A 115,343-nucleotide genomic window follows, 5' to 3' on the forward strand; every position below is an offset into this window, starting at 1 on the left:
TGCGACGTCCGAAAGACGATCCAGACATATAAAGTCCTTTTTATTATTTCTCTGCATATTCTGCGAGAGCGACTTTACGTGACATCCTTCTACGTAAAGTTCAGGCAGCCACTGGCTGCCTGATTGGTGTTAATTACACACTGAACGATGCACCACAACCACATGTTGTCGTTGCATTTGGGTTGTTTACAAAGAAGCGCGCTCCTTCTAACCCTTCTGTGTAGTCAACAATGCCGCCAACGAGATATTGCAGACTCATAGGGTCTACAACCAGTGTTACACCACTGTTTACGATTGTCGTATCGCCTTCGTTTACATTTTCATCAAAAGTAAAGCCGTATTGGAAGCCGCTACAGCCGCCACCAGTAATGTATACGCGCAGTTTCAATGCTGGGTTTTCTTCTTCAGCAATCAATGCTTTAACGCGAGATGCTGCTGCGTCAGAAAAAGATAATGGTACGTTTACTTCGCTCACGAAGACCTCTCTCACTCGTGTAATGCGTCAAGCCTGAAGCAAGACGTCAAATTTGTGCTAATTGAGACGATTATCCAATACCTGACAAACTCGTTCAAGTATTCACCGCCGATTCTTTATAACAGATGCGGATATATAAGATTACACTGCGAAACAACACATAAATTAAGCAAAACGTTTCTAACTTGATTATAGCTAGGTACAATGCGCTCCACTTGGTCCGAGCAATCAAAAGAGGATAACCCCATGACCAAATCATCAGAGCTGTATCAAAAAGCTCAGCAAACCATCCCTGGCGGTGTCAATTCACCAGTTCGTGCATTCAACGGCGTTGGCGGCTCTCCGCTATTTATCGAACGAGCAGACGGTCCACTGATTTTTGATGCCGATGGTAAAGCGTACATTGATTACGTTGGCTCTTGGGGTCCAATGATTCTTGGCCACAACCACGCGGTTATCCGCGAAGCCGTCATTGACGCAGCACAACGTGGCCTCAGCTTCGGTGCGCCAACAGAACTTGAAATCGCGATGGCAGAGTTAGTTTCTGAACTTGTTCCATCAATGGAGCAAATTCGCATGGTAAGTTCTGGTACCGAAGCGACTATGAGCGCGATTCGCCTTGCACGTGGCTTCACTGGTCGCGACAAGATCATGAAGTTTGAAGGTTGTTACCATGGTCACGCAGACAGCTTACTAGTCAAAGCGGGCTCTGGTGCACTGACCCTTGGTCAACCAAGCTCTCCTGGCGTTCCTGCAGATTTTGCTAAGCACACGCTAACAGCAACATTCAACGACCTAGATTCTGTACGCGAGCTATTCGCTGCTAACAAAGGCGAAATCGCTTGTATCATCGTTGAGCCAGTTGCAGGCAACATGAACTGTATCCCACCAGTGGAAGGCTTCCACGAAGGTCTACGTGAAATCTGTGATCAAGAAGGCGCGCTACTAATTTTTGATGAAGTTATGACAGGCTTCCGCGTGGCACTTGGTGGCGCACAAGCGCACTACAACATCAAGCCAGACCTAACGACACTGGGTAAAGTGATCGGTGGTGGTATGCCAGTGGGTGCTTTCGGTGGTCGTAAAGAAGTAATGCAATACGTTGCGCCAACGGGTCCGGTTTACCAAGCAGGTACGCTTTCTGGCAACCCTGTCGCAATGGCTGCAGGCTATGCATGTTTGAACCTTCTAAAAGAAGAAGGCAACGAAAAACGCCTAGCTTCAAAAACCAAACAACTAGCAGATGGCTTTAAGTCTCTAGCAGAGAAACACGGTATTCCTCTGGTTGTGAACCAAGTGGGCGGCATGTTCGGCTTCTTCTTCACTGACCAAGAAAAAGTGACTTGCTACGAAGACGTAACGAAGTGCGATGTGGAACGCTTCAAGCGCTTCTTCCACTTAATGCTCAAACACGGTGTCTACCTAGCGCCTTCAGCGTTCGAAGCGAGCTTTACTTCCCTTGCTCACGGTTCAAAAGAAATCGATGCCACGCTAGAAGCGGCTGACCGCTGTTTTGCAACTCTTGCAGAAGAAGTAAAATAATCGCTTAAAAGCTGCGATAACTAATTTAAAAAAGGACCATCACGGTCCTTTTTTATTGCCAATTCAATATAACCAATACTGCTAAAACACCAATAACAATGCCAAACCACGGTATTCGTTTGGCTTTTTTCTCGGTTTGACACTTTTTATCACCGTTGCAACAACCCATAGTTCATCTCTTGATTGATAACCGACTGATTTGTGGTCATTATAACAAGGTATATTGCTCTGCTCTAATTCGGCATTGTCATAAGGTTGAAAGAGTTAAGAGTGCAAAGTAATAAAGGTTCAACGCCATCTTTGAAGGCGAAAACCGTAAACGTCACCTGTAAGTTGGACTAATCTCATGCCAAATAATGTAAAAATAACGTCGAGTCACCGAGTGCTAATGGTCGCTTTACTCGCCGCTGCTTTTGCTTGCTACTTATTGGTTGAGCCATACATCAATTCCATTGTGATGGCTTTTATCATTTCTTTGCTCATGTTTCCGGTACACGAATGGTTTGAGCGGAAAATTCCCAAGCACCCCAATATGGCCGCGCTGCTGTCATGTGTCGTCTTGACGTTTATTATCGTTATCCCACTGCTATTTGTATTTGCAGCCATTGTTCAACAAGGCTCTGTTTTTTCACAAAATACGTACAACTGGGTCACTAATGGCGGCATCCAAGATATATTCCAACATCCTTTCGTTATCAAAGGTTTAGCTATAGTTAATGAGTACTTACCTTTCGATAAAATCGAGCCAAAAGCCATTGCGGAAAAAATTGGTCAATTTGCCACATCGTTTGGCTCTAACCTAGTTGCTATCAGCGCCAAAATTTTAGGAGACGCCACCAACTTCCTAATGAACTTCTTCCTGATGCTGTTTGTGCTGTTTTTTCTGCTTCGTGACCACGACAAAATTATCTCTGCGATTCGTCATATTCTGCCACTCTCACGTAGCCAAGAAGACCGCATATTGACAGAGATAGAGCAAGTTTCTAAATCAGCCGTGATGGGCTCATTCATGACAGCGATTGCTCAAGGTCTGGCTGGCGGTATCGGTATGTGGCTCGCTGGTTTCCCGGGGTTATTCTGGGGAACGATGATGGGCTTTGCATCATTCATCCCTGTGGTCGGAACCGCACTAATCTGGATTCCTGCAGCGGCGTACTTGTTCTTAACAGGCGATATGACTTGGGCTATCTTCTTGACGGTGTGGAGTGTGGTCGTCGTTGGTTCTATTGATAACCTATTGCGTCCGCTGCTAATGCAAGGCAGCGCAGGCATGAATACCCTAATGATTTTCTTCTCGTTACTGGGTGGTCTGCATCTATTTGGATTGATCGGCCTGATTTACGGTCCACTGATTTTTGCCGTGACAATGGTACTGTTTAATATCTACGAAGAAGAATTCAAAGACTTCCTCAACCAGCAAGACAACAGCTAGTCACAGCTTAATCACTTCAAGCTTGGGGCAGATTGTGCGAAAATCTGCCCCAATTATTTCTGATGAACCCAATTTATGTCTGCTTATATCGCTCCTAGCCAAATCGCTCAGCGTCAGCTCGAGTACTTCAACGGAAAACATGTTTTAGTTGCAGGTGAAGTCGAAGATCTCTTTCCACTTGAACTGACCAAACACTGTGAATCTGTAGAAGTCTTCACATCAAACTACAGCTTCTACCGTCAAATTCGCACTCATAACAAGGTTAAAAGCCATTTTGGTTCTGAGTTTAATACTGAGACACAAGCAGACATGGTGCTTTTGTACTGGCCTAAAGCCAAAGCCGAAGCCGAATACCTTCTGGCGATGTTGATGGCGAAACTAGGTGTGAACACTGAAATTGTAGTGGTTGGCGAAAACCGCTCAGGTGTTAAAAGCATCGAGAAGATGTTCAAAGAGTATGGCCCGGTCAATAAATACGATTCCGCTCGTCGCTGTTCATTTTACTGGGGCACTTGCCTCAATGAACCAAAGCCGTTCAATCAAGCAGACTGGTTTAAAACCTATACGGTCACACTTGGTGAGCAATCACTGACTGTTAAGAGTTTGCCTGGAGTATTCAGTCATGGCGAATTCGATTTAGGTAGCCGCCTATTACTCGAAACCCTACCTACTCTATCAGGTAAAGTCCTCGACTTTGGATGTGGTGCTGGGGTGTTAGGTGCTTTCATGGCAAAAGCCAATCCGGAAATTGCGATTGAGATGTGTGACATTAACGCGTATGCCATCACATCGAGTCAAGCCACACTAAAAGCCAATGGATTAACCGGCCATGTATTCGCCTCTGATATTTACTCAGACACTGCCGACGATTATCGTTTTATCATCAGTAACCCGCCATTCCACAGTGGTTTAGACACCAATTACAACGCGGCTGAAACTCTGTTAGGTCACGCGCCACAACACCTTTCAAACCATGGTGAGATGATCATTGTTGCGAACAGTTTCTTGAAATACCCACCAATTATTGAGAATGCATTCAATAATTGCGAGACGCTAAATAAGACCAATAAGTTTTCTATCTACTACGCGAAAAAGTCATAATCTTCCCTCGCGCAGGTACAAACCTGCGCTATTTTTTCTCAAAAACTCAACACTCATAAGAAAAACTGCGTCACCCTGCACGCTTTACAACTAACTTTCTTGTCAAAGAAAAAAAACTCGTTAATTTTGTTAATTCTATCTAGTTGAACATCTTATCCGTTTTTAACGAGAACCTCGGCAGCGAAGTACATTTTAGAACTGCCCTTTATGAGTTGTAATCTTATCCATGTTTAAATTCTACAAAAAACAGAAATTTAAGCGCCTTCAGAGTACACTGATGACCGCATTTCTGGTGCTCAGTATCACACCTCTTACTATTACTGCGATCTTTTTCCTACAGTCCCACAGTAAAGATCTGCAAGAACAAAGCACCTCACACTTGTTGTCTGTTCGAGATACAAAACAACAGCAAATTATCGACTACTTTGAGGCGCGGGAAACCGAAGTCATGGGCTTTGTGCGCTCTGAACTGGCTTACGCCAGTGGTGGTCGATTCTACGGTCTCGTCAATGCTTTTAGTCGTTTAGGTAATGACATTGAAGAATCTCGTAAAAATGCCCAACAGCGCTACATTGAAGGCAGCGGAGATCAAATCAAAACGTCAACGTTACCCGAGTCTTCCAACTATGTCGGAAGTGAACGTTACCGACTCTTACATAAACGTTACCACTGGGCCTACTTGGAGCTCCTCAAGCGCTCTGATTTTAATGATATTTTGCTGGTCGATATCAACGGTAATGTCACCTACTCGATCAACAAAGACGATAACTACGGAACAAACTTATTATCAGGCTCCTACAAAGACTCAGCACTTGGCAAAACCTTCAAGCGTCTAGCTGATGACGTCACTGAACGCCGTAAGGTGAATGAAGACTACACCCCTGTGATTGTGTCTGATTTCGAACTGGAAGGTGGTAAACAAGTCGCTTGGTTAGGTGCTCCAATTGTTCAGCAAGGCTACCTACACAGCTATGCTATGTTCCGCTTACCAAATAATGGCATCACGAAGTTAGCCGCAGACGCCAACCGAGAGTCATCCATTAACACCTTACTGGTTGGAAATGATCACCAACCTCGCACAATTAACACCAAGCAAGATGACATTAAGAACAGCTTAGAAGTGATCGATAAAGCACTCTCTGGTGCATTTGGCGTCGGCACTTACACGAACGGTTTAGGTGAAGAGATCATCGCTGCTTATGCACCGATTGAAACGCGTGGTGTTATTTGGGCACTCGTCGTGCAATTACCAGAAAACGAAGCTTTCGCTCGTATTCATCAACTAGAAAAACTGTTTGTTATCGCCATGCTGATCGCCATCATTCTAGTGGTAATCGCTTCCCATTATTTATCAAACTTTATTACTTCTCCGTTGCTGAAGTTAACTTGGGCTGCCGAAAAAGTGTCTGCCGGAGATCTTGATGACACCACCTTTAATACGGTTCGCAAAGATGAAATAGGCCGTCTTGCGCTGAGTTTTGAACGAATGCAACGCTCTATTCGAGAGAAAATTCAAACCATTAAGAAGCAAAATGAAGAGCTCGAGAGCAACATACAGATCATTCAAAAACAAAATGATGAACTGCAATTGGCCGACAAACTTAAAGATGAGTTCTTAGCCACCACTTCTCATGAACTCCGCACACCATTGCACGGCATGGTCGGAATCGCTGAGACTTTAGCGTCCGGCGCTAACGGTGCTATTCCTGCTAGCCAAAAATATCAGCTTGATATCATCATTAAAAGTGGGCAACGTCTCGCAAACCTTGTTGATGACTTATTGGATTATCATAAAATGCGTTACGGAAGCATGGATATCCAGAAGTCAGCGGTGAGTTTAGCCAGTGCAACGCGACTGGTACTAGAGCTTTCCAGCCATTTACTCGGAAATAAAACCATCCGTATCATCAACCAAGTACCAGCGGATTTGAAAGCGGTGTCTGCCGATCCTCAACGCCTTGAACAAGTGTTATATAACCTGATCGGTAATGCGATTAAGTACACCTCAGAAGGTAAAATCGTTATCTCCGCCAATGTGGTTGATGATCATGTTCGTGTGCAAGTTGTGGATACTGGGCAAGGTATTCCCGCAGAACATCTTGAACATATTTTCGAACCACTTATCCAAGCAGGACAAGACGCAAGTCGCTATCGTCAAGGTGCGGGGCTCGGGCTTTCGATTAGCCGTCAATTGATTGAGTTGATGGGTGGCTCGTTATACGTCAGCAGCCAGCCTATGGTCGGCACCACCTTCAGTTTCACGTTACCACTTGCCAGTGAAGAAGAGATCCAAACAACTCAAACCCTTGCAGCGCACGGACACTTCCAGATTCCTGAAATCGATGTAGAGAACAATGAAGACTTATCACTACCAGAGAATCCAGACGGCCCGTTACTGTATGTCGCTGACGATGAGCCAGTAAACCTGCGTGTGCTTGAGAGCTTCTTACGTTTAGAGGGCTATCGCGTACGTACCGTCTCTGATGGACCAGAAACATTAGCACTCGTTGAGCAGGAAAAACCGGAACTCCTATTATTGGATATCATGATGCCAGGCATGAGCGGCTATCAAGTCTGTAGTGAATTACGTGAAACTTATGACCATGCCGAGCTACCTATCATTATGCTCACCGCGCTTAGTCAAACAGAAGATCGTGTACGAGGCTTTGAAGCAGGAGCCAACGACTATTTATCTAAGCCATTCAATAAACAAGAGCTAGCTGCGCGCATCCAAGCGCACTTAACGGCAAGCCAAGCTGAAATGCGCCACATGGAGAATAAGATACTTGAATCTGAACTTCGCCAACGAGCGGCTGTAGAGGCAAGCTTATTAGAAACTCAAGGGCGATTGTTGGAACAACTGGAATCGGCTCCTGAAGCGATTATCTGTTTGCGTGAAGATAAACGTATCCGGTTTGCTAATGAAGCTGCTTGCAAGCTATTCAAGCGTAACTTAGAACAATTAAAACGTTCATCTGCCGATGAGTTGATTGCACCTAAATATCTGACCGTCAAACAACCTCATTACTGTGGCAAGATTGATATCTATATTGAAGATATTCGTCAAAACATCGAAGCAGACATTCTTAAACTACCTGAAGGCTCAGGCTTAGATGTCATGTATATCTTTAATGTTGGCGGAGGAGCCAATGCCGCTCGCATACACAACCTAGAAACCGCAGTAGAGGTGCTTTCAAGTTATGCTTTTGATGGCGATAAAGACCAGCTGCAGAAGCTGAAAGAACTCGGTGGAGAGTTTACACGCCTTGCAGACAAAGCGCTTGGTAACAAAAAAGACAAACAAGAGCTAATGCGAGAAATTCTGGTCGACGCAATGACACATGCCTTAGAGTATTGGGAGTCAGTCACTGGTGAAAGTAAATTCGCATTTGCCGAACAAAGTGGCTTATGGCGCGTTTATCTTGACCGTAGCACTCTGCAAACACGCACTTTGGATAAATACATGCGTATAGAAACGCTGCCGAAAACGCCACGTTGGAGAACGGTGTTGAGCTCAATAGAATTCATCCTTGAACACTGTAAAGAACAGAGTCCTGAGCGTGCATACATCGAAACTCAACGAGATAAACTACAGCGACTGTTGACCAGCTAATACCTATCAAAAAACTAGCCCAGCGCATACGCTGGGCTTTTTATTATCCAAGCCTTCTCTTTCTCTAAAGACGAACAAGACAGCGACTCTCTACCGTTACCACATTAAAATGCCGAATAAGCCTCTGGACGAAGTTGTCCATGGTAGGCACTCCAAACATACGCTTCTATCACTCTAACCTGCCCAAATTAGGTTGAGTCGAGCGAATAAAACACTTCATTTTCACAATAAAAAAAGAGCAATAAATGAGAGAAAACTGTCGATAAAAGAGACTATTTTTCAGATAGCAAACGGTTTTTAACCAACAATTGACAGAGATTGCGAACTCAATCACAACAGAACGGCAGATTAATTTTTAGCTAATTAATTAACACATTTTCTGCATGTGAGCGAGATCTCCGAACCAGGAATAGAATCAGAAGGCTTTTATTTTAAATAAATTATAGGTTAGCAATCACTAACACCCACTATTAACAAGGATATAAACTGCGACGCATATCAACGTTTACTTTTTGGTCTATCTCTAGTCAAAATTAGCCAAAATAACGTTTATAACGGAGAGTGACGATATTTTAACGTTTTTAACGAGAATCGAGTTTGATTATTTTATGGATAAGGTGTTTTCTTACTCCTGCCTAAGGCCTACAGGCCACTCTTGGCGAAACTCAATGTTGTAATGAGTAATGCATAAACAAGAGGTAGGTCTTGGAGAGTGTTTATCAATTGATGACATTCAATTCCATTTAGTGAAATGAAAGCAAATAGTAAGGAACAGCTATGCTTGCCAATATTAAAAAAACAGCACTAGCAACAGCAATTATTGCAACGGCTACTACAGGTTTTGCATCGGTAGCTACTGCGGCTGAACGCAGTGAACTGACTATCCACCCTAAAGAGTTTACAACTTTCGTTCGTAACTTTAACCCTTTCTTGGGTGCAACTAACCTGCACACAACAACCGACTTTATTTACGAGCCGCTCGTTGTTTTTAACGAAATGCACGGTAACACGCCAGTATTTCGTCTAGCAGAAAACTTCACCATGGCTGATGACCTAATGAGCGTGACCTTCGATATTCGTAAGGGCGTAAAATGGTCTGACGGCAAAGCGTTTACCGCTGATGACGTAGTTTATTCTTTCAACCTAGTTAAAGAGAAGCCAGAGCTAGACCAATCTGGTATCAACTCTTGGGTTACTGGCGTAGAGAAAGTTAACGACTACAAAGTTAAATTCCGTCTAAGCGAAGCAAACTCAAACGTTCCTTACGAAATTGCGAAAGTACCAGTTGTACCTAAGCACGTATGGAGCAAAGTGAAAGATCCAGCAACATTCACAAACGAAAATCCTGTAGGTAGTGGTCCATTTACCGAAATCGACACTTTTACACCGCAACTATACATTCAGTGTGAGAACCCGAATTACTGGGATGCTGATAACCTAGATGTAGACTGTCTACGAGTGCCACAAATCGCGAACAACGACCAATTCTTGGGCAAAATCGTTAACGGCGAAATGGACTGGACGTCTTCATTCGTACCAGACATCGACCGCACTTACGCTGCAGCAAGTCCGAATCACCACTACTGGTACCCACCAGCGGGTACTCAAGCGTTTGTAGTGAACTTCAAAAACCCAGACGCGGCGAAAAACGAAGCACTTACTAACGTTGACTTCCGTCGTGCGTTCTCTATGGCGCTAGACCGTCAAACGATTATCGACATTGCATTCTACGGTGGCGGTACAGTAAATGACTTCGCTTCAGGTCTAGGCTACGCATTCGAAGCTTGGTCTGACGAAGAGACGCACAACAAGTACAAAGGTTACAACACATACAACGCCGAAGGTGCGAAAAAGCTTCTTGCTAAAGCAGGCTTCAAAGATGTAAACAAAGATGGCTTTGTAGATACACCATCTGGCAAGTCTTTCGAGCTTCTCATTCAATCGCCAAACGGTTGGACTGACTTTAACAACACTGTACAACTAGCTGTTGAGCAACTAGCAGAAGTAGGCATTAAAGCACGTGCTCGTACTCCAGATTTCTCGGTATACAACCAAGCAATGCTAGAAGGTACATACGACGTTGCTTACACCAACTACTTCCACGGTGCGGATCCACACTTGTACTGGGACAGCGGCTACAACTCGAAGCTACAGTCTGGTGACGGTATGCCTCGCTTTGCAATGCACTTCTACAAGAACGATAAGTTAGACGGTCTTCTTAACAGCTTCTACAAAACCGCTGATAAGCAAGAACAGCTAGAAATCGCTCATGGTATCCAGAAGATCATTGCTCAGGACCAAGTAACCATTCCTGTGCTATCTGGCGCGTACATGTATCAATACAACACAACTCGCTTCACTGGTTGGTGGAACGAAGAAAATCCTAAGGGCCGTCCAAACATTTGGGCTGGTATCCCAGAGCGTCTACTTCACGTACTGGACCTAAAACCAGTTAAATAAGTAGAAGTTCATTTCAAGCGGCATACATCCCGTATGCCGCCTATAAAAATCCCTTGTTAACGAAACCAATATGTGGCGCTCGTCGTCAGGGGATTTTTCGCTCTAAATTTCGCTAGGAGCGACCTGAAACCAGAAACAGGGAAAAAATCTGGGTGAGTAAGGTGTGAGTTATGGGTTATTTTTTAAGACGTTTGTCGTTCTATCTTGTCGCGCTCTTAGTTGCAGCGACGTTAAACTTTATTATTCCGCGAGCAATGCCTGGTGACCCAGTTACCATGATGTTTGCTAACGCTTCTGTACAGGTGACACCAGAACGAATAGCAGCAATGAAAGAACTGCTCGGTTTCGTTGATGGGCCGATTTACATTCAGTACTTTTCGTACATTAAAAACATTCTAAGTTGGGAACTAGGTACATCAATCCAGTTCTACCCTCTTTCAGTTAACTCTTTACTAGGTAGTGCATTTGGCTGGTCTCTCTTCCTAGCTGGTACTGCGGTTGTACTTTCTTTCTCAATCGCTTCTGTACTCGGTATTTTTGCCGCATGGAAGCGTGGTAGTAAGTACGATGCATTCGTAACGCCTGGTACATTGATCATTCAAGCTATCCCACAGATGGTTATCGCAATGTTAGCGCTGTTTACCTTTGCGATTGGCCTAAAATGGTTCCCATCTGGCTATGCTTACACGCCAGGTACTATCCCTGATTGGTCAAGCTGGGAGTTCATCAAAAACGTGGGTTACCACGCAGTACTCCCTCTATTCTGTGCAACCATCGTTCAGATCGGCGGCTTCCTCGTCAATATGCGTAACAACATGATCAACCTTCTCGCCGAAGACTACATCACGATGGCGAAAGGCAAAGGGCTGAGCGAGAACCGTGTCGTCTTCAATTACGCCGCACGTAACGCGCTACTTCCAAGTGTAACCGCGCTATCTATGTCTTTGGGTATGGCCATTGGTGGTCAATTGATCATCGAGATGATTTTCAACTACCCAGGTTTAGGCACCGTGCTACTTAACGCAATTCACGCTCGTGACTACCAAGTACTTCAAGGTCAGTTAATTATCATGACGATGTTCATGCTGTGCTTCAACTTAATGGCTGACATGCTGTACATGATTCTAGACCCTCGCCTACGTACGGGAGGCAAATAATCATGAAAGAACTATTCAAACTTATTTTAGGTAACTCATTCGCTCGAATCGGTCTTGGTATTGTTACCGTATTCGTATTCGTTGCGATCGCAGCTCCTTTACTTACGAAACATGCGCCAGACAAGCGAACCGGTAATCCACACGAATACCCTAGCTTTGTCGTAAAACAAGCGCAAAATAATCCTGATGGCTGGGTAGCTAAAAATCTAGCAGATGATCGTCGTACGCTGATTATGTCGAAAAAGGCTGATCACGTTCTGGGGACTTCACGTATGGGTCGTGATATTTGGTCACAAGTGGCTTACGGTGCTCGCGTATCGCTGGGTGTCGGCTTTGGTGCTGGCATCATCGTATGTTTCCTAGCAACGGTCATTGGTATCTCGGCAGGTTACTTCGGCGGCAAAGTGGATGACATATTGAGTGCAGCGATGAACATCATGCTGGTAATCCCTCAATACCCATTGCTCTTTGTACTGGCAGCCTTTATTGGCGAAGCAGGTCCACTCACCATTGCCTTGATTATCGCTGGTACCTCTTGGGCGTGGGGCGCACGTGTTGTCCGTTCTCAAACCATGGCTCTGCGCGAGAAAGAGTTTGTGAAAGCCGCTGAAGTATTGGGCGAGTCTTCATTCCGCATCATCTTCGTTGAAATTTTACCAAACCTAATCCCGATTGTCGGTGCAAGCTTCATCGGCTCAGTAATGCTCGCTATCAATACTGAGGCTGTAATCTCGTTCTTGGGCCTGGGCGATGCCAACACCATCAGTTGGGGCATCATGCTTTACAACGTGCAAACCTCATCAGCAATGTTGATTGGCGCATGGTGGGAAGTATTAGCACCTTGTATCGCCTTAACTCTTTTGGTGACTGGTCTTGCTCTACTTAACTTTGCCGTTGATGAAATTGCTAACCCACAGCTTCGTTCTCACAAAGGCATGAAACGCTGGAAGAAACTGGCAGAGAAAGACAAGAAAGAGCGCGCGCCTGAAATGGCACCACAAAATGCACTATGGAGCGGAGATAAATAATCATGACTGCACCACTAATTTCTATCCGTAACCTATGCGTAGATTACATCACAGATGCGGGCGATGTCCGCGCCTGTAACAACGTTAGCTTTGACATTGCGCCTGGTGAAGTCTTTGGCCTGGCTGGTGAATCTGGCTGTGGTAAATCCACAGTTGCTTTCTCGCTCATGCGTCTTCATAAGCCGCCAGCATTCATCACTGGTGGTGAGGTCATCTTCAACGGTGAAGACATCATTAAGTACAGCGATGAACGTATGCAATCATTCCGCTGGAGCGAGATGTCGATGGTGTTCCAAAGTGCTATGAACGCATTAAATCCGGTGCTTACGATGGAAGAGCAGTTTTGCGATGTCATCATGCGCCACACCAACATGACACGTGAACAAGCGAAAAAGCGCGCCGAAGGTCTGCTGGAAATCGTTGATATTCACCCAAGCCGCTTAAATGACTACCCACACCAATTTTCTGGTGGTATGCGCCAGCGCTTAGTCATTGCGATTGCTCTGGCTCTCAATCCAAAGATGATCATCATGGATGAGCCAACGACGGCACTCGATGTTGTGGTTCAGCGTGAGATCTTACAAAAAATCTATGCACTGAAAGAAGAGTTCGGCTTCTCGATCCTTTTCATTACCCACGACTTGTCACTCATGGTCGAGTTCTCGGATCGAATCGGCATTATGTACTCCGGTGAGTTGATTGAAGTTGCCCCTTCTAAGCAAATTCTGGAAAGTCCTTACCACCCTTACACCAAAGGTTTGGGTAGCTCTTTCCCTCCACTAACTGGTCCTAAAACCAAATTAACTGGTATTCCAGGCAACCCTTTGAACCTATTAGAGATTCCTCAAGGCTGCCGATTCCAAGCTCGCTGCGACCGCGTCCACGAAGCTTGTACACGAGTACCAACTCAGCTGCGTCAAATTGAACCTGGTCGTTTTTCAAATTGCCACTTATACGGCGACACGATTGCTCAAGCTAAGGTTTAACAACAAAAAATAACGCTAGCTAAGAACAAAATTACACTGGAGAGAATTATGAGCAAACAACTCGGCGAACTGCTGATTGAGGGTAAACATGTCGTTAAGGACTTCCCTTTAAATAGTAACTCAATCAAGCAGTCAAAAATGCGCGCGATCAACGACGTGTCATTCAAGATGTACAAGAGCCGCGGTTTGTCAGTAGTAGGTGAATCAGGCTCTGGTAAATCTACTACCGCTAAAATGATAGCTAAAATGTACGCCCCTACCGAGGGTGTAATCGAATACAGAGGTCGTGATATCCAAGATATTACCTCTCGACATGACTTGATGACATACCGTGAAGGCGTACAAATGGTATGGCAGGACCCATTTGGCTCACTAAACCCTACACACAATATCTTTCACCACATTGCTCGCCCGTTGCTAATCCATAAAAAGATTGCACCAGGCAACAAAAAGGAACTGGAAGAGCGTGTGTATGACCTACTAGAACAAGTTGGTCTGATTCCGCCAAAAGAAACCGCGCAAAAGTTCCCACATCAGCTGTCTGGCGGCCAGCGTCAACGTGTAAACCTAGCTCGTAATATCGCTGTAGGTGCAGAAGTGGTATTGGCAGATGAGCCAACATCAATGCTGGACGTATCAATTCGTGCAGGTGTTCTTAACTTGATGGAAGAGATGAAGTTCGAGAAACAAATGTCTCTGCTTTACATCACTCACGACATCGCAACGGCGCGTTACATTGCTGAAGATCTCGCGGTTATGTACGTAGGTCACATGGTTGAATGGGGGGATACTGAGGAAATCATTCACGATCCTCAACACCCATATACGCAACTGTTGGTATCTGCTGTGCCTGATCCATCGAAGTCTATCCACGAGAAGCTGAAAGGCAACAAAGGGGAAATCCCACTTTGGACACCGGATTCAGTCGGCTGCCCATTTGCAGGACGCTGCGTACACGCAACCGATAAATGTCGCGAACGACTACCGGGCGTCACTCAGCTTTCTGAGAACCACTTTGTTCGCTGTTACTTATTTGAAGATTAATTATAACGAGGGTCAGGTTCAGCCTGACCCATTCCTGTTTTATCGTTTCCCGGAGACATTGAATGCTGCTACTGACTAACCACATTGGTTATGAACATCTGGGCCCAAAGAAAGCCATTGTCCAGACCGAACAACCACACTTGTCTTCTTACACTGCCCAATTGATTTGTGCCACTACCGAGCAAACCGTGGCAACTTTTGCGGTTGAAGAACAAGGTAAAGTGGCGAACTGGCATCAGGGCTATTTCTACCTCATCGACTTTTCATCTTTCACAGATTCAGGCGACTATTTCCTGCAAGTGGAAGATACGCGCTCTTCCTCTTTCACCATTGGCGAACATATTCTGTTGGATCAAACTTTGTCGGATGTGATCCACTACTTCAAATCACAACGTTGTGGTGGGATTTTCGATCAACAAGATCGACAAGTTCCAGTGCTCAACGCCAACCAAACGGTTGATGTACACGGAGGCTGGTATGACGCATCTGGAGACGTTAGCAAGTATTTAAGTCATCTTTCATACGCTAATTATTTGAACCCTCAACAAACCCCAATGGTAGTTTGGAACATCCTAAAAGGGCTTTCATTGCTTGAAGGAAGCGAAGACATTGCAGCTTTCACACGTACACGACTTATTGAAGAAGCCCTGTTCGGTGCAGACTTCCTTGTTCGTATGCAAAACGAAAAAGGCTTCTTCTACATGACGGTCTTTGATAAGTGGAGCAAAGATACTGCGCAACGAGAAATCTGTGCCTACGAAACGCAACTTGGTCACAAATTTGATGACTACCAAGCAGGCTTTCGACAAGGTGGCGGTGTCGCCATCGCAGCGCTGGCCGCAGCGTCGCGTTTAGGTGTTCACGGCGAATACGATCAACAAAAATACCGCAACGCTGCTGAAAATGGTTACTGGCACTTAAAAGAGCACAATACGCAGTACCTCAATGATAATGAAGAAAACATTATCGACGAATACTGTGCGCTACTAGCCAGTGTAGAACTGTTTAAAGCCACCAAAGAAACTCGCTACTTGGAAGAGAGCCGTTTGTGGGCACAACGCTTAGTTGCTCGCCAAATGAGCGACGAGCAGATTCAACACTTTTGGTCAGCAACCCAAGACGGCAGTCGTCCATACTTTCACGCAGCTGAAGCAGGTCTACCCGTTATTGCCTTGTGCGAATATCTATCAATTGAAGACGACTCCGTACAGACAGAATCGGTAAAACGCATCGTCAACCTAGCGTGCGAGTTTGAGATCAATATATCGAATAAAGTGACCAACCCATTCGGTTACCCTCGCCAGTATGTTAAAGGCGTAAATGAGTCAAAACGCGATGCATTTTTTGTCGCACACAACAATGAATCCGGCTATTGGTGGCAAGGCGAGAATGCTCGATTGGGCTCACTCGCGACCATGGCGTATCTTGCTCAACCGCATATAGCGTCGCAGGAAATACAGCAACAACTTTCCGTGTTTGCTCAAGATGCCTTGAACTGGATTGTAGGCTTAAACCCATACGACATGTGCATGCTTGATGGCCACGGTCGCAACAACCCTGATTACCTTCCTCAATATGGTTTCTTCAACGCTAAAGGCGGTGTGTGTAACGGAATCACTGGCGGCTTTGAAGACGAGGAAGACATCGCATTTAACCCACCGGCACAAAAAGACGACATGTTACAAAACTGGCGCTGGGGCGAACAATGGATCCCGCATGGCGCTTGGTACTTACTCGCGATAATGAGTCAAGCTCAGCATATTTCTCAGTTGGCAACCTCTAAAAATATTAAGGAACAATAATCATGGGGATGTATTTTGTCGGTATCGATGGTGGCGGCACGTCATGTCGAGCCAGGATTAAAGATTCACAAGGTAATTTTATTGGCGAGGCCAAAAGCGGCAGCGCCAACATCATGCTAGGAGCTGAAATAGCAATGGCTTCGATTCTTGAATCCATAACTTCAGCGGCCGAGCAAGGCGGTCTGACACAACAAGATTTCGCATCGATGCACGTCGGCTTAGCCCTTGCAGGTGCTGAGCACAAAGCATCTTGGCAAGCCTTTATGTCTCTTCCTCATCCGTTTGCCAGTATGACTCTTAATACTGATGCTTACGGCGCGTGCGTTGGTGCACACAATGGCGAAGATGGCGCAATCATGATCGCAGGAACGGGCTCTTGTGGCATCTACCTTAAAGGATTGGAGCAGCACGTTGTCGGTGGTCGCGAATTCCCTATTTCGGACCAAGGTGGCGGCGCAGTGATGGGGCTTCGCCTAGTTCAACAAGTTTTGTTAGCAGAAGATGGCATCAGAGAGAAAACGCCTCTAGCACAACACGTCATGGCGCATTTCGAAAATGACGTTGATAACGTGGTGGCTTGGTCTAAACAAGCGCTTCCTCGTGATTATGGCCAGTTTTCTCCTGCAATTTTCCAACATGCAGAACAAGGTGATGCACTAGCAATTGAGATGCTGAAGCAAACTGCAGCTGATATAGAAATGTTTCTCGTGGCATTAAACAAGCGCGGCGCAACGCGTATTTGTTTAATGGGCAGCATTGCTGAACGTATTTTCCGTTGGCTTTCGCCACCAGTTCAGCAATGGGTTGTTGAGCCACAGTTTGACGCGATTGAAGGCGCAATTATGTTTGCAGGTAAACCTGAGCATAACCTTTACTCGCTCAGTGCGGCGTAGGAGTAGATATGGAATATCGTGTTGATCTCGTCGTCCTATCAGAACAAAAGCAAAACTGCCGTTTCGGACTGACTTTCCATAATTTGAGCGATCAAGATCTCCACAATTGGAGCCTGATTTTTGCTTTTGATCGCTACATTCTGCCAGATAGTATTTCGAATGGTCAGCTCAAGCAAATTGGCAGCTACTGCACCCTCAAACCAGAAGGGTTGGTGCTGGCAGCTAACCATCATTTTTACTGCGAGTTCAGTATTGGTTCGAATCCATTCCGTTACTATTCTGATGGATTCAATGAAGCCTTGGTCAACTTTGAAGTCAACGGCAACCTTCAGCGAGCTCAAGTCGATGTCACACCGATCGTATTGGCTTCACCGTACCGTGAACGTAGTGAGATCCCTTCCAGCTTGACGCATGCGCAGCCTTTATTGCCAAAACCAAACCATATAGAAGTCAGCGATCACTGCTTTAGCTTTAATCATCACGCTGGCGTTGCAGTTTATTCAAACCTAGCCAATGCAGCTAAAGAGTGGTTACTTGAAGAGCTTAAGCGCATTCATCAATTTGAGTTCGCATCAGACAATGGCAGTCAGATCATCTTCAAAGGCAACCCAACCTTGGATGAAGGCGCCTACAAGCTGAAGGTAGCAGAAGAGTCGATCAAAATTGAAGCTGGCTCTTCGTCTGGTTTTACCCATGCTTGTGCAACGTTATTGCAACTGATCAAAGTTGGCGATCAACCAGCCTCAATGGAAGTGGTTTGCTGTTCAATCAAAGACCGACCACGTTTTCGTTACCGCGGAATGATGCTAGATTGTGCTCGCCATTTTCACTCCGTTGAGCAAGTCAAACGTTTGATCAACCAGTTGGCTCACTACAAGTTCAATACATTCCATTGGCACCTTACCGATGATGAAGGTTGGCGAATTGAGATCAAATCATTGCCTCAACTAACCGATATTGGCGCATGGCGTGGGTTGGATGAAACCAATGAGCCACAGTACACGCACCTTGCTGAGCGTTACGGCGGTTTTTACACTCAAGAAGACATCAAAGACGTGGTTGCCTTTGCTTCGAAACGAGGCATCACTGTTATCCCTGAAATCGATGTACCAGGCCACTGCCGATCTGCCATCAAGTCGTTACCACACCTATTGGTAGAAGCAGAAGATACCACCGAATACCGCAGCATTCAGCATTACAACGACAACGTCATTAACCCAGCTCTGCCGGGGAGCTATGAGTTTATCGATAAAGTGTTGGAAGAAGTCTCCGCGTTGTTCCCTGCCCCTTATGTTCATATCGGTGCGGATGAAGTACCTAACGGCGTATGGTCAAAAAGCCCTGCATGCCAAGCACTAATGGAACAACTGGGTTACAGCGACTACAAAGAGTTACAAGGGCACTTCTTGCGTCATGCCGAAGACAAACTGCGCAAACTTGGCAAGCGCATGCTGGGTTGGGAAGAAGCACAGCATGGCGACAAAGTTAGCAAAGACACAGTGATCTATTCGTGGTTAAGCGAAGAAGCGGCGTTGAACTGCGCGCGCCAAGGTTTCGATGTGGTGCTACAACCTGCGCAAACCACCTACTTAGATATGACCCAAGATTACGCACCAGAAGAACCGGGCGTGGATTGGGCTAACCCATTGCCGCTAGAAAAAGCTTACAACTATGAACCACTCGCTGAAGTGCCAGCCGACGATCCAATACGTAAACGCATTTGGGGCATTCAAACAGCATTGTGGTGCGAAATCATCAACAACCAGTCTCGTATGGACTACATGGTCTTCCCGCGCTTAACCGCAATGGCAGAAGCATGTTGGACAGACAAGCAACACCGAGACTGGACCGACTATTTATCACGTTTGAAAGGACACCTACCGCTGCTTGATTTGCAGGGAGTGAATTACCGTAAACCGTGGAAGTAATACAGAGCTGATGTAGAAGCATCACGCTTGAAGAGTTTTTAAATTTTGGCTGCAGACGCAGCTTTGTAAAAAGGAAATACACAAATGAAATACGGCTATTTCGATAACGAGAATCGTGAATACGTCATTACTCGCCCTGATGTACCTGCTCCTTGGACCAACTACCTAGGTACAGAAAAATTCTGTACCGTTATCTCGCATAATGCAGGTGGCTATTCGTTCTACAACTCTCCAGAATACAACCGTGTTACTAAGTTCCGTCCAAATGCGACATTCGATCGCCCAGGACACTACGTTTACCTACGTGATGATGAGACGGGAGATTACTGGTCAATCTCTTGGCAACCAGTTGCCAAAAGCCTAGACGAAGCGAACTACGAAGTTCGTCATGGTTTGTCGTACTCTAAATTCAAGTGTGAATACAGCGGCATTAGCGCAACCAAAACGCTCTTTGTACCAAAAGGCGAAGATGCAGAAATTTGGGATGTGGTCATCAAGAACACCTCTGACAAACCGCGTACGATCAGTGCATTCTCATTTGTTGAGTTCTCGTTCAGCCACATTCAATCTGATAACCAAAACCACCAGATGTCTCTCTACTCTGCTGGTACGTCATACAACGAAGGCGTGATTGAATACGACCTGTACTACAACACGAACGATTTCGAAGGCTTCTACTACCTAACATCAACGTTTGATCCAGATTCATACGACGGTCAACGTGATAGCTTCCTAGGTCTATACCGCGACGAAGCAAACCCACTAGCAGTAGAACAAGGTAAGTGTTTTAACACCGCACAAACGTGTTACAACCACTGTGGTTCTCTGCACAAGCAATTTACTATCCAACCAGGTGAAGAAGTTCGCTTTGCTTACATTCTGGGTATCGGTAAAGGTAACGGTGAACGTCTGCGTGCTAAGTACCAAGACCTTGCAGAAGTCGACAATGCATTTGATGGCATCAAAGCACACTGGGATGAGCGTTGTGGCAAGTTCCAAGTGAAATCGCCAAACGAAGGCCTAGACACCATGATCAATGCTTGGACGCTATACCAAGCAGAAACATGTGTGGTTTGGTCTCGCTTTGCTTCGTTCATTGAGGTCGGCGGGCGTACTGGCCTTGGTTACCGCGATACGGCGCAAGACGCAATTTCCGTTCCTCACGCGAACCCGAAAATGACTCGTAAGCGCATCGTTGATCTACTGCGTGGTCAAGTAAAAGCGGGTTACGGCCTACACCTATTCGATCCTGATTGGTTCGATCCTGAAAAAGCAGATGTTAAACCATCTAAGTCTCCAACAGTTGTTCCTACTCCGTCCGATGAAGATAAGATCCACGGTATTGAAGACACTTGCTCTGATGATCACCTATGGCTAGTACCAACCATCTGTAAATACGTGATGGAAACCGGTGAGCACAGCTTCTTCGACGAAGTGATTCCTTACGCAGATGGCGGTGATGCAACCGTGTATGACCACATGAAAGCTGCGCTAGACTTCTCAGCGGAATACGTGGGTCAAACGGGCATCTGTAAAGGTCTACGTGCCGACTGGAACGACTGTCTAAACCTAGGTGGCGGCGAGTCTTCAATGGTGTCTTTCCTACACTTCTGGGCGCTACAAGAGTTTATCGACCTTGCAAAATACCTAGGCAAAGATGCTGACGTTGAGAAGTACACCGAGATGGCGGCAAACGTGCGTGAAGCGTGTGAAACACACCTTTGGGACGACGAAGGCGGTTGGTACATCCGTGGTCTGACGAAAAATGGCGACAAGATCGGTACTGCACAACAAGCAGAAGGTCGAGTACACCTAGAGTCAAACACGCTTGCGGTACTTTCTGGTGCGGTATCTCAAGAGCGCGGCGAAAAAGCGATGGACGCAGTCGACGAGAACCTCTTCTCTGAATACGGCCTTCACCTAAACTCACCATCTTTTGCAACACCGAATGATGATATCGGCTTCGTAACTCGCGTTTACCAAGGCGTAAAAGAGAACGGTGCAATCTTCTCGCATCCAAACCCATGGGCTTGGGTAGCTGAAGCGAAACTGGGTCGTGGTGACCGTGCAATGAAATTCTACGATGCACTAAACCCATACAACCAGAACGACATCATCGAAAAACGTATTGCAGAACCATACTCATACGTTCAGTTCATTATGGGTCGTGACCACCAAGACCACGGTCGTGCAAACCACCCATGGTTAACAGGTACATCTGGCTGGGCTTACTTCGCTGTTACCAACTTTATCCTTGGTGTGCGTACAGGCTTCGATGGCCTGACTATCGATCCATGTATCCCAACTAACTGGCCTGGTTTCGAAGTGACTCGTCAATGGCTAGGTGCAACGTACAACATAAAAGTGGTGAACCCTGATTCAGTAAGCAAAGGCGTTAAGTCAATTACTGTGAACGGTGAAGCAGTAAATGGTGCATCTGTACCAGTTCAAGCGGAAGGTTCCGTCAACGAAGTGATCGTAACACTAGGTTAATCGCTTCAAAACGTCCCAATGCACTTTTGCTTTTTAGCTTGTGCATTGGGTTCGCTAGCAAAATTTTAAGGCGCGGCGCCTTGCCGCCCTTATTGAGGTTCGAATCATGATCAAATTTGGTACAGGCGGCTGGCGCGCATTCATCGGTGAAGAATTCACTAAAGATAATGTTCGTTTGGTTGCTCAAGCAGTTGCAAACATTACGAATAACGAATCTGTTGCTGATCGCGGCTTTGTCATTGGCTATGACCGACGTTTTCTGTCTGACAAAGCTGGCCGTTGGTTTGCCGAAGTTTTAGCAGCAAACGGCATCGTCGTTAGCTTTATCGATAAGTTTGTTCCAACGCCAATCGTAATGTTTAAGGCGAAGGAAATGGGCTGCGCTTACTCTGCATGTATTACGGCATCGCACAACCCGGCTGATTACAACGGCATTAAAGTCTTCATTGAAGGCGGTCGTGATGCAGATGAAATCATCACCCAAAAAATCGAATCACAAATCGATACGCTCACTGCACAAGATGTAAAAAGTGTCGATTTTGAACAAGCGGTTGAAGATAAGCTGATTCAAATTATCAACCCGATGAACGAATTCGTAGATTCGATCATTAACTCTATTGATATCGAGTCGATCAAAAAAGCCAACCTACGCGTTTTGATTGACCCGATGTTCGGTGTTGCAAAAAATGCGCTGCAAACCGTATTAATCAATGGCCGCTGTGACGTTGATGTGATTAACGATGGAAAAAACCCAGACTTCGGTGGGTTAATGCCTTCGCCAAGTGCTGCAACACTCTACCGTTTGATGCACTTAGTAAAAGAGCAAGGTTACGATATTGGCATCGGTACCGATGGCGATGCGGACCGTCTTGGTATTATTGACGAAAAAGGTAACTTCATTCATCCGAATGAAGTCCTGATTCTACTTTATTATTACTTATTGGAGTACAAAGGTTGGACAGGTTCCGTGGTACGTAACATCGCGACGACTCATCTTCTCGATAAAATTGCTGAAGACCACGGTGAAAAATGTTTTGAGGTACCAGTAGGCTTTAAGCACATCAGTTCTCAAATGGAAGCGGATGACTCACTGATTGGTGGGGAAAGCTCTGGCGGCCTAACCATTCGCGGCCACATCAAAGGTAAAGATGGCGTCTTCGCGTCTAGCTTGTTAGTTGAAATGATTTCAGTAACCGGCAAGAAGCTGTCTGAGTTGCTAGATGAAATCTACGGTAAGTACGGCTATGCCTACATGGCAGAAGGCGATTGCAAGTTTAAACCGGCGCAAAAAGACGCACTGTTCAACAAAATTTATGTTGAAAAGCAGTTGCCTGAGTTTGAATTTGAAATCGAAAAAGTCAGCTATGAAGATGGTGCGAAAGTGTACTTCAAGAATGGTGGTTGGATCATCGCGCGCTTCTCTGGTACTGAGCCGTTACTACGTATTTTTGCAGAAATGCAAGATAAGGACACTGCGGAACGTGTTCTTCAACAGTTTAAAGACTTCTTATCTTTATAACTGACCTTGTGCCCGCTTCGGAGCACTTCGGCTACGCTTGTCATGTAATTCAAGCTGTCGCTAAGGGGGAGAATACTTGCCCGGCATCACTGCCGGGCTTTTTTATTGTGTAAGAAGGCATAAGAGAATAGTAAAGGTACCCAGTAACGTTATGCGAATGCCAGCACGCCCTGCGTTTCAATTTTCACTGCAACAGACTCACCAATATTTAATGCCTGCGATGCTGTAGCCAACAAACGGTCGCCATTCGCATCAATCACGTAACGGCAATGGTCACCCATAAAGTGCTGCTCCAGCACCGTTACTGAGCTCTCTTCATCGGATTGAATTTGTACATGTTGCGGCCTTAGCAACAAAGAGCATTCAGACTGCACTGGGATCTCTTGTTGGGCCGTGGCTTCAACCACACCCAAGTGGGTTTCATATTCTGAATCCGAAACTCGTTTAGCGGCCAGATAGCTACCACCACCTAAGAAATCCGCAACAAACTTACTTGAAGGCTGGTAGTAAAGCTCAGATGCCGTACCATACTGTTCGATAACACCATTGTTCATCACTGCCATTTTATCCGCGAAGGCAAAAGCCTCTTCACGGCTATGCGTAACAAAAATAGCAGTCACGCCTTGCGCCTTAAAAATCTTACGGATCTCACTTATCAACTCATGGCGAACTTGCGTATCAATATTAGAGAACGGCTCATCTAGCAACAATAAGTCTGGGCTATAAGCTAATGAGCGAGCAATCGCAACACGCTGCTGCTGTCCACCAGACAATTGATGAGGATAACGATCGCCATAGCCTTGCAAATGCACGAGCTCGAGCATCTCTTGAACTTTGCCATTTTTCTCTTTTGTCGAGTAATGCTTTAAGCCAAAGGCAATATTTTGCTCCACCGTCAGGTGAGGAAAAAGCGCATAATCTTGGAAAATCATCCCTATATTACGCTGTTCTGGTGGCAACCAGTTCTCCCCATCATCAATCGTGACGCAATTTAAGCTCATTTCGCCTGACGTTAATGGCAATAGCCCTGCAACGGCTTTTAATAGTGTTGTTTTTCCGCAACCACTTGCACCTAGTAAACAGACAATTTGCCCTTGTTCCACCTCAAGAGATAATGATTCGAGTACGGTTTGATCATCATATTGGCAAGTTAGGTTTTTAATTGATAATGCGCAGCTCATCAGTGATTTTGCTCCAGTGAACGGTTAACAACAACAAGCGGGATCAACCCAACAAGAACCAACAGAACCGCAGGCAAAGCGGCCAATTCTAAATGCTCATCCGAGGCGAAGTTATAAACGTATGTGGCTAGTGTTTCAAAGTTAAATGGACGAAGTAATAGAGCCGCATTGAGCTCTTTCATCGACTCGATAAACACTAACAGAGCCGCAATCAGTGCACCACGTTTAACCAACGGAAAGTGCACACGCCACAGCATGGCATTAGGCTTACACCCCATGGTGCGAGACGCCATATCTAACGAAGGCGAAATTTTATTTAAATTACTTTCGATACTACCAATCGCCACCGCTGAAAAACGCACAACCATGGCAAAAACCAGGGCGAACATGGAGCCAGAAAAAATAAGTCCCGGTCTTCCCCACTCCATGGCTTTAGCAAGGTCGTTGACGCGGTGATCCATAAACAGTACTGCGACCATCACACCAATCGCTAATACGGTTCCTGGCACTGCATACCCCATCGAAGAAAGACGCATAAATGCCAAGCTTTCGCGCTTGCCATTGACGCGATGGGTAAAGTTAACGATCAGTGCGACAGCAACACCTATAATGGCGGCAATAACCGACACGACCAAACTATTCCATGCGTATTCACGAAACTCGGGGGTCCAACTCTGCGCAAAGTAAGTTATCGCATAATCAATCAGCTGTAGTAATGGCAAAATAAACGCGACCGAAACCAAGCCCCAACACCAAACCAGCGCGGTCCACTTTTTCCAGCCCGTCAACTCATAACGAAAATCTTCGTGACTGTTAAATTGGCTTTGAAAAAGCTTTTGTTTACGACGACTGTAGCGTTCTGCACTGAGAAGCAGTACTACAATGACGAGCATCATGGCAGAAATCTTGGCTGCAGCATTAAGATTAGAGTATCCCAACCAAGTATCGTAGACCGCTGTGGTTAACGTATTCACAGCGAAGTAACTTACAGTACCAAAGTCACCGATAGTCTCCATTGCGACCAGCGACAAACCCACAGCGATAGAAGGTCGCACTAATGGCATCGAGATGCGCCAAAAGCTTTCCCATGGAGAGCATTTGAGCAAACGCGCGCTTTGCAACAAAGAGACATTTTGCTCCATAAATGCAGCTCGACACAGCAAATACACATAAGGGTACAGCACTAAAGCCAACACAAAGGTCGCGCCAGGCAAGGTGCGAATATCAGGGAACCAATACTCGCCAGGTCCCCATCCGGTTACATCACGCAAAAAGATCTGAATCGGTCCTGCAAAATCAAACCAATCAGTAAAAATATAACCAATGATATAACCTGGCATCGCAAGAGGTAGCACCAATGCCCACTGCAACCATTTTTCGGTCGGCAGTTTACACATGGCCATTATCCAAGCGCTTGGTATACCAAGAATTAAGGACAACACCATTACGCCAATAGTGAGCGCAACCGTGTTAAAAATATAAGTCGGCATGACTGTCGCCATTAAATGGGCAAACAAATCATCCGTTTCACCAATTGCGGTGTAGAAGATCGCTAAGATCGGCAAAACCAGTAACAGAGTTATTACCCCACTACTGGTTTTCCATAAAGAGTGTTTATCTTTCATCGCCTAATTACTGCAAGGCTGTATGAAATACAAATGCTGTTGCAAATACATCTCATATCCTTTAATCAAATGGGGGTACTGTTATACCCCCACAAGGAATTAAAGGTCAAATTTCACTTCGTCTAATAGCTTAATTGCCGCTTCGTGGTTGGCTGCAATATCGTCTAGAGAAAGCTTGTCTGCTTTAAAGTCACCCCAAGATTCCACAAGTTCAGAACGCTTCACGCCTTCTTTAACAGGGTACTCGTAGTTAACTTCTGCGTACATCTGCTGCGCTTTGTCACCCGTTAGGAATTCCATTAGCTTCACAGCATTGTCTTTGTTTGGAGAGTACTTCGCCATCGCCATACCAGAGATGTTTACGTGAGTACCTGTAGTCTCTTGGTTAGGGAAGTTAATGTAAACTGCATCTGCCCAAGCTTTTTGCTCTTTGTCGTTAACCATTTTACCTAGGTAGTAGCTGTTACCTAGAGAAACATCACATAGGCCTTCTTTGATCGCTTTAACTTGTGCACGATCGTTGCCTTGTGGTTTGCGAGCAAGGTTTGCTTTCACACCTTCTAACCACTCTTTGGTTTCTGCTTCGCCATTGTGAGCAATCATTGCTGAAACTAGAGAAACGTTGTACGGGTGCTTACCGCTACGAGTACAAATTTTACCTTTGAACTCTGGCTTAGCTAGATCTGCATAGTTGAAATCTGCGCCTAGTTTACCTACGCGATCACGTGAAGAGTAAACACTACGTGAACGTAGAGTTAGGGCAAACCACTCATTCTCTTTATCTTGGTATTGAGCTGGTACGTTTTCTTCAATGATTTTGCTATCTACTTTCTGAACTAAACCTTTGTTTGTCAGTTCAGCTAGACGACTGATGTCTGTCGTAAGGATAACGTCAGCTGGGCTGTACTCGCCTTCTTGAGCTAGCTTTTCTGCTAAGCCTTTTTTAGCAAATTTTACGTTTACTTTGATGCCAGTTTCTTTAGTGAACTCGTTGAACATAGGCTCAACTAGGAAAGGTTGACGGTAAGAGTAGACGTTCACTTCTTCAGCAGCCATTGCTGTTGGAGCTAAGGTTGCGCAAGTTAATGCTGAAAGAGTTAGCAGTTTTTTCATTGTTTAATCCTTTACCATGCTAATGATAACGTTTATCAGTTGCGTTATTATATGTATGTTCAATAAGAAGACAATGACAAATATTAAAAAACCTGCTCATCGGAGCAGGTTTTTATATGTTGAGAGTGTAACTATTTATTACAGGCTATTGATTACTTCACAGTGACAAATTCTGGGTACGCACCGACGCCACAATCATGCATGTCCATACCTTCCATTTCTTCATCTTCCGTGACGCGAATTCCAACGGTTGCTTTCAAGATAGCCCACACAACTAGGCTGGCACCAAATACCCAAGCAAAGATAACGACTGCACCTAAAAGCTGTGCACCGAATGTAGCATCGCCGTTACTTAGTGGTACAACCATCAAACCAAAGAAGCCACAAACACCGTGCACTGAAATCGCACCGACTGGGTCATCAATTTTCAGTTTATCTAGGCCAATGATGCTGAATACGACTAGCGCGCCAGATACTGCACCGATAGCAACCGCATATAATGGCGATGGTGATAGAGGATCTGCAGTGATGGCAACCAAGCCAGCTAGCGCACCATTGAGAATCATCGTTAAGTCCGCTTTGCCCCAAGTTGTTTTACATACAAATAGCGCCGCAATAGCACCTGCAGCAGCTGCTGCATTGGTGTTTAGGAAGATCTGACCTACCGCTGTTGCGTTCTCAAAATCTGAAACCATCAACTGAGAACCACCGTTAAACCCAAACCAACCAAACCAAAGGATGAAAGTACCTAGTGTTGCCAAAGGCATGTTTGAACCTGGAATCGGGTAGATTTCACCGTTTTTGCCATATTTACCTTTGCGAGCACCAAGAAGCAATACACCAGCAAGAGCTGCAGAAGCACCAGCCATATGTACGATACCTGAACCTGCAAAGTCGCTAAATCCAGCTTCTGCTAGGAAGCCACCGCCCCATGTCCAATAACCTTCCATTGGGTAGATAAATGCGGTCAAAATTGCAGAGAAAACCAAGAAAGACCAAAGCTTCATACGTTCAGCCACCGCACCAGAAACGACGGACATTGCCGTTGCAACGAAGACGACTTGGAAGAAGAAGTCAGATTCTAGAGAGTGATCAGCCCCTTCTCCTTGGGTACCAATCAACGCACCAAATGAAGGTAACCAACCTCCTTCTCCGTTGTCGACATACATGATGTTGTAACCAACGATCAGAAACATCGTACATGCAATTGCGTACAAACAGATGTTCTTCGTAAGAATTTCTGTTGTGTTCTTAGAGCGCACAAGACCAGCCTCTAGCATCGCAAAACCAGCTGCCATCCACATTACCAACGCACCGGAAATGAGGAAGAAAAAGGTGTCAAGTGCGTAACGTAACTCGGTTACTGTTGTTGTTAATTCCATAATAAGTTTCTCCAATCCCTTGAATTCTTAAAGTGCTTCTGCGTCCATTTCGCCCGTTCGGATACGCACCGCTTGGTTCAGGTCGTAGACAAAAATTTTACCGTCACCAATCTTTCCTGTTTGCGCAGCTTTTGTAATCGCTTCAACCACTCGCTCAACATTATCCGCGTGAGTAGCGATTTCAATTTTCACTTTTGGTAGGAAATCGACCTGATACTCAGCGCCGCGATACAGTTCCGTGTGGCCTTTTTGACGACCAAACCCTTTAACTTCTGATACCGTCATCCCTTCGATACCGACGTTAGCCAATGCTTCTCGCACATCGTCTAATTTAAACGGCTTAATAATGGCATTGATTATTTTCATTCAATTCTCTCCGAAGCTTTCATCCTGAAACACTTCTAATAATCCAATCTACGTGCCAAGTTTTTAAGTCATTGAATAATAAAAACTAACGTCAATTTACATATCTATAAACAAAAAGGGCGCACCATATCGGTGCGCCCTTTTCACAAATTTAAAGCAACAGAAGGAAAGTTACCCAAAACTGTGCACTAAATGTTCAAAAAGTCTTTCCATCGCTCGATAAGAATCATGAAGTCCTCTATTCCACAGCTTGCTGTACTTTCTGCATTGTAGAAATCGAATTCACTTTCCATCTCAACATCATGGTCATGGGCCAATGCGTTTTCTTGCACTAGGACTTCATCGCCCTGAATCATCAAGCTAATTTCTGTACCTGTTAGGTTATGCTCTTGAGAAGGCGCTGAAAATGACTGCTCAATTAGCTTTTCAACCTGAGCAATCTTCATAGGATCTTTGCCAATTTCTTCTTGTAGCCAGCGCCCAACAATCTCATGCCCCATGCTGCATTTTACGTAGTACTCGCCCATCAACGTGTTACGGATGAATTCAAATTCCATCGAGATTGCCTTTTCGTATCAATTTGGTGCGGAGTATAGCGAATTGCGCCCATAAAAAAAGCACCTCGTTTGAGGTGCTTTTTAATTGTGCAGTTAAACTTATGCAGGCTCTTGGAAGATCACTTCATCCGCTTTCTTGGTGTACTGATCCATTTTATGGAAGTTCAAGTAGCGGTAAGTATCTGTAGCGGTTGCATCAATTTGCTTCGCATACTCCAAGTACTCTTCTTTAGTTGGAATCTTACCAAGGATTGCACCTACGGCAGCTAGTTCCGCAGACGACAGGTAAACATTCGCACCAGTACCTAGACGGTTCGGGAAGTTACGCGTTGAGGTAGACATCACTGTTGATTTGTCTGCAACACGCGCTTGGTTACCCATACACAGTGAACATCCTGGTGTTTCGATTCGAACCCCAGCACGGCCAAAGATACCGTAATAACCCTCTTCCGTTAGCTGATCCTTGTCCATCTTCGTTGGCGGAGCGATCCATAGACGAGTTGCAAGCTGTCCATTGAACTTATCTAGCAGCTTACCAGCAGCGCGGAAGTGACCGATGTTAGTCATACAAGAACCGATGAACACTTCATCAATCGCTGTGCCTTGTACTTCAGACAACAAGCGAGCGTCATCCGGATCATTCGGTGCACATAGTACTGGCTCATTGATTTCAGCCATATCGATTTCAATTACATGTGCATATTCAGCGTCTTTATCCGCTTGCATCAGCTCAGGATTTGCTAGCCACTCTTCCATCGCTGTAATACGACGTTCGATAGTACGGCGGTCACCGTAACCTTCAGAGATCATCCACTTCAGCATTACAATGTTAGAGTTTAGGTACTCTTCGATCGACTCTTGCGACAGTTTCACAGTACAACCTGCCGCAGAACGCTCAGCAGAAGCATCAGAAAGCTCAAATGCTTGCTCAACAGTTAGCGTTTCTAGGCCTTCAATCTCAAGGATACGACCAGAGAATTCGTTGATCTTGCCCGCTTTCTCTACTGTTAGTAGACCTTGCTGAATCGCGTAGTAAGGGATGGCATGAACAAGGTCACGCAGTGTGATACCCGGTTGCATTTCACCTTTAAAGCGAACCAAGATTGACTCAGGCATATCTAGTGGCATAACGCCTGTCGCAGCAGCAAAGGCAACCAACCCCGAACCTGCTGGGAATGAAATACCTAGCGGGAAACGAGTATGTGAGTCACCACCCGTACCGACTGTATCCGGCAGTAGCATACGGTTTAGCCATGAGTGGATAATACCGTCACCCGGGCGAAGAGATACACCACCGCGGTTCATGATAAAGTCCGGAAGTGTGTGGTGCGTGTTAACGTCTACTGGTTTTGGATACGCAGAGGTGTGACAGAAAGACTGCATGACAAGGTCAGCAGAGAAGCCCAAACACGCCAAGTCTTTAAGTTCATCACGAGTCATAGGGCCGGTAGTATCTTGCGAGCCTACTGTCGTCATCTTCGGCTCACAGTAGGTACCAGGGCGAATGCCTTCTACGCCACACGCTTTACCAACCATTTTCTGTGCAAGCGTGTAACCCTTGCCAGAATCTGCAATTTCACCAGGTTTACGGAATACATCCGAAGGCTCAAGACCTAGCGATTGACGCGCTTTGTCTGTCAAACCACGACCGATGATCAATGGGATACGACCGCCAGCACGAACTTCATCAATCAGTACTTCCGTTTTCAGCGAGAACTCAGCTAAAACTTCACCTGTTTCGTGATTACAAACTTTACCTTCATATGGGTAAACATCGATAACATCGCCCATGTTGAGCTTAGTCACGTCGACTTCGATTGGTAGTGCGCCCGCATCTTCCATTGTGTTGAAGAAGATAGGTGCAATTTTACCACCAAGCACATAACCACCAGCACGTTTGTTTGGAACGTAAGGGATATCATCTCCCATGAACCAAAGTACTGAGTTGGTTGCAGATTTACGTGAAGAACCAGTACCAACAACATCACCAACGTAAACCAATTGGTGACCTTTTTCTTTCAATTCTTCAATTTGCTTGATCGGACCAATATTGCCCGGTTGATCAGGATTGATGCCTTCACGCTCGTTCTTCAGCATCGCAAGTGCGTGCACTGGGATATCAGGACGAGACCAAGCATCAGGTGCAGGTGAAAGGTCATCCGTGTTCGTTTCACCTGTTACTTTAAATACAGTTAGAGTGACTTTTTCTTCAAGCTTAGGCTTAGAAAGGAACCACTCAGCATCAGCCCATGACTGAAGCACTTTCTGTGCATGCGCATTGCCTGCTTTTGCTTTCTCTTCTACATCATAGAAAGCATCAAACATCAGAAGTGTATGAGACAGCGCTTCTACAGCAATCTCTGCCAGTGCTTCGTCATCCAATAGCTCAACTAGCGGTGCGATGTTGTAACCACCTTGCATAGTGCCTAGCAGTTCAGCCGCTTTTTCACGGCTCACAAGTGGTGATTTAACTTCACCTGTTGCTACAGCGGTTAGGAAACCCGCTTTTACATAAGCGGCTTCATCTACACCTGGTGGGATGCGGTTTTCAAGTAGGTCAAGAATGACTTCTTCTTCACCTTGCGGGGGATTTTTCAGAAGTTCTACAAGTCCAGCAACTTGTTCTGCGTCTAGCGGTTTAGGAACAACTCCTTCAGCAGCACGCTCTTCGACGTGTTTACGGTAGGCTTCAAGCACGACTTTTTCCTCTCATTGCGGTTCCTCCTCTATTATTACTATTGTTAAAGTAAAGGAGTGAACATCCTTGGAAACTTGGCTCTCCATTGCCCTTGTTTTCATTCAATTATGATTGAGAAACAGCGCCGTAGAGGCCAAACTGTGGGCAAAATAATAGCAAATTTAACCTTAAATTAAAATCTTATCATTTTGACCAACATAGCAACTTACGACTAAAGTTCTGCTAATTTTGACCAAATATGCCAAGTTTTTGCTTTCTTATACCCGGTTAATTAAACGACGTTCCTACGATCAAATACACAGCATCCATATCCTGCTCAGTACGACCATAAGCCAACATAATTGGCCCGATTGGTGAGTCAACACCAAAGAAAATAGAGCCAGCATTGTAAAGTGGCGCTTCATTCAGCTTCAGATCATTATCTGACCACACTCCACCGTATTCCACTGATGCACCTAGGTAGACTGGCGCTTCAAACAATCCGAAGTCATTATCAAACCATTTGTATCGGTACACCAAGCTACTAAAAACAGGTTCTGTCCAATCAAGCTATTTCTTGGGATGCCAGATAGGTTTAAAAAGCCGCCTAACTCTCTCGGATCAAGTGGAACCGATGAATTTTTACTTTCTACAAAGCTATATTCTGCATGTCCGACTAAAGTATGACGCTGATGACTGACCGCACCTTTAAATCGCGCGGAGATTTCATACACGGTATCTTCAATCATCTTTTCCGTATCGAGTAGAGTGATGCCTTCCGGACTCTTGTCATGGGATACGAAATATTCAAGATCGACCAGCAGTCCGCGAGTAGGAAATGCAAAATCATCAAGCGTATCGAGTCGATAGCTCGCAAATATACCTTTGCGCTCGAAGTCTAGCTGCCCTGCCGAGGCCAAGGTAGACAGCTCAATATCTCCTGTAGAGTAACGAGCACCAAGGCGCAACTCTTGCCATAACGTAGGTTGAATGCCAATCGCCAGTTCTGAAGCAAAGTCATTATAGGAAACGGGTAAGAAGTCGTTAACTGAGCTGAGGTCCGGGTTTTCAAACTCGCTAAAAGGTAAGTTTCTATCTTCACTGCTGTATCCAACACGGCCAGCAACAAAAAGCGTTTGGCTAGATAAAACAGGCGAATACAACTCAGCTTCTATCAGCTTATCCGTGCCCATTTCTACGTTGAACGCCAACTCTGCACCATGCGAGTTTAAATTAGTAAAATTGGTCGACATACCGATGCCGTATTGGCTATCCGTATCGAAGTCATCTTCAAGGAAAAATCGAAAGTTAACGTAATTCGGCCCCCACGACTTTTCGTTAACATCAAAAACCAACAATGTCTTACCATCAACATCTTCAAAGTGGTAAGTGATTAACTCAAAACGATCCAACGCATAGAGATTTTCAACGGCTTTTTCTATTTCAGCCGTTGGAATACGACGACCTGTTTTCAATTGAATACGGTTAGTAAGTAATACATCACTGTAGTGGGTGTTATTCACTATCACAATGTCATCAACAATGCGTTTATCACCGTAAACCAGCGTCTTACGTACCTCTTGCTTGTGATCGATGTACTTTTGGTATTCTGCGTTCGATAAACTTAGACCAAGCAGCTTATCTTCAAGCTGCTTGGTAATATCGTAACCCGCTTGAAAAGCCCAAGGCATTTTGTCGAACTCGACCGTTTCCATGGTGCCCACATTGGGACGAATATAAATATCTTGAGGTTCAAGCTCGTCCACTTGCTGTTGTGTACTACGACGAACGAGATAGTTAGAGAGTTGGTCCGCGACAGTAAACAGCCCCGTAAATTCATCTTCGGTTTTGTAGTCGGTGCTAATATCGACAGCAATAACAACATCTGCCCCCATGGCGCGAGCCACATCGACAGGCATGTTATTAACAACGCCACCATCGACAAGCATATGGCCATTGAGCTTATAGGGAGGAAGCGCTCCTGGTACAGACATACTGGCCATCATGGCGTCCACGAGATAGCCATTGCCAAGAACCACTTCCTCTAGGGCAAGAATATCTGTCGCCACAGAGCGGTAAGGAATGGCAAGATCATCAAAAGAATCGAATCGCCCTAAGTTCCCTGTAGTCTCACGCAATACGCGCAACATGTTCTGGCCTTGCACCACACCCGTTGGGGCACGAACCTCACCAAATCTTAAGCCGAGGTCAGTGTTAATTTGATAGCGGTCTTCATACTCTTTATCACGAACTCGGCGTTGACTACGGTCGACACGATCTCGATAACCACTGCTCCAATCGACGGTGTAGATAAAACTTTCAATTTCATCAGCGCTCATCCCCGTTGCATAGAGACCACCAACATAAGCGCCCATACTGGTGCCCGTTACGATATCGACCGGGATCTGCATCTCTTCTAATGCTTTGAGGACGCCGATATGCGCAGCGCCTTTTGCTCCGCCACCAGCGAGCACAACCGCCACCTTTGGGCGAGGCTCCAAGTCATCCGTTTTTGCTAGAGAGTTTGCGAGGGAAACAGAAGGAGTGGTGATCAAAAAGGCACTAACCCAAAGCGCGAAATGGCGAGTCGACGGGCTTGATAACAGCTTTTTGAACATTCACTTATTCCTTTATTGAATTTCTTATCAAGTAGGGCGTGCTAGCAGCACTGCACTAACACGCCCTAATATGTACTAAGAATTGACCAGAGAGACAAGCTAATGTTGTTGATTTGGCGATGCTACCAATCAAATAAGCTGTTAAGCCAGTTTGATTTCTTCTCACACTGCTGCTTTATTTGACCCGTTTTATCCCAAACTGGCAGTTTGTAATCACTACGACAGTTCATTTCTAAACCACCATCTGATGTCGGCTTAAATCCTAACGTGGTGATCTCTCTTGGCCATGGAAGCTCTAAACGCTCAGGAATGCGTTGCTTCAAATACTCTGCGTACACTCGTAATGCACCGCTCGATCCCGTTAGATGAACCGGTTTGTTATCGTCGCGGCCTAGCCAAATTGTCGTCACTTCACGGCCATCAACACCGACAAACCAGCTATCGCGGTTATCGTTACTGGTACCCGTTTTTCCTGCCAGTGCAGCCCAACCAAACTGGCTTTGTAAGAAGCGGCCTGTACCTTGAGCAACCCCCTGTTTCATCGCGTAGGTCGTTAGCCATGCTGCTTGCTCATCCACGGCTCTTGATGAACGAGGCAAGGATTGATACAGCACATTACCTTCCATATCCATCACTGAACGCAGAGCGGTCAGTTTCGCACGTTTGCCTGAGTTCGTCAGTGTCTGATACATCTGCGCGACTTCAAACGGCGTCAAAGAAAACGAGCCCAAAAACATCGAAGGCACTGGGCGGATTTCGTCTTTGTTCACGCCCAAACGTTCTAAAGTATCGGATACTTCGGGGATACCAAGCGCCATGCCTAAGCGCACGGTTGGCACGTTGAGCGACTTCGCTAAAGCAATATAAAGTGGCACATCACCACGGTATTTTCGGTCGTAGTTGCGCGGTGTCCATACATTACCTTTACTGCTTTTCAGGCTTAGCGGCGTGTCGTGCAGCGTCGTGCCTAGGTTATATTTTTTCGGTTGTTCTAGAGCCGTCAAGTAAATCGCTGGTTTAACTAAAGAGCCAATTGGACGACTGGCATTGAGCGCGCGGTTAAAACCTTCATAACCAACACGTTTACCGCCAACCATGGCTCGGATTTCACCACTATGACGATCAACCGCAACTGCGGCAGCTTCTAATTCTTTACCGCCTCGTTTAGCTAGCTCCGGGATCTTTTTCGCGATGGCTTGCTCCATTTTGCTTTGCGATACCGGATCCAGAGACGTAAACACGCGCAGTCCGGTTTCCGCTTTAAATCGCTCCCCCACTTTTTCTTTCAATTCAATGCTCAATTGCTGGAAATAAGCGGGCTGACGGCTCGCGATACGTGGTTTGCTCTGCGTATCAAGCGAACGACTGACGGCTTGCTCATACTGCTCAGATGTCAGCATGTTTTGCTGCATCAACAAACGTAATACAAGATCGCGGCGCTCTTTCGTACGCTCGGGGTAACGAATTGGATTGTAGTAAGACGGTCCTTTTACCATCCCAACTAACATCGCCAGTTGATCGATTCGCAGCTCTTGGATCGGTTGTCCAAAGTAATAACGCGATGCCAAGCCAAACCCGTGGATCGCTTCACCACCGCTTTGCCCCAGGTACACTTCGTTAAGGTAGGCTTCCAAAATACGATCTTTGCTGTAACGGTAATCCAAAATTAACGCGATATACGCTTCTCGAACTTTACGCCACAGCGTTTTATCACGGGTCAAAAATAGGTTTTTCGCTAACTGCTGAGTTAGCGTACTACCACCTTGAACAGTACGACCCGCTTTAATGTTTGCAACCATTGCTCGTGCAATCGCGAGTGGAGACACCCCATCGTGTTGATAAAAATCCCGGTCTTCGGTCGCAAGCAGTGCATCAACTAAAATTTCTGGGAACTGATCACGACGCAAGAACAGACGCTGCTCATCTTGATCTTTCTCCAGCATCCCCAACATCTTCGGTTCTAAGCGTAAGTAACCAAGATCACCTCGGGACTCTAAAGACTGAATACGCTGTAAGCCAGAATCTGAAAAATGGAGCATCACGTGACGATCCGGTTCAGGACCATCGGCAAATTCAAATGGACGACGGATCAGCTCAATACGAGTGGAAGAAGAAGAGTACTCACCAGGATAGCGAGGCTGACTTACCTTACGGTAATTCAGTACATCCAGCTCGTTGCGCAGTTCTTGAATGGTGATATTTTCACCCGGATTTAAGTTCAAGATGCGAGCATAAACCACCGTTGGCAGTTCAAACAGCTGACCTTCAAAGCGCTCTTTCACGACACTATCTAAGTAAATCCCAACAAACAGCAAAACAGCGGCAAGCGCAACACCGGCTTTCCAGCTAAATGACCACAAAACTTTCAGCCACGAACGTTTCTCGTTAGCCGGCTTTTTACTCGGTGTGCGTCGAGTCGGTTTTGTCGTTCCTTTATTGGTTGTACTTTTCTTCGCTGGCGCTTTTTTCGCGCTAGGCTTTTTGCTGTTAGTCATTATTCAATTGTCTTTTTGTTTTCGTAGTTGCTACATGATTGGCAGGATCATCTGGCCAAACGTGTTTTGGGTAGCGCCCTTTCATCTCTTTTTGAACGTCTTTATAGCTTCCGTTCCAGAAAGCCGCCAAGTCAGACGTCACTTGCAGCGGACGTTGTGCCGGCGAAAGCAGTTCAAGCACCAAACGCTTACGACCAAGTGCTACCGTAGGAGAGCCACTCTCACCAAATACCTCTTGCATACGCACCGATAGTTTCGGCTCATGGCCATACTGGTAACGGATACGCTTCTTTGAACCTGTCGGCAGTTGGTAATGCTCTGGTAACCATTCATCCAGCTGTTGATTGAGTGGCCAACCTAATCGAGCGTTCAGCGCTTCGACCAAGTTTATCTTGCTCAAATCGTTAACCGAACTGACGGACGTCATGTATGGCTCTAACCACTCTTCTAATGAATCCAACAAACTGGCTTCATCAAACATTGGCCATGATTGCTCGGGTAACCATTCCACCGCACAACGAATCCGAGCCAACAAGCTCTCCGCAGCCGGTGTCCAGTTTAGACTCTGTAAGCCCTGGCGGCGGACATACGTGAGTAAAGCTTGTGTCATTTTTTCTTTGCCAGGGCTTGGCAAAGGCTCGCGTTCAACCACCAGCTGACCGAGTTTTGTTTGTCGCTCAGCCATTAGACGCCCTCTTTTTTCATCCCAGTCTACAACTTCTTCAGACGAAAATAGCGCTTCAAAGGTCGCTCGCAATATATTGACATCCAATTCACATGCCGAATGAATTTGACTGGAGTTAGAATGAGAACGCATTAAGTCAACGGCAACCAAATACTCACAGCCACCTAGCATGTCTTCCTGACGACATTCTGCACCATGACCATTAGCCAAAGTAAATCGCCCAAATTGATTTGTGCGCTGCTGCGCAATGCGATCTGGAAATGCCAGACTTAACACCAGCGGTAGTGCATCTTCATCCACGCCTTTCAGGTCAAATACCGTATCCAATTTGTACGCTAGAGATTGAGCACGCTTGAACAACAGCGACTTTTTTGGATGAGTACCAACAAGCCAACGATGCAAGCTATGAGCGATATTGGTAACGTTTCTCTCTGGCTCTTCAATCAGTGCGACCGCCGCCAAAGCAGCATTTAACATCTTATCACTGTAAGATTGCGCTTTAATTAGCATCGCAGCCGCACGAGGCTCAACGCCTAGTTCATGCGCCTGTTTTCCTTCGGACGTTAATTGCCCTTTTTCCGTCAGTAGTCCCAATGACACCAATAGCTGCTTCGCTTGTTCCAATGACGCATTAGCGGGAACATCAAGCCACTTGAGATCGTGGATATCACTCGCTCCCCAAAAGGCCAGCTCCATGACTAAGCTCGATAGATCGGAATGCAAAATTTCGGGTTGAGAAACCTGCGGCTGTTGCTTGAACTGGCTTTCAGAATAGAGGCGAACGCAAATGCCCTCTTCTATTCGTCCCGCTCGTCCTGCACGCTGAATCGCTGAAGACTGTGCAATGCGTGTTTGCTCTAAGCGTGTTAAACCGTTTTTCAAATCAAACCGGGCAATACGCTCTAGCCCAGAATCAACCACAAGGCGAATGCCTTCAATCGTCAGTGAAGTTTCTGCGATGTTGGTCGCGAGTACGACTTTACGCTTGCCGTGTTCTGCCGGCGTGATGGCTTTTTGTTGCTCAGTAAAGCTCAGTTGCCCATAAAGCGGACACACTTCAATATCATCCGCCAAATGAGATAAACGTTCTTCGACTTGTTTAATTGCCCCAACGCCCGGTAGGAAAGCCAACAAAGAGCCGGACTCTTTGTTCATAAGACTTTCTATTGTTTTTGCCATACTCGTAGGTAAATGATCATTCACACCTAACGGTTGGTAACGCATTTCTACGTCGAAACTGCGTCCTTCTGATTCAATGTAACAGGCTTCCGGCAACAACGACTGTAAGGCTTGTTGATCAAGCGTTGCCGACATTACCACCAGCTTGAGATCGTCTCGCAATGCCTCTTGAACTTCTAAACTGAATGCCAAAGCGGTATCGGCATGAATGCTGCGTTCATGAAACTCATCAAAGATCAGCAGTTCAACACCATCCAGTTCAGGGTCAGTTTGGATCATCCGAGTCATGATCCCTTCGGTTACGATCTCCAGCTGCGTTGCAGAACTTACCTTTGCCTCGCCACGAACTCGATAACCCACGCGTTGCCCTACTTGCTCTCCCAATTGCTCAGCAAGATAACGGGCAATGTTACGCGCCGCGAGTCGTCTTGGTTCGAGCATGATGATTTTGCCAACAACCGAATGGTTTAAGAGGAGCTGTAAAGGGAAGTAGGTCGACTTACCGGCACCAGGCGCCGCTTTTAAGATCACTTGATGTTGATTTTTGACCGCCGTCAGCAACTCAGGCATCACGGCTTCAATCGGCAATTGTGACAAAGGAAATACCTTATGGTGTAATGGTGGCAACATTGTACATAAAAAAATTTTTGTCTAAATAAGCAAATGCATTTCACACCCGCTTTAGAGTCCGCCACTCTACTCAAACGCTATAAACGCTTTCTTGCCGATATCGAACTCGATACCGGTGAAATTCGTACTATCCACTGCGCAAACACTGGCGCTATGACAGGTTGTGCGACACCCGGAAACAAAGTTTGGTTTTCCACTTCCGACAACCCGAAACGAAAATACCCCAATAGTTGGGAGTTGAGTGAAACCGAACAAGGCCACCGTATTTGTATCAATACCGCGCGCGCCAACCAATTAGCCGTTGAGGCTATTGAAAATAATGTCATTTCAGAGCTTTGTGGTTATGACACACTTCAAACTGAGGTGAAATACGGTAATGAAAATAGCCGAATTGATATCTTGCTCAGCGCAGACAACAAGCCAAAGTGCTATATAGAAGTGAAAAGCGTCACTCTTCTTGATGAGACCGACTCTACTGGACAAGGATACTTCCCAGATACGGTCACGACTCGGGGACAAAAGCACCTGAGAGAGCTCACAGAAATGGCACAAAATGGAAGTAGAGCCATACTTTTATTCACTGTTTTACATTCAGGTATTGAAAAAGTATCCGCGGCGCACCATATAGACGCGAAATATTCACTATTACTCAAACAAGCACAAGACGCTGGAGTGGAAGTTCTCTGCTACAAAGCTGAACTGAGCGATACTGGAATGAAGCTGATTTCCGCTATTGATTTTATCAATTAAGAGAAAAAATGATGTCGTCTTCACATTGACGATAACTTTGCGATTCAGTATTTGCTTGCACCGCCTCTTTTTGCTATAGATACCCGCCTTAAATTGACTGCGTAGCAGTTGACTAGGTGTAAGTAGGAGATGCTGTATGCCAGAATCAAAGAAGAAAACGATAGGCATCCTAGCCATTGCCGGCGTGGAGCCATATCAGGAAAAACCTGGTGAAGAGTACATGTCACCAGAGCAGGTTGAACACTTTACGAAAATCTTAACAGCTTGGCGCGACCAGCTGAGAGCTGAAGTGGATCGTACCGTTCACCACATGCAGGACGAAGCAGCAAACTTCCCAGATCCAGTTGACCGCGCCTCTCAAGAGGAAGAGTTCAGCCTAGAACTGCGTAACCGCGACCGCGAACGCCGTTTGATCAAGAAGATTGAAAAGACTTTGGATAAAATCAAAGAAGACGATTTTGGCTTCTGTGAGTCTTGTGGCGTAGAGATTGGCGTTCGCCGTCTTGAAGCACGTCCAACCGCTGACCTATGTATTGACTGTAAAACACTTGCAGAAATCAAAGAGAAGCAAATGCAAGGTTAATCAACCAAGCATTATGATTATTGAAGGGAGCTCAGGCTCCCTTTTTGTTTTGACTACCTTTGCATCCCATTTGTTTACTAAATTCGAGATACACGCATGACACGCTATGTAGGTCGATTCGCCCCATCTCCTTCTGGTCCTTTACATTTTGGTTCACTGATTGCCGCTCTTGGCAGCTATTTTCAAGCGAAAGCACACAACGGAACCTGGTTAGTACGTATTGAGGACTTGGACCCACCAAGAGAAATGCCAGGTGCGGCGCAACTAATCCTAGATGCGCTCAAAGCCTACCAGCTGCATTGGGATGGAGAGGTGGTATACCAGAGTGAACGTCATGACCTTTACCAAGCCCAAATAAACACATGGCTCGAAAATGGTGAGGCCTATTATTGCCAATGTACTCGAAAGCAAATTAAAGAGCATGGCGGGTTTTATCCTGGCACTTGCCGCGATAAAAACTTGAAAGACGGCGCGATTCGCCTAAAAATGACCAAGCCTGTCGCTCATTTCTTCGATCAGAAGCATGGAACAATTAAGATTCCAGAGCAACTCGTTAATGAAGATTTCATTATTAAACGTCGAGATGGATTATTTGCTTATAATCTTGCGGTAGTATTGGACGACATCGACCAAGGCGTCACAGAAGTCGTGCGTGGTGCAGACTTAATCGAGCCAACAGGGCGTCAAATCAGTCTGTACCAGATACTTGGGCAGCCTGAAGTCAGCTACTTGCATTTACCATTGGCGATGGACAACAACGGCAATAAACTGTCGAAACAAAATCACGCGACGGCTATTGATATAGAGACACCAAAGCCTACTCTATTACGCGCCATGACATTTTTGGGCTTCGAGATACCGGAAGCCATAAAAGCGGCCAACATAGAAGAGATTCTTCGTTGGGGCTGCGAAAACTGGCGCTTGGAACAGCTTCCAACAGAGATCGAGATCACACCGTGATTCTCAAATGGCATTGTGTAGGCTATCATTAGCCGCAAATTAGGCCCTAGAGGCGCAAAAACTAACCAAAGCAAGATTGGACTAAACCCAGTTATTGCCAGATGCACATGAATACAAACGACTATACACCAAGCGAACCTGCCACTATTCCAGAGCTCGCTCTCAATGTAATAACTCGTGAAGAGCACAACATTTCGCGTAAGCAGATCAGTGATAATGCACTGAAGGTACTGTACCGCCTAAATGGTGCTGGTTTCGATGCTTTTCTTGTGGGTGGCGGGGTTCGAGACTTACTGCTTGGACAGAAACCAAAAGATTTTGACATTGCGACCAACGCAACGCCGGAACAGATCAAACAGCTATTTCGTAACTGCCGTTTGATTGGTCGCCGCTTCCGCTTGGCTCACATTATGTTTGGCCGAGATATCATTGAAGTAGCGACATTCCGCGGTCACCACCAAGAGCAAAAGAATAAGAGCATCTCTCAGCAATCGAAAGAAGGAATGCTGCTGCGGGACAATGTCTACGGCACCATCGATGAAGATGCTGAGCGCCGTGATTTCACGATTAACTCGATGTACTACAACATCGCGGATTACTCGATTCACGACTACGCACGTGGTATTGAGGATTTAGAAGATCGCCTCATTCGACTGATTGGCGATCCAGAAACACGCTACCGTGAAGATCCAGTACGTATGTTGCGTGCGGTTCGCTTCGCGGTAAAGCTGGACTTTGATATTGAAGAAGACACCGCGGCACCAATCGAACACATGGCACCGTTGCTCGGTGACATTCCGTCAGCGCGTCTTTTTGAAGAGTCACTCAAGTTATTGCAATCCGGTCATGGCTTAGAAACCTACCACCTACTGCGTGAGTACAACTTATTCCAACAGCTCTTCCCGACGATTGCAGCGCACTTTACAGAAGATTACTCCTCTCACACAGAGCAAATGTTGGATCTCGTGTTGGATTCTACTGACATGCGCATCGAAGATGGGAAACGCATCAACCCTGCATTTATGTTTGCTGCAATGCTGTGGTACCCACTGTGTGCGAAAGCCGATGAACTGATGGAAGAGCGCAACCTAGGCCATTACGACGCTATTATGGAAGCGAGTAACATCATTCTTGATGAACAAGTTCGTACAATTGCCATTCCAAGACGCCACACCGCAACCATTCGCGAGATTTGGCAGCTGCAGCTGCGCCTTCCTCGACGTAACGGTAAACGTGCATTCCGTCTTATGGAGCTCAATAAATTTAGAGCTGGCTTTGATTTTCTTGAAATGCGCGGTGAAATTGAAGGTGGTGACACTCAGAAGCTTGCCAAGTGGTGGGAAACTTTCCAAAATGCAGGCCGAGAAATGCGTCAAGCAATGGCTGCCGACCTAGACGGTCAATCACCGAAGAGTGGTCAGCGCCGCCGTAAAACCTATCGCAAGAAAAAGAGTAAGCCTAAGTCATGATCACAGCGTACATTGCGGTAGGCAGTAACTTGGCTGATCCTGTCAGCCAAGCGAAGCAAGCGATTGAAGCGTTAAAAACGCTGCCTAAATCAGAATTTGTTCAGGCTTCTTCGCTATACAGCAGCACGCCAATGGGACCACAAAACCAACCGGATTACATCAATGCGGTTGTGTCGATTAACACCAGTTTGACGCCTCTTGAGTTGCTCGATTGCACGCAAGCCATTGAGCAAGAACAAGGGCGTGTCCGTAAAGACGAACGTTGGGGACCAAGAACCTTGGACCTCGACATTGTTCTTTATGGCAATGAGGTGATTAATTCCGAGAGGCTGATCGTTCCTCATTATGGAATGAAAGAGCGTGAATTCGTACTCTACCCTCTTGCGGAAATTGCACCAAGTTTACAACTCCCCGATGGGATCGAGGTCTCTAAACTACTGGAACAAGTAGATAGAAACGGCCTCAGTATCTGGCAGTCATAGCCAACTCCTAGTAAGGATAAAACCATGAAAAAAATGACCATCAACGACCTAATCAAGTGGAAGCAAGAAGGTCGTAAATTTGCTACTTCAACCGCTTATGATGCGAGCTTTGCCCAACTGTTTGAAAGCCAAGAAATGCCAGTACTTCTTGTTGGTGATTCTCTAGGTATGGTTTTGCAAGGTCACAACGATACTCTGCCAGTAACGGTCGATGATATCGCTTACCATACTCGTTGCGTACGCGCAGGTAGCCCAAATTGTTTGTTGATGGCTGACATGCCATTCATGAGCTACACCACGCCAGAGCAAGCTTGCGAAAATGCGGCTACACTGATGCGTGCTGGTGCCAATATGGTGAAAATTGAAGGTGGTGACTGGCTAGTCGACACTGTAAAAATGCTCACTGAACGCTCGGTTCCAGTTTGTGCTCACCTTGGTTTAACTCCTCAAGCCGTGAATATTTTTGGTGGTTACAAAGTTCAAGGTCGCGATCAAGAAAAAGCGGACCGCATGGTGAAAGATGCGTTAGCACTGCAAGAAGCAGGCGCTCAAATCGTCTTACTAGAGTGCGTGCCTGCTGAGCTTGCTGAGCGTATTACGCAAGTGCTCGACGTGCCTGTTATCGGTATTGGAGCTGGTAACGTGACAGATGGTCAAATTCTCGTGATGCATGATATGTTCGGTATCTCTGCCAACTACATGCCGAAATTCTCCAAAAACTTTCTTGCTGAAACAGGTGATATGCGCAAAGCCGTTGCTAAATACATTGAAGATGTAGCCAACGGTGTATTCCCAGACGACGCTCATACCATTGCCTAGAGGATAAATGCATGCAAACTTTTGCGGAAATCTCAGCAGTTCGTGAACACCTTAAAACCTTTAAACGTGAAGGTCGTAAAATTGCGTTTGTCCCAACCATGGGCAACCTTCACGAAGGTCACTTAACTTTAGTGCGTAAAGCACGCGAATACGCTGATATCGTTGTCGTAAGCATCTTTGTTAATCCGATGCAGTTTGATCGTGCAGACGATTTAAATAATTACCCGCGTACGCTAGAGGAAGACTTAAGCAAGTTAACCTCTGAAGGGGTCGATGTGGTATTTACGCCGACACCAGAAGTTATCTATCCTGAAGGGCTTGATAAACAAACGTTTGTTGATGTTCCGGGTCTATCGACTATTTTAGAAGGGGCTTCACGCCCTGGTCATTTCCGTGGCGTCACAACCATCGTAAACAAGCTATTTAACATCGTTCAGCCAGATGTGGCCTGTTTTGGTGAGAAAGATTTTCAACAACTTGCGGTTATCCGCAAGATGGTTGATGACCTAGCAATGGATATTGAAATCATTGGTGTACCAACCGTACGAGAGATGGACGGTTTAGCAATGAGTTCACGCAATGGCCTGCTGACATTGGATGAACGTCAACGTGCGCCAGTACTTGCTCGTACAATGCGTTGGATCAGCAGTGCCATTCGTGGTGGCCGTGATGACTACGCATCGATCATCGAAGATGCGAGCGACCAACTGCGAGCTGCAGGTTTGCACCCTGATGAGATCTTCATTCGTGATGCTCGTACATTACAAGTGATCACACCAGAAACGACACAAGCCGTCATTCTGATGTCTGCGTTCTTAGGCAAAGCTCGTCTTATCGATAACCAAACGGTAGATATGGTTGTCGAAGCGAAGGAAGAAGCAGAGTCTAGTAATACAAACTCAGAGAGCGCAGAGTAAGCTCTGAGCCATCAAGACGTAAAAAGGTCGACTCTTAGTCGACCTTTTTTATGTTCTACGTATAGACGCAATCTAACCCTTCAGGGCGTGTTTTAAACCGCTTGTGCAGCCACATCCACGCTGGAATATCACGTTTTATCATTTTCTCGAGTTCTTGATTCAAGATACTTGCCGCTTTAATCGCATTACGCCTCTCGAAACGCTCACTGATATCTTTTCCAATATACAACGTGTAATGGTGATTCTTGCTCACTGTGACGCCAGATATGACCGCACACTTTGTTGCGTCTATAAGCACACTAGAGCCCACGGTACTCGCGGCTTGTTCAACAGCAAAGAACGGCGCAAAAACAGAATGGCTAACGCCATAATCATGGTCGGGCAAATACCAAAGTCGATGACCATTTTTCAGAACTTTGAGCATTGATTTCACGTCTTTTCGATCAATCATTTGATGCCCAAAACGAGTTCGACCTCGATGTTGAATAAACTCATAAGCAGGATTCGAATTTGGGCGATACACACCGTAACCTTTGGCAAACTGGCTAAAAATACGAGCGGTTATCTCCAAGTTTAAATGGTGACTGCACACCACCAACACACCACGCCCATTCTTTTCCTCAGCGAGTAAACGATCTTTCCCAACAGTAGAGGTTATCCGACGTATCCGCCAATCTGGCCAAAACCACGCTATGCCCGTTTCGATGATCGCCATTCCCGTATATTGAAAGTTTTTTCGTACTACGTCCTTACATTGCCAGTCCGTAAAATCAGGGAAACACAGCTGGAGATTACGCAGAGCGATCTTGTGTCGGCGCTTCATTACATGCATCGCAACACAGCCGATACTTCTACCTAAGATTCGCAATACTATGTATGGCAGTACATTAACAAGAATCGCTAAAGATCCAAATGCCAGCCAAACAGACCAATATTTGGGCTTAAGTAACTGATAGGAGAAAGGCGGCGGCGGGACAATATTCATAGGATCACTCATTTATTACAAATGATTGAAACCTATCATGATAAAAACTGAATGATTGTATGGGTATGTATTGTTATGCATGCCAAAGAGCAGCATGATTCGCTGCTCTTTGTTGTGTGGGAGAGTCTTAGCTTCTTAGCCCAATACCTTTCGTTACTAAGTAATGAGCAACGGCATACAGCGCTATCACAAACACCGCAAGCACACTGAATGAGGTGACAATACCTACATCCGATACGCCTAAAAAACCATAACGGAACGCATTCACCATGTAGACGATTGGGTTAATCTTAGAGACACCTTGCCAAAATTCAGGCAGTAAGCTGATGGAATAAAAAACACCACCCAAGTAGGTTAACGGGGTCAACACAAATGTAGGAATGATCGAAATATCATCAAACGTTTTTGCATAGACCGCATTGATCAGCCCGCCTAGAGCAAATACAACGGATGTCATGAAGACGGTCGCAACAATAATACCCCAGTGTTCAACTTGCAGATCCACAAACAATAGAGACACACAGGTAACAATAGCGCCTACTAACAAACCTCGAGTCACACCGCCCATTACGTATCCAGCAATAATCACGTAATTTGGCACCGGTGCCACCAGCAGCTCTTCAATGTTCTTCTGTAGCTTTGCACTAAAGAACGAAGACGCCACATTCGAGTATGAATTGGTGATAACCGACATCATGATCAAACCTGGAACTATGTACTCCATGTAGCTAAAGCCGCTCATCTCACCGATTCGAGAGCCAATAAGATTACCGAAAATGATGAAATACAGTGTCATTGTGATAGCTGGCGGTACTAAAGTTTGCACCCAAATACGCGTAAAACGGGTGATCTCTTTGCTCAGCAAGCTACGAAATGCCGTCCAATATAAACCGTACATTTACTTACTCCCTTCTCTTACAATGCTGACAAACAACTCTTCCAGTCGGTTGGCTTTGTTACGCATTGAAAGAACTTTAATACCATGCTCTGTTAACTGACTGAACACTGAATTCAATCCTTGGCTTTTATCTAGCTCTATCTCTAAAGAGCCATCAACAATACTTTGTCGATTGACGCCTTCAAGCTCAGGCACCTCGCCTTCAGATTCAATGTCTAGGATAAATGTCTCGACGCTTAACTTACCTAGCAACGCCTTCATGGTGGTGTTTTCAATCAACTCACCCCGGTTGATAATGCCGATATTTCGACACAGCATCTCCGCTTCTTCTAGGTAGTGCGTCGTCAAAATAATCGTAATCCCTTGCTCTTGGTTGATCTCTTTCAGAAATTCCCACATTGAGCGGCGTAGTTCAATGTCCACCCCAGCCGTTGGTTCATCCAAAATGAGCAACTGCGGCTCGTGCATCAAAGCTCGGGCGATCATCAAACGGCGCTTCATTCCGCCAGATAAATTACGGGCACGCTCTTTACGTTTTTCCCATAAATCGAGTTTTTTCAGGTACTTTTCAGCTCGTTCTTTGGCTAATACTTTAGACACACCGTAATAGCCCGCTTGCTGCATCACGATTTGTTCAACAGTTTCAAACTGATTGAAGTTGAACTCTTGTGGCACCAAGCCTAAATTCTGTTTGGCCAACTCAAGGTCGGTATCAATGTCATAACCGAAAACTTTCGTCGTCCCAGAAGTTTTGTTCACTAAGGAAGAGATGATGCCGATCGTGGTCGATTTTCCTGCACCATTGGGACCTAGAAGCGCGTAGAAGTCACCCTTTTTCACTTGGAGACTAATACCTTTTAACGCCTCAAAGCCACCTGCATACGTCTTGCGCAACTGTTCAATTTCTAATGCGTACATAAGGTCGTGATTGCCGTTTGTTTGTGATTACTAATACCGACTCGATGTTTATCAGCGGTTTACTACGAAATCGCCTTGGGTATTGTACTGGAGGTCCATCAGTTTATCGTTGAATAACGATGATTACAATTAAACCTTTCGATAATATTGGAAATATAGTCCCTATCAACGTAAAGGTTATCTGCAAGTAAGGAAAAGTTAGGGAATAAAAAACGCAACAGAGCGCTGTTGCGTTTTTAACGATCAGAGTGATTACGCCGTTATACGCTGATACTGGTCCGCCTCGACATGAGCTACCGCCGCATTTAATGCTTCATAACGGAATTGGTACATATTGTCATTCGGGACAAGATCAATAACGTGGAACTTTTCTAGCTGTTCTCGCGTGCGCTCATTTGGACACAACAAATACACGGCACAATTAGCATCGAGCGCATCTTTAATCGCGTTTTCTAACGCTAAACCGACAGTAACATCAATCATAGGTACATCGGTAAGATCGAGAATCATCACATCATAATCCGAAATACTGGAGTGCTGGCGTGAAATTGCCTTAGAAACACTGAAGATCATTGGGCCCGAAAGATAAAAGAACAGTACTTTGCCATTGGCGCGATCAAGCAAGCCACGCTCGCTGTCAGTTAGCGGCACATCGTCTTCATCCGCGTCACTGATCGCTTTCACTTGCCTCGCCTGTTCTCGGCTCAGACGCTCAATGATAATAATGTTGGAAATAAAGACGCCCAAGCCCACGGCAACGATAAGATCAACAAACACTGTGAGCAACATAACGCCATACATTACCGCCATTCCGGAAAAGCTAACCTTGTGTGCTCGTTGAATAAAACTCCAATCCAAAATGTTAAAGCCGACATATACTGCAATGCCAGCCAACACAGCCATTGGGATCGGCTCCGTTAATCCACCAGCAACCAATACGACCAATGCAAGCATAAGTGCACGAATCACACCGGACAATGGCGAACGAGCCCCAACTTGAATGTTAGTCACAGTGCCCATCGTTGCGCCCGCGCCAGGTAGTGCACCGAACAAGCCTGAGATCATGTTGGCAAGACCTTGGCCTCGCAGTTCTTTGTCTGAGTCGTGCTCTTTACGAGTCAAGGAGTCACCGATAACCGCCGTCAACAAAGTATCGATACAACCTAAGGTGCCGAGCACCAACGCATCAATAACCATCTCAACAAACATATCTGGATCAATATGAGGTGCAACGAGAGAAGGCAATCCAGCCGGGATTTCACCGATACGACGAATGTCTTCCGTATCGAAGAGCATCACAGACAATAAAGTCACCGCAACCAACGCCACGAGTTGCGCTGGTACATATTTTCGATATTGCTTAGGGAAGAAAAAGAGAATCCCCAAAGTCAGTAGACCTAAAAACAGTTCACTGAACTTGAGGTTAGAAATGGTCTCCGGCAAAGCAGATAATGTTCCGAGCACTCCTCCAGAAGGAGCAGCATGCCCCATCAAAGGTGATAGCTGCAAAATGATAAGAATCACGCCAATCCCTGACATAAAGCCCGAAATCACGCTATAAGGCATCAAGGTAACGTATTTACCCAGTTTTAACGTCCCTAATAGGATTTGGAACGCGCCAGCCATCATAACAACCGTGAAGGTCATGGCCATGCCCGTTTCTGGATACTTCGCCATCATACTGGTTAATACAGCGGTCATGATTACCGTCATTGGCCCTGTTGGTTCTGATATTAACGTATTAGAACCACCAAACAACGAAGCAAACAAACCGACCATTATTGCGCCCCAGAGGCCTGCTTCTGCCCCTGCACCGGATGCAACACCGAACGCTAACGCCAAAGGAAGAGAGATAATCGCCGTGGTTACCCCGCCAAATACATCCCCTTTGAAATTAATATCTTCAAAACGACTACCGAACACTGCTGATTTCCCTGCATTCAATTTTAAAAAGTAAAATGTCATTACTTTAACGAGCCAGGCGAAAATTTAAACCATAAATAGATTAAGGCTAAATTCACACCACAAATAATTAGGCCTAATTTTACGTTTTTATTGATGAAAACTAGTCAGATGAGTCCTGTCTGACGAATATTTAACGAGATCGAAATTGTAACATTGTGTATAGTTACAACACTGATCGCTTGCATGTTCATATAAGCGGCAGCGCTTTTGTCTTTTAAGGGAAGTAGTTTGCAAGATGCCGGAAATTAAACAGTTATTTGAAAACAATTCAAAATGGTCTCAAGAGATCAAATCTGATCGACCTGAATACTTCGCAAAACTCGCAGAGGGTCAAAAGCCCGATTTTCTTTGGATTGGCTGTTCTGATAGCCGTGTCCCTGCCGAGCGACTAACCGGACTATACTCGGGTGAACTATTCGTTCATCGGAATGTTGCAAACCAAGTCATCCATACAGATCTCAACTGTCTGTCCGTCGTTCAATACGCCGTAGACGTTCTTAAGGTTAAGCACATCATTGTCTGTGGACACTATGGCTGTGGTGGCGTAAACGCTGCCATTGATAACCCTAAGCTAGGTCTTATTAATAATTGGCTGTTACATATCAGAGATATCTATTTCAAACACCGCACTTACCTAGATCAAATGCCGCAGCAAGATCGAGCAGATAAACTAGGCGAGCTTAATGTCGCAGAGCAAGTGTACAACTTGGGTAACTCAACCATCCTGCAAAACGCTTGGGAGCGTGGGCAAGATGTTGAAATTCATGGCGTGGTATACGGCATTGAAGATGGTCGTTTAGAGTACTTAGGCATTCGTTCTAACTCTAAGGAAACCGTAGAAGCGTCTTATCAGAAAGCCCTTTCGACGATTCTAAATACAGACAACAAGCTGCTTTGTCGCTAAGCTACATCTAAGATTTGAACAAAAAAACGCCCATCTGAGATGGGCGTTTTTTTGTATTTTTAATGCTGCTCTCAATGATTATTCTTGAGGTACAACTTTACCGATGTATGGTAAGTGGCGGTATTTCTGCGCGTAATCAATACCCACACCAACGACAAACTCATCTGGGATTTCGAAACCAATCCAATCCACAGGAACATTCACTTCACGACGAGATGGTTTATCTAAGAGCGTACAAATCGCGATAGACTTCGGCTCACGCAGCGATAAGATCTCACGGATTTTATTTAGTGTGTTACCTGTATCAATGATGTCTTCAACAAGCAAAATGTCTTTGCCTTTGATGTCATCATCCAAATCTTTCAAGATACGAACGTCACGTGAACTTTCCATTGTGTTGCCGTAGCTTGACGCTGTCATAAAATCAACTTGGTGAGTCAGTTCGATAGCACGTGCCAAGTCTGCCATAAATACAAATGAGCCACGCAATAAGCCTACCAACACAAGATCTTCACTACCTTGATAACGCTCTGTAATTTGTTTGCCTAATTCACGAACTCGTTCCTGAACTTCTTGCTCAGAAATCATGACTTCTATTGTATGTTTCATACTGTGCTCAATCTAATTTGTGGGTTGAGGTAAGTCGCACGCAAACGATCACCTAATCTTACGGCGTGTAGTGTATCACCACGTTCATTGGGTTGAAAGTCACATCCTGTTGCCAAAAAATCTTGGAAGAAGGTCTTAGTTTTATAAAGTTCATAGCTAAATTTATCAATAATAATGACATTACTGTATATAAATTGTTCTACAGATGTTGACCTTGTTGATATGCACCATTACACTCATCACTGCTTTAAGCAACTATTAAAATAATCAATTAGGGGTTACCCCCAATATCAACTCAAATGGCAAGGAAAATGGATATGGACTCAATTGCAAAGAGACCTAGAACTAGGCTTTCCCCGATCAAACGTAAGCAACAGTTAATGGAAATCGCATTGGAAGTGTTTGCGCGCCGCGGCATCGGTCGTGGTGGTCACGCAGATATCGCAGAAATTGCTCAAGTTTCTGTGGCGACCGTTTTTAACTACTTCCCGACTCGTGAAGACTTAGTGGATGAAGTACTCAACCACGTCGTACGTCAGTTCTCGAACTTCCTATCGGATAACATTGACTTAGACTTACACGCACGTGAAAACATCGCCAATATTACTAATGCAATGATCGAGCTTGTCAGTCAAGACTGTCACTGGCTAAAAGTTTGGTTCGAGTGGAGTGCTTCAACACGTGACGAAGTATGGCCATTGTTTGTTTCAACTAACCGTACTAACCAGTTGCTGGTACAAAACATGTTCATTAAAGCGATTGAACGTGGCGAAGTGTGTGATCAGCACGATTCAGAACACTTGGCAAACTTGTTCCACGGTATTTGTTACTCACTGTTTGTCCAAGCGAACCGTGCAAAAAGTGAAGCGGAACTTAAGCACCTTGTTAGTTCATACTTAGACATGCTTTGCATTTACAACCGTGAACACTAAAGCTTAACTCGCAATATATGTCAGCCCACCCGTTTGGTGGGCTTTTTATTGTCTGCTGTCAGCCGAGCACACGTTTATATTCCTACCTAGCAAACATAAAAAAACCGCTGCAATGCAGCGGTTTCTATCATTCAGTCAGAAAAAGCTTACTTCTTCTTAACTGCTTTTTTGTTTGGCAGGTCAGTGATTGAACCTTCAAATACTTCAGCAGCTAGACCTACAGACTCGTGTAGAGTTGGGTGAGCGTGGATAGTCAGAGCGATATCTTCTGCATCACAGCCCATCTCAATTGCAAGGCCGATTTCACCAAGTAGTTCACCACCGTTAGTACCAACGATAGCACCACCGATTACGCGGTGAGTTTCTTTGTCGAAGATTAGCTTAGTCATACCGTCTGCACAGTCAGATGCGATTGCACGACCTGATGCTGCCCATGGGAATGTTGCAACTTCGTACTTGATGCCTTCTTCTTTCGCTTCTTTTTCAGTCTTACCAACCCAAGCTACTTCTGGCTCAGTGTACGCAATTGAAGGGATAACTTTAGGGTCGAAGTAGTGCTTCTTACCAGAGATAACTTCAGCAGCTACGTGACCTTCATGCACACCTTTGTGAGCAAGCATTGGTTGACCAACGATATCACCGATCGCGAAGATGTGAGGAACGTTAGTACGCATTTGCTTATCAACGTTGATGAAGCCGCGCTCGTCAATTTCTAGACCCGCTTTTTCACCGTCGATTAGCTTACCATTTGGTACACGACCGATAGCAACTAGAACCGCATCGTAACGCTCAGCTTCAGCTGGCGCTTTCTTGCCTTCCATTGAAACGTAGATACCGTCTTCTTTTGCTTCAACTGCTGTTACTTTCGTTTCTAGCATTAGCTTGAACTTGTCTTTGATACGCTTAGTAAATACTTTCACGATATCTTTGTCTGCTGCAGGAATTACCTGGTCAAACATTTCAACAACTTCAACTTTAGAACCTAGAGAGTGGTAAACCGTACCCATTTCTAGACCGATGATACCACCGCCCATGATAAGCAGTTTTTCTGGCACTTCTTTTAGTTCAAGAGCGTCAGTAGAGTCCCAAATACGTGGGTCTTCATGCGGGATAAATGGCAGTTTGATTGGACGAGAACCAGCCGCAACGATTGCGTTGTCAAAGTTAACAACTGTTGGCTCACCTTCGCCTTCTACAAGGATAGAGTTAGGGCCAGTGAACTTACCGTAACCGTTAACTACTGTTACGTTACGCATCTTAGCCATACCGCTTAGGCCACCAGTTAGTTGGTTAACAACTTTTTCTTTCCAGATGCGGATTTTGCTGATGTCTGTTTGAGGCTCACCGAACACAACGCCGTGGTCAGCCATCGCTTTCGCTTCTTCAATTACTTTAGAAACGTGAAGCAGTGCTTTAGATGGGATACAACCCACGTTCAGACATACACCGCCAAGCGTGCTGTAACGTTCAACTAGTACAGTTTCAAGACCTAAGTCCGCACAACGGAATGCAGCGGAGTAACCAGCAGGACCAGAACCAAGTACAACAACTTGGGCTTTAATTTCTTTGCTCATTTTGACCTCTTGTAGTCATTATCCCTAACAGGCTGAGTGGGTATCGATTTTTTATGTTTAAGAGAGATTTGTTTTAAACAGTTATTTTCAGACCGCTAACAGTTTACAGAGATGTTAATGGTGTGAAAAGTAAATCAATTTAGCCTGTGAGCTAGACAACAATTCGATTGTGAAAACCCTGAACGAAGCAAGGCTGATAACCAAATTGTCGGTAATTATGATTAGCAGAGGCGGCTAAGTTGCCGCCTCTCATTCATCTAATTTCTATTACAGAACTAGACGACGAATGTCAGATAGACATGAGTTTAGGTAAGTGATGAAGCGCGCACCTTCAGCACCATCGATCACACGGTGGTCGTATGATAGAGACAGTGGAAGTTGTAGACGCGGTTCGAACTCTTTACCGTTCCATACCGGTTTCATTTCTGACTTAGACACACCTAGGATACCAACTTCTGGTGCGTTTACGATTGGAGTAAACGCCGTACCGCCGATACCGCCTAGGCTAGAGATAGTGAAACAGCCACCTTGCATGTCAGCAGCAGTTAGCTTGCCTGCACGTGCTTTCTTAGAAACAGCCATTAGCTCTTCAGATAGCTCGTAGATGCCTTTCTTGTTCACGTCTTTAAATACAGGAACAACTAGACCGTTTGGCGTATCTACTGCGATACCGATGTTCACGTATTTCTTCAGAATTAGGCTCTCACCGTCTTCTGATAGAGAAGAGTTGAACGCTGGGAACGCTTCAAGTGCTTTAGCAGCCGCTTTCATGATGAACACTAGTGGAGTGATCTTCATGCCAGTGTCTTTCTTCGCTTCAATCGCGTTTTGCTCTTTACGGAATGCTTCAAGAGCCGTGATGTCTGCGTTATCCCACTGTGTAACGTGCGGGATCATTACCCAGTTACGGTGGAGGTTTGCACCAGAGATCTTCTTAATACGAGATAGCGGTTGAACTTCTGTCTCACCGAACTTGCTGAAGTCCACTTTTGGCCATGGTAGTAGACCAAGAGCAGCACCGTCGCCTTTGCCAGATGCTGCTGCACCAGACTCAAGACGCTTAAGCGCTTCTTTCACGTAGTTCTGAACGTCTTCTTTCAGGATACGGCTCTTACGACCAGAACCTTTAACCTTAGAAAGGTTTACGCCGAACTCACGAGCTAGACGACGAACAACTGGAGACGCGTGAGCGTACTCATCGTTCTCTTTGAAATCGCCAGTCGCTGCTGGAGCTGCTGCCGCTGGAGCTTCTGCTTTAGGAGCTGCCGCTGCAGGTGCTGCCGCTTGAGCTGGAGCCGCTTGAGCTGGAGCCGCTGCCGGAGCAGGTGCTGCGCCCGCTACTTCGAATACCATGATTAGTGAGCCAGTAGACACTTTGTCGCCAGCTGCAATCTTGATTTCTTTAACTGTACCAGCGAATGGTGCAGGAACTTCCATAGAAGCTTTGTCGCCTTCTACAGTGATTAGAGATTGCTCTTCTTCCACTGTATCGCCAACTGCAACCATGATTTCAGTCACTTCTACTTCATCGCCACCGATATCTGGTACGTGAACTTCTTTCGCCGCAGATGCTGCTGGAGCTGCCGCTGCTGGAGCTTCAACTGCCGCAGGAGCTGCTGGAGCACCTGAACCTGCAGTTTCGAATACCATGATTAGAGAGCCAGTCGATACTTTATCGCCTGCTGCTACTTTGATCTCTTTAAGCGTACCTGCGAATGGTGCAGGAACTTCCATAGAAGCTTTGTCGCCTTCTACAGTGATCAGAGATTGCTCTTCTTCGATGCTGTCGCCGATTGCTACCATGATTTCAGTAACTTCAACTTCGTCACCACCGATGTCTGGTACGTGAACTTCTTTCAATTCTGCCGCTGCTGCTGGAGCTGGAGCTGCTGCTGGAGCCGCTTCTGCCGCAGGAGCAGGTGCAGCGTCTGCTGCACCCTCGGCTTCGAAAATCATGATTAGAGAACCAGTAGAAACCTTGTCGCCTTCTGCAACTTTGATTTCTTTAACGATACCCGCTTGAGAAGCAGGAACTTCCATAGAAGCTTTATCGCCTTCAACAGTGATCAGAGACTGTTCTTCTTCAACCTTGTCGCCAACGCTTACAAGAATCTCAGTAACTTCAACCTCATCCGCACCGATGTCTGGTACATTAATTTCGATTGCCATTTCTTATCTACCTTCTTAATTAAGCGTATAGCGGGTTTGTTTTCTCTGTGTCGATGTCGAACTTCTTGATTGCTTCAGCAATTACAGTCTTTTCAACTTCGCCACGTTTCGCTAGTTCAGTTAGCGCTGCTACTACTACGTAACCTGCGTTCACTTCGAAGTGACGACGTAGGTTTTCACGGCTGTCTGAACGACCGAAGCCATCAGTACCAAGAACTTTGAAAGACTCAGCAGGAATGAATGCACGAACCTGCTCTGCGTAGTTCTTCATGTAGTCAGTTGCTGCGATAGCTGGCTCAGTACCCATTACTGTTTGGATGTAAGGTACTTTCGCTTCCGCTTCTGGGTGAAGCATGTTGAAACGCTCTGCATCTTGACCGTCGCGAGTTAGTTCGTTGAATGACGTTACAGAGTAAACATCAGAAGCAACACCGTACTCTTCGCTTAGGATTTGAGCTGCTTTACGTACTTCATTCATGATAGTACCTGAGCTCATTAGCTGAACTTTCGCTTTGTCGCCCGTGTAAGTTTCTAGCTTGTAGATACCTTTACGGATGCCTTCTTCAGCGCCTTCTGGCATTGCTGGCATTGCGTAGTTTTCGTTCATTAGCGTTAGGTAGTAGAACACGTTCTCTTGATCAGGACCGTACATACGACGGATACCGTCTTGCATGATTACTGCTACTTCGTACGCGAATGTTGGGTCGTAAGAGATACAGTTAGGAACCGTGCCCGCCATGATGTGCGAGTGACCGTCTTCGTGCTGTAGACCTTCGCCGTTCAGCGTTGTACGACCAGCGGTTGCGCCTAGTAGGAAACCACGTGCTTGTTGGTCGCCAGCCATCCACGCCATGTCGCCAACACGTTGGAAGCCGAACATTGAGTAGTAGATGTAGAACGGGATCATTGGTAGGTCGTTTGTCGAGTATGAAGTCGCAGCAGCAACCCATGAAGACATAGCACCTAGCTCGTTGATACCTTCTTGTAGAACCTGACCTGAAGTCGCTTCTTTGTAGTAAGAAACAACGCCACGATCTTCTGGTGTGTAAGTTTGGCCGTGCGGGTTGTAGATACCGATTTGACGGAACAGACCTTCCATACCGAATGTACGCGCTTCGTCAGCAATGATAGGAACGATGTTCTTACCAATGTTCTTGTTCTTAAGTAGAACGTTCAGTGCACGTACGAATGCCATAGTAGAAGAGATATCACGCTTCTGTTCTTCTAGTAGTGGCTTGAATTCTTCTAGCTCAGGAACGATGAATTCTTGAGTGAATTTTGGTAGACGCTGTGGTGTGTAGCCGTGTAGCGCTTTACGACGAGCGTGTAGGTATTCGTACTCTTTTGAACCTTCTTCAAGTTTCAGGTACGGAAGTTCTTTCACAGCTTCGTCAGTTAGGATGTCTTGAAGACCTAGACGATCACGTAGGTGTAGTACGTGAGTCATGTCCATCTTCTTAACTTGGTGCGCGATGTTCTTACCTTCAGCCGCTTCACCCATGCCGTAACCTTTAACAGTCTTAGCTAGGATTACTGTTGGACGACCTTTAGTTTCTGCCGCGTTTTTGTATGCCGCGTATAGCTTAGAAGACTCGTGACCACCACGCTTAAGTGCGAAGATTTCGTCATCAGTCATGTCAGCAACAAGTGCAGCTGTCTCTGGGTACTTACCAAAGAAGTGCTCACGTACGTACGCGCCGTCTTTTGATTTGAATGTTTGGTAGTCGCCGTCGATCGTTTCATTCATAAGCTGTAGAAGCTTACCAGTCGTATCTTTAGCTAGTAGTGAATCCCAGTTGTTACCCCAGATTACCTTCACTACGTTCCAACCAGCACCTTTGAACAGACCTTCAAGTTCTTGAATGATCTTACCGTTACCCATTACAGGGCCATCTAGACGCTGTAGGTTACAGTTGATTAGGAAACATAGGTTGTCTAGTTTCTCACGCGCAGCGAAAGAGATAGCACCACGTGATTCTGGCTCATCCATCTCACCGTCACCTAGGAACGCGTAAACGCGCTGCTCTGAAGTGTCTTTTAGACCACGGCCTTCTAGGTACTTAAGGAAACGAGCTTGGTAGATAGAAGCGATTGGACCTAGGCCCATCGATACTGTCGGGAACTGCCAGAATTCAGGCATCAGTTTAGGGTGCGGGTATGAAGGAATACCTTTGCCGTCTACTTCTTGACGGAAGTTGTCTAGCTGCTCTTCAGTTAGACGACCTTCAACGAATGCACGTGAGTAGATACCTGGTGAAATGTGACCTTGGTAGTAAACTAGGTCGCCACCGTCCTTCTCGTTTGGCGCACGGAAGAAGTGGTTGAAACATGTCTCGTAGAACGCAGCAGAAGACTGGAAAGACGCCATGTGGCCGCCTAGCTCTAGGTCTTTCTTAGATGCACGTAGAACGATCATGATAGCGTTCCAACGAATAATTGAGCGAATACGACGCTCAAGTGTTGTGTCACCTGGGTATGCTGGTTCTTGGTCTGCAGGAATCGTGTTGATGTAGTTAGTTGTGATACCTGTTGGCATATCAACACCGTCTAGACGTGCTTTATCTAGAACTTGCTCTAATAGGAATTGAGCACGCTCTAGACCTTCTTCACGTACAACTGACTCAAGCGCTTGTAGCCATTCTTGAGTTTCCAGTGCATCTACGTCATGCTTCATATCAGACATGGCGATCTATCCTTCTGTTGGTTGGATCTACTTATTTAAGTAACGCTCTTACGAGTCATTACCCTGCTGAATTCGACGTAGAGAACGCTCTCGTCGAGACTCTTCTCGAGTCAAATCCAACAATGTTTCTTCGATGTAAGCCAAGTGCGAGTGGGACATTTCTCGCGCCTTTTCAGGCTGACCAGAAACAATCGCATCCACGATATTGGCTCGGTGTTTACTGACTTTCTCGACCGCTTCTGGGCGGCGACGTAGTAATTTAAAATTTTGTAGAATATTTTGCTCAAGCAAAGGTGCTAAGCTTCGAACAATGTGCAACAAAACCACGTTGTGCGCGGCTTCTGTCAAAGCGATCAAAAATTGCATCACTTCCGCAGATTCAGCTTCGATATCGTTGTTTGCTTGCTCTTGGCTAATGCGCTCAAGGCAACCTTGAATACGCGCAAAATCTTCTTCGGTACCACGTAAAGCTGCAAAGTAAGCTGAAATTCCTTCCATTGCATGACGAGACTCAAGCACATCAAGCTGGGTTTCAGAATGACTAGACAACAAATTCAACAAGGGATCTGAAAAGCTCTTCCAGATATTCTCACTTACGAATGTTCCGCCACCTTGGCGACGAGTCAACAAACGCTTCGCTTCTAAGCGTTGAATGGCTTCTCGGACTGAAGGACGAGACACATCGAACTGTCTTGCCAGTTCACGCTCTGGAGGCAGTTGTTGCCCCGGAGACAATGTTCCTTCCACTATCAACCTTTCTAACTCTTGTTCTATAACATCAGAGAGTTTTGGCTGACGAATCCTTTGATAAGCCATAATTTATTGTTCTTCTACTCTTGCAGGTAATTGGTAATACCAATTTTAAGTTGGTGCAGAAATTAACATAATTAAAACGCCACTGTCCAGCCGAAAATTGACCTAAATCATAGAACGAGCTTACTTCCAACACTCTGATAACAATCGACTGTTAAAACAGCAATAGAATTGGTATGACCAATTACATAAAGCATACAAATGGGAAGTCGACGTGCTAGCAATTTTGGAAAAGAAATACAGAAAATGACAAAATTATCAGTCTGTTTATTCACCAAAACGGCGTATACGAGCGTAAAAATGTAGTTAACTTTTAACAATCATTAATATTTCTGGTATCAAAAAAAGGCATACCTGATCGTATGCCTTATTTATTTCGCTTTTTTGAATTTACACTTTCGCTACAAATCAACGCTGTATAAGCTGTCTATATTTCACCCAATCAAAGCTTAGACCAGGATCGCTTTTTCTCAAGGGCGCAATATATTGATGACCAGTAATTCGTGGCGGGGTGATTTGAGGATAAGACTGCATAATCACCTCAGTGATCTCTGCAAGTGATTGATATTGCGCTTCTGTGTAGGCAGTAAATTCTGTCCCTTCAAGCTCGATACCAATGGAATAGTCATTACAACGCTCCCTGCCCGCGAAACTGGATTGACCGGCATGCCATGCTCTATCGAGAAAAGAAACAAATTGAACAACCTCGCCGTTTCTCTTAATCAAGCAATGTGCAGAAACGCCCATTTTGTGAATAACTTCAAAAAATGGATGTGCGTTTGGGTCTAGCTTGCCAGTGAAGAAGCCCTCTATATATGGTCCACCAAACTGCCCAGGAGGCAAACTGATGTTGTGTACCACCAGCAGAGAGATGTCGTTTATATCAGAGCGGGCATCAAAAAATGGTGACGGAACATGCTTTGCCTGTGTCAGCCAGCCATTCTCGATAATTGGGCGCATATCAACCTCTCTACTTTGCAAATTAACTGCTGAAATTATTGACACCGGAGAGTATCATTCGTTGCCATCTCCCTTTCAAGACAAGATTTGCGATGAAGAACACACACAACATTCAAGAACGCCTAGAATACCTTAAACAACAACTCCCTTTAGAGATCACTCGCTCTGTCGCTGATACCTTAAAAGAAGATCTAGGTGGCAGTGTCGACGCAGATAACGACATTACTGCATCTTTGATCCCTGCCGATGCGGTTAATACCGCAACGATTATTACTCGCGAATATGGTGTGTTCTGTGGTCAAGCATGGGCTGATGAAGTTTTTAAACAGCTCGGTGGTAAGGTCAGCATTGAATGGCACGTAAATGACGGCGATAAGGTCAAACCTAACCAAACCCTTTGTACGCTGACAGGCCCAGCTCGTGATTTGTTGACAGGTGAGCGTAACGCAATGAACTTCATCCAAACGCTGTCTGGCTGCGCAACAGTTACCGCAGAGTACGCTGAAAAAATCGCGCATACTGAGTGTCGTCTACTAGACACACGCAAAACCATTCCTGGTCTGCGTAGCGCACTAAAATACGCCGTGACCTGCGGTGGTGGCTTTAACCATCGCATCGGTGTGTTCGACGCTTACCTTATTAAAGAAAACCACATTATTGCTTGTGGTGGTATTACTCAAGCGATCCAAAAAGCGAAAGAGCTCAACCCAGGCAAACCGGTAGAAGTAGAAACGGAAAGCTTAGAAGAGTTGAAAGAAGCGATAGACGCCGGTGCCGACATCATCATGCTAGATAACTTCACAAAAGAAATGATGCGTGAAGCCGTAGCGATTAACGCAGGTCGTGCCGCTTTAGAGAACTCCGGCAACATTACGCTAGAGACCATCGCAGAATACGCAGAAACCGGTGTCGATTACATTTCGGTAGGCGCGTTGACTAAGCATCTAAAAGCGATGGATCTTTCGATGCGCTTCAAATAACAAAAGCAACAAATCTCAAATTACTTCAACTAACTCAGTGGGTTGTGAGTAATTCATCATTAAAAAGGGCCAATTGGCCCTTTCTTTTTATCCACTAAAAAATAGTACTACTCGCAAAACTCTGCATGCGATATGCAACTTTTCACCAAAGAGTTTTATCTCACTCGAGAGCCCATCTCTTCCCCATTTTCAACCCACCTTAACTCTCCATAATCTTTCGCTAATGCAAGAGCATTATTAATTTTTAGGAAAGGGTTAAAAATGAAAAACAGTAAACAGAAAAAACAACAGGGTTTTACTCTGATTGAATTAATGATTGTGGTGGCGGTAATTGGTGTTTTGGCATCTATAGCTATTCCACAGTACCAAAAATACGTTGCGAAGTCCGAGGTAGCATCAGCTCTTGCAACCCTGACTGGAGTAAAAACGAACGTAGAAGCATTTGCTGTCGAAAATGGTAAGTTCCCTGATGGTGCTAATGCAAATGAAACTGAAGCAGACTTGGGTGTTCCAACCTCTATTCCATCAGGTTCAATAACTTTTACTGCAGCAAGCTCTTCCGCTGGCACAATCAAGTTTGAGTTTGATAGCTCAGGAGTGAGTAACTTGGTTACTAGTAAAAACTTCGAGCTAGTACGTGCGTCTGATGGAACATGGACATGTCAAGGTTCTAGCTCAAGCCCGGTAACAGATGATTTGTTACCAAAAAATTGTCGTTAACATTAATGCTCACCAAACTCTCAACAATTCTTCGCCAAAAAGGATTACTGACATTTTCCCAAGAAGAATCGTTAATAGAGCAAGTCAAAGCTTCTGGCATTTCAATGCCGGAAGCTTTACTCAGTTCTGGATTATTAACATCAAGCGAGCTAGCTGATCACTTAAGTTCTCTCTTTGGTTTGAGTCAGCCCGAGTTATCTCAGTATGAGTACGCTTCGCTTTGTCAACAACTCGGTCTACGTGAATTAATCACTCGACATAACGCACTCCCACTCCAGCGCACGCCTTCAACTTTGTTATTAGCCGTTGCCGACCCGACGAACCAACAAGCAGAAGATGACTTTCGTTTTGCGACAGGGTTGCAAGTAGAGCTTGTTCTCGCTGATTTTCGCGAGCTGACCGCTGCGATTCGGCGCTTATATGGCCGAGCACTTGGGCAAGAAAAGTCTGGATTAAAAGAGATCAACCAAGAAGAGTTAGCCAGTCTGGTTGACGTGGGCGCAGATGAAATCGACAACATTGAAGACTTGAGCCAAGATGAGTCTCCTGTTAGCCGTTACATAAACCAAATTCTGTTGGACGCTGTGCGCAAAGGCGCATCCGATATCCACTTTGAACCTTATGAAAAGATGTACCGCGTTCGCCTACGCTGTGATGGCATCTTAATTGAAACACAGCAGCCACCAAGCCACTTAAGTCGCCGCTTATCCGCTCGTATCAAAATCCTCTCTAAGCTTGATATTGCAGAGCGACGTTTACCACAAGATGGGCGTATTAAGCTCAAGTTGAATCAAGACACCGCGATTGATATGCGTGTATCCACGCTACCGACTCTATTCGGAGAGAAAATTGTATTACGACTACTCGACAGCAGCTCTGCGTCACTGGATATCGACAAACTTGGTTATAGCGAACAACAAAAACAATTGTACTTGGATGCGCTGCGTCGCCCACAAGGCATGATTCTGATGACAGGCCCAACTGGGAGCGGGAAAACCGTTTCTCTGTACACTGGATTGAGTATTCTCAATAAGCCAGAAATCAACATTTCCACAGCAGAAGACCCGGTAGAAATTAACTTATCGGGCATTAACCAAGTACAAGTACAACCCAAGATCGGCTTTGGCTTCGCAGAGGCGTTACGCTCTTTTCTTCGTCAAGACCCCGATGTGGTCATGGTCGGTGAGATTCGTGACTTAGACACTGCGGAAATCGCCATAAAAGCATCGCAAACCGGTCACTTAGTACTTTCAACCTTGCATACCAATTCTGCGGCTGAAACGGTTATTCGTTTATCAAACATGGGCGTAGAAAGCTTTAACTTGGCCTCATCTCTTAGTTTGATTATTGCCCAGCGCTTAGCCCGTAAACTGTGCTCGCACTGCAAACAATCACAAGAGCTTACCGTTCAGCTACAACATCTCGGAATTCAAGCAAGCGACAACATTTTTAAAGCCAATCCCGATGGATGCAATGAGTGTACCCATGGTTATTCCGGCCGAACGGGGATTTATGAAGTGATGCGCTTTGATGAATTTCTTTCCGAAGCGCTTATTAAAGGCGCGTCGGTACATGAACTAGAAAAACTCGCCATCGCAAATGGTATGAGCACGTTACAAATGTCGGGCATAGAAAAACTCAAACAAGGGATCACAAGTTTTAGTGAACTACAGCGCGTACTTTATTTTTAATCCTTTAATCAGCAGTCACCTCTATGAAAACCACTACACCACAACTTAAAAACTTCCGCTGGAAAGGCATCAACAGTTCAGGCAAAAAGACGTCTGGACAAACTCTCGCGATGACAGAAATTGAAGTACGCGAGCGTCTAGACGCACAACACATCAAGATCAAGAAGTTAAAGAAAAGCAGTATCTCGTTTCTAACTAAACTCAGCCATCGCGTGAAAGGCAGAGACATCACGGTGTTTACCCGGCAAATTTCGACGATGTTGATAACCGGTGTCCCCTTAGTTCAGGCTTTAAAATTGGTATCAGAAAACCACAAAAAAGCAGAGATGAAATCCATTTTGATGAGCGTGACACGCGCCGTTGAAGCGGGTACGCCCATGTCAAAAGCCATGCGCACTGCAAGTGAACACTTTGACCCACTCTATACCGACCTTATCGCCACAGGTGAGCAATCCGGTAACTTAGCGGAAGTGTTCGAGCGCTTAGCCACCTACCGAGAAAAAAATGAACAACTCCGTGCGAAAGTGATCAAAGCCCTGATTTACCCAGCCATGGTAGTGCTAGTAGCGTTAGGCGTCTCGTTTATCATGCTCACCAAAGTCATTCCCGAGTTTGAAAAAATGTTTGTTGGTTTTGGTGCTGACTTACCTTGGTTTACCAGGCAAGTATTAGATCTTTCCGTCTGGACACAAAACTGGAGTCCGTTTATCGCACTAGGCTCCATTAGTTTATTCATCTCGGCGAGAATCCTCTCTAAGCGTTCAGATTCTTTTCGCTTAATGCTCAACCGCTCTGTGCTTAAATTTCCTGTTCTGGGCCCTGTATTATCAAAAGCTGCTATCGCCAAATTTAGTCGAACACTCGCCACAAGCTTTACAGCGGGTATTCCAATTCTAACCAGTTTAAAAACCACATCAAAAACCTCAGGAAACTTACACTATCAACTCGCCATAGAAGAAGTTTACCGTGATACCGCCGCAGGTATGCCAATGTATGTTGCCATGCGTAACTGTAATGTGTTCCCTGAATTAGTGTTACAAATGGTCATGATCGGTGAAGAGTCTGGTCGACTTGACGATATGCTCAATAAAGTTGCAACGATCTACGAGTTTGAAGTCGATAACACCGTCGACAACCTTAGTAAAATTCTAGAGCCGCTAATTATCGTTTTTTTAGGCATCGTTGTTGGCGGATTAGTGACAGCAATGTACTTGCCAATCTTTAACTTAATGAGTGTATTGGGCTAGAATGAGCTGTTAACTCCTTTAAAACAGCATCTTGCTGATTTCACTCATCGCTCAAGAGACAAATATGGAAGTATTCCAGTACTACCCTTGGCTATTCGTTGTGTTTGCCACCATCTTCGGTCTGATCGTGGGTAGCTTCCTCAATGTGGTTATTTATCGACTACCTAAAATCATGGAACTAGAATGGCGACGCGAATGTGCCGAGTCATTTCCTGAATACAAAATAGAACCTCCTAAAGAAGTGCTGACCTTGAGCGTCCCACGCTCCTCCTGTCAGAAGTGCGCAACGCCGATACGTATTCGAGACAACATCCCTGTGATTAGCTGGCTGCTTTTAAAAGGCAAATGCCACAACTGTCAGACAGCCATTAGCGCACGCTATCCACTGATTGAACTGCTCACTGCGTTCTGCTCAGGCTTTGTCGCTTACCACTTTGGTTTTAGTTACTTTACCGTTGCCCTACTCTTTTTCACTTTTATCTTAATCGCCGCAACATTTATCGATCTCGATACTATGTTGTTACCTGACCAATTAACATTACCATTAACTTGGGCTGGCATTGCCTTAGCATTAGTCGAAATAAGTCCTGTTACTCTACAAGATTCTGTCATTGGTGCTATTGCTGGTTACCTATGTCTCTGGTCCGTTTACTGGGGCTTTAAGCTACTTACTGGTAAAGAAGGAATGGGATATGGTGATTTTAAGCTACTAGCAGCACTAGGGGCTTGGCTGGGCTGGCAGTCACTGCCGATGATCATTCTACTTTCTTCTGTGGTTGGCATCGTATTTGGCATCATTCAACTACGCTTGCAAAAACAGGGAATTGAAAAAGCTTTTCCTTTCGGTCCTTACTTAGCAATTGCTGGTTGGATAAGCTTAATTTGGGGCGATCAGATTTTAAACTGGTACTTTACTTCAGTTCTAGGAGTGTAAATGGCTTTGGTTATTGGTTTAACAGGTGGTATCGCTAGCGGTAAAACAACCGTCGCGAATCTGTTCAAACAACAATTTAAAATCGATATCGTCGATGCCGACATTGTAGCAAGAGAAGTTGTCGAGCCAGGCACTCCCGGCCTAAACGCGATTATTGAACATTTTGGTCACGATATCGTTCGTGAAGACCAAACTTTAGATCGCGCAAAGCTGAGAGAGAAAATCTTTTCAAACTCAGATGAAAAAGCATGGCTCAACGCACTGTTGCACCCGATAATTCGTGAAAAGATGATCGAAGATTTGCAGCAAGTCACCTCAGAGTATGCGTTACTTGTGGTGCCGTTGCTCGTAGAAAACAAGCTAGACAGTTTGTGTGATCGAGTTCTTGTCGTCGATGTAGAACCGAATACACAGATATCTCGCACGATGAAACGAGACAATGTGAGTGAAGAACAAGCTCGCGCTATCCTTGCCTCTCAAGCATCAAGAGAGCAAAGACTCGCGCTTGCAGACGATGTGGTTAAGAATAATCCAAGTGACCCAGATCTTTTGCTTCAAATCACAGATTTGCACGAAAAGTACCTAGCCATGTGTAAGAAAAATCTGCGAAAATAGGAACGAAACTCACAAAGGCTTATGTCGATGACCACGCACAAATTTGAACATCCGTTAAATGAGAAAACTCGTATTTATCTAAGAGTGGAGTCTCTGCTGCGTCAGGCTCACTTGGCCTCTGGGTTTAGCGAAAATCACCAGTACCAACTGTTTTTCCGTGCGTTATTCGATATGGTTGAAATCTTCGAACAGATCCAGCTGAAAAGTGAACTGGCCAAAGATTTAGAGAAACAACGACTGTCGTACCGCCATTGGCTAAATGTTGATGGCGTCGATCAAGACGCATTAAATACCCTACTACAAGAGATAGATGTCGTTCATAGCCAACTGATGGGTGCAGAGCGTTTTGGTCAAGCACTAAAAGAAGATCGCTTCCTAAGCTCTATCCGCCAACGCTTTAATCTACCGGGTGGTTCATGCTGTTTTGATTTGCCAGCGTTACATTACTGGCTTCACCTACCCATTGAACGTAAAAAGCATGATGCGCAGCAGTGGCAAGCAAGCTTAAGGCCCTTGTCTGATGCGCTTTCATTATGGTTAAAGCTCACTAGAGAGACCGGACATTTTAAAGCTCAAATCGGTCGTGCGGGTTTCTTCCAAAGTGACGCTGATGAAGCTAATATTCTAAGACTTCACATCCCAATGGAATATGGCGTTTATCCTATGATTTCTGGCCATAAAAACCGCTTTGCGATCAAGTTTATGTCGTTTGAAAACGGTCAAGCGTGCACACAAGATATTGAGTTTGAACTTGCTGTGTGCAGCTAAGACGACACTAAGCCTCACCCCCACAATCTAAAATTCAACGCTTTATTGTTCGTATATTGGATAAAAATTCGTAGCAGCAATAGCGCGTTGAATAAGCCATCTTGAATTCATTTAGGTATACTACCCTTTAACACCAATTAGTAATGGGACGCTCAACTATGTCTAAAATTACCATCGTTCAATGCCCACAATGTGGCGCCGACGTAGAATGGGGAGAACAAAGTCCTCATCGCCCTTTCTGCAGTAAACAATGCCAAATGATTGATTTTGGTGAATGGGCAGATGAAGAAAACACCATCCCAGGCGCCCCCGATATGTCCGACAGTGATGGCTGGTCTGAAGACCAGTATTAAATTGAGGCCTAGGGTAAAGGAATATCCTAGGCTCCTAGGTTTTAGGCTATTGGGAAATGGCTATGAAATGCGGAGCACTTGGCTTACAACATACAGAAAAGACAATTTAACTCCACCATCTGTACTCCCATCATTCCGAAGAACTATCGCAACATCACGACTCTATTCACAGCAAGGGGGCAGCTAACAACTTAAACACTTGCATTCTCGGCTAGTAGATTCTGAACCACACTCCTTCGTCGCTGTCCAGAGTGATGAATTTTAACCTCGGTGCCCTGTAATCTTTGGCCATCATTTGCCGTCATTCCAAGGAGCCATAACGACATCAGGAATCTACTCACAGCAAGGGCTCTGCTGAAGTTGACGACTTAAACACTAGCGCTCTCGGCGAATAGATTCTGAATCACGCTCCTTCGTCGCTGTCCAGAATGACGAATTTTAACCGCGGAGCCCTGTAATCTTTGGTCATCATTTGCCATCATTCCGAGGAACCATAACGACATCAGGAATCCACTCACAGCAAGGACACTTCTGAAGTAACGACTTAAACACTAGCGCTTTCGGCTAGTAGATTCTGAATCACGCTCCTTCGTCGCTGTTCAGAATGATGAATTTTAACCATTGCGGTCTGCAATCGGTATTCATTCACCCCTTTTCAACTCTGACTATTTTGATGATCTAGCAAAGCTATTTTTATTCGAGCAAGGCAGAGGCGCGGAGTATATGCCAGTGCATGAGCATCGGCAGTACAGGTCGGATGAAAAGAAAACGAGCAAGCTAATTACACAAATAAAAAAACGGAGCCCTAAAAGGACTCCGTTTAAGATGAGAACGCTAGTTATAGCATTACTTCTTAGCAAGTTTCTCTTTGATACGAGCAGACTTACCAGAACGCTCACGTAGGTAGTACAACTTGGCACGACGTACTGCACCACGGCGTTTAACTTCGATGCTATCAACGATTGGAGAGTGTGTTTGGAACGTACGCTCAACACCTTCACCGTTAGAGATTTTACGTACAGTGAAAGCAGAGTGTAGACCACGGTTACGGATTGCGATTACAACGCCTTCGAAAGCCTGTAGACGCTCACGGTCACCTTCTTTTACCTTAACTTGAACTACAACAGTGTCACCTGGTGCAAATTTAGGTAGGTCTGATTTCATTTGCTCTTCTTCAAGAGCTTTGATGATGTTACTCATTTTTTAAATTCCTAGAATAAACTGATACTAAATAAATTAGGTTACTTTGCGTTATGTTCACTAATGAACTCAGCAAGTAATTGTTCCTGTTCGTCAGTCAGAGCTAGGTTTTCCAGGAGCTCTGGTCTTCTAAGCCAAGTTCGGCCCAGCGACTGTTTTAGTCGCCATTGACGAATGTCCTTGTGATTGCCTGACATCAGTACCGCTGGTACCTCTTTGTCATCCAACACTTCTGGACGCGTATAGTGAGGGCAATCTAACAAGCCATTTGCAAAAGAGTCTTCTTCTGCTGACGCGAAATCCCCTAGTACACCCGGAACAAACCGAGAGACAGAATCGATTAACGTCATGGCTGGTATCTCACCACCCGTCATCACAAAATCACCAATCGACCATTCTTCGTCGACTTCAGATTGAATGATGCGCTCATCTATCCCTTCGTAACGACCACAAATCAGAAGCAAGTTCTCATTTGTTGCCAGTTCTTCTACTCCTTTCTGGTCGAGCTTGCGACCTTGAGGAGAAAGGTAGATGACTTTCGTCTTGCCCGGTGAGGCTGCTTTCGCGGTATGAATGGCATCGCGCAAAGGCTGAACCATCATTAACATACCAGGGCCACCACCGTAAGGTCGGTCATCGACAGTGCGATGTTTGTCGTGAGTAAAATCTCTAGGATTCCAAGTCTCAATCGACAAAAGACCTTTTTTAACCGCTTGACCTGTTACTCCAAAATCAGTAACAGAACGGAACATTTCTGGAAAAAGGCTAATAACGCCAACCCACATGTTTATCTCGCTCTGTAATTTTGGAGATTAGAATCCAGGATCCCAGTCAACTTCGATCCGTTGAGCTTCGCGATCAACATTAATGATCACTTGCTCTTCAAGGAACGGGATTAATCGTTCCTTCTGCCCGAAAGCATCTTTAAGATTTGCTTTAACAACCAGAACATCGTTTGAGCCAGTTTCTAGCATGTCAGTAACGACACCTAGATCGTAACCTTTAGTGGTTACAACTTGCATCCCAAACAATTCGCGCCAGTAGAACTCATCTTCTGACAATTCAGGAAGTACCGCAGGGTCAATAGCAATTTCAAAGTTCGTCATTAGATGCGCGTCTTCACGAACATCCATGCCTTCCAGCTTAGCCACCATACCTTTGTTATGGCGCTTCCAGCTTTCTACTTTGTACTCAACCCACTTACCCTTTTGGTTAATGTACCAAGGGCTGTAATCGAAAATGCTTTCAGCATTGTCTGTGTAGGAAAAAACCTTAAGCCAACCTCGAATGCCGTAAGTAGCACCAAACTTGCCTACAACAATCTTTTCGTTGCTCATTGTTTCTTTACCTTTCATCGACATAAACTAGTTTCTACTTTTCAAGTAAAAAATTAAGCCGCTTTTTGAGCGTCTTTAACTAGCTTAGCAACGCGGTCAGATACAGACGCGCCTTGACCAACCCAGTGGTTAACGCGGTCTAGGTCTAGACGTAGACCTTCTTCTTGACCTTTAGCAGTTGGGTTAAAGAAACCAACTTTCTCGATGAAACGGCCAGTTGCAGCGTTGCGGCTGTCCGCTACTACGATTTGATAAAATGGACGCTTTTTAGCGCCGTGACGTGCCAAACGAATGGTTACCATGTCGTCCTCTTTGCTTTCTCAAAAATAAAATTAACCCCAAAAACCATTCAAGAAATTAAATAGTTTGGGGTCTCGTGCCAAAATAAAGCTCCGGAATTTTACTCTTCTCCCGGAGCAATGCAAGGAGTTTAGTTACTTTTTCGCCAACATAAATTGAATTTAAAGTTTGTGACGTACCTAACACCCTGAATCTATGCGTGATCGATTAATTAACGACCAAATGGGTTGAAGCCACCGCCTCCACCCATGCCGCCCATCATGCCTTGCATGTTGCGCATCATGCCTTTCATGCCACCTTTTTGCATCTTTTTCATCATCTTCTGCATTTGGGTGAACTGTTTTAGTAAGCGGTTTACGTCTTGAACTTGCACACCAGAACCAGCCGCAATACGTTTCTTGCGTGAGCCTTTGATAATCTCTGGGCGTTGACGTTCTTTCATTGTCATGGAGCTGATGATCGCTTCCATCTGCTTGAACATCTTGTCATCGACTTTGTCTTTCACATTGTCTGGTAGCTGAGACATGCCAGGAAGCTTATCCATCATGCCCATCATGCCGCCCATGTTTTGCATCTGGCCTAGCTGTTCACGGAAATCTTCAAGGTCGAAACCTTTCTTCTCTTTGAACTTCTTCGCCAGCTTTTCTGCTTTTTCTTGGTCAACGTTGCGTTGTAGGTCTTCAATTAAAGACAGAACGTCACCCATACCAAGAATACGTGAAGCAACACGATCTGGATGGAACGGTTCTAGCGCGTCAGTTTTTTCACCGACACCCAAGAATTTGATTGGTTTGCCCGTTACATGGCGTACTGACAGTGCCGCACCACCACGAGCATCACCATCAACTTTAGTTAGAACTACACCGGTAAGAGGTAGCGCATCGCCAAAGGCTTTTGCTGTATTTGCTGCGTCTTGACCCGTCATAGCGTCAACAACAAATAGCGTTTCTACTGGGTTGATAGCTGCGTGAAGATCTTTGATCTCCCCCATCATCTCTTCATCAATCGCCAAGCGACCTGCGGTATCGACAATCAATACGTCGTAGAATTTTTTCTTCGCATGGTCAATCGCTGCATTGGCGATATCAATAGGCTTCTGGTCTGGTGATGATGGGAAGAAGTCAACACCGATGTCTGATGCCAGCGTTTCAAGCTGCTTGATTGCCGCAGGGCGGTAAACGTCGGCAGACACAACCAAGACTTTCTTCTTGTCACGTTCTTTTAAAAGCTTAGATAGCTTACCTACCGATGTGGTTTTACCCGCACCTTGTAGACCCGCCATAAGAAGCACAGCAGGTGGTTGAGCGGCAAGGTTTAGCGCCTCATTCGACTCACCCATTACGGCTTCAAGTTCTGTTTGAACGATCTTGATAAATTCCTGACCAGGAGTCAGAGATTTAGAAACTTCTACACCTACCGCTTTTTCTTTAACGCGGTTAACAAATTCACGAACAACCGGAAGCGCAACGTCAGCTTCAAGTAAGGCCATTCGTACTTCACGTAGGGTCTCTTTAATGTTGTCTTCGGTCAGACGACCTTTGCCACTGATATTTTTCAGCGTTTTGGATAATCGATCCGTTAAATTCTCAAACATCTTTGTCTCTTCGCTAAAATGGCGATTAATTAGTGTGAGTATACATTAGCCAAGGTCTGAGTCATACCCGTACCGCTGCTCTATTCTTGTCTCTATTTCTATATGGTGCGGTAACTTATTAATTTCAATATCTCATCTCTCACGATTGATGTCGGATATAACGTAGCCCCAAAGTGTAATGCAAGGTATAATTTCCTCATTGTGCACAATAATATTTAGGATTCATGGATAGCTTAATAGCCATCGCGGCCGCCATACTTTATGTTTTGGCGATTGCGACCATCATACCCGGACTCTCACAGCAGTCAGGAATCAAAGCAAAAACAGTGTTTGCTAGTGCTGCCTGTGCGCTTGTTTTTCATGCGTGGATTTTGAGTGATCTGATTTTTGATGGTTCAGGTCAAAACCTTAGTATTCTAAACGTAGCCTCTTTGATCAGTTTTATTATTTCTCTGGTCATGAGCCTTGCTATGTTGAAAAATCGGTTGTGGTTTTTATTGCCTGTCGTTTATAGCTTTGCTGCCATCAATTTATCTGCTGCCACATTTTTGCCAAGCACGTTTATCAAGCACCTAGAGAATGACCCTAAGCTACTCATTCACATTTCTTTTGCGCTGTTCTCATACGCAACTTTAACTATCGGTGCACTCTACGCACTTCAGCTGGCTTGGTTAGATCACAAACTGAAAACAAAAAAATCTTTGGCGATTAACCCAAACCTGCCGCCTTTATTAATGGTAGAGCGTCAGCTATTCAAAATCATTTTGATCGGTAACTTATTGTTAACTGGTACGCTCATTACTGGCTTTGTCTTTGTGCAGGATATGTTTGCTCAAGGTAAAGCGCATAAAGGCATTCTTTCTTTCATCGCTTGGATTGTGTACTCAATACTGCTTTGGGGTCATTATCAAAAAGGTTGGCGTGGTAGAAAAGTTACTTGGTTCGCTGTCGCAGGGGCAACGCTGTTAACTCTGGCGTATTTTGGCAGTCGCTTTGTGAAAGAAATCATCTTGAATTAAGGAGCTCTAGGGCTCCTATCCTTTATATTTTAGGCTAGATAAAATACAGTACGCCTTAACCCTTTGACTTAACGGACTTACTCAACCGTTATATAACCCAATACTTACAAGGAACAGCAACGTTTTGGACGACATCTCTACGGGTATCTTGTTTGCGCTACTCGCGTGTCTTATCGTCATATCAGGTTACTTTTCCGGCTCAGAAACAGGGATGATGTCTCTGAACCGTTATCGCTTAAAGCACTTAGCCAAAAATGGGCATAAAGGCGCTAAGCGAGTCGAAAGGCTATTAGACCGTCCAGATCGTTTGATTGGTCTTATTCTTATCGGCAACAACCTCGTTAATATTCTCGCGTCCGCCATCGCGACCATTATTGGTATGCGTTTGTATGGTGATTTAGGTGTCGCTATCGCAACCGGTGCACTAACTATGGTTGTATTGGTTTTTGCCGAGGTTACCCCTAAAACAATTGCAGCGCTTTATCCTGAACGTGTGTCCTACGCGAGCAGTATATTATTGACCATACTGATGAAGTTACTGTCGCCTTTAGTGATGCTTGTTAACTTTATTACGAATGGCTTTATTCGTTTACTTGGCGTAAAAGCCGATCACTCAGTAGAAGACCATCTTAGTTCCGATGAGCTGCGTACCGTAGTAAACGAAGCTGGCGGATTGATCCCTCGCCGACACCAAGACATGTTGGTATCTATTTTGGATCTTGAGCACGTCACTGTGAACGACATCATGGTGCCACGCAATGAGATTACCGGTATCGATATTAATGATGACTGGAAATCCATCGTTCGTCAGCTTACCCACTCACCACATGGACGCATTGTTTTTTATCGTGACCAAATTGATGAAGTGGTTGGCATGCTGCGCCTGCGTGAAGCTTACCGCCTGATGCTGGAAAAAAACGAGTTCAATAAAGAGACGCTATTACGTGCTGCGGATGAAGTCTATTACATCCCGGAAGGTACGCCACTGAACGTGCAAATGTTAAAGTTCCAACGCAACAAACAGCGTATTGGTCTGATTGTTGATGAGTATGGCGACATTATTGGCTTGGTGACATTGGAAGATATTCTGGAAGAGATCATTGGCGAGTTCACGACCTCGATTTCTCCAAGCCTTTCTGATGAAATCAGTCCTCAAGGTGACGGAAGCTTCCTCATTGAAGGCAGCACCAATATCCGAGATATCAACAAAGGCCTGAAATGGGACTTACCAACGGATGGCCCAAGAACGTTAAACGGTCTTATTTTGGAGCACCTAGAAGACATTCCAGAGAGCCATTTAAGCGTGAGAGTGGCTGGTCATCCAATGGAGCTTGTTGAGATTGAAGAAAACCGCATCAAGCTCGTTCGTGTTTATCCTAAAAAGAAAAAATAGCCTCTATTTACAACTCACGATGAGAAAAACTCAACGATAAAAAATAAAAGAGCCTGATCATGTCAGGCTCTTTTTAGTTCTGGATAAATATGCTTCTTGATAAGTTTTTAGCAACTAGTCGATACGCAGCTCTTTTAGCATCGATTCAGGCAAAGCCAGTTCATCATTTTTGTTCACCGATACACCAGCATCCAAAATGCTCTTGGCGATCTGTTGTGCTTCTTCTAAAGAGTGCATCGCTGCCGTGCCACATTGGTATTCGTTGAGTTCAGGGATCTTGTTCTGGCTTTCTACCTTTAGTACGTCTTCCATGGCCGCAATCCAAGCATCCGCTACTTGCTGCTCTGATGGAGTGCCAATCAGACTCATGTAAAAGCCCGTGCGGCAACCCATAGGCGAAATATCGATGATCTCAACAGAATCGCTGTTAAGATGATTGCGCATAAAGCCTGCATAAAGGTGCTCTAGCGTATGAATACCTTTTTCAGAAAGGATGTCTTTGTTTGGCGCGGTAAAGCGTAAATCGAAGACAGTAATCGTGTCCCCTTTTGGGGTCTGCATGGTCTTCGCCACTCGCACTGCTGGTGCATTCATGCGAGTGTGGTCCACGGTAAAACTATCGAGTAAAGGCATTACATCTCTCCTGATTGTAACTCCAATACCTCTCGGTACTGGATAAATGTCATTCATCCCTTCAGCACATAAACAGGCTGTGGGTTAAAAGAACCAGCTGCTGTTGTCTTCTAATTCCTGACGACATTGCTTCAGCTGCCAGCCATAAGTTTTTGCAGTTTGTTCAACACGTCGAGCGACTTTGAGCAAACTGGGCTTTCGCTTATAAGTACCTCGCTTGTACCCACCTCGACCTTCATGATAAGCCAGATATTGACTGTATGGGTCCCATAACGAAATCCCTAGTTGGCGCCTCGTTTCGTGAGTATACCAACCGACAAACATCATTGAATCATCAAAGTTGGTACGAGAACCGCCCTGACCCGTCGCATCTTGGAAATCTTCCCAAGCAGGATCTTGAGCTTGAGCGTAACCATACGCACTGCTGACTCGTCCCCAAGGGATAAATCCCAATAAATAGTCTTTGGGTGGTTTCGCATCGTGCCGAAAGCTGCTTTCTTGTTTAATAATAGCCATAGCGACATGAATGGGAGTTCCCCACTTTTCTTCCATATCTTTGGCATCATCATACCAGCCGGATTTCTCTCGAAATATCTCACATAAATTATTCTGCTGCTTTGGCGGTGCCGTGGCACAACCTGCAAGTAACATGCTTCCGAGTACCGATACTACTAACGGTTTAATGTTCAATCCCACCCAACCTTTACCTATTCACTACTGCTTCAGATAAGCAAAGTAATCTTCCAAAAAATCATCAAAAGATAGCGTGTCACTTTGTTCCGCTTGCTTTTGCTTTTCTACTGACGACGCCACTTCCGTTTCCATCGTATCTTGCGAGTAGTACTGATAACCGTGAGCTAGATTTTCCTCGCGGTACTTCATGCCAAGCGCACAGCCGACTTTACCTAACCCACCAAGCTCTTTCGTCAGCTCTAATAGTTGACCTGAAATCGTTAGTTCTGGGTTATCAACCCATGTCTCGAGTTTATTACACACATCTTGGTATGCACTGCCACCAGCAGCCATATCCATTTGCTGTGCTATCTGACGCAGCTCGACAAAAACTCGATGCGCCCAATCTTGCAGAGATAGACGTTCACCTTGGCAACCAATTTGCAGCATTAGCCCTTTTTCACGACCAGAAACAATGACTTTGTTCCAGTTGTCGCGCCAACACTCTAATTCACAGTTGTCCATTGGATCCGAGTCTGACAAGGCCGCCCAAGTCAGGAAGAGATCAAGGAATCGTACTTGCTCTTCATCCAACCCCACTGCGCTGAATGGGTTAACGTCTAGAGAGCGAACTTCAATGTACTCAACCCCACCGCGTCGTAACGCATCTGAAGGTTTCTCACCACTTTTCGACACGCGTTTCGGGCGAATTGGAGCGTATAGCTCGTTCTCAATTTGTAAAATATTGGAATTAAGCTGGCGGTATTCACCGTCCACTTTGACGCCTATTTTCGCAAACTCTTCTGATGGGTGACGAATCGCATCGCTCAAACCATCCAGATACTGATCAATGCTGTTAAAGCCAATTTTCAGTACACTTTGCGCACTATTGGTGTAGCCCAGATCGCTCAAACGCAAAGACGTCGATTTCGGCAAATACAAAGTGCCGCCAATTTTCTCGAATGGCAGATCGGTTTCACGACCTTGAATAAAAGAGCCGCATAACGCTGGCGATGCGCCGAAGAAATACGGAATCATCCAACCAAAACGGTAGTAGTTACGGATCAGCGCAAAGTAGGCATCAGACTTAGCATCTTGGCGGGCTTGTTCATCTTGCTCGCCGAATAGCGCATCCCAAAATGTCTCAGGGAACGAGAAGTTAAAATGCACACCTGAAATGATTTGCATCAGGCTGCCATAGCGGCGTTTTAGACCTTCTCGGTACAGGGTTTTCATTTTTGCTGCATTCGAAGAGCCGTACTGAGCAAGCTGAATATCCTCTTCCGAGCCAACATAACATGGCATAGAAAGAGGCCACATCTTTTCTTCACCCATTTTTGTCTGCGTGAAGTGATGGATATCTTTCAGTTGTGCCATCAGTTCTGGAATTTCATGTGACACAGGAGTAATGAACTCTAACAATGATTCAGAAAAATCAGTCGTGATCCATTGGTTTGTGAACGCTGAGCCTAACCCCTCTGGATGAGGTGTTGTTGCTAGATGTCCATCCTGACGATAGCGCAAAGTTTCTCGCTCAACACCGCGTCCAAACTGCTTAAATACTTCGGGGTTTGATGCAACTTTTTTTAGTCGCGCAGCAAAATCAGTCAAAATGAGGTTCGCTTATATTGGGAGCAGGACACTTATCACAAAGGACAAGCGTAAGCTAAGTTATTGATATTTAATGCATCTAGATAAATAACCCACGAAAAGTCGCTTATCTAGATGAATAGCGGAGAAACGTTTCTCCGCTATTAAATGTGTACTCTATCGAATGATTTCAAGCTCTTCTACGTCTTTCCCCAACTTTTCTAATTGAGGACGCAGTGATTTAGCATCACCAACGACGATAATTTGATAGTCATTTGGATCAAACCACTTTTGAGCCAGTGCATTCAAAGTCTGCTTATCGACTTTTTCTACGATAGCGTTTCTTTGCTGCAAGTAATCTTGATCGAGGTTGTACTTAAGAATATCACTGATGAGTTCCGCTTTTTGTGTTGGCGTTTCATATTTCAGTGCATCTTTTTGACCGACCGCTTGACGCATAAATTTCATCTCTTCATCAGTAATTCCTGACTGCGAGTATTCATTTAGCTCATTTTCCATCTCAATGATAGAAGCAACCGTTGCATCCGCTCGTACTTGCGCGGTGAAAACAACCGAGCCAGTTTCTGGATTTCCAGAGAAGTAGCCGTAAGCGCCGTATGTGTAACCCTTGTCTTCACGTAGGTTTTGGTTAATGCGGCTATTGAAGTTTCCAGCTAAGTTGAAGTTTGCCAGTTGGCTTAGGTAAAAATCGCCCGTTGCATCGTAAGGCATACCCTGACGAACCATCATGACCACACTTTGTGGTGCACCTGGTTTATCAACAAGATGGATCTTTTGCTCACCTAATGCAGCGATGCTTTGCGGTGCATACAATGGTGCAGCTTCATCCTGCCAGTTTTTCCAGAACGTCAGTTGCTGTTCAATTTCCTGTTGATCAATGTCACCAACAACGACGATTTGCGCACTTTGTGGCGTGTAATGCTTCGAGTAGAATTCACGGACATCATCCAACGTTAGTGCACTGACACCTGCTTGCGTGCCGTCTTTTGGTCGAGCAAAGACAGAGTCCCCATAGAGCACCTGGCGAGTCGCTTGTGATGCCATCCAACTTGGGTTTTGATGCTCATACACAAGACCTTCTAGCGCTTGCATCTTCACACGCTCAAAGTCTGCTTGCTTGAATGCAGGAGACAGCAACATCTCTTCGACAATTTTCAACGTCGGCTCTAAGTTCTTTTCTAAAGCAGAAACGCTGATGTTTGTTGTGTAGCCTGTTGCATTCACGGAGATGACACTACCTAGTTTATCGAGCTCAGCTTGAATCTCTTCGACACTACGTTTCGTTGTGCCTTCTTGCAACATCGCGGCGGTCAATTGGGCAAGACCTTCTTTGCCCTTTTCAACAAAACGTGTTCCCGCAGGTAAACTAAACTGCATCATGACCGTTGGTGTTTCATCGCTAACCGCGCCAAGCAACTCCGAGCCATTATTAAAATGAAGCTCGTACAACTCAGGCATCGTCGCTTTCACTGGCTCCCCTACAGGCGGTTGCACAGAGCGATCGAAGTTATCGGTCGCACGACGATACGCCAATTGATCATCAGTGATCTTCTCATATTCTGGTAGCGTGCGCTTTGGCGTCACAAAGGTCGCTGGTTTTACGACAAGGTCAGTTTTTCCTTTTGGTACCACGCTTAGGGTCACTTTGTTCTTACCTTGGATAAAATCCGTATACGCTTTTTCTACCGATGCAGGCGTCACTGCGCGGATCTGCTCAAGCTGTTGCTCAAGACGATCAGGATCGCCGAAGAATGTCTCGTTGGATGCCAACTGCGTTACTTTACCTTTAACGCTTTCTAGCGCAAAAATAGCATCCGCTTCCGCTTTACCCTTCAACTGCTCAAGGCGATCTTCTGTCACGCCTTTTTCAGCAAACTGATTGAGTGACTGTAAAAGCTCGTCGTACAGTTTTGATAGGTCGCCTTTGTCCCCAGAGTCACCCATTGCATAAACGTAAAAGTTACACGCCAGTTCTGCACAGTCATGGAATGAGCCCGCATCGACGGCTTTTTGAGTCTTGACTAAGTCTTGGTAGAGCACGCTGTTTGTACCGCCACCTAGCACTTCAGATAGCGTATCGAGAGACGCTTGGCTTTCTTCGCCGTTGTAAGTTGTTGGCCACGCGATCATCACCATCGGTTGTTGAATGCGATCTTCTAGAGTGATGTATTTTTCTTCTTGCAGTTTTGCAGGTTGTTTCGGCGCATTTTCAACCTCTGGCCCACGAGGAATCGAACCGAAGTACTTATTTACCCACTCAAGAGTTTGTTCAACGTCTAAGTCCCCACCGATAGTGATAGTCGCATTGTTTGGGCCATACCAACGTAAGAAAAACGCTTTGAGATCGTTCACATCAACACGATCAAGATCTTCAACATAACCAATAGTTTGCCACGAATACGGATGACCTTCAGGATATAGCGCTTCAGACATACGCTCCCAAATTAAGCCATAAGGACGATTATCGTAACGCTGAGCTCGCTCATTTTTTACAGTTGAACGCTGAATTTCAAATTTGCGTTGAGAAACCGCATCCAGCAAAAAGCCCATACGGTCAGACTCTAACCACAGCATTTTCTCTAGCTGGTTAGCCGGGACAGTTTCAAAGTAGTTAGTACGATCACGGTTTGTCGTACCATTTAACGTACCGCCAGCCTCTGTGATGATTCTGAAGTGCTCTTGGTCACCAACGTTCTCTGAACCTTGGAACATCATGTGCTCAAAGAAATGCGCAAAACCAGACTTACCCACCTCTTCACGAGCCGAACCAACATGGTAAGTCACATCCACATGGACCAATGGGTCGGAATCTTCAGGAGCTAATATCACCGTTAAACCATTATCGAGTTTATACTTTTGGTATGGAATCTTAACTTTGCCTTCTTCCGCTTTCGATGACTCGACGAAAGTTACCCCTTTCGGCAGTGATGAAACTGGCGTATTTGATGCACAGCCCGTGATCACCAAAAGTGAACACGCGCCAACCCAAAACATCTTCATGTACTTTCCTTAAAATAATCCGAGATAGATGGCCGCAAGTAAGCTATACCTAACAGCCTTTCCTAAAAATATTAAAATCACGCAAGGCAGAAACTTCATTCTTAGCCACCCTGCGGCTAAACACAGCGGGTCTCCAATTACAGGTAACCAGCTAAAAAACAATCCCCAATAGCCATACTTAGACAGCCAGTTTAATGCGGTATGACCGTGCTTTTCTTCTTGCGCTTTGTTGGGAATCCACAAGCCAAGCCAATAGTTTGTTAAGCCACCAAGCGTATTGCCGATAGTGGCGACCATAATAATTGACGAAACGGAATATTGATTTAATGAGAGAGTGGCAACTAAGCCCGCTTCAGAGCCACCAGGTAACAAAGTGGCACTGAGAAAACCGGTCATGAAAAGCACCCATAATGCTGAATCTGAAAACCAAAGCGCTAGACTTTCAAAGCTCGTATTAAATGCTTCTAGCATGTCATATCAAGCAACACCTTGCCTCTGGTTCTTCCTGATTCAACTTGCTGGTGAGCAGCAATCACATCACTCATCGGATAAACCTGTTGAATTTCAGTCTTCAGTAAACCAACGCCAACCATGTACAACAAGGTATCTAATTGCGCTGGATCTGGCTCAACCAACATGCCGTTAGCCTCAAAGCCTAGGAGTTTGGCTTTTTCACAAATCAGCTCAGCTGTGATGGTTGGAACGGTTATGACTCTCGCACCGTCTTTCAGGCATTTAAGCGCATCTAACGCGGCATCTCCACCTACTAAATCAATCAAAACATCAACGTCTTCAACACGTTCTGACACTGGTGCAAATTGATAGTTCACTGCGTGAGCGCCAAGGGTAGCCAGGTAGTCTAAATTTCGTTCACTGCAGGTTGTAAAGACTTCCGCTTTAGTCGCGACCGCGATTTGTACCGCTAGGTGTCCAACGCCACCGGCTCCTGCGAGGATAAGTACGCAATCGTTTTCTGTCACATTGGCTTTGCTGAGTGCTTGTGCCGCAGTTTGGCCAGCCAACGGTAATGCTGCGGCAGCCTCTAAAAGTAACTGAACTGGGAACATGACTTAACTCAGCTTCTGGAACACATACGTACTGACTGTACCCACCTCCTCGAACTGGGAAACCGATAAATCCAGCCACCTCATCACCATCATTAAAACGCGACGCCCCCTCTCCACTGGACACGACTTTTCCTGAGATGTCGTAACCTGGTACCCAAGGTAAATTATCCTTGTTCTGCGCAGCTGCCCAACCGAGTCCGGCTCGAGTTTTAACATCAATAGGATTTACGCCTGAAAAAGCGACTTTTACTAAGACTTCACCAGGCTGTGGTGATGGTGTCGAAGCATGTTGAATCGCGAGTACGTTGGCATCACCAAATTCAGTGATAACGATCTGTTTGTGTTCCATAAACCATTCCCTGCAAGAAAACAAAAAGGGATGCGAAAGCATCCCTTTGACTATAAACCATTTTGTTAACCGAAGTTAATCGTGATTTTGTAAATTGGTTGATCATTCCATTTTCAGTAATGACTAGCCGACAAGTGCTAGCAAGATACCAGCGGCAACCGCTGAGCCCAATACACCTGCAACGTTTGGTCCCATCGCATGCATCAACAAGAAGTTTTGCGGGTTAGCTTGTAAGCCGACTTTGTTCACCACACGCGCGGCCATTGGTACCGCAGAAACGCCAGCCGCACCAATAAGTGGGTTGATGTCTTCTTTTGAGAACTTGTTCAGCAACTTAGCCATTAGCACACCAGCACCCGTACCAATACTAAACGCAACCGCACCAAGCCCTAGAATGCCTAATGTTTCTAAGTTCAGGAATTGATCCGCTTGCAGCTTCGAGCCAACCCCTAAGCCCAAGAAGATCGTCACGATGTTGATCAGCTCATTTTGTGCGGTTTTCGATAGACGATCGACCACACCCGCTTCACGCATTAAGTTACCAAGACAGAACATACCGACAAGAGGCGTTGCTGAAGGTAGGAAAAGAATCGTCATGAGTAATACTGCCATCGGGAACAATACCTTTTCCCATTTACCCACGTGACGCAGTTGCGCCATTTGAATCTCACGTTCTTCCTTAGTGGTTAGCGCCTTCATGATTGGCGGCTGAATGATTGGCACTAAAGCCATGTAGCTGTACGCGGCTACAGCAATCGCACCAAGCAGGTCTGGTGATAACTTACTTGCTAAGAAAATCGCCGTTGGGCCATCCGCACCACCGATGATAGCGATAGACGATGCATCCGCCATGGAGAACTCCATGCCAGGTACATAGTTGAGCAAAATAGCGCCAAACAGTGTCGCAAAAATACCAAACTGAGCTGCCGCACCTAGCCACAACGTTTTTGGGTTTGCGATCAAAGCACCAAAGTCGGTCATCGCACCCACACCCATGAAGATCAACAACGGGAACACACCCGATTCAATCCCAATGTAGTAAACGTAGTAAAGCAAGCCGCCAGGCTCAGTAAAGCCAGCATTTGGAATATTCGCCAAGATAGTACCAAAACCAATCGGCAATAACAGTAAAGGCTCAAAGCCTTTTTTGATTGCCAAAAACAGCAAGGTACAACCAACCAGCATCATACAGATTTGGCCGAACTCGAAGTTAGCGATCCCTGTTTCTGCCCAAAGGGTTAACAATCCGTCCATGATACTCCCTTACGCCAGGCTCAACAGAGGCGCACCTACTGTGACAGCATCGCCTTCTTTAACGTTCAACTCTTGAACCACACCACCACGCGCCGCACGCACTTCTGTTTCCATCTTCATTGCTTCAAGAATCAGTAGTACATCGCCTTCAGCCACTTCAGCACCAGGCTGAACATTCACTTTAAAGATGTTACCGGCAAGAGGAGCAGGCACCGCTTCAGCAGAAGCGCTAGAAGGTGCGCTAGGTGCCGTCGATTTTGCAGGCGCCGCAGAAGGAGCGACAGAGGTTAGCTCGCCTTGAGGACCGACTTCCACCTCATACACCTGTCCGTCAACACGTACGCTATAAGTTTCTACGCCGCCAGTTGCTGGTTGCGCTGCAGGTACGGCAGGCTTCGCGGCTTCTAGCGTTGGTGCAGGTTCAAATGCTTCTGGGTTTTCACGATTCTTAAGGAACTTAAGACCAACTTGAGGGAAAAGCGCATAAGTAAGTACATCATCAACACGCTCACTTGCTAGCTTAATACCTTCTGATTTCGCTTTCTCCATCAGATCAACAGTAAGCGTCTCCATTTCAGGCTCAAGCAAATCGGCAGGACGACAAGTAATAGGTTCTTTGCCATCAAGTACTTTAGCTTGCAGCTCTGCATTTAACTCGGCTGGCGCTTGACCGTATTCGCCTTTCAATAGACCAGCAGTTTCCTTAGTAATGCTCTTATAGCGTTCGCCAGTAAGCACGTTAATCACCGCTTGCGTTCCGACGATCTGCGAAGTTGGAGTCACCAATGGAATGAAACCAAGATCTTCGCGAACACGAGGGATCTCTTCTAAGACTTCATCAATGCGATCCGCCGCGCCCTGTTCTTTCAACTGGCCTTCCATGTTAGTCAGCATGCCGCCAGGCACTTGAGCAATCAGGATGCGAGAGTCTACACCTTTCAACTGACCTTCCCACTTCGCGTACTTCTTACGTACTTCACGGAAATACGCGGCGATAGGTTCTAGTTGCTCGAGCTTCAAATTCGTATCTCGCTCGGTTCCTTCTAGCATCGCGACTACCGTTTCAGTCGGTGTGTGACCATAGGTACAACTCATTGAAGAAATCGCTGTATCGAGAATATCAATACCAGCTTCAACTGCTTTTACCGCTGTCGCAGTAGACAAGCCTGTCGTCGCGTGACAATGAAGTGCTAATGGCACATCACAAGATGCTTTGATACGCGTGATAAGCTCTTCCGCTTCATAAGGCTTGAGTAAGCCAGACATATCTTTAATACACAGTGAATGACAACCTAAATCCTCTAGGCGTTTTGCCAAGTCAACCCAAGTGTCTGCGTTATGCACAGGGCTTGTTGTGTAAGACAGCGTACCTTGAGCATGTGCGCCAACATCGACCGTTGCTTTAACGGCCTTCTGGAAGTTTCGCACGTCATTCATTGCATCAAAGATACGGAACACGTCCATACCGTTAGCATGCGCGCGTTCAACGAACTTCTCTACTACGTCGTCGGCATAATGGCGGTATCCTAAAAGGTTTTGACCACGCAGTAGCATTTGCATTGGCGTATTGGGCATCGCTTTTTTCAGCTCACGTAAACGCTCCCAAGGATCTTCCCCTAAGAATCGAATACAAGAATCAAACGTTGCGCCACCCCAAGTCTCTAGAGACCAGTAACCAACCTTATCCAACTCAGCTGCGATAGGCAGCATATCCTCAATACGCATACGCGTAGCAAATAGTGATTGATGGGCATCACGAAGGACCACATCTGTAATAGCTAGTGGTTTAGACATGCTCTTAAACTCCTTTTTAATCCTGGTTCGGCTACTTCGCGAATGAGGCGCGATGTTTATGAATCGCAGCCGAGATCGCCGCCACTACTTGTGGACTAACAGCTGAAGAGGTTGATTGAATATTAGTATTTGTTTTTGGTGCTGCGATCGGCTCTGGTACTTCTTCTGGTACCAATTTCGACATTAGCCGAACGAGATAAACAAGAATAGTGAGGAAAATAAATACGACCGCCATCCCCGTTAGCATCAGGGTGGCCGCATCTACTAGCAGGCTTCCTATATTAGTCATGTTGCTTCCTTTCTTTGTCATCCTGACAACGTGCAGGACTTTAATAGCGTCAAATCCCGACCAATGGATTATCTCGATTGGTTAAATTTTGTCAATTTTGTTTAAGGAAGGTTTGTAATAATCCTGATAAATGATTATTTATTCACTACCCAGATCACAGTTCATGACAAAATAATTACTGCGAATCTGCTATCTCCTTACGAACAGAGTAAAGGAGGACATAAATAAAAACTGCGATTTGGATTTCAAAACCAAATCGAGATTTACACATAAAAACTAATAAAAACAAAAGGATGTCATTTTATAACAATTAATAAACAAATAAAAAACAAAGAAGTTACATGTAAACAATTGAAGTGAAAGAAACGGAAATTAATATACAGGAGAGATAGTAAGGATGGATTCACAAACTACAGCTGAAACTTTATTCCAAATTGCTTAGATAAGCACATATTCGCTTTTGGAAAAGAAGGACCTCGCCTCTAACAACTCTAGGCTATAGTTCCTGATGTCCAGATACAAAAAAGCCTCGCAATTGCGAGGCTTTTTCAGTAAATGGCGCGTCCTGGAGGATTCGAACCTCCGACCGCCTGGTTCGTAGCCAGGTACTCTATCCAGCTGAGCTAAGGACGCGCAGTTTTCGACATCAACTTTCATCAATATCAGGGCAATACCCTTTAATAAGTGGCGCGTCCTGGAGGATTCGAACCTCCGACCGCCTGGTTCGTAGCCAGGTACTCTATCCAGCTGAGCTAAGGACGCGCAGTTTTCGATATCAACTTTCGTCAACATCAGGGCATTACCCTTTAATAAGTGGCGCGTCCTGGAGGATTCGAACCTCCGACCGCCTGGTTCGTAGCCAGGTACTCTATCCAGCTGAGCTAAGGACGCGCAGTTTTCGACATCAACTTTCATCAATATCAGGGCAATACCCTTTAATAAGTGGCGCGTCCTGGAGGATTCGAACCTCCGACCGCCTGGTTCGTAGCCAGGTACTCTATCCAGCTGAGCTAAGGACGCGCAGTTTTCGATATCGACTTTCATCAATATCAGGGCAATACCCTTCAATAAGTGGCGCGTCCTGGAGGATTCGAACCTCCGACCGCCTGGTTCGTAGCCAGGTACTCTATCCAGCTGAGCTAAGGACGCGCAGTTTTTGATATCGACTTTCATCAATATCAGGGCAATACCCTTCAATAAGTGGCGCGTCCTGGAGGATTCGAACCTCCGACCGCCTGGTTCGTAGCCAGGTACTCTATCCAGCTGAGCTAAGGACGCGCAATAATCTTATTTTACTTTGTATAACCCGTTTATCAAACGAATTATTAAATAGTGGCGCGTCCTGGAGGATTCGAACCTCCGACCGCCTGGTTCGTAGCCAGGTACTCTATCCAGCTGAGCTAAGGACGCGCAGATCTTCTTGCTAGGAAGTTGTGAAGCAAATCACATTCATTTCTTACGAAACAAAAAAAGGCCATCGGGCCAGTCAATGAATGGCGGTGAAGGAGGGATTCGAACCCTCGATACGGGATAAACCGTATACTCCCTTAGCAGGGGAGCGCCTTCAGCCTCTCGGCCACCTCACCGTTTTCATTGTTATATCTCAAAAGAGATATGGCGCGTCCTGGAGGATTCGAACCTCCGACCGCCTGGTTCGTAGCCAGGTACTCTATCCAGCTGAGCTAAGGACGCACTTTTTTGTTGATTTCTCAACGTTGCAAGAATGGCGGTGAGGGAGGGATTCGAACCCTCGATACGGGATAAACCGTATACTCCCTTAGCAGGGGAGCGCCTTCAGCCTCTCGGCCACCTCACCGTCTTGCGGAGGCACATATTACGTTTTACCGAAAATATGTCAAACACTTTCTTTGAAAAAATCCACGAAACTGACTTAACCGTTGCTGATTTAATCAAAGTGACTATTAAACGAACTTTACCACTCTATTATGATGAAAAAAGAGAGTCTTCTCTGAAAAAAAGACATTTATTTTCAAACAACTTCCTGGTGTTCGATTCAACAATATTGACGGATTCACGGCCACACTCAACACAATGGTTTCCGCAAATCTTCAAAAACATTAAAGACTAAAAAGGCCAACCCTTCGGTTAGCCTTTTTCATTCAAACTAAGCTCTGTAAACAGGAGCGACTTAGTAGTTACCTGAAGCAACGTTGCCATTGCCTTTTTCAGCTTGAATGCGCATGTAGATTTCTTCACGGTGAACTGAAACCTCTTTCGGAGCGTTAACGCCGATACGTACTTGGTTACCTTTCACACCTAGTACAGTTACAGTCACTTCATCACCAATCATCAGTGTTTCGCCTACGCGGCGAGTCAAAATTAGCATTCTTTGCTCCTTGAGTAATCTCTAAATTTTCTTGCTACAAAGCTATTATCCAACAAAAGTTATATTTTCGTAAACTACCTTGTTAGCGAAAATCAGCCTAAAAAGGCATGTTTTTGTTGAATGTTTAATGCTTCACTAGATGTAATGTAAGCATCATGCAGAATGTTTGCTGCTGTATCCACACATTCGGGTGCTAAAACTAGCATCATAGTGAGTGCATTCGTTGCGCTGAAATTGATCTCAATATCTCGCTTTGCCAACAAATCGCATGCGTGCTCTACCATTCCATTGGCCTCAAGCCCCACCGCGGTCAACAGGCTTACCACTTCACTATTACGGATTTTGTCGCTGAACACCAGATCGAACTTGGCACATGCATCTTGTTTTATCATGATACCTGCCCGTTCTGCTTCCTCGATCACATTCCAAATGTCTATACCCAGCATCTGACATTGTTTTGTAGCACTAGATAAATGTTCTTTATCGACTTCGATAATGGCAAGGTCACGTTGAATGGCTATACCAGAGACGGCTTGATTGCCTGACTCCCCCTTTACCAAACTGCCTTCATTAACATCAAATGTCGAAAGCACGCGTAGTGGCACATTATTCTTCCATGCAAATTGCACTGAAGGTAAATGTAATACTTTTGCGCCTCGGCTTGCCATCGCTTCCATTGAAGGAAAATCGATAACCGCCAATTTGCGCGCATTTTTCACTACACGTGGGTCACAAGTATAAATACCATCAACGTCGGTAAAGATTTGACACTCGTCAGCGCGCAATGCGCCCGCCAGTGCCACAGCGCTCGTATCTGAGCCACCTCGACCTAATGTGGTGATATCCCCGTTCTCATTCACACCTTGAAAGCCCGCAACAATCACGATTTGGTCTTGCTCAAGCAATCCCATAATTGTCGTGGTATCAATGTGTTTAATCGTTGCGTCATTGTGTTGATTATCCGTCACAATATTCGCCTGTGCTCCGGTAAGCGAGCGCGCAGCATGACCCATTTTATTCAAAGTCATGGCTAACAGTGCCATTGACACTTGCTCACCAGCAGAGAGCAAAACATCAAGTTCTCGAGCTGTAGGTACGCTATCTATCTGTTTAGCGAGATCCATCAGTCTGTTTGTTTCGCCTGACATTGCAGACACGACAACAACAACTTGATTGCCATCATTTTTCGCCTTAATGATGTGTTCAGCGACTTGGTGGATTCTTTCAATTGAACCCACAGAGGTTCCGCCAAACTTTTGCACGATAAGGGGCTTTTTCACCAGTCTTCACCTTCCCAAGACCGAAGTCTCTTTAGAACTGCTTACATCTTAAATATTTCCTTTGAGAAAAATTATATAAGCAGTAGTTACAACAAAAACCAAGCAGCTTAAATGACTCGGTTAACTTTTGGTCAATTAAACCACTTGGTTGCTAAAAAAATTACGCTCAATCAAAGAAACTTGATTGAGCGTAATTTTATTAGTTAAGAGCTTATAAACGCTCTTCTAGCCAAGGCTGAACTGTTTTGATTGCCTCTGGTAGTGCTGAAACATCAGTACCACCGGCTTGAGCCATGTCTGGACGACCACCGCCCTTACCACCGACTTGCTCTGCAACCATTTTAACCAGATCACCTGCTTTTACTTTACCAGTGAGATCTTTAGTCACACCAGCAATCAAGCCAACCTTGTCACCCGTTACGTTTGCAAGCAGTACAACACCAGAACCCATTTGATTCTTGATGTCATCAACCATGGTACGTAGGTTCTTGCTATCAGCACCTTCAAGGGCCGCAACTAGAACTTTTGTGCCATTTACTTCAACCGCTTTGCCCATGATGTTAGCGCTTTCTGCGGCTGCCATCTTATCTTTTAGCTTCTGCACTTCTTTTTCTAGTGCTTTTGCTTTCTGTGCAGATTCTGCCAGTTTCTCTTCGTACTTCGCATTTTGAGCTTCAATAGCGTCTAATGCCGCCTCGCCTGTTACCGCTTCAATACGACGAATACCAGCTGCGATACCGCTTTCTGATGTGATTTTGAATAGACCAATATCACCCGTGCTTGATGCGTGAATACCACCACAAAGCTCAGTAGAGAAGTCGCCCATAGACAGCACGCGAACTTCGTCATCGTACTTCTCACCAAACAATGCCATTGCGCCTTTCTTCTTAGCAGACTCAATATCCATCACATTGGTTTCAATCGTGTGGTTACGACGAATTTGTGCGTTTACTAGACGCTCAACTTCTTTCAGTTCTGCTGCAGTTACGGCTTCTAGATGCGAGAAGTCGAAACGTAGGTTGTCTGCCTTCACCAATGAGCCTTTCTGCGTTACGTGCTCACCAAGAACTTGGCGTAGTGCTGCGTGTAGCAAGTGCGTCGCTGAGTGGTTAAGAGAGATAGCTGCGCGACGCTCTGCGTCAACGATAGTTGCCACTTCGTCACCTTTCGCTAGCACGCCTTCTGCCATTACACCGTGGTGTGCAATTGCGTTACCGAGTTTTTGAGTGTCTTCAACGCGGAACACACCAGACTCAGTACGGATTTCACCCGCGTCACCACACTGACCGCCTGACTCTGCGTAGAATGGCGTTTCACCAAGCACGATGATGGCTTTATCGCCTGCAGATAGTGAATCTACTTCGTTGCCTTCAACAAACATCGCAGCGACTGAGCTAGAACCTTTAGTACCTGTGTAACCACAGAACTCTGTTTGCGTATCAACTTTGATTGCTGCGTTATAATCTGTACCGAATTGACCAGCTTCACGCGCACGTTGACGCTGCTCTTCCATCGCTTTTTCGAAACCCTCTTCGTCGATCGCGAACTCACGCTCACGTGCAACGTCGTTAGTGAGGTCTGCTGGGAAGCCGTAAGTATCGTAAAGCTTGAATACCGTTTCGCCGTCTAGCACTTTGCCATCTAGGTTATCTAATGCTTCGTTAAGAATTACCATACCGCGCTCAAGTGTACGACCGAAGTTTTCTTCTTCAATACGCAGTACTTTTTCAACCACTGCTTGTTGACGCTTCAGCTCTTCGCCTGCTGTACCCATCACTTCTGCTAATACGCCAACAAGCTTATAGAAGAATGCACCTTGTGCACCTAGCTTGTTACCATGACGTACGGCACGACGAATGATACGACGTAGTACGTAACCACGACCTTCGTTTGAAGGCATCACACCATCAACAATCAAGAATGAACATGAACGGATGTGGTCAGCAATAACTCGTAGCGATTGGTTCGATAGATCTTCATAACCAATGACTTCAGCTGCTGCTTTGATAAGAGTTTGGAATACATCGATTTCGTAGTTTGAGTGAACGCCTTGCATGATTGCAGAGATACGCTCGATACCCATACCAGTATCTACCGATGGTTTTGGTAGCGGTTCCATAGTGCCGTCTGCGTGACGGTTGAACTGCATGAATACGTTGTTCCAGATCTCGATGAAACGGTCACCATCTTCTTCAGGCGTGCCAGGACGACCACCCCAGATGTGTTCACCGTGATCGTAGAAAATTTCAGTACATGGACCACAAGGACCAGTGTCGCCCATTTGCCAGAAGTTATCAGACTCGTAAGGCTTGCCACCTTCTTTGTCACCAATGCGCACGATACGATCAGCAGGCACGCCAACTTTTTTGTTCCAGATGTCGAATGCTTCTTCGTCGGTTTCGTAAACGGTTACCAATAGACGATCCGCAGGCAGTTTAAGAACTTCGGTTAGGAATTCCCAAGCAAATGAAATCGCATCTTCTTTGAAATAGTCGCCAAAGCTGAAGTTGCCTAGCATTTCAAAGAATGTGTGGTGACGAGCGGTAAAGCCAACATTTTCCAGGTCGTTGTGTTTACCACCAGCACGTACACAACGTTGAGCCGTAGTCGCTCGAGTATAGGCTCGTTTTTCCAAGCCTAAGAAACAATCTTTAAATTGGTTCATACCTGCGTTTGTGAACAGCAGGGTTGGGTCGTTATGTGGAACTAACGATGAACTTTCTACGATTTGGTGTCCTTTGCTTTCAAAGAACTTGAGGAACGCGTTACGAACCTCGTCAGTGCTCATGTACATGCAGCTCTTCCTGAAAATAGTCGAGTTAGAATTTTGCCGTATTGTAGATCATGCAAACAGCTGAGACTAGTTTTCTTGAGGAAAAGAGGGAGCAGAAGAAAAAATTTGAAGCAAAACAAAAATCAGCGCAATTGGATCAACGCTAATCTTGGTCTTCAAAGGCAAGCGCATAGCTAATTTGGTCGAAACTGTAGCCTCGGTATTGTAGAAAACGGACTTGTTTTGCGTATTCTTTTTGGTCCTTGGCTTTGACGCCTTTGAATTTCTTTTCTGCCGCCTGCTTAGCAAGTTCAAACCAGTCTTGCGGTTCTTCAGCCATGGCTTGCTCAATCACCGATTCCGCAACACGTTTCTGGTTTAACTCTTGGCGAATTCGACGCTCTCCATGTCCTTTGTATACATGCTGCCGAATTTGGCTCTTCGCATAACGTAAATCATCTAAATAGTTATGGTCTAAGCAAAAATTAATCGCGATTTCGATGTCTGATGCTTCATAGCCTTTCATCGACAGTTTTTGGTACAGCTCATACTGACCATGATCGCGACGGCTAAGCAGTTGGATAGCCGCCTCTTTGCTCGATAATGTTGGTGTCTGGCGCTTTTGGTACATGGTGATCCTAAAGGTATTTTTGCTGTACAGACTCTCAATGGCCTTTGTGATGATTCGATTTTTGATGTCAATAGATACAACAAAGCCCCGCATTGCAGGGCTTTATCACTTTTTAATCTGTGAAGGGATTAAAACTCTTCAGCTTGCTCAGGCGCCTCGCCTGCTTCAGGAGCTTCCGCAAGGGCTGGCGCTAACAACATTTCACGCAATTTAGTATCGATAGTTTTAGCCACTTCAGGATGCTCGCGTAGGTAGTTGCACGCGTTCGCTTTACCTTGACCAATCTTATCGCCTTGATAGCTGTACCAAGCACCAGCCTTTTCAACCAGCTTGTGCTTCACGCCTAGATCTACCAGCTCACCTTCGCGGTTAAAGCCTTGACCGTACATGATTTGCGTATTGGCTTCTTTAAACGGTGCAGCAATCTTGTTCTTAACCACTTTGATGCGCGTTTCGTTACCAACGACTTCGTCACCTTCTTTGATTGCGCCAGTACGACGAATATCAAGACGAACAGAAGCGTAGAATTTAAGTGCGTTACCACCCGTGGTCGTTTCTGGGTTACCGAACATCACACCAATCTTCATACGGATTTGGTTGATGAAGATACACATACAGTTAGACTGTTTTAGGTTACCAGTTAGCTTACGCATCGCTTGAGAAAGCATACGAGCCTGCAGACCCATGTGGCTGTCGCCCATTTCGCCTTCAATTTCTGCTTTTGGTGTTAGCGCCGCAACTGAGTCAACAACCATTACGTCGATAGCGCCAGAGCGAGCTAGTGCATCACAAATCTCTAGTGCTTGCTCACCAGTGTCTGGCTGAGAAACCAAGAGCGCATCGATATCAACACCAAGTTTCTTCGCGTAGACAGGATCCAGAGCGTGCTCTGCATCGATAAACGCACAAGTTTTACCTTCACGTTGCGCAGCAGCGATAAGCTCAAGCGTTAGTGTTGTTTTACCTGAAGATTCTGGACCGTAGACTTCTACGATACGACCCATTGGCAGACCACCAGCACCCAAAGCGATATCAAGAGAAAGAGAGCCTGTTGAGATGGTTTCTACGTCCATTGCGCGGTTATCACCAAGGCGCATGATAGAGCCTTTACCGAATTGCTTTTCAATTTGACCTAGCGCAGCGGCGAGCGCTTTCTGTTTGTTCTCGTCCATTACTTTCTCCGATTTATTCATCTTCTTTGGGCGACGAATAGTAATTCATTTTTCTTAAGCAGCTAACCTGCTCAGCAATGAAAGTTATTATACTGTTGATTCATACAGTGTCTATACCTGTATAGAAAAAATTTAGTTCACGGCTTCTAAGGATTTGCTCTAGCCCTTATCAATTCTGGGCTAAGACAGTGTAAGAAATTCTAAATTAAATGTTGATGCAATCGAGTCAATGCATGCATCACCGCTTGTTGACGAACTTCCGCCCTGTCACCAGAAAAATGCATGGTCTCAACAAAGAGCCAGTCGTGCTTATCCGCAAAAGCAAAGCAGACGGTTCCTACCGGCTTTTCATCACTGCCTCCCCCGGTCCAGCAACACCACTGATGGAAACCCCAATAGTGGCATTCGAGTGTTGAAGCGCACCTTGCACCATTTCAATCACAACGGGCTCACTCACGGCACCATGTTCCTCTAAGGTTTCCGCTCTCACACCCAGCATTTCCATTTTGGCTTCGTTGCTGTAAGTAACAAAAGCTCTATCTAACCAACCTGAGCTACCTGCAATATCAGTAATAGCGGTCGCAACACCGCCACCCGTGCACGATTCTGCCGTCGTTAAAACATGACCATACTTTGCCAATAATGCGCCTAAATCTGCGCTCAATTTTGTTGTTTTTTCCATAGCCAAAATGCCCTTTGTCTCTTTTTACTTGGTAGGGATTCACGTATCCTAAGCCGCTACGGAAATAAACAAAAGAACTTACCTGTGAAAGCTGAACAAAAACACACTCCGATGATGCAGCAATACCTCAAGCTAAAAGCTGAGAACCCTGAGATTTTGCTGTTCTACCGCATGGGCGATTTCTACGAACTCTTTTACGATGATGCAAAGCGAGCCTCCCAACTGCTTGATATTTCGCTAACTAAGCGCGGTTCGTCAGCTGGAGAGCCTATTCCTATGGCGGGAGTGCCATTTCACGCAGTAGAAGGCTATCTAGCAAAACTTGTTCAGCTTGGTGAATCAGTCGCAATCTGCGAACAAATTGGCGATCCTGCCACCAGCAAAGGTCCGGTAGAACGTAAAGTTGTGCGTATCGTGACACCAGGTACTGTGACGGATGAAGCACTGCTTTCTGAGCGTGTCGATAACTTAATCGCAGCCATTTACCATCACAACGGTAAGTTCGGTTATGCGACGCTGGATGTCACTTCTGGTCGCTTCCAACTGACAGAACCAGAAACCGAAGAAGCGATGACAGCCGAGCTTCAGCGTACCGCACCACGTGAGCTACTATTCCCAGAAGATTTTGAACCTGTACATTTAATGGCGAGCCGCAACGGTAACCGTCGTCGCCCAGTATGGGAATTTGAGCTTGATACGGCTAAGCAACAACTCAATCAACAGTTTGGCACTAAAGATCTGGTTGGTTTTGGCGTAGAACATGCGTCCTTAGGGTTATGTGCTGCTGGTTGTTTGATCCAGTATGTGAAAGATACGCAACGCACTGCTTTGCCTCATATTCGCTCTTTAACGTTTGATCATCAGGACCAATCCGTCATCCTTGATGCCGCTACCCGACGCAACCTGGAAATTACTCAAAATCTAGCAGGCGGAACCGATAACACGCTCGCTGCGGTACTCGACCATTGTGCGACGCCGATGGGCAGCCGAATGCTGAAGCGTTGGTTGCATCAACCTATGCGTTGCATTGAAACGTTAAACAATCGTCTTGATGCGATTGGTGAGATTAAAGAACAAGCGCTGTTTGCCGATCTTCAACCAACGTTAAAACAAATTGGTGATATTGAACGTATCTTAGCACGCCTTGCACTACGCTCTGCTCGCCCTCGCGATATGGCTAGACTTCGCAATGCCATGCAGCAGCTACCAGAGCTAGAATCTGTCACCGCTTCTTTGACCCATCCATATCTAGCAAAACTGGCACAATACGCAGCTCCGATTGACGAAGTATGCGATCTGTTAGAGCGTGCAATTAAAGAAAATCCGCCAGTTGTTATTCGTGATGGTGGTGTGATCGCTGAAGGCTATAATGCCGAGCTCGATGAATGGCGCAAATTAGCAGACGGTGCAACAGAATACCTTGAGCAGCTTGAGCGAGATGAGCGTGAACGACACGGCATCGATACGCTTAAAGTCGGCTACAACAACGTACATGGCTTCTTTATTCAAGTGAGCCGTGGCCAGAGCCATTTGGTTCCACCGCACTATGTACGTCGCCAAACACTAAAAAATGCCGAACGCTATATCATCCCAGAGCTCAAAGAGCACGAAGACAAAGTACTTAACTCGAAATCGAAAGCGCTGGCACTTGAAAAGCAGCTGTGGGAAGAACTGTTTGATCTATTGATGCCAAATCTGGAGAAGCTGCAGAATTTAGCTTCTGCTCTGTCTCAACTCGATGTACTACAAAACCTAGCAGAGCGTGCAGATTCGTTGGATTACTGCCGACCAACGCTTGTGAAAGACGCTGGTATTCACATTCAAGCGGGTCGTCACCCAGTCGTAGAGCAAGTAACAACAGAACCGTTCATCGCGAACCCAATAGAGCTTAACCCAGCTCGTAAGATGTTGATCATCACCGGTCCAAACATGGGTGGTAAATCCACTTACATGCGTCAAACTGCGCTGATTGCATTGATGGCACATATCGGCTCTTATGTACCTGCAGAATCTGCACAAATTGGTTCTTTAGATCGTATATTTACTCGTATTGGAGCGTCAGATGATCTCGCATCTGGTCGTTCTACCTTCATGGTAGAAATGACGGAAACCGCTAATATTCTGCACAATGCAACTAAAAACAGTTTAGTGCTAATGGATGAAATCGGTCGCGGTACCAGTACTTACGATGGCCTATCTTTAGCTTGGGCAAGTGCGGAATGGCTCGCAACACAAATTGGTGCGATGACACTATTTGCAACTCACTACTTCGAATTGACAGAGTTGCCAAACCAACTGCCAAACTTAGCGAACGTTCACTTGGATGCCGTAGAACATGGTGACAGCATTGCCTTTATGCACGCAGTTCAAGAAGGTGCGGCAAGTAAGTCTTACGGCCTAGCTGTTGCGGGCTTAGCCGGCGTACCAAAAACGGTCATCAAAAATGCGCGTAACAAACTATCTCAGCTAGAGCAACTAGGGCAAAACAGTGACGCACCACGTCCAAGTGCAGTAGATGTGGCTAACCAATTGAGTCTAATTCCAGAACCTAGCGAGATCGAACAAGCCTTATCTGGTATTGATCCTGATGATTTGACTCCACGCCAAGCACTTGAAGAGTTGTATCGTTTGAAGAAGATGCTTTAAATCGATTCACTTAAGCGAGCACAAAAGAAAAAAGGCTATGGATAACCATAGCCTTTTGCATATCTACTGAAGTACGGATTATTTAATCATCTTCGACGTTAAATAAGTTTTCCATATTCAAACCTTGCTTGATTAAAACCTCACGAAGACGACGTAAACCTTCTACTTGGATTTGACGTACACGCTCACGTGTCAAACCAATCTCTCGACCAACTTCTTCAAGCGTCGAAGGCTCATAGCCTAGAAGACCAAAACGTCGTGCAAGTACTTCTTTCTGTTTTGGGTTCAACTCTTCTAACCAATGAATCAGCGATGATTTGATATCGTCATCTTGAGTCGAGACTTCTGGATCGGAGTTGTTTGCGTCGGGAATAATATCCAACAGCGCTTTTTCACCGTCACCACCGATTGGTGTGTCGACAGAACTGATACGCTCATTGAGACGTAGCATTTTGCTTACATCTTCGACTGGAATATCTAACTGAGCAGCAATTTCTTCTGCGGTAGGTTCGTGATCGAGCTTCTGAGAAAGTTCACGCGCAGTACGCAGATAAATGTTTAGCTCTTTCACGACATGAATAGGTAGACGGATCGTACGAGTTTGGTTCATCAACGCACGTTCGATCGTTTGTCGGATCCACCAGGTCGCATAAGTAGAGAAGCGGAAACCACGCTCTGGATCGAACTTCTCGACCGCACGGATCAAACCAAGGTTACCTTCTTCAATCAGATCGAGTAGTGCTAGGCCGCGATTACTATATCGACGAGAGATCTTGACCACCAAACGTAGGTTACTTTCGATCATACGTTTACGTGCCGCTTCGTCGCCACGCAGAGCTCGTCGAGCATAAAGCACTTCTTCTTCGGCAGTAAGTAGAGGTGAGAAGCCAATTTCACCTAGATACAACTGAGTTGCGTCTAAGCTTTTACTGCTCGCGTCAAATTCTTCACGCGCAGCCGTTTTGCTTTCTGTGGATGATGATTTTTCGAGTTCGTTATCAATGGTCTTCACTGACGCATTGTCAAATGCAAACTCTTCAACTTTGGTTACTGTGTTGCTGATACTCATAACGCCTCCCCTGGCGAGTTAGCAAGACATGACAACTCAATATGTCGCTAAATGATGTCGCAAGTTGTTTTTCAAAGTTTTAAGGCAAATAGCGTTTTGGATTCACCGATTTACCTTGATAGCGAATTTCAAAGTGTAGCTTGACTGATTTTGCACCTGAACTACCCATGGTGGCGATTTTCTGTCCGCTTTTTACACTTTGTCCTTCTGATACCAGCAGTTTGTCATTATGTGCATAGGCGCTTAAATAATTGTCGTTATGCTTTACTATAATTAAGTTGCCATAACCTCGTAGCGCATTGCCTGAATAAACAACGGTGCCGGCTGCGGTTGAAACGATAGGTTGACCACGCTGTCCTGCGATGTCGATACCTTTATTTCCCTGTTCTCCCGCCGAAAAGTTCTTGATTACTCTCCCTTTTGTTGGCCACAACCACTTAGAAACTTTATCACTCTTCGCCGTGGTAACTGGCGCTTTTTGCTTCACTTTTTGGTTATCTTTTGAACCAACATACTCCTTTGTTTTCGATTGTTCAACCTTCTTTGGAGGCTGTTTTTGTACGACTTTAGGCTTAGTCTCTGTAGGTTTTTGACTAGAGTTTTTACTTGAATTTTTCGGTTTAGAGGCTGTTGATGTTTTCGTCACTGGGGCTGGTGGCGTCGTAACAACAGGAACCACAACGGGTTCAACTTTTTGGCCATATTTAGGGGCGACATATTTCGGAGCCCAAAGTTTTAGCCTCTGTCCAGGGTAGATGGTGTAAGGCTGAGTTAACTCATTGTAACGGACAAGATCATTTACATCTTTATCTGTGACATAAGCTATGAAGTAAAGTGTATCGCCTTTTTTTACCTCATAATAACTCCCTCTGTAACTTCCTCTTTCAAGGCTTGAATAGTCTTTCTTTAAGCTAGAGACAGGTGCAGGAGAATGCGCTGCACAACCAACTAGTCCTGCAGCAAACACAAAGCTAATACCAATATGACGTAATAACTTACTCACCTATCCCTAACCCTTAAGCTAAATCACCCGCAACCAGAGGTACAAATCGAACCATTTCCACAACAGTAGAGAGATATTCATCTCCCTTACGTTCAATTTTTAGTAACTGTTGCTCCTTATCTCCAACAGGAATCACCATCTTACCGCCATCTTTTAATTGTGCGAGAAGTGCTTGGGGATCACTTCTGCAGCTGCAGTAACAATGATGGCATCGAAAGGACCACGAGCTTCCCAGCCTTGCCACCCATCAGCATGCTTGGTTGAAACATTGTAGATATCCAATTGTTTCAGACGGCGTTTTGCTTCCCATTGCAACGATTTAATTCGCTCAACGGAGTATACATGGTCAACAATTTTCGCCAGTACTGCGGTTTGATAACCGGAACCCGTTCCGATTTCCAGTACGTGACTCGTTGGCTCTAGTTCGAGTAACTCGGTCATACGAGCAACAATATAAGGTTGAGAAATAGTTTGTCCCTGACCAATCGGTAACGCATTATTATCGTAGGCTTGGTGCATCATCGCTTGAGAGACAAAGCTTTCTCGTGGTAAGCGTTGGATAGCATCCAGAACTCTTTGGTCTTTGATGCCACTGGAGATAAGAAACGCTATCAACCTGTCAGCATGTGGGTTACTCATTACTTCTCTTCCTTTAACCAACTATCCATTGCACGCAGCGACTCATGAGCAGTGAGATCAACTTGCAGAGGCGTCATTGAAACTCGACCATGTTCAATCGCATAAAAGTCGGTGCCCTCACCCGCATCTTGCTCTTTTCCTGGAGGCCCTAACCAATAAATATCATGACCTCTCGGATCTTTCTGCTTAATCATATTCTCTGCGTGATGACGCGCACCTAAACGCGTGACTTCGATTTCATCCAGGTTTTCTGCTGGTAAGTCAGGCACGTTTACGTTCAATAACCGATTCGTTGGAATCGGAGACGCTAAATGCTGTTGCACAATTTGACGTGCAATTTTTGCGGCAGATTCGAAATGACGCTTACCCACCAGCGAAAAAGCAACCGACTGAACACCAAGGAAATGCCCTTCCATTGCTGCAGCTACCGTTCCTGAGTAAAGAACATCATCACCCAAATTTGCACCATGGTTGATGCCTGATAAAACAAGATCGGGCAAATCATCTTTCATCAGCTCATTCAGCGCGAAATGTACACAATCTGTAGGCGTTCCTTGCACTGAATGGATATTTGGGGCAATTTCAGTTACGCGTAATGGTTGCTCTAGTGTCAGTGAGTTCGAAGCACCTGAACGATTTCGGTCGGGTGCGACAATGGTCACTTCAGCGATATCTCGCAACTCATCAGCAAGTGCATGAATCCCTTGCGCATGTACGCCATCGTCGTTGCTGATTAAGACTCTTAGGGGCTTCGCGTTTAGTGAATCCTGTTCCATTAGTATTCTCTTTCTACTTCAACCTCATTAACTAACTCACGAACGAGAGAGGTTGCAAAAGATCCCGTATCCAGTGAGAAAGTCAGCGTAATATTATTACCTTCAACCGCCCAAGCTAAGTCTTTTGGTTTAAGTGCAATATCTCGACGGTCATGGCGCATACGATTCCCGCGAATCAATGCCATGAGATCAGGCTCTTCGTCTAAAAACGGTTGCTCTAATGCCAAGGCCTCAGCTTGAGTAGGCAGTGCATTATCGCCAGCAAGCGCAGCGGTAATTGCCACTTCACCTGCAGCAAATTGTGCTTGTAGATCTGCGATATTGCTTGCATCAACCAACTGAGTGCCAGAACTTGTCTGTGCAATATCACCATCGATGAATTTATCAAACACACCACTTTCTAGACGAGCAGAAACGATACGGTTGAAGATCCACGAACGCGCAGCTGATAAATACATGCTGCGCTTATTTTGATTACGGGTACGAACGTTTTCGCGTCCCCATCGACGTGCTTCTTCAAGGTTGTTGCCATCATTGCCAAAACGCTGACTACCAAAGTAGTTTGGCACACCAACTTGTTTCACTTTTTCAAGGCGTTGCTCTACATCTTCAACGTCAGTCACTTCAGACAAAGTGACAACAAACTCGTTCCCTATTAAGTCTCCAGGACGCAGTTTTTTGTTGTGTCGTTCAGTCGCTAAGATCTCAATACTCGGATATTGAGCTAGGAATGCCGAGAAATCCGGCGTTTCCCCTTTCGGTAAATGGACACTCAGCCACTGTTCCGTCACCGCATGGCGGTCTTTAAGGCCTGCCCAGCTAACGTCTTTCGACTTTACGCCACAAGCTTTCGCCAACTCATTCGCAACAAAACTGGTATTTTCTCCAGTTTTCCGAATGCGCACCATTAGGTGCTCGCCTTCGCCCGTAAAGGCAAAACCTAAATCCTCACGAACCTGAAAATGTTCTGGTTGCGCTTTGATTTTTGCCGATGCAACAGGCTTACCCGTTAGATAAGCCAATGAAGATAAAATATCTGACATGATGTTTTTCCGCTGTTTACACAGCATTAAGGAGCAAGTTGGTTAATTATTGCTTGAACAGAAGCACCACGGCTTCCGTTGCAATGCCTTCTTTGCGTCCAGTAAAACCGAGACGCTCTGTCGTCGTCGCTTTTACGTTAATGTTACTAATATCGGTTTCTAGGTCTTCTGCAATCGCCGCACACATCGCGTCAATATGAGGTGCCATCTTAGGTGCTTGTGCCATGATGGTGACATCGGCATTACCAAGGCGGTAGCCTTGCTCTTTGACACGACGATAAACGTCTTTCAACAATTCGCGGCTATTTGCCCCTTTCCATTTATCGTCGGTATCCGGGAAGTGACGACCAATATCACCCGCAGCAATCGCCCCGAGTAGAGCATCAGTCAAAGCATGAAGAGCAACATCACCATCTGAGTGGGCTACTAAGCCCTGCTCGTAAGGGATAGCAACACCACCGATAATGACCGGGCCTTCACCACCGAATTTATGTACGTCAAAACCGTGACCAATTCGAATCATTTTTTATCCTTTCTTTTTTAGCCGCGCTCACGGCTCAGATAAAACTCGGCTAACGCGAGATCTTCTGGCTGAGTAATTTTTATGTTATTCGCATTACCCTGGACTAAAGCAGGCGTTTCGCCCAACCACTCTAAAGCCGATGCTTCATCCGTGATGGCTACGCCTTGTTCTAATGCGTCAACCAGTGCTCGAGTCAGTTGTTGAGTTTTAAACATTTGTGGAGTTAATGCATGCCACAATGCTTTTCTCTCTACCGTATGACCGATATCTTGTGCTGCATTTGCTCGCTTCATTGTGTCTCTCACTGGAGATGCGAGAATGCCACCCGTCGGGTGAGCGCAGCAAACATCAATCAAACGGTCAATGTCGGATGTTAATACACATGGCCTTGCAGCGTCGTGGACCAATACCCACTCGCTTTCCAGATGCTCATTGACATAGTTTAGCCCTGAAAGTACGGAATCAGCGCGCTCTTTACCACCCGCGACTTGAATTACATCGGGATGGTTCGCGATGGTTAACTCAGGGAAATAAGGGTCACCTTCGGTAATGGCGACAACCACTTTCGAAATTCGTGGGTGCGACAGCAACTTTTCTACAGTGTGTTCCAGCACCGCTTTTCCGTCGATCAATAAATATTGCTTAGGGCGGTCAGCCTTCATTCGACTACCGACACCGGCAGCAGGAACAATTGCGACATGCGATGAGTTCACATCCAACATTTTAATGATTTTCCTCACCTATAATGCGGTAGAAAGTCTCGCCATCTTTAACTAAACCAAGCTCATGACGCGCACGTTCTTCAATCGCATCAAGACCTTGTCTTAAGTCATCAATCTCAGCAAACATTTCATTATTGCGAGCTTGTAGCTTGCTGTTCACTTGTTGCTGAACTTCAATTTCATCTTTTACTGTGTAGTAGTCAGACACTCCGTTTTTACCAAACCATAGAGTGTATTGAAGCAAGCCAAACAGTAGCGTAAGGGCTATAACAAAGATTCGCATATCGCTGCTAACATTCTGTACCGGAAGGAATTAGATAAGGTGACATATATAGCATAAATGCGAGGTTGCCTCTAGGGGAGAAAGGGAGACTCACACGCTCCTTACAAGAAATAAGCAGCAAAATGAAACAAAGACATATGAAGCTATTCTTAGCACTCACCAAGGTAATACCAAGAAATACAAGCCTATAGATACAAAAACACCCCGCAAAATCAGGGTATTTTCAAAGCTTCAATCTAAGCGGTTAATCCAATGAAGAACTAAGCTTGAACTTCTTTAAGACCGCTTCTTTGAAACATGGAGGAGCGTGCTCATCTAGAGCTTCCTCGATGCAGATAAATGGGTTGCTTTCTTTTAGGTATGGCAGCAGAACGGCCAGAACGGCTCATCGCTCTTAAATAAAAAACGCCCCACCGAAGTGGAGCGTTTCTAGAAAGCTATTTAGCTAAACTTATTCAACTAAGAATTAAGCTTGACCTTTAACTTCTTTAAGACCGTTGAAAGGAGCGCGCTCACCTAGAGCTTCCTCGATACGGATTAGTTGGTTGTACTTAGCAACACGGTCAGAACGGCTCATAGAACCAGTTTTGATTTGACCTGCAGCAGTACCTACCGCTAGATCAGCGATAGTTGCATCTTCAGTTTCGCCAGAACGGTGAGAGATTACTGCTGTGTAACCTGCGTCTTTAGCCATCTTGATTGCAGCTAGAGTCTCAGTTAGAGAACCGATTTGGTTGAACTTGATAAGGATAGAGTTAGCTACGCCTTTCTCGATACCTTCAGCAAGGATCTTAGTGTTAGTAACGAATAGGTCGTCACCTACTAGTTGAAGCTTGTCACCTAGTAGTTCAGTTTGGTGCTTGAAGCCATCCCAGTCAGACTCGTCTAGACCGTCTTCGATAGAAACGATTGGGAATTGGTTAGCTAGCTCAGCTAGGTAGTGGTTGAACTCTTCAGAAGTGAAAGTTTTACCTTCGCCTTTCATGTTGTAGATGCCAGCTTCTTTGTCGAAGAACTCAGATGCTGCACAGTCCATAGCTAGAGTAACGTCTTTACCTAGTTCGTAACCCGCAGCTGCAACAGCTTCTGCGATAACTTCTAGAGCTTCAGCGTTAGATTTAAGGTTAGGAGCGAAACCACCTTCGTCACCAACTGCAGTGCTGTAGCCTTTAGACTTAAGAACTTTAGCTAGGTTGTGGAATACTTCTGCACCGATACGTAGACCTTCTTTAAGAGTCTTAGCACCAACTGGTTGGATCATGAACTCTTGGATGTCAACGTTGTTGTCTGCGTGCTCACCACCGTTGATGATGTTCATCATTGGTAGAGGCATAGAGAACTGACCAGCTGTACCGTTTAGTTCAGCGATGTGCTCGTATAGAGGCATGCCTTTAGCTGCAGCAGCAGCTTTAGCGTTTGCTAGAGAAACAGCTAGGATAGCGTTAGCACCGAATTTAGATTTGTTTTCAGTGCCGTCTAGTTCGATCATTACTGCGTCGATTGCAGCTTGGTCTTTAGCGTCTTTGCCAACTAGAGCTTCAGCGATTGGGCCGTTTACAGCTTCAACTGCTTTAAGAACACCTTTACCTAGGAAACGTGCTTTGTCACCGTCACGTAGCTCAAGAGCTTCGCGAGAACCAGTAGATGCGCCAGATGGAGCTGCCGCCATACCTACGAAACCGCCTTCTAGGTGTACTTCAGCTTCTACAGTTGGGTTACCACGTGAGTCGATGATTTCACGACCTAGAACTTTAACGATCTTAGACATTAATGTTTCCTCTCGTTTCAAATATAAATGTCAATTTTAAAGGGCAGCAGCACAACCTTCGCCGCCGCCCGTATCCTTTTACTTCTCGAATTCGCCGCGTGCGTTTTGGCCCGCAGCTTTAACGAAACCTGCAAACAATGGGTGGCCATCGCGAGGAGTCGATGTGAATTCTGGGTGGAACTGAGCCGCTACAAACCATGGGTGAGCTGGGTTCTCAATCATTTCCACTAACTTCTTGTCCGCTGATAGGCCAGAAACTTTCAGACCTGCTTTTTCGATTTGCGGACGAAGCACATTATTCACTTCGTAACGGTGACGGTGACGTTCATGGATCGTCGCGCTACCGTAAAGTTCACGAGCTTTCGTCCCTTTCTCTAGGTGACATAGCTGTGAACCAAGACGCATCGTACCACCTAGGTCAGACTTTTCAGTACGCTCTTCTACGTTACCTGACTCGTCTACCCACTCTGTGATCAAACCTACCACAGGGTACTTAGTCTCTTTGTTAAATTCTGTTGAATGTGCACCTTCCATACCCGCAACGTTACGCGCGTATTCAATTAGTGCAACTTGCATACCCAAACAAATACCTAGGTAAGGCACATTGTTTTCACGTGCGTATTGAGCTGCACGGATCTTGCCTTCAATACCACGATCGCCGAAGCCACCTGGTACTAGGATCGCGTCTAAGCCTTCTAGCAGCTCAACACCTTTTGTTTCGATATCTTGTGAGTCTACATACTTAATTGTGACACTTAGACGGTTTTTCAAGCCAGCGTGTTTAAGCGCTTCGTTCACAGACTTGTATGCATCTGGCAATTCAGTGTATTTACCAACCATACCGATGGTTACTTCACCAGTAGGATTTGCTTCTTCGTAAATAACCTGTTCCCACTCAGAAAGATCAGCTTCAGGAGCTGTGATGCCAAAGCGAGCACACACAAGATCATCTAGACCTTGAGACTTGATCAATTGAGGAATCTTGTAGATAGAATCTACGTCCTTCATTGAAATTACTGCTTTTTCTGGAACATTACAGAATAGTGCGATTTTCTTACGTTCATTCGCTGGAATAACGCGGTCGCTACGGCAAACTAGGATATCTGGCTGAATACCGATAGATAGAAGTTCTTTTACAGAGTGTTGAGTTGGCTTAGTTTTCACTTCGCCCGCTGCCGCTAGGTAAGGAACAAGTGTTAGGTGCATGAACATTGCGCGCTCACGGCCTAGTTCAACGGCTAGCTGACGAATCGCTTCCATAAATGGTAGTGATTCGATATCACCAACGGTACCGCCAACTTCAACGATAGCCACATCATGGCCTTCAGAGCCAGCAATTACACGGTCTTTGATCGCGTTAGTGATGTGAGGGATAACTTGAATAGTTGCGCCTAGGTAGTCACCACGACGTTCTTTACGAAGTACGTCGGCATAAACACGACCTGCAGTGAAGTTGTTACGCTTGGTCATCTTGGTACGGATGAAACGCTCGTAGTGACCAAGGTCAAGGTCAGTCTCTGCGCCATCTTCTGTAACGAACACTTCACCGTGCTGAGTAGGGCTCATTGTGCCTGGGTCAACGTTGATGTAAGGGTCAAGCTTCATCATAGTCACTTTAAGACCACGAGCTTCTAGAATAGCCGCAAGAGATGCTGCTGCAATACCTTTACCTAGAGAGGATACAACCCCGCCAGTAACAAAAATGTAATTTGTCGTCATGTTTAACCTGAAATTGGTTGAATGAGGGAAATGGAGTGCTTCTGGACGGGAGATAAATATACCAGAAGCTCCTTACCGCCACAACGTGAAATCTATCACACCGTAATTTTTTATTTTTTGCTTCAAATCAAAGTGAGCAAAGACAAACCAAAGTCCGTTTTCGTGTTAAGAGGCAAACTGGCCTCATATTGTATATTCCGCTTATTTTCCCCTATCTAGACTCTTCTCGCTTTACTTCACCCCAGAAATCGTCGAGCTCTGATAAAGAACAATCTGTAAGCGCTTTGCCTGACTGCTGGACCTTTCCTTCAACTTGCTTAAAACGTCTCGCAAACTTTAAGTTTGCTTTACCTAGTGCGACTTCTGGATTTTTATCAAGATGGCGTGCCAAATTGACGGTCGCAAATAGCAAATCGCCGAGCTCCAACTCCACTTTTTCTTCATCTGGCTGGACTTGTAGTGCTTCTTCCATGACTTCATCAATTTCTTCTCGCACCTTATCGACGACCGGGCCAAGAGAGTCCCAGTCAAATCCATATTTCGCACATTTTTTCTGTATCTTTGTAGCACGAGAAAGTGCTGGCAAAGAGTTTGGTATTGAGTCTAGGATACTTTCTTCCGCTTTGCCCACCTGCGCTTTTTCTTTTGCTTTTTCGGCTTCCCAGTTGGCGTTGATTTCCTCGTCCGATTCAAACTCAACATCTGAAAAAACATGCGGATGACGGCGAGTCAGTTTTTCATTCACAGTTTCGACAACATCCGAAAATTCGAACAACCCTTGCTCTTTCGCTAATTGGCTATAAAAAATCACCTGGAACAACAAATCACCCAACTCTTCTTGCAAGTTCGGCCAATCACGGTTTTGAATCGCATCCACCACTTCGTAAGTTTCTTCGATGGTGTGCGGAACGATGGTGTCAAAGGTTTGTTTTAAGTCCCAAGGGCAACCGTTTTCTGGGTCACGCAACTTCGCCATGATTTGTTCTAATTGTTCAATTGGATGACTCATTTTTTGTTCCTTTAAACCTTTCTATTAAAGAAAAAGGTGAGCGGCCAAAACCACTCACCTTCTACATTATATTTTCTCAGCAGCTTTCACTAAGTAATTGTTACTTTGACAAGGCAACAAGTTTTCGCGACTCCTGAGCATAGCTCGCCTATGTGATGGAGCAAGAAAACGCAGTTAACGCAGTAAAAGTGACAAGTACGACGTGAAAGTTAGCCGAGGCGTTTCACCGTCATGACATCCTTTATTTGTTCTACCCGTTTCGAAACACGAGAAAGCACCTCAATATTGGTGACTTCTAGATCAAAGTCCATGATGGCAAGTTGACGTCTGTAATCGACTCGGTTCTTCATACTGGTCACTTTGATCTTTTCGTTGGCGAACAGTGTCGTAATGTCTTTGAGTAGACCACCTCGCTCCATCGCTTCAACACGGACGGTGAGGATGTATGACCCGACGAAGCCGCTGCCCCAGACAGTATCAATGATACGCTCTGGCGCATGATGGCGCAGTTCTTCTAACTGTTCACAGTCACTACGGTGTACTGAAATGCCGCGACCTTGCGTGATGTAACCACAGATATCATCACCTGGAATCGGCTGACAGCAACGCGCTAGGTGCGTCATTAGATTATCGACACCTTCTACAACGACGGCGTCTTTTTTCGGTCGGCTTTGCGCTGGTGATTTGTGCTCTGCTTCTTGCAGTTTTTCCAGTGCTTGCTGGTCTTCTTCTTCTGCCGTTGGCTTGTTAACGAGCGCATTAATATGGTTAATGATTTGGTTGATACGCAAATCACCGCTCCCAACACCAACGTAAAGCTCATCTGGTGTTTTGACGTTAAACCGTTTGAGAGCGTAATGCTCAGCATCTTTTAACGTTGCGCCAATTTTTGCTAACTCATGTTCAAGAATTTCACGACCCGCTTCGAGGTTCTTCTCACGGCTTTGCTTTCGGAACCAGGCGTTAATTTTGGCACGCGCGCGGCCAGAATGAACGAAGCCTAATGATGGGTTTAACCAGTCTCGCGATGGGTTAGGCTCTTTCTGAGTGATAATCTCAACCTGATCCCCCATATGTAGTTTATGAGTAAACGGTACTATGCGGCCTCCGACTTTGGCACCGATACAACGGTGTCCCACTTCGGAGTGAATGTGATAGGCAAAATCTAGCGGCGTTGCCCCCATTGGCAAATCGACAACATCACCACGTGGTGTAAAGGCATAGACGCGATCATCAAAGACTTGGCTACGTAACTCATCAAGCATTTCGCCAGAATCTGACATTTCTTCTTGCCAATCCAGTAGCTTACGCAGCCACGTGATCTTCTCATCATAACCGCTTCGGCTACTTGCCCCTTCTTTATATTTCCAGTGCGCTGCAACACCCAGCTCCGACTCTTCATGCATTTGCTTGGTACGAATCTGGATCTCGATGGTTTTGCCTTCTGGCCCTAGAATTACGGTGTGGATCGATTGATAACCGTTTGGTTTAGGGTTAGCAACGTAGTCATCAAACTCGCTCGGTAGGTGCTTGTATTTGGTGTGAACTACGCCCAAAGCCGCGTAACAGTCTTGCAGTTTGTCTGCGATGATACGTACTGCTCGAACATCAAACAGCTCATCGAATGCCAAACTCTTCTTCTGCATTTTTCGCCAAATGCTGTAGATGTGCTTAGGTCGCCCACTCACTTCGGCATTAATACCTGACACTTCCATTTCGTGCGTGAGGTCTTCAACAAAGTCTTTGATGTACTGCTCACGAACGATGCGTCGCTCAGAAAGCTGCTTGGCAATTTGTTTGTAAGTTTCCGGTTGTTGGTAGCGGAAAGCGTAATCTTCAATTTCCCATTTAAGCTGACCGATGCCTAATCGGTTTGCTAGCGGCGCATAGATGTTGGCACACTCTTTTGCCGCCGCACGTCGCACTTCATCTGGCGCTTTTTTAACTTCAATAAGATTACAAATTCGTTCCGCGAGCTTGATAACCACGCAGCGGAAGTCATCCACCATGGCAAGCAGCATGCGGCGTACGTTATCTACCTGAGATGACGCCGCACTGCCTTCCATGTTGACATTGAGTTGGCCAATAGCCGCCATCTCTTCAACGCCATCAATTAATTTTATGATTTCTTTGCTGTATTTCTCTTCCAGAATTTCTCTGTTAAAAGCACCACTTGAAACCAAAGGAAACAGTTGTGCAGCCACTAAGGTGGCCTGATCCATAGACAAGGTGATCAAAATTTCGATCATTTCTCGTCCACGCCACAACAACAGTTCCGCTTGCTCGTTATCGGCTAATACCGTCTGGCAATCTCGATATACTTCGATTAAGCGTGAGGCTGTGTTTTTCTCTTGTCCCAGGCTAGCCACCCAGTTTTCGAGTTCAAACTGTTCATCTTGGTTTAAATGCGCGCTTCTTACCGCAACCATCTCATCATCCTAATTATTATATTCGTGTGGTTTGACTAACACCGTCCAGGTTAGTTCTTTTACCTGCGCGTAAACGCTGGCTTTATGACCACCCACCACAAATAAGGGGCCAAAGTCCTAAAGTTAGGACTTTTCAAACAATGCCATCGATTCTAGATGACTGGTATGAGGGAACATGTCCAGCATACCTAATTTAGTTAATTTATAGCCTTGCTCCATCAAGCTTTGGCTGTCCCTAGCAAGGGTAGCAGGATTACAAGAAACATAAACTACACGCTGTGCGCCAAGCTCAGAAACTTGATCGATGATCCCACTTGCCCCCGCGCGTGCTGGGTCTAACAGCACTTTATCAAACCGTTCTGCCGCCCAGACCTGCCCTTCAAAATCTTGCTCAAGGTTAGCGTGATAAAATTGCGCATTATTGATTTGGTTCAAGGATGCATTATTTGTGGCTTTTTCGACCATCTCTGCAACACCTTCAACCCCAACCACGTGCTTAGCTAACTTCGCAATCGGTAAACTGAAGTTGCCTACGCCGCAGAACAAATCTAACACTCGGTCACTCTTTTGCGGGTCTAACCACTCAACCGCTTGCTTGACCATTTTTTGGTTTACGGCTTGGTTCACTTGAATGAAATTATTTGGCGCAAAAGGAATTTTCACGCCAACTTCTTGATAAAAAGGCATATCACCTTCAACAAGGTTTAGCTGATCTGTTGCTGGCATTAAGTACAGCGATGCATTACGACGTTTTGCCAGCTCCGTTAGAGATTGAGTTTCACTCGCTGTCAGAGCACTCAAGTGACGCAACGTAATACACGGCCCATTATCACCAAGTACCAGCTCTACATGGCCCAATTGCTCCGGCTTTTTAAACGCTTTTAGTGCTGAATAAATCTCTGGAAGCAGAACGTTCAGTTCCGGCGCCAGCACTGGGCAGTCGGTCACTTGCGCGATTTGCTTACTCTGCTTTTTACGGAAACCAAAATGTAGCTGACGTGTTTTTTTATCGACAAATAAGCTCACTCGCGCACGACGACGATAGGCCAGTGAATCCCCTAATAATAGCGCATCAAGCTCGATATCATTGCCTGAAAATTTTCGCATCAGCTGACGCAGTGTTTGCTGTTTGTACGTCAATTGTTGGTCATAATCTAGATGTTGCAAATCACAGCCACCACACTCGTGGTAATGCGGACAAAATGGCTCCACGCGAGTGTCACTCGGCTTGAGAATCTTAATCAGTTTACCGCGAGCAAATTTACTTTTTTCTTCCACTAATTGTGTGACGACTTCTTCTCCCGGCAATGCGCCATCAATAAACAGCGGTTTTTTCTTTAGGTAAGCAATACCTGCGCCGTGGTGATCTAAACGCTCCACTTGCACCGCTTGATGACGAGTATTGAGTTGGGTTTTCTTTTTCGGTTGAAAGATGCGTGCCATGCTCTATGCCTGATTTATGTCTAATTGCTCTTCGGCTTCACTATTCTTGATTGCAGCCGTTGTGTGATTCGAGTGACTTGATTATGCTTACCGTTTATTAGGTGACGTCACTTCTTTGCTCAACGCCTTATCGTGCGCTTGAGAAATAATGCGTTATTTTCCCATATCCAGACTCCGATGTAATTAGATAACATGACCAGATATGGCTTACGAGCACGTGTAATTACACTGACTCTCGCTCCCACTCTCATCATTGGTTTATTACTGAGCGGTTTTTCTCTTTCAACCGCTACCAAGATCTTGAGAAACAAGTTATCACCACTGGTAACAGCATCATTGAGCCGTTAGCAATTGCCAGTGAAACTCATCTACTATCAGAAAGCCGAGAGGCGGTACGTCGCTTGATAAGCTACGCCCATCGCAAAAACTCTAAACTGGTTCGTAGTATCGCGGTGTTTGATGAACATCATGAGCTCTTCGTGACATCTAACTTTCACCCTAATTTCGAAGCCTTGATGTTCCCTAAAGATAAACCGATCCCGCAACTGGGCAATTCGGAAATCTACGAAAACTCACTGATATTGCGCGTACCTATTTTGTCCGAGGGTCACTATTTAGCTGAGCTGTCGAACGAAAGCCAAGGAACTAAAGCAATTGGTTATATTGCCGTTGAGTTAGATCTCTCCTCTTTAAGGCTGCAACAGTATCAAGAAGTGTTCTCTGCTTTTTTAGTTCTTATACTCGGTCTTGGCTTGGCAAGTGTGTTTGCTTCACGTCTGATGCACGATGTTACCCAGCCTATCACCCACATGAAGAATGTCGTTGACCGCATTCGCCGTGGTCACCTAGACGTGCGTATCGAAGGTAAAATGCACGGTGAGTTAGACCAACTGAAAAACGGTATTAACGCCATGGCGGTATCGCTATCGGAATATCACGTGGAGATGCAGCACAGTATAGACCAAGCCACATCAGACTTGCGTGAAACGCTTGAGCAGCTAGAGATTCAGAACGTTGAGTTAGATATCGCGAAGAAACGCGCGCAAGAAGCGGCCAGGGTTAAATCTGAGTTCTTGGCGAACATGTCGCACGAACTGCGTACTCCGCTCAATGGGGTTATTGGCTTTACTCGTCAAATGCTTAAAACACAGCTTTCTAACAGCCAAACTGATTACCTACAGACGATTGAGAAGTCGGCGAACAATCTACTGAACATCATCAATGACATTCTCGACTTCTCGAAACTTGAGGCGGGTAAGCTGGCGCTGGAAAACATTCCGTTTGATTTCCGAGAAAGTTTAGAAGAAGTGATTAACCTACAAGCCACGAGTGCACATGAGAAAGGGTTAGAAATCACCCTAAAAGTGGACCCTAAAATTCCACCGGGTTTAGTTGGGGACCCACTACGTATCCAGCAAATTTTGACGAACTTGGTCGGTAACTCAATCAAGTTTACCGAGCGAGGCAACATTGATGTTAGTGTTGAAATGCGCTCTCAATCTGGGGACTCCGTCGAACTGCAATTCATGGTGCGCGATACTGGTATTGGTATTTCTGAACGTCAGCAAGCGCAATTATTCCAAGCGTTCAGCCAAGCGGATGCCAGCATTTCACGTCGCTACGGCGGCACTGGGTTAGGTTTGGTTATCACGCAGAAATTGGTAAGCCAGATGGGTGGCGAGATCAGCTTAACCAGTCGCTTACACCAAGGTTCGACGTTCTGGTTTACGGTGCGCTTGCACTCAACCGAAATGCCGATGAGCGAACTGATTGAAGTGGAACTTCTGACAGGCAAGCAGTTGCTGTTGATTGAACCAAACATGCAAGCCGCATCCGTAACCCAACAGATTCTAAGTCAAGAAGGTATCTTAGTAACCTACCGTTCTTCGCTACCGAAAAACGAAGAACAATATGACTATGTATTACTGAATTTAGCGGCGAATCAAACGCATGATGCAGACGTCATTACACCTTGGATAGAACAAGCGAAACGCATGGCTCCGAGTGTGATCCTAGGGACGCCGAGTACCGAACTGGCACTTGCCGACCAAATTATGACAGAGCATCACGTCCAATGCCTGACGAAGCCGTTGTCTCGCCGTAAACTGCTACAAAGCCTGATTAGCGAACATGTCGAATCACCACCAACATTGAGTGCTCCAATTACGCCAAGCGAAGGGGAGCGTTTACCTCTGACGGTGTTAGCGGTGGATGATAACCCAGCGAACTTGAAGCTGATTTCCGCTCTGCTTCGCGAACGAGTAGAAACCGTCACCGCCTGTAGCAATGGCCAGCAAGCGGTGAACCTAGCGACAGAGAAAAAGTACGACTTAATCTTCATGGATATCCAAATGCCACAAATGGATGGTGTGACCGCTTGTCAGCACATTAAAGAGTTGGAGTTAAATAAAGACACGCCAGTGATTGCGGTAACGGCGCATGCTATGGCGGGTGAAAGAGACCGCTTGCTCTCGGCTGGAATGGATGATTACTTAACCAAACCTATTGAAGAGCATGTGCTTCAACAGGTTTTGGTTCACTGGAACCCAAATTCTTGTACAGAGAGCATTGGCAAAGTCGCCCCTTCATACGTTGATGAGCCTGAAGGGAGCGCGCCTCAATCCGTTTCTTCGCCTCAACAGGATGTGATTATTGATTGGCAAGCTGCCTTAAAACAGAGCGCGAATAAAGAGGATCTCGCCAAAGACATGCTGCGCATGTTGATTGAGTTCATCCCTGAAGTAGAAGCAGTCGTTGACCAAACTCTGGAGCAAGAAGATATCTCCCGTGATGACCTAATTCATGTCATCCATAAGCTGCACGGCAGTAGCTCATATTGCGGAGTGCCTAGGCTGAAATCACTCTGTGCGACGCTTGAGCAAGCACTGCGCTCAGGGATCAGTCTTGAGGAGGTTGAGCCTGAAATGTTCGAGCTGCAAGATGAAATGATTAAAGTCACAACGACTGCAAAATTATACCTTGAACAGTAATCTGCTCGAGAGACAAGAAAGCCAGAGCATCTGCTCTGGCTTTTTAGTATTTTGTTTAAGACTTACAAGCTAGGATTCAAAAATGACCGTCGCCACAGCGTAATGACGCTCATCGGAAATGGACAGGTGAATGTGGTTAACGCCCATCGCATCCGCTATTTGTTTTGCTGTGCCCGTCAATGCGAGTACTGGTTTTCCAAGCGCA

Annotated in this window: 87 protein-coding genes, 10 tRNA genes and 4 pseudogenes (2 of these 101 cut by a window edge); 35 read left to right on the top strand and 66 right to left on the bottom strand. The window is 45.5% G+C overall.

All coding sequences use genetic code 11. The features are described 5' to 3' along the window. Together P4S59_RS12600 and erpA are read right to left on the bottom strand one after the other, a co-directional pair. On the bottom strand, nt 1-28 hold the beginning of the coding sequence (locus tag P4S59_RS12600) for an efflux RND transporter periplasmic adaptor subunit (protein ID WP_337168500.1). It extends 1,091 nt beyond the left edge of the window; the window shows 28 of its 1,119 coding nt (coding positions 1-28); its start codon is at nt 26-28; its stop codon lies beyond the left edge, outside the window. A gap of 105 nt (nt 29-133) precedes the next feature. Further along, the gene (gene erpA, locus P4S59_RS12605; protein WP_005380031.1) at nt 134-475 is read right to left on the bottom strand and encodes an iron-sulfur cluster insertion protein ErpA; all 342 of its coding nucleotides are present in this window, start codon (nt 473-475) and stop codon (nt 134-136) included. Between the two features lie 246 nt (nt 476-721). Here erpA and hemL point away from each other — a divergent pair, with 246 nt between their 5' ends. From hemL to P4S59_RS12675, 14 genes are all read left to right on the top strand, one after another. Next, nucleotides 722-2,017: a glutamate-1-semialdehyde 2,1-aminomutase gene (gene hemL / locus P4S59_RS12610; protein ID WP_203346944.1), complete on the top strand. Its 1,296-nt coding sequence runs from the start codon at nt 722-724 to the stop codon at nt 2,015-2,017. A 346-nt stretch (nt 2,018-2,363) separates the two neighbouring features. Beyond that, entirely contained in the window at nt 2,364-3,449 is a 1,086-nt protein-coding gene (locus P4S59_RS12615) for an AI-2E family transporter (RefSeq protein WP_048625951.1), read from the top strand. 75 nt (nt 3,450-3,524) lie between these two features. After that, entirely contained in the window at nt 3,525-4,550 is a 1,026-nt protein-coding gene (gene rsmC / locus P4S59_RS12620) for a 16S rRNA (guanine(1207)-N(2))-methyltransferase RsmC (RefSeq protein ID WP_337168501.1), read from the top strand. Between the two features lie 226 nt (nt 4,551-4,776). Beyond that, complete coding sequence (locus P4S59_RS12625; protein ID WP_337168502.1) at nt 4,777-8,163, top strand: hybrid sensor histidine kinase/response regulator; 3,387 nt, start codon at nt 4,777-4,779, stop codon at nt 8,161-8,163. Between the two features lie 777 nt (nt 8,164-8,940). Continuing rightward, entirely contained in the window at nt 8,941-10,623 is a 1,683-nt protein-coding gene (locus P4S59_RS12630; protein ID WP_005394703.1) for an ABC transporter substrate-binding protein, read from the top strand. Nucleotides 10,624-10,793: 170 nt separating this feature from the next. Next, on the top strand, nt 10,794-11,780 hold the full coding sequence (locus P4S59_RS12635; RefSeq protein WP_005394705.1) for an ABC transporter permease: 987 nt from the start codon (nt 10,794-10,796) through the stop codon (nt 11,778-11,780). A gap of 2 nt (nt 11,781-11,782) precedes the next feature. Then, entirely contained in the window at nt 11,783-12,808 is a 1,026-nt protein-coding gene (locus P4S59_RS12640) for an ABC transporter permease (protein WP_005394707.1), read from the top strand. A gap of 2 nt (nt 12,809-12,810) precedes the next feature. Beyond that, on the top strand, nt 12,811-13,794 hold the full coding sequence (locus P4S59_RS12645) for an ABC transporter ATP-binding protein (protein ID WP_005394709.1): 984 nt from the start codon (nt 12,811-12,813) through the stop codon (nt 13,792-13,794). A gap of 48 nt (nt 13,795-13,842) precedes the next feature. After that, nucleotides 13,843-14,838, top strand: a complete 996-nt coding sequence (locus P4S59_RS12650) for an ABC transporter ATP-binding protein (protein WP_005394711.1) — start codon at nt 13,843-13,845, stop codon at nt 14,836-14,838. 62 nt (nt 14,839-14,900) lie between these two features. Beyond that, nucleotides 14,901-16,640, top strand: coding sequence for a glycoside hydrolase family 9 protein (locus tag P4S59_RS12655; protein WP_337168503.1), 1,740 nt, complete (start codon nt 14,901-14,903; stop codon nt 16,638-16,640). Between the two features lie 2 nt (nt 16,641-16,642). Beyond that, nucleotides 16,643-17,533, top strand: coding sequence for an N-acetylglucosamine kinase (locus P4S59_RS12660; RefSeq protein WP_337168504.1), 891 nt, complete (start codon nt 16,643-16,645; stop codon nt 17,531-17,533). A gap of 8 nt (nt 17,534-17,541) precedes the next feature. Further along, a complete protein-coding gene (locus tag P4S59_RS12665; protein ID WP_337168505.1) occupies nt 17,542-19,461 on the top strand; it encodes a beta-N-acetylhexosaminidase in 1,920 nt (639 codons plus the stop codon). An 84-nt stretch (nt 19,462-19,545) separates the two neighbouring features. Continuing rightward, nucleotides 19,546-21,954, top strand: a complete 2,409-nt coding sequence (locus P4S59_RS12670; protein ID WP_337168506.1) for a GH36-type glycosyl hydrolase domain-containing protein — start codon at nt 19,546-19,548, stop codon at nt 21,952-21,954. Between the two features lie 106 nt (nt 21,955-22,060). Next, entirely contained in the window at nt 22,061-23,473 is a 1,413-nt protein-coding gene (locus P4S59_RS12675) for a phosphoglucomutase/phosphomannomutase family protein (protein ID WP_337168507.1), read from the top strand. A gap of 149 nt (nt 23,474-23,622) precedes the next feature. Here P4S59_RS12675 and P4S59_RS12680 read toward each other — a convergent pair whose 3' ends face one another. From P4S59_RS12680 to hrpB, 10 genes and pseudogenes are all read right to left on the bottom strand, one after another. After that, nucleotides 23,623-24,654 (bottom strand): ABC transporter ATP-binding protein, encoded by a 1,032-nt coding sequence (locus tag P4S59_RS12680; RefSeq protein ID WP_005396732.1) that lies wholly within the window; start codon nt 24,652-24,654, stop codon nt 23,623-23,625. Continuing rightward, nucleotides 24,654-26,279, bottom strand: a complete 1,626-nt coding sequence (locus tag P4S59_RS12685) for an ABC transporter permease (RefSeq protein WP_005396731.1) — start codon at nt 26,277-26,279, stop codon at nt 24,654-24,656. The genes P4S59_RS12680 and P4S59_RS12685 overlap by 1 nt, the downstream gene beginning before the upstream one ends. Nucleotides 26,280-26,378: 99 nt before the next feature. Beyond that, the gene (locus P4S59_RS12690; protein ID WP_005386566.1) at nt 26,379-27,392 is read right to left on the bottom strand and encodes a Fe(3+) ABC transporter substrate-binding protein; all 1,014 of its coding nucleotides are present in this window, start codon (nt 27,390-27,392) and stop codon (nt 26,379-26,381) included. A gap of 152 nt (nt 27,393-27,544) precedes the next feature. Further along, nucleotides 27,545-28,774 (bottom strand): ammonium transporter, encoded by a 1,230-nt coding sequence (locus P4S59_RS12695; RefSeq protein WP_046875065.1) that lies wholly within the window; start codon nt 28,772-28,774, stop codon nt 27,545-27,547. A gap of 27 nt (nt 28,775-28,801) precedes the next feature. Then, nucleotides 28,802-29,140 (bottom strand): P-II family nitrogen regulator, encoded by a 339-nt coding sequence (locus tag P4S59_RS12700; RefSeq protein WP_005396729.1) that lies wholly within the window; start codon nt 29,138-29,140, stop codon nt 28,802-28,804. A gap of 188 nt (nt 29,141-29,328) precedes the next feature. Then, entirely contained in the window at nt 29,329-29,697 is a 369-nt protein-coding gene (locus tag P4S59_RS12705; protein WP_012841428.1) for a YacL family protein, read from the bottom strand. A gap of 99 nt (nt 29,698-29,796) precedes the next feature. Then, nucleotides 29,797-32,394 carry a bifunctional aconitate hydratase 2/2-methylisocitrate dehydratase gene (gene acnB / locus P4S59_RS12710; RefSeq protein WP_048625959.1) on the bottom strand — a complete coding sequence of 866 codons (2,598 nt, stop codon included), beginning with the start codon at nt 32,392-32,394 and terminating at the stop codon, nt 29,797-29,799. Between the two features lie 268 nt (nt 32,395-32,662). Further along, nucleotides 32,663-34,992: pseudogene (locus tag P4S59_RS12715) on the bottom strand (patatin-like phospholipase family protein). 122 nt (nt 34,993-35,114) lie between these two features. Beyond that, entirely contained in the window at nt 35,115-37,487 is a 2,373-nt protein-coding gene (gene mrcB / locus P4S59_RS12720; RefSeq protein WP_337168508.1) for a penicillin-binding protein 1B, read from the bottom strand. After that, nucleotides 37,480-39,948, bottom strand: coding sequence for an ATP-dependent helicase HrpB (hrpB, locus tag P4S59_RS12725; protein ID WP_337168509.1), 2,469 nt, complete (start codon nt 39,946-39,948; stop codon nt 37,480-37,482). The genes mrcB and hrpB overlap by 8 nt, the downstream gene beginning before the upstream one ends. Nucleotides 39,949-40,014: 66 nt before the next feature. On the opposite strand from hrpB, the gene sfsA reads away from it, so the two are divergent. From sfsA to panC, 7 genes are all read left to right on the top strand, one after another. Continuing rightward, entirely contained in the window at nt 40,015-40,731 is a 717-nt protein-coding gene (gene sfsA / locus P4S59_RS12730; protein ID WP_337168510.1) for a DNA/RNA nuclease SfsA, read from the top strand. Nucleotides 40,732-40,867: 136 nt separating this feature from the next. Then, nucleotides 40,868-41,314, top strand: coding sequence for an RNA polymerase-binding protein DksA (gene dksA, locus P4S59_RS12735; RefSeq protein WP_005386584.1), 447 nt, complete (start codon nt 40,868-40,870; stop codon nt 41,312-41,314). A 96-nt stretch (nt 41,315-41,410) separates the two neighbouring features. Then, on the top strand, nt 41,411-42,274 hold the full coding sequence (gene gluQRS, locus P4S59_RS12740) for a tRNA glutamyl-Q(34) synthetase GluQRS (protein ID WP_337168511.1): 864 nt from the start codon (nt 41,411-41,413) through the stop codon (nt 42,272-42,274). A gap of 101 nt (nt 42,275-42,375) precedes the next feature. Continuing rightward, nucleotides 42,376-43,743, top strand: a complete 1,368-nt coding sequence (gene pcnB / locus P4S59_RS12745; RefSeq protein WP_046875073.1) for a polynucleotide adenylyltransferase PcnB — start codon at nt 42,376-42,378, stop codon at nt 43,741-43,743. Then, the gene (gene folK, locus P4S59_RS12750; RefSeq protein ID WP_337168512.1) at nt 43,740-44,225 is read left to right on the top strand and encodes a 2-amino-4-hydroxy-6-hydroxymethyldihydropteridine diphosphokinase; all 486 of its coding nucleotides are present in this window, start codon (nt 43,740-43,742) and stop codon (nt 44,223-44,225) included. Before pcnB ends, folK begins: the two co-directional genes overlap by 4 nt. A 24-nt stretch (nt 44,226-44,249) precedes the next feature. Next, nucleotides 44,250-45,044, top strand: a complete 795-nt coding sequence (panB, locus tag P4S59_RS12755) for a 3-methyl-2-oxobutanoate hydroxymethyltransferase (RefSeq protein WP_005396718.1) — start codon at nt 44,250-44,252, stop codon at nt 45,042-45,044. 11 nt (nt 45,045-45,055) lie between these two features. Next, the gene (gene panC, locus P4S59_RS12760; RefSeq protein WP_337168513.1) at nt 45,056-45,961 is read left to right on the top strand and encodes a pantoate--beta-alanine ligase; all 906 of its coding nucleotides are present in this window, start codon (nt 45,056-45,058) and stop codon (nt 45,959-45,961) included. Nucleotides 45,962-46,016: 55 nt separating this feature from the next. On the opposite strand, the gene P4S59_RS12765 is transcribed toward panC, so the two are convergent. The 4 genes from P4S59_RS12765 to P4S59_RS12780 form a co-directional block, all read right to left on the bottom strand. Continuing rightward, nucleotides 46,017-46,946, bottom strand: a complete 930-nt coding sequence (locus P4S59_RS12765) for a Kdo(2)-lipid IV(A) acyltransferase (protein WP_104970935.1) — start codon at nt 46,944-46,946, stop codon at nt 46,017-46,019. Between the two features lie 127 nt (nt 46,947-47,073). After that, the gene (locus P4S59_RS12770; protein WP_005396714.1) at nt 47,074-47,844 is read right to left on the bottom strand and encodes an ABC transporter permease; all 771 of its coding nucleotides are present in this window, start codon (nt 47,842-47,844) and stop codon (nt 47,074-47,076) included. Continuing rightward, nucleotides 47,845-48,762, bottom strand: coding sequence for an ABC transporter ATP-binding protein (locus P4S59_RS12775; protein ID WP_005396713.1), 918 nt, complete (start codon nt 48,760-48,762; stop codon nt 47,845-47,847). A 252-nt stretch (nt 48,763-49,014) separates the two neighbouring features. Next, nucleotides 49,015-50,685 (bottom strand): SulP family inorganic anion transporter, encoded by a 1,671-nt coding sequence (locus tag P4S59_RS12780; protein WP_046875129.1) that lies wholly within the window; start codon nt 50,683-50,685, stop codon nt 49,015-49,017. A gap of 277 nt (nt 50,686-50,962) precedes the next feature. Between P4S59_RS12780 and can the strand changes: the two genes are divergently transcribed. Beyond that, a complete protein-coding gene (gene can / locus P4S59_RS12785; RefSeq protein WP_005379996.1) occupies nt 50,963-51,631 on the top strand; it encodes a carbonate dehydratase in 669 nt (222 codons plus the stop codon). Nucleotides 51,632-51,709: 78 nt separating this feature from the next. Here the strand turns inward: can and hpt are convergent, their stop codons facing one another. Next, on the bottom strand, nt 51,710-52,240 hold the full coding sequence (gene hpt / locus P4S59_RS12790) for a hypoxanthine phosphoribosyltransferase (RefSeq protein WP_005379995.1): 531 nt from the start codon (nt 52,238-52,240) through the stop codon (nt 51,710-51,712). A gap of 317 nt (nt 52,241-52,557) precedes the next feature. On the opposite strand from hpt, the gene opaR reads away from it, so the two are divergent. Further along, nucleotides 52,558-53,172 carry a transcriptional regulator OpaR gene (opaR, locus tag P4S59_RS12795; RefSeq protein ID WP_031780576.1) on the top strand — a complete coding sequence of 205 codons (615 nt, stop codon included), beginning with the start codon at nt 52,558-52,560 and terminating at the stop codon, nt 53,170-53,172. A gap of 146 nt (nt 53,173-53,318) precedes the next feature. On the opposite strand, the gene lpdA is transcribed toward opaR, so the two are convergent. The 5 genes from lpdA to ampD all read right to left on the bottom strand — a co-directional run bounded on the left by lpdA (nt 53,319) and on the right by ampD (nt 61,371). Further along, nucleotides 53,319-54,746: a dihydrolipoyl dehydrogenase gene (gene lpdA / locus P4S59_RS12800; protein ID WP_005379993.1), complete on the bottom strand. Its 1,428-nt coding sequence runs from the start codon at nt 54,744-54,746 to the stop codon at nt 53,319-53,321. Between the two features lie 267 nt (nt 54,747-55,013). After that, nucleotides 55,014-56,915, bottom strand: coding sequence for a pyruvate dehydrogenase complex dihydrolipoyllysine-residue acetyltransferase (gene aceF, locus P4S59_RS12805; RefSeq protein ID WP_337168514.1), 1,902 nt, complete (start codon nt 56,913-56,915; stop codon nt 55,014-55,016). A 19-nt stretch (nt 56,916-56,934) separates the two neighbouring features. Beyond that, nucleotides 56,935-59,598: a pyruvate dehydrogenase (acetyl-transferring), homodimeric type gene (aceE, locus tag P4S59_RS12810; RefSeq protein WP_337168515.1), complete on the bottom strand. Its 2,664-nt coding sequence runs from the start codon at nt 59,596-59,598 to the stop codon at nt 56,935-56,937. 48 nt (nt 59,599-59,646) lie between these two features. Continuing rightward, the gene (gene pdhR, locus P4S59_RS12815) at nt 59,647-60,414 is read right to left on the bottom strand and encodes a pyruvate dehydrogenase complex transcriptional repressor PdhR (protein ID WP_005396680.1); all 768 of its coding nucleotides are present in this window, start codon (nt 60,412-60,414) and stop codon (nt 59,647-59,649) included. A 405-nt stretch (nt 60,415-60,819) separates the two neighbouring features. Beyond that, nucleotides 60,820-61,371, bottom strand: coding sequence for a 1,6-anhydro-N-acetylmuramyl-L-alanine amidase AmpD (gene ampD / locus P4S59_RS12820; protein ID WP_337168516.1), 552 nt, complete (start codon nt 61,369-61,371; stop codon nt 60,820-60,822). Between the two features lie 92 nt (nt 61,372-61,463). On the opposite strand from ampD, the gene nadC reads away from it, so the two are divergent. From nadC to yacG, 8 genes are all read left to right on the top strand, one after another. Next, the gene (gene nadC / locus P4S59_RS12825; protein WP_337168517.1) at nt 61,464-62,351 is read left to right on the top strand and encodes a carboxylating nicotinate-nucleotide diphosphorylase; all 888 of its coding nucleotides are present in this window, start codon (nt 61,464-61,466) and stop codon (nt 62,349-62,351) included. A 261-nt stretch (nt 62,352-62,612) separates the two neighbouring features. Continuing rightward, nucleotides 62,613-63,071 (top strand): pilin, encoded by a 459-nt coding sequence (locus P4S59_RS12830; protein ID WP_258656167.1) that lies wholly within the window; start codon nt 62,613-62,615, stop codon nt 63,069-63,071. A gap of 5 nt (nt 63,072-63,076) precedes the next feature. Beyond that, nucleotides 63,077-64,762: a type IV-A pilus assembly ATPase PilB gene (pilB, locus tag P4S59_RS12835; RefSeq protein ID WP_337168518.1), complete on the top strand. Its 1,686-nt coding sequence runs from the start codon at nt 63,077-63,079 to the stop codon at nt 64,760-64,762. Nucleotides 64,763-64,785: 23 nt separating this feature from the next. After that, nucleotides 64,786-66,009 (top strand): type II secretion system F family protein, encoded by a 1,224-nt coding sequence (locus P4S59_RS12840; protein ID WP_337168519.1) that lies wholly within the window; start codon nt 64,786-64,788, stop codon nt 66,007-66,009. 64 nt (nt 66,010-66,073) lie between these two features. Then, nucleotides 66,074-66,943 (top strand): prepilin peptidase, encoded by an 870-nt coding sequence (locus tag P4S59_RS12845; RefSeq protein ID WP_012841418.1) that lies wholly within the window; start codon nt 66,074-66,076, stop codon nt 66,941-66,943. Then, nucleotides 66,944-67,558, top strand: a complete 615-nt coding sequence (gene coaE / locus P4S59_RS12850) for a dephospho-CoA kinase (protein WP_047008979.1) — start codon at nt 66,944-66,946, stop codon at nt 67,556-67,558. 27 nt (nt 67,559-67,585) lie between these two features. Then, nucleotides 67,586-68,326, top strand: a complete 741-nt coding sequence (zapD, locus tag P4S59_RS12855; protein ID WP_005396691.1) for a cell division protein ZapD — start codon at nt 67,586-67,588, stop codon at nt 68,324-68,326. A gap of 158 nt (nt 68,327-68,484) precedes the next feature. Continuing rightward, nucleotides 68,485-68,679 carry a DNA gyrase inhibitor YacG gene (yacG, locus tag P4S59_RS12860; RefSeq protein WP_005396692.1) on the top strand — a complete coding sequence of 65 codons (195 nt, stop codon included), beginning with the start codon at nt 68,485-68,487 and terminating at the stop codon, nt 68,677-68,679. 846 nt (nt 68,680-69,525) lie between these two features. Here yacG and rplS read toward each other — a convergent pair. The 5 genes from rplS to ffh form a co-directional block, all read right to left on the bottom strand. After that, nucleotides 69,526-69,879, bottom strand: coding sequence for a 50S ribosomal protein L19 (rplS, locus tag P4S59_RS12865; protein WP_005379971.1), 354 nt, complete (start codon nt 69,877-69,879; stop codon nt 69,526-69,528). A gap of 41 nt (nt 69,880-69,920) precedes the next feature. After that, nucleotides 69,921-70,664 carry a tRNA (guanosine(37)-N1)-methyltransferase TrmD gene (gene trmD / locus P4S59_RS12870; protein ID WP_085342646.1) on the bottom strand — a complete coding sequence of 248 codons (744 nt, stop codon included), beginning with the start codon at nt 70,662-70,664 and terminating at the stop codon, nt 69,921-69,923. A 27-nt stretch (nt 70,665-70,691) separates the two neighbouring features. Beyond that, nucleotides 70,692-71,240: a ribosome maturation factor RimM gene (gene rimM / locus P4S59_RS12875; protein ID WP_005379964.1), complete on the bottom strand. Its 549-nt coding sequence runs from the start codon at nt 71,238-71,240 to the stop codon at nt 70,692-70,694. Nucleotides 71,241-71,269: 29 nt separating this feature from the next. Next, on the bottom strand, nt 71,270-71,518 hold the full coding sequence (gene rpsP, locus P4S59_RS12880) for a 30S ribosomal protein S16 (RefSeq protein WP_005379962.1): 249 nt from the start codon (nt 71,516-71,518) through the stop codon (nt 71,270-71,272). 209 nt (nt 71,519-71,727) lie between these two features. Next, a complete protein-coding gene (ffh, locus tag P4S59_RS12885; RefSeq protein ID WP_005385423.1) occupies nt 71,728-73,110 on the bottom strand; it encodes a signal recognition particle protein in 1,383 nt (460 codons plus the stop codon). Nucleotides 73,111-73,334: 224 nt separating this feature from the next. On the opposite strand from ffh, the gene P4S59_RS12890 reads away from it, so the two are divergent. Beyond that, complete coding sequence (locus P4S59_RS12890; RefSeq protein ID WP_005396694.1) at nt 73,335-74,129, top strand: cytochrome C assembly family protein; 795 nt, start codon at nt 73,335-73,337, stop codon at nt 74,127-74,129. Between the two features lie 124 nt (nt 74,130-74,253). After that, nucleotides 74,254-75,522, top strand: a complete 1,269-nt coding sequence (locus tag P4S59_RS12895; protein ID WP_005396696.1) for an HlyC/CorC family transporter — start codon at nt 74,254-74,256, stop codon at nt 75,520-75,522. A 114-nt stretch (nt 75,523-75,636) separates the two neighbouring features. On the opposite strand, the gene luxS is transcribed toward P4S59_RS12895, so the two are convergent. The 25 genes and pseudogenes from luxS to pncC all read right to left on the bottom strand — a co-directional run bounded on the left by luxS (nt 75,637) and on the right by pncC (nt 95,076). Beyond that, the gene (gene luxS, locus P4S59_RS12900; protein ID WP_005396698.1) at nt 75,637-76,155 is read right to left on the bottom strand and encodes an S-ribosylhomocysteine lyase; all 519 of its coding nucleotides are present in this window, start codon (nt 76,153-76,155) and stop codon (nt 75,637-75,639) included. Between the two features lie 84 nt (nt 76,156-76,239). Beyond that, nucleotides 76,240-76,845, bottom strand: coding sequence for a transglycosylase SLT domain-containing protein (locus tag P4S59_RS12905; protein ID WP_170891673.1), 606 nt, complete (start codon nt 76,843-76,845; stop codon nt 76,240-76,242). Between the two features lie 24 nt (nt 76,846-76,869). Beyond that, on the bottom strand, nt 76,870-78,438 hold the full coding sequence (gshA, locus tag P4S59_RS12910) for a glutamate--cysteine ligase (protein ID WP_253651603.1): 1,569 nt from the start codon (nt 78,436-78,438) through the stop codon (nt 76,870-76,872). A 156-nt stretch (nt 78,439-78,594) separates the two neighbouring features. Beyond that, entirely contained in the window at nt 78,595-81,438 is a 2,844-nt protein-coding gene (locus tag P4S59_RS12915) for a M16 family metallopeptidase (RefSeq protein WP_337168520.1), read from the bottom strand. A gap of 9 nt (nt 81,439-81,447) precedes the next feature. Continuing rightward, nucleotides 81,448-81,909: a YqaA family protein gene (locus tag P4S59_RS12920; protein WP_301579407.1), complete on the bottom strand. Its 462-nt coding sequence runs from the start codon at nt 81,907-81,909 to the stop codon at nt 81,448-81,450. After that, nucleotides 81,903-82,854, bottom strand: a pseudogene (locus P4S59_RS12925) (NADP-dependent oxidoreductase). Before P4S59_RS12925 ends, P4S59_RS12920 begins: the two are co-directional and overlap by 7 nt. A 123-nt stretch (nt 82,855-82,977) precedes the next feature. Then, entirely contained in the window at nt 82,978-84,108 is a 1,131-nt protein-coding gene (locus tag P4S59_RS12930; RefSeq protein ID WP_337168521.1) for a sodium ion-translocating decarboxylase subunit beta, read from the bottom strand. A gap of 9 nt (nt 84,109-84,117) precedes the next feature. After that, complete coding sequence (gene oadA / locus P4S59_RS12935) at nt 84,118-85,902, bottom strand: sodium-extruding oxaloacetate decarboxylase subunit alpha (RefSeq protein WP_005396707.1); 1,785 nt, start codon at nt 85,900-85,902, stop codon at nt 84,118-84,120. Between the two features lie 31 nt (nt 85,903-85,933). Further along, the gene (locus tag P4S59_RS12940; RefSeq protein ID WP_005379932.1) at nt 85,934-86,191 is read right to left on the bottom strand and encodes an oxaloacetate decarboxylase subunit gamma; all 258 of its coding nucleotides are present in this window, start codon (nt 86,189-86,191) and stop codon (nt 85,934-85,936) included. A gap of 556 nt (nt 86,192-86,747) precedes the next feature. Then, nucleotides 86,748-86,824: transfer RNA gene (locus P4S59_RS12945), tRNA-Arg, on the bottom strand. Between the two features lie 52 nt (nt 86,825-86,876). Then, nucleotides 86,877-86,953, bottom strand: a tRNA-Arg gene (locus P4S59_RS12950). Between the two features lie 52 nt (nt 86,954-87,005). Continuing rightward, nucleotides 87,006-87,082: transfer RNA gene (locus P4S59_RS12955), tRNA-Arg, on the bottom strand. A 52-nt stretch (nt 87,083-87,134) separates the two neighbouring features. Next, a tRNA-Arg gene (locus tag P4S59_RS12960) sits at nt 87,135-87,211 on the bottom strand. 52 nt (nt 87,212-87,263) lie between these two features. After that, nucleotides 87,264-87,340: transfer RNA gene (locus tag P4S59_RS12965), tRNA-Arg, on the bottom strand. A 52-nt stretch (nt 87,341-87,392) separates the two neighbouring features. Next, a tRNA-Arg gene (locus tag P4S59_RS12970) sits at nt 87,393-87,469 on the bottom strand. 55 nt (nt 87,470-87,524) lie between these two features. After that, nucleotides 87,525-87,601: transfer RNA gene (locus tag P4S59_RS12975), tRNA-Arg, on the bottom strand. An 84-nt stretch (nt 87,602-87,685) separates the two neighbouring features. Then, a tRNA-Ser gene (locus P4S59_RS12980) sits at nt 87,686-87,777 on the bottom strand. Between the two features lie 29 nt (nt 87,778-87,806). Further along, a tRNA-Arg gene (locus P4S59_RS12985) sits at nt 87,807-87,883 on the bottom strand. A 32-nt stretch (nt 87,884-87,915) separates the two neighbouring features. Then, a tRNA-Ser gene (locus tag P4S59_RS12990) sits at nt 87,916-88,007 on the bottom strand. A 333-nt stretch (nt 88,008-88,340) separates the two neighbouring features. Beyond that, complete coding sequence (gene csrA, locus P4S59_RS12995) at nt 88,341-88,538, bottom strand: carbon storage regulator CsrA (protein ID WP_004415691.1); 198 nt, start codon at nt 88,536-88,538, stop codon at nt 88,341-88,343. Nucleotides 88,539-88,630: 92 nt separating this feature from the next. Beyond that, nucleotides 88,631-89,818 (bottom strand): aspartate kinase, encoded by a 1,188-nt coding sequence (locus P4S59_RS13000; protein WP_005393869.1) that lies wholly within the window; start codon nt 89,816-89,818, stop codon nt 88,631-88,633. Nucleotides 89,819-90,029: 211 nt separating this feature from the next. Further along, nucleotides 90,030-92,612, bottom strand: a complete 2,583-nt coding sequence (alaS, locus tag P4S59_RS13005; RefSeq protein ID WP_337168522.1) for an alanine--tRNA ligase — start codon at nt 92,610-92,612, stop codon at nt 90,030-90,032. A 142-nt stretch (nt 92,613-92,754) separates the two neighbouring features. Beyond that, nucleotides 92,755-93,222, bottom strand: coding sequence for a recombination regulator RecX (gene recX, locus P4S59_RS13010; RefSeq protein WP_005393871.1), 468 nt, complete (start codon nt 93,220-93,222; stop codon nt 92,755-92,757). A gap of 128 nt (nt 93,223-93,350) precedes the next feature. After that, nucleotides 93,351-94,394 (bottom strand): recombinase RecA, encoded by a 1,044-nt coding sequence (recA, locus tag P4S59_RS13015; protein ID WP_005393872.1) that lies wholly within the window; start codon nt 94,392-94,394, stop codon nt 93,351-93,353. Nucleotides 94,395-94,594: 200 nt separating this feature from the next. Continuing rightward, nucleotides 94,595-95,076 (bottom strand): annotated as a pseudogene (gene pncC / locus P4S59_RS13020) (nicotinamide-nucleotide amidase). An 84-nt stretch (nt 95,077-95,160) separates the two neighbouring features. Between pncC and mutS the strand changes: the two are divergent. Next, nucleotides 95,161-97,722, top strand: a complete 2,562-nt coding sequence (mutS, locus tag P4S59_RS13025) for a DNA mismatch repair protein MutS (RefSeq protein ID WP_006743294.1) — start codon at nt 95,161-95,163, stop codon at nt 97,720-97,722. Nucleotides 97,723-97,804: 82 nt separating this feature from the next. Here the strand turns inward: mutS and rpoS are convergent, their stop codons facing one another. From rpoS to rlmD, 13 genes and pseudogenes are all read right to left on the bottom strand, one after another. After that, entirely contained in the window at nt 97,805-98,791 is a 987-nt protein-coding gene (gene rpoS, locus P4S59_RS13030) for an RNA polymerase sigma factor RpoS (RefSeq protein WP_005393877.1), read from the bottom strand. 79 nt (nt 98,792-98,870) lie between these two features. Further along, entirely contained in the window at nt 98,871-99,794 is a 924-nt protein-coding gene (locus P4S59_RS13035) for a peptidoglycan DD-metalloendopeptidase family protein (RefSeq protein ID WP_114323632.1), read from the bottom strand. 13 nt (nt 99,795-99,807) lie between these two features. Beyond that, nucleotides 99,808-100,433: pseudogene (locus tag P4S59_RS13040) on the bottom strand (protein-L-isoaspartate(D-aspartate) O-methyltransferase). Next, nucleotides 100,433-101,209, bottom strand: a complete 777-nt coding sequence (gene surE, locus P4S59_RS13045; RefSeq protein ID WP_337168523.1) for a 5'/3'-nucleotidase SurE — start codon at nt 101,207-101,209, stop codon at nt 100,433-100,435. Before surE ends, P4S59_RS13040 begins: the two are co-directional and overlap by 1 nt. Next, nucleotides 101,209-102,252: a tRNA pseudouridine(13) synthase TruD gene (truD, locus tag P4S59_RS13050; RefSeq protein ID WP_337168524.1), complete on the bottom strand. Its 1,044-nt coding sequence runs from the start codon at nt 102,250-102,252 to the stop codon at nt 101,209-101,211. The genes surE and truD overlap by 1 nt, the downstream gene beginning before the upstream one ends. Before the next feature lie 46 nt (nt 102,253-102,298). After that, nucleotides 102,299-102,775, bottom strand: a complete 477-nt coding sequence (gene ispF, locus P4S59_RS13055; protein WP_005393886.1) for a 2-C-methyl-D-erythritol 2,4-cyclodiphosphate synthase — start codon at nt 102,773-102,775, stop codon at nt 102,299-102,301. Between the two features lie 17 nt (nt 102,776-102,792). Continuing rightward, entirely contained in the window at nt 102,793-103,497 is a 705-nt protein-coding gene (gene ispD, locus P4S59_RS13060) for a 2-C-methyl-D-erythritol 4-phosphate cytidylyltransferase (protein ID WP_337168525.1), read from the bottom strand. A gap of 1 nt (nt 103,498) precedes the next feature. Then, on the bottom strand, nt 103,499-103,780 hold the full coding sequence (gene ftsB, locus P4S59_RS13065; protein WP_005380907.1) for a cell division protein FtsB: 282 nt from the start codon (nt 103,778-103,780) through the stop codon (nt 103,499-103,501). Between the two features lie 466 nt (nt 103,781-104,246). Beyond that, a complete protein-coding gene (gene eno / locus P4S59_RS13070; RefSeq protein ID WP_005383785.1) occupies nt 104,247-105,548 on the bottom strand; it encodes a phosphopyruvate hydratase in 1,302 nt (433 codons plus the stop codon). A 78-nt stretch (nt 105,549-105,626) separates the two neighbouring features. Beyond that, nucleotides 105,627-107,267, bottom strand: a complete 1,641-nt coding sequence (locus P4S59_RS13075; protein ID WP_005393892.1) for a CTP synthase — start codon at nt 107,265-107,267, stop codon at nt 105,627-105,629. Nucleotides 107,268-107,478: 211 nt separating this feature from the next. Then, entirely contained in the window at nt 107,479-108,276 is a 798-nt protein-coding gene (gene mazG, locus P4S59_RS13080; RefSeq protein ID WP_337168526.1) for a nucleoside triphosphate pyrophosphohydrolase, read from the bottom strand. Between the two features lie 209 nt (nt 108,277-108,485). Beyond that, nucleotides 108,486-110,705 carry a GTP diphosphokinase gene (gene relA, locus P4S59_RS13085; protein ID WP_005393896.1) on the bottom strand — a complete coding sequence of 740 codons (2,220 nt, stop codon included), beginning with the start codon at nt 110,703-110,705 and terminating at the stop codon, nt 108,486-108,488. A 123-nt stretch (nt 110,706-110,828) separates the two neighbouring features. Further along, nucleotides 110,829-112,148 (bottom strand): 23S rRNA (uracil(1939)-C(5))-methyltransferase RlmD, encoded by a 1,320-nt coding sequence (rlmD, locus tag P4S59_RS13090; protein ID WP_337168527.1) that lies wholly within the window; start codon nt 112,146-112,148, stop codon nt 110,829-110,831. Nucleotides 112,149-112,462: 314 nt separating this feature from the next. Between rlmD and barA the strand changes: the two genes are divergently transcribed. Then, complete coding sequence (gene barA / locus P4S59_RS13095; protein ID WP_443089046.1) at nt 112,463-115,138, top strand: two-component sensor histidine kinase BarA; 2,676 nt, start codon at nt 112,463-112,465, stop codon at nt 115,136-115,138. Nucleotides 115,139-115,207: 69 nt separating this feature from the next. Here barA and acpS read toward each other — a convergent pair whose 3' ends face one another. Next, a protein-coding gene (gene acpS / locus P4S59_RS13100; RefSeq protein ID WP_012841407.1) for a holo-ACP synthase crosses the window boundary here: on the bottom strand, nt 115,208-115,343 show its 3' end. The gene runs 245 nt beyond the window's last position; only the last 136 of its 381 coding nucleotides appear in the window; the start codon falls outside the window, past its right edge; its stop codon occupies nt 115,208-115,210.

The organism is Vibrio sp. M60_M70 (genome assembly GCF_037162085.1).
Lineage (GTDB): Bacteria > Pseudomonadota > Gammaproteobacteria > Enterobacterales > Vibrionaceae > Vibrio > Vibrio diabolicus.

Bases quoted from the DNA above. Each gene is read 5' to 3' on its own strand.
- P4S59_RS12685 (WP_005396731.1), bottom strand. From the start codon at position 26,279: ATGAAAGATAAACACTCTTTATGGAAAACCAGTAGTGGGGTAATAACT.
- hpt (WP_005379995.1), bottom strand. From the start codon at position 52,240: ATGAAACATACAATAGAAGTCATGATTTCTGAGCAAGAAGTTCAGGAA.
- coaE (WP_047008979.1), top strand. From the start codon at position 66,944: ATGGCTTTGGTTATTGGTTTAACAGGTGGTATCGCTAGCGGTAAAACA.
- hemL (WP_203346944.1), top strand. From the start codon at position 722: ATGACCAAATCATCAGAGCTGTATCAAAAAGCTCAGCAAACCATCCCT.
- mazG (WP_337168526.1), bottom strand. From the start codon at position 108,276: ATGAGTCATCCAATTGAACAATTAGAACAAATCATGGCGAAGTTGCGT.
- rplS (WP_005379971.1), bottom strand. From the start codon at position 69,879: ATGAGTAACATCATCAAAGCTCTTGAAGAAGAGCAAATGAAATCAGAC.
- P4S59_RS12630 (WP_005394703.1), top strand. From the start codon at position 8,941: ATGCTTGCCAATATTAAAAAAACAGCACTAGCAACAGCAATTATTGCA.
- rsmC (WP_337168501.1), top strand. From the start codon at position 3,525: ATGTCTGCTTATATCGCTCCTAGCCAAATCGCTCAGCGTCAGCTCGAG.
- P4S59_RS12680 (WP_005396732.1), bottom strand. From the start codon at position 24,654: ATGAGCTGCGCATTATCAATTAAAAACCTAACTTGCCAATATGATGAT.
- aceF (WP_337168514.1), bottom strand. From the start codon at position 56,915: ATGGCAATCGAAATTAATGTACCAGACATCGGTGCGGATGAGGTTGAA.
- can (WP_005379996.1), top strand. From the start codon at position 50,963: ATGCCGGAAATTAAACAGTTATTTGAAAACAATTCAAAATGGTCTCAA.
- trmD (WP_085342646.1), bottom strand. From the start codon at position 70,664: ATGTGGGTTGGCGTTATTAGCCTTTTTCCAGAAATGTTCCGTTCTGTT.
- nadC (WP_337168517.1), top strand. From the start codon at position 61,464: ATGAAGAACACACACAACATTCAAGAACGCCTAGAATACCTTAAACAA.
- sfsA (WP_337168510.1), top strand. From the start codon at position 40,015: ATGCATTTCACACCCGCTTTAGAGTCCGCCACTCTACTCAAACGCTAT.
- P4S59_RS12670 (WP_337168506.1), top strand. From the start codon at position 19,546: ATGAAATACGGCTATTTCGATAACGAGAATCGTGAATACGTCATTACT.
- P4S59_RS12700 (WP_005396729.1), bottom strand. From the start codon at position 29,140: ATGAAAATAATCAATGCCATTATTAAGCCGTTTAAATTAGACGATGTG.
- relA (WP_005393896.1), bottom strand. From the start codon at position 110,705: ATGGTTGCGGTAAGAAGCGCGCATTTAAACCAAGATGAACAGTTTGAA.
- P4S59_RS12625 (WP_337168502.1), top strand. From the start codon at position 4,777: ATGTTTAAATTCTACAAAAAACAGAAATTTAAGCGCCTTCAGAGTACA.
- P4S59_RS12775 (WP_005396713.1), bottom strand. From the start codon at position 48,762: ATGTACGCATTAGAAATTGAACAGTTGCGCAAGACGTATGCAGGTGGC.
- pilB (WP_337168518.1), top strand. From the start codon at position 63,077: ATGCTCACCAAACTCTCAACAATTCTTCGCCAAAAAGGATTACTGACA.
- ftsB (WP_005380907.1), bottom strand. From the start codon at position 103,780: ATGCGAATCTTTGTTATAGCCCTTACGCTACTGTTTGGCTTGCTTCAA.
- ampD (WP_337168516.1), bottom strand. From the start codon at position 61,371: ATGCGCCCAATTATCGAGAATGGCTGGCTGACACAGGCAAAGCATGTT.
- ffh (WP_005385423.1), bottom strand. From the start codon at position 73,110: ATGTTTGAGAATTTAACGGATCGATTATCCAAAACGCTGAAAAATATC.
- P4S59_RS12615 (WP_048625951.1), top strand. From the start codon at position 2,364: ATGCCAAATAATGTAAAAATAACGTCGAGTCACCGAGTGCTAATGGTC.
- gluQRS (WP_337168511.1), top strand. From the start codon at position 41,411: ATGACACGCTATGTAGGTCGATTCGCCCCATCTCCTTCTGGTCCTTTA.
- P4S59_RS12690 (WP_005386566.1), bottom strand. From the start codon at position 27,392: ATGAAAAAACTGCTAACTCTTTCAGCATTAACTTGCGCAACCTTAGCT.
- P4S59_RS12695 (WP_046875065.1), bottom strand. From the start codon at position 28,774: ATGGAATTAACAACAACAGTAACCGAGTTACGTTACGCACTTGACACC.
- csrA (WP_004415691.1), bottom strand. From the start codon at position 88,538: ATGCTAATTTTGACTCGCCGCGTAGGCGAAACACTGATGATTGGTGAT.
- dksA (WP_005386584.1), top strand. From the start codon at position 40,868: ATGCCAGAATCAAAGAAGAAAACGATAGGCATCCTAGCCATTGCCGGC.
- P4S59_RS12645 (WP_005394709.1), top strand. From the start codon at position 12,811: ATGACTGCACCACTAATTTCTATCCGTAACCTATGCGTAGATTACATC.
- rpsP (WP_005379962.1), bottom strand. From the start codon at position 71,518: ATGGTAACCATTCGTTTGGCACGTCACGGCGCTAAAAAGCGTCCATTT.
- P4S59_RS12920 (WP_301579407.1), bottom strand. From the start codon at position 81,909: ATGCTAGAAGCATTTAATACGAGCTTTGAAAGTCTAGCGCTTTGGTTT.
- pdhR (WP_005396680.1), bottom strand. From the start codon at position 60,414: ATGGCTTATCAAAGGATTCGTCAGCCAAAACTCTCTGATGTTATAGAA.
- P4S59_RS12830 (WP_258656167.1), top strand. From the start codon at position 62,613: ATGAAAAACAGTAAACAGAAAAAACAACAGGGTTTTACTCTGATTGAA.
- P4S59_RS12940 (WP_005379932.1), bottom strand. From the start codon at position 86,191: ATGACTAATATAGGAAGCCTGCTAGTAGATGCGGCCACCCTGATGCTA.
- P4S59_RS12675 (WP_337168507.1), top strand. From the start codon at position 22,061: ATGATCAAATTTGGTACAGGCGGCTGGCGCGCATTCATCGGTGAAGAA.
- P4S59_RS12660 (WP_337168504.1), top strand. From the start codon at position 16,643: ATGGGGATGTATTTTGTCGGTATCGATGGTGGCGGCACGTCATGTCGA.
- panB (WP_005396718.1), top strand. From the start codon at position 44,250: ATGAAAAAAATGACCATCAACGACCTAATCAAGTGGAAGCAAGAAGGT.
- P4S59_RS12640 (WP_005394707.1), top strand. From the start codon at position 11,783: ATGAAAGAACTATTCAAACTTATTTTAGGTAACTCATTCGCTCGAATC.
- surE (WP_337168523.1), bottom strand. From the start codon at position 101,209: ATGGAACAGGATTCACTAAACGCGAAGCCCCTAAGAGTCTTAATCAGC.
- P4S59_RS12635 (WP_005394705.1), top strand. From the start codon at position 10,794: ATGGGTTATTTTTTAAGACGTTTGTCGTTCTATCTTGTCGCGCTCTTA.
- oadA (WP_005396707.1), bottom strand. From the start codon at position 85,902: ATGTCTAAACCACTAGCTATTACAGATGTGGTCCTTCGTGATGCCCAT.
- rlmD (WP_337168527.1), bottom strand. From the start codon at position 112,148: ATGGCACGCATCTTTCAACCGAAAAAGAAAACCCAACTCAATACTCGT.
- mrcB (WP_337168508.1), bottom strand. From the start codon at position 37,487: ATGACTAACAGCAAAAAGCCTAGCGCGAAAAAAGCGCCAGCGAAGAAA.
- recX (WP_005393871.1), bottom strand. From the start codon at position 93,222: ATGTACCAAAAGCGCCAGACACCAACATTATCGAGCAAAGAGGCGGCT.
- P4S59_RS12845 (WP_012841418.1), top strand. From the start codon at position 66,074: ATGGAAGTATTCCAGTACTACCCTTGGCTATTCGTTGTGTTTGCCACC.
- rpoS (WP_005393877.1), bottom strand. From the start codon at position 98,791: ATGAGTATCAGCAACACAGTAACCAAAGTTGAAGAGTTTGCATTTGAC.
- eno (WP_005383785.1), bottom strand. From the start codon at position 105,548: ATGTCTAAGATCGTTAAAGTTCTAGGTCGTGAAATCATCGACTCACGT.
- zapD (WP_005396691.1), top strand. From the start codon at position 67,586: ATGACCACGCACAAATTTGAACATCCGTTAAATGAGAAAACTCGTATT.
- P4S59_RS12915 (WP_337168520.1), bottom strand. From the start codon at position 81,438: ATGAAGATGTTTTGGGTTGGCGCGTGTTCACTTTTGGTGATCACGGGC.
- P4S59_RS12655 (WP_337168503.1), top strand. From the start codon at position 14,901: ATGCTGCTACTGACTAACCACATTGGTTATGAACATCTGGGCCCAAAG.
- folK (WP_337168512.1), top strand. From the start codon at position 43,740: ATGATCACAGCGTACATTGCGGTAGGCAGTAACTTGGCTGATCCTGTC.
- alaS (WP_337168522.1), bottom strand. From the start codon at position 92,612: ATGTACATGAGCACTGACGAGGTTCGTAACGCGTTCCTCAAGTTCTTT.
- yacG (WP_005396692.1), top strand. From the start codon at position 68,485: ATGTCTAAAATTACCATCGTTCAATGCCCACAATGTGGCGCCGACGTA.
- P4S59_RS12650 (WP_005394711.1), top strand. From the start codon at position 13,843: ATGAGCAAACAACTCGGCGAACTGCTGATTGAGGGTAAACATGTCGTT.
- ispF (WP_005393886.1), bottom strand. From the start codon at position 102,775: ATGATTCGAATTGGTCACGGTTTTGACGTACATAAATTCGGTGGTGAA.
- truD (WP_337168524.1), bottom strand. From the start codon at position 102,252: ATGTCAGATATTTTATCTTCATTGGCTTATCTAACGGGTAAGCCTGTT.
- P4S59_RS12770 (WP_005396714.1), bottom strand. From the start codon at position 47,844: ATGTACGGTTTATATTGGACGGCATTTCGTAGCTTGCTGAGCAAAGAG.
- P4S59_RS12840 (WP_337168519.1), top strand. From the start codon at position 64,786: ATGAAAACCACTACACCACAACTTAAAAACTTCCGCTGGAAAGGCATC.
- P4S59_RS12890 (WP_005396694.1), top strand. From the start codon at position 73,335: ATGGATAGCTTAATAGCCATCGCGGCCGCCATACTTTATGTTTTGGCG.
- panC (WP_337168513.1), top strand. From the start codon at position 45,056: ATGCAAACTTTTGCGGAAATCTCAGCAGTTCGTGAACACCTTAAAACC.
- lpdA (WP_005379993.1), bottom strand. From the start codon at position 54,746: ATGAGCAAAGAAATTAAAGCCCAAGTTGTTGTACTTGGTTCTGGTCCT.
- P4S59_RS12705 (WP_012841428.1), bottom strand. From the start codon at position 29,697: ATGGAATTTGAATTCATCCGTAACACGTTGATGGGCGAGTACTACGTA.
- P4S59_RS13075 (WP_005393892.1), bottom strand. From the start codon at position 107,267: ATGACGACAAATTACATTTTTGTTACTGGCGGGGTTGTATCCTCTCTA.
- aceE (WP_337168515.1), bottom strand. From the start codon at position 59,598: ATGTCTGATATGAAGCATGACGTAGATGCACTGGAAACTCAAGAATGG.
- luxS (WP_005396698.1), bottom strand. From the start codon at position 76,155: ATGCCTTTACTCGATAGTTTTACCGTGGACCACACTCGCATGAATGCA.
- recA (WP_005393872.1), bottom strand. From the start codon at position 94,394: ATGGACGAGAACAAACAGAAAGCGCTCGCCGCTGCGCTAGGTCAAATT.
- P4S59_RS12665 (WP_337168505.1), top strand. From the start codon at position 17,542: ATGGAATATCGTGTTGATCTCGTCGTCCTATCAGAACAAAAGCAAAAC.
- ispD (WP_337168525.1), bottom strand. From the start codon at position 103,497: ATGTTGGATGTGAACTCATCGCATGTCGCAATTGTTCCTGCTGCCGGT.
- rimM (WP_005379964.1), bottom strand. From the start codon at position 71,240: ATGTCGATGAAAGGTAAAGAAACAATGAGCAACGAAAAGATTGTTGTA.
- pcnB (WP_046875073.1), top strand. From the start codon at position 42,376: ATGCACATGAATACAAACGACTATACACCAAGCGAACCTGCCACTATT.
- opaR (WP_031780576.1), top strand. From the start codon at position 52,558: ATGGACTCAATTGCAAAGAGACCTAGAACTAGGCTTTCCCCGATCAAA.
- P4S59_RS12930 (WP_337168521.1), bottom strand. From the start codon at position 84,108: ATGGACGGATTGTTAACCCTTTGGGCAGAAACAGGGATCGCTAACTTC.
- P4S59_RS12765 (WP_104970935.1), bottom strand. From the start codon at position 46,946: ATGAATATTGTCCCGCCGCCGCCTTTCTCCTATCAGTTACTTAAGCCC.